The 115,343-nt window shown below is 73.0% G+C and carries 83 protein-coding genes and 2 rRNA genes (1 of these 85 cut by a window edge); 22 read left to right on the top strand and 63 right to left on the bottom strand.

Translation table 11 applies throughout. The features are described from left to right. Positions 1-107, bottom strand: the 5' portion of a protein-coding gene (locus tag OG556_RS23505; RefSeq protein ID WP_371519056.1) for a M16 family metallopeptidase. The gene continues 1,255 nt to the left of window position 1, outside the view; only the first 107 of its 1,362 coding nucleotides appear in the window; its start codon is at positions 105-107; its stop codon lies beyond the left edge, outside the window. A gap of 250 nt (positions 108-357) precedes the next feature. On the opposite strand from OG556_RS23505, the gene OG556_RS23500 reads away from it, so the two are divergent. Then, a complete protein-coding gene (locus tag OG556_RS23500) occupies positions 358-2,808 on the top strand; it encodes a DNA topoisomerase (ATP-hydrolyzing) subunit A (RefSeq protein ID WP_371519055.1) in 2,451 nt (816 codons plus the stop codon). 95 nt (positions 2,809-2,903) lie between these two features. Next, complete coding sequence (locus tag OG556_RS23495; protein ID WP_371519054.1) at positions 2,904-3,806, top strand: sucrase ferredoxin; 903 nt, start codon at positions 2,904-2,906, stop codon at positions 3,804-3,806. Between the two features lie 151 nt (positions 3,807-3,957). Here OG556_RS23495 and OG556_RS23490 read toward each other — a convergent pair whose 3' ends face one another. The 3 genes from OG556_RS23490 to OG556_RS23480 all read right to left on the bottom strand — a co-directional run bounded on the left by OG556_RS23490 (position 3,958) and on the right by OG556_RS23480 (position 6,861). Then, the gene (locus OG556_RS23490) at positions 3,958-5,034 is read right to left on the bottom strand and encodes an ABC transporter substrate-binding protein (RefSeq protein ID WP_371519053.1); all 1,077 of its coding nucleotides are present in this window, start codon (positions 5,032-5,034) and stop codon (positions 3,958-3,960) included. A 137-nt stretch (positions 5,035-5,171) separates the two neighbouring features. Further along, entirely contained in the window at positions 5,172-6,047 is an 876-nt protein-coding gene (locus OG556_RS23485) for an ABC transporter permease (RefSeq protein ID WP_371519052.1), read from the bottom strand. Further along, positions 6,037-6,861 (bottom strand): ABC transporter ATP-binding protein, encoded by an 825-nt coding sequence (locus OG556_RS23480; protein WP_371519051.1) that lies wholly within the window; start codon positions 6,859-6,861, stop codon positions 6,037-6,039. The genes OG556_RS23485 and OG556_RS23480 overlap by 11 nt, the downstream gene beginning before the upstream one ends. Before the next feature lie 219 nt (positions 6,862-7,080). Here OG556_RS23480 and OG556_RS23475 point away from each other — a divergent pair, with 219 nt between their 5' ends. Both OG556_RS23475 and OG556_RS23470 read left to right on the top strand, forming a co-directional pair. Next, positions 7,081-8,676, top strand: a complete 1,596-nt coding sequence (locus tag OG556_RS23475; protein ID WP_371519050.1) for an ATP-binding protein — start codon at positions 7,081-7,083, stop codon at positions 8,674-8,676. Next, positions 8,676-9,365, top strand: coding sequence for a response regulator (locus tag OG556_RS23470; RefSeq protein WP_063349364.1), 690 nt, complete (start codon positions 8,676-8,678; stop codon positions 9,363-9,365). The genes OG556_RS23475 and OG556_RS23470 overlap by 1 nt, the downstream gene beginning before the upstream one ends. A gap of 67 nt (positions 9,366-9,432) precedes the next feature. Here OG556_RS23470 and OG556_RS23465 read toward each other — a convergent pair whose 3' ends face one another. The 6 genes from OG556_RS23465 to OG556_RS23440 all read right to left on the bottom strand — a co-directional run bounded on the left by OG556_RS23465 (position 9,433) and on the right by OG556_RS23440 (position 16,608). After that, positions 9,433-11,145 carry a cation acetate symporter gene (locus tag OG556_RS23465; protein ID WP_371522845.1) on the bottom strand — a complete coding sequence of 571 codons (1,713 nt, stop codon included), beginning with the start codon at positions 11,143-11,145 and terminating at the stop codon, positions 9,433-9,435. Positions 11,146-11,177: 32 nt separating this feature from the next. After that, on the bottom strand, positions 11,178-11,738 hold the full coding sequence (locus OG556_RS23460; protein WP_371519047.1) for a DUF485 domain-containing protein: 561 nt from the start codon (positions 11,736-11,738) through the stop codon (positions 11,178-11,180). A gap of 125 nt (positions 11,739-11,863) precedes the next feature. Beyond that, positions 11,864-12,559, bottom strand: coding sequence for a response regulator (locus tag OG556_RS23455; protein ID WP_371519045.1), 696 nt, complete (start codon positions 12,557-12,559; stop codon positions 11,864-11,866). 73 nt (positions 12,560-12,632) lie between these two features. Continuing rightward, the gene (locus OG556_RS23450) at positions 12,633-13,793 is read right to left on the bottom strand and encodes a sensor histidine kinase (RefSeq protein ID WP_371519042.1); all 1,161 of its coding nucleotides are present in this window, start codon (positions 13,791-13,793) and stop codon (positions 12,633-12,635) included. Between the two features lie 54 nt (positions 13,794-13,847). Next, entirely contained in the window at positions 13,848-14,333 is a 486-nt protein-coding gene (locus tag OG556_RS23445) for a CcdC protein domain-containing protein (protein WP_371519040.1), read from the bottom strand. 163 nt (positions 14,334-14,496) lie between these two features. Then, positions 14,497-16,608, bottom strand: coding sequence for a type IIA DNA topoisomerase subunit B (locus OG556_RS23440; RefSeq protein ID WP_371519038.1), 2,112 nt, complete (start codon positions 16,606-16,608; stop codon positions 14,497-14,499). Between the two features lie 537 nt (positions 16,609-17,145). Here OG556_RS23440 and OG556_RS23435 point away from each other — a divergent pair. Further along, a complete protein-coding gene (locus tag OG556_RS23435; RefSeq protein WP_363374291.1) occupies positions 17,146-17,379 on the top strand; it encodes a hypothetical protein in 234 nt (77 codons plus the stop codon). A gap of 193 nt (positions 17,380-17,572) precedes the next feature. Here OG556_RS23435 and OG556_RS23430 read toward each other — a convergent pair whose 3' ends face one another. The 7 genes from OG556_RS23430 to OG556_RS23400 form a co-directional block, all read right to left on the bottom strand. Then, the gene (locus OG556_RS23430) at positions 17,573-18,376 is read right to left on the bottom strand and encodes a trypsin-like serine protease (protein WP_371522843.1); all 804 of its coding nucleotides are present in this window, start codon (positions 18,374-18,376) and stop codon (positions 17,573-17,575) included. 299 nt (positions 18,377-18,675) lie between these two features. Continuing rightward, a complete protein-coding gene (locus tag OG556_RS23425; protein ID WP_371519036.1) occupies positions 18,676-20,313 on the bottom strand; it encodes an RNA polymerase sigma factor in 1,638 nt (545 codons plus the stop codon). A gap of 453 nt (positions 20,314-20,766) precedes the next feature. Then, positions 20,767-21,699: a FadR/GntR family transcriptional regulator gene (locus OG556_RS23420; RefSeq protein ID WP_063349357.1), complete on the bottom strand. Its 933-nt coding sequence runs from the start codon at positions 21,697-21,699 to the stop codon at positions 20,767-20,769. Between the two features lie 118 nt (positions 21,700-21,817). Further along, complete coding sequence (locus tag OG556_RS23415; RefSeq protein ID WP_371519034.1) at positions 21,818-22,741, bottom strand: hypothetical protein; 924 nt, start codon at positions 22,739-22,741, stop codon at positions 21,818-21,820. A gap of 3 nt (positions 22,742-22,744) precedes the next feature. Beyond that, positions 22,745-24,238: an ATP-binding cassette domain-containing protein gene (locus OG556_RS23410; RefSeq protein WP_371519032.1), complete on the bottom strand. Its 1,494-nt coding sequence runs from the start codon at positions 24,236-24,238 to the stop codon at positions 22,745-22,747. A 228-nt stretch (positions 24,239-24,466) separates the two neighbouring features. Beyond that, the gene (locus OG556_RS23405; protein WP_350880113.1) at positions 24,467-25,225 is read right to left on the bottom strand and encodes an NUDIX domain-containing protein; all 759 of its coding nucleotides are present in this window, start codon (positions 25,223-25,225) and stop codon (positions 24,467-24,469) included. A 106-nt stretch (positions 25,226-25,331) separates the two neighbouring features. Then, positions 25,332-27,455, bottom strand: a complete 2,124-nt coding sequence (locus OG556_RS23400) for a glycogen debranching N-terminal domain-containing protein (RefSeq protein ID WP_371522841.1) — start codon at positions 27,453-27,455, stop codon at positions 25,332-25,334. A gap of 768 nt (positions 27,456-28,223) precedes the next feature. Here OG556_RS23400 and OG556_RS23395 point away from each other — a divergent pair. Then, complete coding sequence (locus OG556_RS23395; RefSeq protein ID WP_371519029.1) at positions 28,224-29,537, top strand: alpha/beta fold hydrolase; 1,314 nt, start codon at positions 28,224-28,226, stop codon at positions 29,535-29,537. 61 nt (positions 29,538-29,598) lie between these two features. Here the strand turns inward: OG556_RS23395 and OG556_RS23390 are convergent, their stop codons facing one another. Next, the gene (locus OG556_RS23390; RefSeq protein WP_371519026.1) at positions 29,599-31,176 is read right to left on the bottom strand and encodes a DUF4192 family protein; all 1,578 of its coding nucleotides are present in this window, start codon (positions 31,174-31,176) and stop codon (positions 29,599-29,601) included. A gap of 228 nt (positions 31,177-31,404) precedes the next feature. Between OG556_RS23390 and OG556_RS23385 the strand changes: the two genes are divergently transcribed. Together OG556_RS23385 and OG556_RS23380 are read left to right on the top strand one after the other, a co-directional pair. After that, a complete protein-coding gene (locus OG556_RS23385; protein ID WP_371519024.1) occupies positions 31,405-33,600 on the top strand; it encodes a RecQ family ATP-dependent DNA helicase in 2,196 nt (731 codons plus the stop codon). Positions 33,601-34,019: 419 nt separating this feature from the next. Then, the gene (locus OG556_RS23380) at positions 34,020-34,658 is read left to right on the top strand and encodes a hypothetical protein (protein WP_371522839.1); all 639 of its coding nucleotides are present in this window, start codon (positions 34,020-34,022) and stop codon (positions 34,656-34,658) included. Between the two features lie 141 nt (positions 34,659-34,799). On the opposite strand, the gene OG556_RS23375 is transcribed toward OG556_RS23380, so the two are convergent. The 3 genes from OG556_RS23375 to OG556_RS23365 all read right to left on the bottom strand — a co-directional run bounded on the left by OG556_RS23375 (position 34,800) and on the right by OG556_RS23365 (position 36,973). Beyond that, positions 34,800-35,480 (bottom strand): hypothetical protein, encoded by a 681-nt coding sequence (locus OG556_RS23375; protein WP_371519022.1) that lies wholly within the window; start codon positions 35,478-35,480, stop codon positions 34,800-34,802. Between the two features lie 99 nt (positions 35,481-35,579). Further along, positions 35,580-36,278 (bottom strand): ribonuclease HII, encoded by a 699-nt coding sequence (locus tag OG556_RS23370; protein WP_371519020.1) that lies wholly within the window; start codon positions 36,276-36,278, stop codon positions 35,580-35,582. A 143-nt stretch (positions 36,279-36,421) separates the two neighbouring features. Further along, a complete protein-coding gene (locus OG556_RS23365; protein ID WP_371519018.1) occupies positions 36,422-36,973 on the bottom strand; it encodes a TetR/AcrR family transcriptional regulator in 552 nt (183 codons plus the stop codon). A 366-nt stretch (positions 36,974-37,339) separates the two neighbouring features. Between OG556_RS23365 and OG556_RS23360 the strand changes: the two genes are divergently transcribed. Beyond that, positions 37,340-38,890 carry an MFS transporter gene (locus tag OG556_RS23360; RefSeq protein ID WP_371519016.1) on the top strand — a complete coding sequence of 517 codons (1,551 nt, stop codon included), beginning with the start codon at positions 37,340-37,342 and terminating at the stop codon, positions 38,888-38,890. A gap of 173 nt (positions 38,891-39,063) precedes the next feature. Here OG556_RS23360 and OG556_RS23355 read toward each other — a convergent pair whose 3' ends face one another. The 9 genes from OG556_RS23355 to nrdR all read right to left on the bottom strand — a co-directional run bounded on the left by OG556_RS23355 (position 39,064) and on the right by nrdR (position 50,137). Continuing rightward, entirely contained in the window at positions 39,064-40,581 is a 1,518-nt protein-coding gene (locus tag OG556_RS23355) for a DUF4153 domain-containing protein (RefSeq protein ID WP_371519014.1), read from the bottom strand. Positions 40,582-40,907: 326 nt separating this feature from the next. Then, on the bottom strand, positions 40,908-41,855 hold the full coding sequence (locus tag OG556_RS23350; protein ID WP_350880131.1) for a carbohydrate ABC transporter permease: 948 nt from the start codon (positions 41,853-41,855) through the stop codon (positions 40,908-40,910). Further along, on the bottom strand, positions 41,852-42,874 hold the full coding sequence (locus OG556_RS23345; RefSeq protein WP_371519011.1) for a carbohydrate ABC transporter permease: 1,023 nt from the start codon (positions 42,872-42,874) through the stop codon (positions 41,852-41,854). Before OG556_RS23345 ends, OG556_RS23350 begins: the two co-directional genes overlap by 4 nt. Positions 42,875-43,066: 192 nt before the next feature. Then, the gene (locus OG556_RS23340; protein ID WP_363623216.1) at positions 43,067-44,470 is read right to left on the bottom strand and encodes an ABC transporter substrate-binding protein; all 1,404 of its coding nucleotides are present in this window, start codon (positions 44,468-44,470) and stop codon (positions 43,067-43,069) included. Between the two features lie 293 nt (positions 44,471-44,763). Continuing rightward, positions 44,764-45,327, bottom strand: a complete 564-nt coding sequence (locus tag OG556_RS23335; protein WP_371519007.1) for a Clp protease N-terminal domain-containing protein — start codon at positions 45,325-45,327, stop codon at positions 44,764-44,766. A 3-nt stretch (positions 45,328-45,330) separates the two neighbouring features. Further along, on the bottom strand, positions 45,331-45,567 hold the full coding sequence (locus OG556_RS23330) for an RNA polymerase subunit sigma-70 (protein WP_350880139.1): 237 nt from the start codon (positions 45,565-45,567) through the stop codon (positions 45,331-45,333). A gap of 48 nt (positions 45,568-45,615) precedes the next feature. Then, positions 45,616-46,380, bottom strand: a complete 765-nt coding sequence (locus tag OG556_RS23325) for an SDR family oxidoreductase (protein WP_371519005.1) — start codon at positions 46,378-46,380, stop codon at positions 45,616-45,618. 173 nt (positions 46,381-46,553) lie between these two features. Further along, positions 46,554-49,436, bottom strand: coding sequence for a vitamin B12-dependent ribonucleotide reductase (locus OG556_RS23320; RefSeq protein WP_371519003.1), 2,883 nt, complete (start codon positions 49,434-49,436; stop codon positions 46,554-46,556). 203 nt (positions 49,437-49,639) lie between these two features. Then, positions 49,640-50,137 carry a transcriptional regulator NrdR gene (gene nrdR, locus OG556_RS23315; RefSeq protein WP_371519000.1) on the bottom strand — a complete coding sequence of 166 codons (498 nt, stop codon included), beginning with the start codon at positions 50,135-50,137 and terminating at the stop codon, positions 49,640-49,642. A 452-nt stretch (positions 50,138-50,589) separates the two neighbouring features. Between nrdR and lexA the strand changes: the two genes are divergently transcribed. Continuing rightward, complete coding sequence (lexA, locus tag OG556_RS23310; protein WP_371522837.1) at positions 50,590-51,375, top strand: transcriptional repressor LexA; 786 nt, start codon at positions 50,590-50,592, stop codon at positions 51,373-51,375. A 143-nt stretch (positions 51,376-51,518) separates the two neighbouring features. Here lexA and OG556_RS23305 read toward each other — a convergent pair whose 3' ends face one another. From OG556_RS23305 to OG556_RS23285, 5 genes are read right to left on the bottom strand one after another with little or no spacing between them, the layout of a single operon-like run. Then, positions 51,519-53,684, bottom strand: a complete 2,166-nt coding sequence (locus tag OG556_RS23305; RefSeq protein ID WP_371518998.1) for an ATP-dependent DNA helicase — start codon at positions 53,682-53,684, stop codon at positions 51,519-51,521. A 12-nt stretch (positions 53,685-53,696) separates the two neighbouring features. Further along, positions 53,697-55,520: an IucA/IucC family siderophore biosynthesis protein gene (locus OG556_RS23300; protein ID WP_371518994.1), complete on the bottom strand. Its 1,824-nt coding sequence runs from the start codon at positions 55,518-55,520 to the stop codon at positions 53,697-53,699. Beyond that, on the bottom strand, positions 55,498-56,937 hold the full coding sequence (locus OG556_RS23295; protein ID WP_371518991.1) for a lysine N(6)-hydroxylase/L-ornithine N(5)-oxygenase family protein: 1,440 nt from the start codon (positions 56,935-56,937) through the stop codon (positions 55,498-55,500). The genes OG556_RS23300 and OG556_RS23295 overlap by 23 nt, the downstream gene beginning before the upstream one ends. A gap of 9 nt (positions 56,938-56,946) precedes the next feature. Continuing rightward, positions 56,947-57,516 (bottom strand): GNAT family N-acetyltransferase, encoded by a 570-nt coding sequence (locus tag OG556_RS23290; RefSeq protein ID WP_371518989.1) that lies wholly within the window; start codon positions 57,514-57,516, stop codon positions 56,947-56,949. Continuing rightward, positions 57,513-59,309: an IucA/IucC family siderophore biosynthesis protein gene (locus OG556_RS23285; RefSeq protein WP_371518986.1), complete on the bottom strand. Its 1,797-nt coding sequence runs from the start codon at positions 59,307-59,309 to the stop codon at positions 57,513-57,515. Before OG556_RS23285 ends, OG556_RS23290 begins: the two co-directional genes overlap by 4 nt. Positions 59,310-59,645: 336 nt before the next feature. Between OG556_RS23285 and OG556_RS23280 the strand changes: the two genes are divergently transcribed. Further along, entirely contained in the window at positions 59,646-60,818 is a 1,173-nt protein-coding gene (locus tag OG556_RS23280; protein ID WP_371518984.1) for a serine protease, read from the top strand. Between the two features lie 67 nt (positions 60,819-60,885). After that, the gene (locus tag OG556_RS23275; protein WP_371518982.1) at positions 60,886-62,010 is read left to right on the top strand and encodes a serine protease; all 1,125 of its coding nucleotides are present in this window, start codon (positions 60,886-60,888) and stop codon (positions 62,008-62,010) included. Between the two features lie 139 nt (positions 62,011-62,149). On the opposite strand, the gene hflX is transcribed toward OG556_RS23275, so the two are convergent. The 5 genes from hflX to miaA form a co-directional block, all read right to left on the bottom strand. Next, positions 62,150-63,652, bottom strand: coding sequence for a GTPase HflX (gene hflX / locus OG556_RS23270; protein ID WP_371518981.1), 1,503 nt, complete (start codon positions 63,650-63,652; stop codon positions 62,150-62,152). Positions 63,653-63,756: 104 nt separating this feature from the next. Next, complete coding sequence (locus OG556_RS23265; protein WP_371518978.1) at positions 63,757-66,096, bottom strand: bifunctional (p)ppGpp synthetase/guanosine-3',5'-bis(diphosphate) 3'-pyrophosphohydrolase; 2,340 nt, start codon at positions 66,094-66,096, stop codon at positions 63,757-63,759. A 197-nt stretch (positions 66,097-66,293) separates the two neighbouring features. Continuing rightward, on the bottom strand, positions 66,294-67,205 hold the full coding sequence (dapF, locus tag OG556_RS23260; RefSeq protein ID WP_371518977.1) for a diaminopimelate epimerase: 912 nt from the start codon (positions 67,203-67,205) through the stop codon (positions 66,294-66,296). A gap of 96 nt (positions 67,206-67,301) precedes the next feature. After that, positions 67,302-67,802, bottom strand: a complete 501-nt coding sequence (locus tag OG556_RS23255) for a hypothetical protein (protein ID WP_063349335.1) — start codon at positions 67,800-67,802, stop codon at positions 67,302-67,304. Between the two features lie 226 nt (positions 67,803-68,028). Beyond that, positions 68,029-68,994, bottom strand: a complete 966-nt coding sequence (gene miaA / locus OG556_RS23250; RefSeq protein ID WP_371518976.1) for a tRNA (adenosine(37)-N6)-dimethylallyltransferase MiaA — start codon at positions 68,992-68,994, stop codon at positions 68,029-68,031. 189 nt (positions 68,995-69,183) lie between these two features. On the opposite strand from miaA, the gene OG556_RS23245 reads away from it, so the two are divergent. Then, the gene (locus tag OG556_RS23245) at positions 69,184-69,447 is read left to right on the top strand and encodes an antitoxin (RefSeq protein ID WP_371518973.1); all 264 of its coding nucleotides are present in this window, start codon (positions 69,184-69,186) and stop codon (positions 69,445-69,447) included. A gap of 15 nt (positions 69,448-69,462) precedes the next feature. Here the strand turns inward: OG556_RS23245 and OG556_RS23240 are convergent, their stop codons facing one another. Next, positions 69,463-70,161, bottom strand: coding sequence for a class III extradiol dioxygenase subunit B-like domain-containing protein (locus OG556_RS23240; protein WP_063349332.1), 699 nt, complete (start codon positions 70,159-70,161; stop codon positions 69,463-69,465). Between the two features lie 117 nt (positions 70,162-70,278). After that, a complete protein-coding gene (miaB, locus tag OG556_RS23235; RefSeq protein WP_363584577.1) occupies positions 70,279-71,781 on the bottom strand; it encodes a tRNA (N6-isopentenyl adenosine(37)-C2)-methylthiotransferase MiaB in 1,503 nt (500 codons plus the stop codon). 85 nt (positions 71,782-71,866) lie between these two features. Here miaB and OG556_RS23230 point away from each other — a divergent pair, with 85 nt between their 5' ends. Then, positions 71,867-72,886: a TAXI family TRAP transporter solute-binding subunit gene (locus OG556_RS23230; protein WP_371518969.1), complete on the top strand. Its 1,020-nt coding sequence runs from the start codon at positions 71,867-71,869 to the stop codon at positions 72,884-72,886. 79 nt (positions 72,887-72,965) lie between these two features. Here the strand turns inward: OG556_RS23230 and OG556_RS23225 are convergent, their stop codons facing one another. Together OG556_RS23225 and OG556_RS23220 are read right to left on the bottom strand one after the other, a co-directional pair. Continuing rightward, positions 72,966-74,399 (bottom strand): sensor histidine kinase, encoded by a 1,434-nt coding sequence (locus tag OG556_RS23225; protein WP_371518966.1) that lies wholly within the window; start codon positions 74,397-74,399, stop codon positions 72,966-72,968. Positions 74,400-74,405: 6 nt separating this feature from the next. After that, the gene (locus tag OG556_RS23220; RefSeq protein WP_350880177.1) at positions 74,406-75,161 is read right to left on the bottom strand and encodes a response regulator transcription factor; all 756 of its coding nucleotides are present in this window, start codon (positions 75,159-75,161) and stop codon (positions 74,406-74,408) included. 371 nt (positions 75,162-75,532) lie between these two features. Between OG556_RS23220 and OG556_RS23215 the strand changes: the two genes are divergently transcribed. The 5 genes from OG556_RS23215 (at position 75,533) to OG556_RS23195 (ending at position 80,754) form a co-directional block, all read left to right on the top strand. Next, positions 75,533-76,306: an amino acid ABC transporter ATP-binding protein gene (locus tag OG556_RS23215; protein WP_371518963.1), complete on the top strand. Its 774-nt coding sequence runs from the start codon at positions 75,533-75,535 to the stop codon at positions 76,304-76,306. A 120-nt stretch (positions 76,307-76,426) separates the two neighbouring features. After that, a complete protein-coding gene (locus tag OG556_RS23210; protein ID WP_363623184.1) occupies positions 76,427-77,329 on the top strand; it encodes a glutamate ABC transporter substrate-binding protein in 903 nt (300 codons plus the stop codon). 55 nt (positions 77,330-77,384) lie between these two features. Continuing rightward, positions 77,385-78,035, top strand: a complete 651-nt coding sequence (locus tag OG556_RS23205; protein ID WP_371518959.1) for an amino acid ABC transporter permease — start codon at positions 77,385-77,387, stop codon at positions 78,033-78,035. Continuing rightward, positions 78,032-78,883, top strand: a complete 852-nt coding sequence (locus OG556_RS23200; RefSeq protein WP_371518957.1) for an amino acid ABC transporter permease — start codon at positions 78,032-78,034, stop codon at positions 78,881-78,883. The genes OG556_RS23205 and OG556_RS23200 overlap by 4 nt, the downstream gene beginning before the upstream one ends. A 122-nt stretch (positions 78,884-79,005) precedes the next feature. Next, positions 79,006-80,754, top strand: coding sequence for an FAD-dependent monooxygenase (locus tag OG556_RS23195; RefSeq protein ID WP_371518954.1), 1,749 nt, complete (start codon positions 79,006-79,008; stop codon positions 80,752-80,754). Between the two features lie 87 nt (positions 80,755-80,841). Here OG556_RS23195 and rny read toward each other — a convergent pair whose 3' ends face one another. The 7 genes from rny to OG556_RS23160 all read right to left on the bottom strand — a co-directional run bounded on the left by rny (position 80,842) and on the right by OG556_RS23160 (position 88,637). After that, positions 80,842-82,314 (bottom strand): ribonuclease Y, encoded by a 1,473-nt coding sequence (rny, locus tag OG556_RS23190; protein WP_371518951.1) that lies wholly within the window; start codon positions 82,312-82,314, stop codon positions 80,842-80,844. Between the two features lie 180 nt (positions 82,315-82,494). Next, the gene (gene recX, locus OG556_RS23185) at positions 82,495-83,559 is read right to left on the bottom strand and encodes a recombination regulator RecX (protein WP_371518950.1); all 1,065 of its coding nucleotides are present in this window, start codon (positions 83,557-83,559) and stop codon (positions 82,495-82,497) included. Positions 83,560-83,563: 4 nt separating this feature from the next. Next, on the bottom strand, positions 83,564-84,682 hold the full coding sequence (gene recA / locus OG556_RS23180) for a recombinase RecA (RefSeq protein ID WP_371518947.1): 1,119 nt from the start codon (positions 84,680-84,682) through the stop codon (positions 83,564-83,566). Between the two features lie 177 nt (positions 84,683-84,859). Continuing rightward, the gene (locus OG556_RS23175; RefSeq protein ID WP_371518944.1) at positions 84,860-86,116 is read right to left on the bottom strand and encodes an AI-2E family transporter; all 1,257 of its coding nucleotides are present in this window, start codon (positions 86,114-86,116) and stop codon (positions 84,860-84,862) included. Between the two features lie 84 nt (positions 86,117-86,200). Further along, positions 86,201-86,395 carry a DUF3046 domain-containing protein gene (locus OG556_RS23170; RefSeq protein ID WP_363584597.1) on the bottom strand — a complete coding sequence of 65 codons (195 nt, stop codon included), beginning with the start codon at positions 86,393-86,395 and terminating at the stop codon, positions 86,201-86,203. After that, complete coding sequence (locus OG556_RS23165) at positions 86,392-86,982, bottom strand: GNAT family N-acetyltransferase (RefSeq protein WP_371518942.1); 591 nt, start codon at positions 86,980-86,982, stop codon at positions 86,392-86,394. Before OG556_RS23165 ends, OG556_RS23170 begins: the two co-directional genes overlap by 4 nt. A 53-nt stretch (positions 86,983-87,035) precedes the next feature. Then, positions 87,036-88,637, bottom strand: coding sequence for a S8 family serine peptidase (locus tag OG556_RS23160; RefSeq protein ID WP_371518940.1), 1,602 nt, complete (start codon positions 88,635-88,637; stop codon positions 87,036-87,038). Positions 88,638-88,830: 193 nt separating this feature from the next. Between OG556_RS23160 and OG556_RS23155 the strand changes: the two genes are divergently transcribed. After that, positions 88,831-93,564 carry an ATP-dependent helicase gene (locus OG556_RS23155; RefSeq protein WP_371518938.1) on the top strand — a complete coding sequence of 1,578 codons (4,734 nt, stop codon included), beginning with the start codon at positions 88,831-88,833 and terminating at the stop codon, positions 93,562-93,564. A gap of 77 nt (positions 93,565-93,641) precedes the next feature. Here OG556_RS23155 and OG556_RS23150 read toward each other — a convergent pair whose 3' ends face one another. The 9 genes from OG556_RS23150 to OG556_RS23110 form a co-directional block, all read right to left on the bottom strand. After that, complete coding sequence (locus OG556_RS23150) at positions 93,642-93,926, bottom strand: hypothetical protein (protein ID WP_371518936.1); 285 nt, start codon at positions 93,924-93,926, stop codon at positions 93,642-93,644. A gap of 55 nt (positions 93,927-93,981) precedes the next feature. Continuing rightward, positions 93,982-94,350, bottom strand: coding sequence for a helix-turn-helix domain-containing protein (locus OG556_RS23145; protein WP_049660741.1), 369 nt, complete (start codon positions 94,348-94,350; stop codon positions 93,982-93,984). A gap of 381 nt (positions 94,351-94,731) precedes the next feature. Further along, positions 94,732-95,208 (bottom strand): CinA family protein, encoded by a 477-nt coding sequence (locus tag OG556_RS23140; protein ID WP_371522835.1) that lies wholly within the window; start codon positions 95,206-95,208, stop codon positions 94,732-94,734. Between the two features lie 32 nt (positions 95,209-95,240). Further along, positions 95,241-95,879, bottom strand: a complete 639-nt coding sequence (gene pgsA / locus OG556_RS23135; protein ID WP_350880205.1) for a CDP-diacylglycerol--glycerol-3-phosphate 3-phosphatidyltransferase — start codon at positions 95,877-95,879, stop codon at positions 95,241-95,243. Beyond that, entirely contained in the window at positions 95,876-97,369 is a 1,494-nt protein-coding gene (gene rimO, locus OG556_RS23130) for a 30S ribosomal protein S12 methylthiotransferase RimO (RefSeq protein WP_371518934.1), read from the bottom strand. The genes pgsA and rimO overlap by 4 nt, the downstream gene beginning before the upstream one ends. 117 nt (positions 97,370-97,486) lie before the next feature. Then, positions 97,487-98,350, bottom strand: a complete 864-nt coding sequence (locus OG556_RS23125; RefSeq protein WP_371518931.1) for a helix-turn-helix domain-containing protein — start codon at positions 98,348-98,350, stop codon at positions 97,487-97,489. Between the two features lie 263 nt (positions 98,351-98,613). Next, positions 98,614-101,301, bottom strand: coding sequence for a DNA translocase FtsK (locus OG556_RS23120; RefSeq protein ID WP_371518929.1), 2,688 nt, complete (start codon positions 101,299-101,301; stop codon positions 98,614-98,616). 146 nt (positions 101,302-101,447) lie between these two features. Then, positions 101,448-102,086: a response regulator gene (locus OG556_RS23115; RefSeq protein WP_371522833.1), complete on the bottom strand. Its 639-nt coding sequence runs from the start codon at positions 102,084-102,086 to the stop codon at positions 101,448-101,450. Between the two features lie 294 nt (positions 102,087-102,380). Continuing rightward, positions 102,381-106,889, bottom strand: a complete 4,509-nt coding sequence (locus OG556_RS23110; RefSeq protein WP_371522831.1) for a HAMP domain-containing protein — start codon at positions 106,887-106,889, stop codon at positions 102,381-102,383. 570 nt (positions 106,890-107,459) lie between these two features. Between OG556_RS23110 and OG556_RS23105 the strand changes: the two genes are divergently transcribed. Both OG556_RS23105 and OG556_RS23100 read left to right on the top strand, forming a co-directional pair. Continuing rightward, a complete protein-coding gene (locus OG556_RS23105) occupies positions 107,460-110,015 on the top strand; it encodes a SpoIIE family protein phosphatase (RefSeq protein WP_371518927.1) in 2,556 nt (851 codons plus the stop codon). 304 nt (positions 110,016-110,319) lie between these two features. Then, positions 110,320-110,883 carry an acetate uptake transporter gene (locus tag OG556_RS23100; protein ID WP_371518925.1) on the top strand — a complete coding sequence of 188 codons (564 nt, stop codon included), beginning with the start codon at positions 110,320-110,322 and terminating at the stop codon, positions 110,881-110,883. Here OG556_RS23100 and OG556_RS23095 read toward each other — a convergent pair. From OG556_RS23095 to OG556_RS23085, 3 genes are all read right to left on the bottom strand, one after another. Next, positions 110,876-111,721, bottom strand: a complete 846-nt coding sequence (locus OG556_RS23095) for a phosphatase PAP2 family protein (protein WP_371518923.1) — start codon at positions 111,719-111,721, stop codon at positions 110,876-110,878. The genes OG556_RS23100 and OG556_RS23095 overlap by 8 nt on opposite strands. 98 nt (positions 111,722-111,819) lie before the next feature. Continuing rightward, positions 111,820-111,936, bottom strand: a 5S ribosomal RNA gene (gene rrf, locus OG556_RS23090). Positions 111,937-112,023: 87 nt separating this feature from the next. Further along, positions 112,024-115,143 (bottom strand): 23S ribosomal RNA (locus OG556_RS23085). Positions 115,144-115,343: the final 200 nt, after the last annotated feature.

The following is a 115,343-nucleotide window of genomic DNA, read 5'->3' as shown; positions in this document are numbered from 1 at the left end:
TCCTCGGAGAGGACGACGCGCAGGCCGTTGGCCAGGCGGTGCTCGGTGATGGCGATGGCGGCGCCATGTCCTCCGGTGGAGGCGGATGCGGGGGCCGGGTTGGCCATGCGCTCGGGTCCTTCCCGTCGTCGATGTCGGGGTTCGTGTGGCGTCCCCCATTGTGGTGCAACGCGCGGGGGGCGTGTTCGTGTCCCGCGCAGACGGGGCGTTCGCCAGGGGCGGAAGAGGGGCGCTGGCCGGGAGTGTCGGCGCGAGGGTCCACAATGGGGGCGCCGAGCCCTGTTGACGGGGGTCGGCGGATGGACGTCAGAGACTGACCGAGACACAGCAAGCGAGACGTAAGGGAGCCCCGCCGCGATGGCCCGCCGCAGTTCGCAGACCCCGCCGCCCGGAGACTTCGAGGAGCGGATCCTCGATGTCGACGTCGTGGACGAGATGCAGGGCTCCTTCCTGGAGTACGCCTACTCGGTGATCTACTCGCGTGCGCTTCCGGACGCGCGGGACGGTCTGAAGCCGGTGCACCGCCGGATCCTGTACCAGGCCAACGAGATGGGCCTGCGGCCGGACCGCGCACACGTGAAGTGCGCCCGTGTGGTGGGCGAGGTGATGGGCCGGCTGCACCCGCACGGCGACGCGTCGATCTACGACTCGGTCGTCCGGATGGCGCAGCCGTTCTCGATGCGGCTGCCGCTGATCGACGGCCACGGGAACTTCGGTTCGCTGGGCAACGACGACCCGCCGGCGGCGATGCGCTACACGGAGTCGCGGCTGACGGCGGCGTCGATGGCGATGGTGGAGTCGATCCACGAGGACACCGTCGACTTCGGTCCGAACTACGACGGCAGCGAGCAGGAGCCGTTGGCGCTGCCGGCGGCGTTCCCGAACCTGCTGGTGAACGGCGCGACGGGCATCGCGGTCGGCATGGCGACGAACATGCCGCCGCACAACCTGTCCGAGGTGGTGGCGGCGGCCCGGCACCTGATCAAGCACCCGACCGCGGACCTGGACACGCTGATGCGGTTCGTGCCCGGTCCGGACCTGCCGACGGGCGGGCGGATCGTGGGCCTGTCGGGGATCCGGGACGCGTACGAGTCGGGCCGCGGCACGTTCAAGATCCGGGCGACGACGACGGTGGAGGCGGTGACGGCGCGCCGCAAGGGCATCGTGGTGACCGAGCTGCCGTACAACGTCGGCCCGGAGAAGGTCATTTCGAAGATCAAGGACCTGGTCAACGCGAAGAAGCTGCAGGGCATCGCGGACGTCAAGGACCTGACCGACCGCGAGCACGGGCTGCGGCTGGTGATCGAGGTGAAGAACGGCTTCGTGCCGGAGGCGCTGCTGGAGCAGCTGTACAAGCTGACGCCGATGGAGGAGACCTTCGGCATCAACAACGTGGCGCTGGTGGACGGCCAGCCGCTGACGCTGGGGCTGAAGGAGCTGCTGGAGGTCTACGTCGACCACCGGTTCACCGTGGTGCGGCGGCGCAGCGACTTCCGCCGGCGCAAGCGGGAGGAGCGGCTGCACCTGGTCGACGGTCTGCTGGTCGCGCTGCTCGACATCGACGAGGTCATCGCGATCATCCGGTCGAGTGACAACGCGGGGCAGGCGAAGGAGCGCCTGATGGAGCGCTTCTCGCTGTCGGAGACGCAGACGGCGTACATCCTGGACACTCCGCTGCGGCGGCTGACCCGGTTCGACCGGGTGGAGCTGGAGCAGGAGAAGGCGAAGCTGAACGCGGAGATCGCGGAGCTGACCGAGATCCTGGACTCGGACTCCCGGCTGCGCAGCGTGGTGTCGTCCGAACTCGGCGCGGTGGCGAAGCAGTTCGGGACGGAGCGGCGGACGGTGCTGCTGGAGGCGGGGGCGGCGCCGTCGGCGGCGCTGTCGGTGCCGCTGGAGGTGGCGGACGACCCGTGCCGGGTGCTGCTGTCGTCGACGGGCCTGCTGGCGCGGACGGCGGACGGGGAGCCGTTCGAGCTGTCGGAGAAGCGGTCGAAGCACGATGTGATCGTGTCGGCGGTGCCGGCGACGGCGCGGGCGGACGTGGGTGTGGTGACGTCGGCGGGCCGGGTGCTGCGGCTGCCGGTGATCGATCTGCCGGCGCTGCCGCCGACGCCGTCGCCGACGCTGGCCGGCGGGGCTGCGGTGGGCGAGTTCCTGCGGTTGGAGGCCGGGGAGCGGGCGCTGGCGCTGACCACGCTGGACGAGTCCTCGCCGGGGCTGGCGCTGGGCACGCTGCAGGGCGTGGTGAAGCGGGTGGTCCCGGAGTGGCCGGCGAACAAGGACGAGTTCGAGGTGATCGCCCTCAAGGAGGGTGACGAGCTGGTGGGCGCGGTCGAACTGCGCACCGGCGAGGAGGACTTGGTCTTCATCGCTTCGGACGCGCAGCTGCTGCGCTATCCGGCGGGGCAGGTGCGCCCGCAGGGCCGTCCGGCGGGCGGCATGGCGGGGATCAAGCTCTCCGACGGGGCGCGGGTGCTGTCGTTCACGGCGGTGGATCCGGCGTCGGACGCGGTGGTGGTCTCGGTGGCGGGGGCGTCGGGGACGCTGACCGGCGAGGAGCAGTCGTCGTGGAAGGTGACGCCGTTCGAACAGTACCCGCGCAAGGGCCGGGCGACGGGCGGTGTGCGCTGCCAGCGGTTCCTGCGTGGTGAGGACGGTCTGACGTTCGCCTGGGCGGGTGTGGCCCCGGCCCGGGCGGCGTCCGACAAGGGCGTGCCGGTGGACCTGCCGGAGCGCGACCCGCGCCGTGACGGTTCGGGCACGCCGGTGACGGCTCCGATCGCGGTGGTGGCCGGCCCGGCGTAGGGCTCGGGCGTGGTGGAGGAGGGGTGCCGGAGCGGTCCGGCGCCCCTCCTCCGTCGTTCCGGGGCGCGGCGGGTGCCGAGGGTAGCCTTGCCCGGGTGAGCACCTGTGCGACGCTGTCGCGTGAACTTTCGGAGCCGCTGACCGCCACCGCCGCGGTGGCGACCACCTGGCTGCTGGTGGAGCAGAACGGGCCGTGGGGCGCGAAGGCGCTCGGGGAGAGCCATCTGGACCCGGCGACGGGGCGGGCGCTGGACGCGGCCGCGGCGGGCACCGGGGTGCGGGTGGCGCTGATCCGGCGGCCGGGGCGGCACGCGGACTGCCTGCCGACGGCGCGGCACGAGGTGGTCGTGGCGCACACGGTGCCGGGTCGCGGCTGGGTGCGCCGGGCGGAGGTGGCCGATCCGGCGGAGCTGCTGGAGCTGGACTTCGCGGCGCTGGGCGCCGGCGACCACGGCGGTTTCGGAGTGGAGCACGTCGGCGGCCCGTTGGCGCTGGTGTGCACCAACGGGCGGCGGGACCGCTGCTGCGCGCTGCTGGGCCGCCCGTTGGCGGCGGAGCTGGCGGCGGCCGGGCACAGCGAGGTGTGGGAGGTGACGCATCTGGGCGGGCACCGCTTCTCCCCCACGATGCTGGTGCTGCCGTACGGCTACGCGTACGGGCGGCTGACGGCGGAGGCGGCCAAGGAGGTGCTGGCGGCGACGGCGGCCGGGCACATGGTGCCGGCCTGGTCGCGGGGCTGTTCGGGCTGGGAGCGTCCGGGCCAGGCGGCCGAGCACGCGGTGCGGCTGGCGACCGGGGAGACCGGAGTGGGCGCGCTGACGCTGACCCAGCGGCCGGACGGCGCGGGCCGCTGGCTGGTCTCGGTGCTGCACGAGGACGGCCGGGCCTGGGAGGTGGACGTGATCGAGGCGGTGAGCGAGCCGGCGCGTCCGGAGAGCTGCGGCAAGGCGGCGGGGACGCCGTCGCGGATGGACGTGCTCTCGGTGCGGGGCCAGTAACGGGACGGAAGCGCGCCGGCAGGGCCTTCAGCAGGTCGGGAGCACGCGGGCGGCCCCGCGCCCGTGGGGGTGAGCGCGGGACCGGAGCGCGCGGGCGGCCCCGCGCCTGCTGTCCACGGAGGTGCGCGGGGCCGTCACGTCGGGTGTCGGCTCAGCCGGTGACGGCCTTGCCGACGAACTCGGTGGTGTAGGTGCGGGAGAGGTCGATGCTGCCCTCCTTGCCCTTGACGTCCGGGTGGAAGGCGGCGAGCACGGCGAGGACGGTCTTGGGGCCGTCGGCCGGCATCACGCCGTCGGTGGTGAACATCGGCAGGGTCGCCTTGATCGCGGCCGCGTACTGCTCGGCGCCGCCCTGCGCGTAGTCGGCGGGCATCTTCGCGGCGATCTCCTCGGGGCTGTGCGTGGACATCCACTTGAGGGTCTTGACGAAGGCGTTGGCGAGCTTCTGGGTGGTGTCCTTGTTCTTCTCCACCCAGTCGGTGTTCATGTAGAGCGAGGACGACGGGTAGAGGCCGCCGAGGGCGTCGCGGGAGCCCTCGGGGGTGCGCATGTCGTAGAGGATCTTGCCGAGGCCCTTGTCGAGGACGTTGGCGACGGTCGGGTCGGTGGTCATCCCGCCGTCGATGCTGCCCTGTTGGAGCGCGGCGATGAAGGTCTGGCCGGCGCCGACCGCGATCGGGCTGAACTCGCTGACGGCCGTGCCGTTCTTGACGGCGAGGTACTTGGTGAGGAAGTCGGTGGAGGAACCGATGCTGGTGACGCCGAGCTTCTTGCCCTTGAAGTCGGCGCCGGACTTGATGGCGTCGGCCTGCTTGGTGGAGACGAGTTCGACCTCGCCGGGGGCCTGGGAGAACTGCACCACGGACTCGACGATCTTGCCCTTGGCCTGGAGGTCGATGGTGTGGTCGTAGAAGCCGACGGCGCCCTGGACGTCGCCGGCGAGCAGCGCGGTGGTCGCGTTGACGCCGGCGGGCTCGCTCATCAGCTCGACGTTGACGCCGGCGTCGGCGAAGAAGCCGAGCCGCTGGGTGAGCATCGCGGGCAGGTAGATGACCTTGTCCAGGCCACCGACCATGATCTTGACCTTGGGCCCGTCGACCTGCCGGCCGGCCGGGGCGGCGGCGCCGTGGGTGGTCGTGGCGGCGTCGTTGGCGCAGGCGGAGAGCGGGAGGAGCAGGACGGCGGCGAGGGCGGCCGCGGCGGGTCTGCCGATCGGGTTCGGGCGCATGGGTGGGGGTGCCTCTCTCTGCGAGGGGGGATCAGCGGCGCAGGGGGGTTCAGCGAAGCGGGAGGTTCAGCGAAGCGGGAGGTTCGCGACGCAGGGGGTGGGGGTTCAGCGACGCAGGGGCAGCGACGCAGAGGGGTTCAGCGGCCGTCGCCCGTGTCTGCGGGCTTCCAGCGGAACAGCTTCGTCTCGGCGAAGGTCAGCAGCCCCTCCGTGAGCAGCGCCACGACGGCGAGGATGGTCATGGCGGCGTACACGCCGGCCGCGTTGAAGGTGCCCTGGGCGGCGGCGACGAGCAGGCCGAGGCCCTTGGTGGCGCCGATGTACTCGCCGACGATGGCCCCGATCAGGGCGAAGCCGAAGCTGACGTGCAGGCTGGTGAAGATCCAGGTGGTGGCGGCGGGGATGACCACCTGGAGGGTGACCTTGCGGCCGTCGGCGCCGAGGATGCGGGCGTTGGAGACGAGGTTGCGGTCCACCTCGCGGGCGCCCTGGAAGGCGTTGAAGAACACCGGGAAGAACACCAGGACGACGGCGGAGGCGACCTTGGAGGCCGGGCCGAGGCCGAACCAGATCAGGAAGATCGGGGCGAGCACGATCCGCGGGATGGCGTTGAGCACCTTGATGTAGGGCCCGAACACGTCGGCCAGGAAGCGGACCCGGCCGAGCGCGATGCCGAGCAGCACACCGCAGATGACGCCGATCACCCAGCCGGTGAGGGCCTCGTAGAGGGTGTAGCCGATCTGCTCGCCGAGCGAGCCCTGCGCGGTGCCGTGGGTGATCCACTGCCAGATCTGGTCCCAGATCCTCGACGGCTGCGAGAAGTTGAACGGGTCGATGACGTCGGTGCGGGCGCAGACCTCCCACAGTCCGAGGAAGGCGACCAGGACGGCGACCCGGGCTCCGTAGACGGTCAGCCTCCGGTTGCGGGCGGCTCGTTCGCGGGCCTCGGTACGGCTGGCGGGGGCGGCCGCCGGGGGCTTGTCGGTGACGGCCGACGCGGTCTCAAGCGGCACGACCCGCTCCTCTCTCCCGGGTGATGCGTACCTCTTCGCCGAGCGAGGCCCAGATCTCGCGGTACAGCTCGACGAACCTCGGTTCCAGCCGTACGGCTTCCACGGTGCGCGGTCGTGGCAGGTCGACGGTGAAGACCTCCTTGACGGTGGCCGGTCCGGCCGTCATGACGACGACCCGGTCGGCGAGGGCGATGGCCTCGTCCAGGTCGTGGGTGACGAAGACGACCGACGCGGCGTTCCCGGAGGCCCTGGTCCCGGCCCACAGCTCCAGCAGCTGGTCGGACATCAGGGCGCGGGTCTGCACGTCCAGCGCCGAGAACGGCTCGTCCATCAGCAGGATGTCCGGGTCGTTGACGAAGGTCTGGGCGAGCGCGACGCGCTTGCGCATGCCGCCGGACAGTTGGTGCGGGTAGCGGTCCTCGAAGGCGGCGAGGCCGACGCGGCCCAGCCAGTCCCGGGCCCGTTCCCTGGCCTCGGCGGTGGGCACGCCGCGGAAGCGCGGCCCGGCCATCACGTTGGACAGGACGGTGCGCCAGGGGAAGACGGCGTCCTGCTGGAAGACGAAACCGACCTTGGGGTGGATCCCGCGGACGGGCTCGCCGTCCACCCGGACCTCGCCCTCGGTGGGCTCCTCCAGACCGCTGACCAGGGTCAGCGTGGTGGACTTGCCGCAGCCGGTGGGCCCGACGACGGCGACGAACTCGCCTTGGGCGACGGTCAGATCGAGATCACGGACGGCGGTGTGCAGGGCCCCGGACGGGGTGCGGAACCGTTTCGTCGCGCCAGTCAGCTCGATCGCCGGGGTTGTGCTCATTCGATCCTCCCGGGTCTGTGCTTTCCCCGGAAAGGTAGGAGCGGGCCGGGCCCGGGCGGGAGCCTTCTCGGCGTACTGCGGTTTCTCCGCATTGAGGGGTGTTCTGCTCCTTTTGCTTCCGCTACAACTGCGGGGACGCGGCTGACAGAAACACGCCGGAAACGTAGGGTGTCCCGACCCTGACGTACCCGCCCCCACAGCCGCCGAGAGGAGGCCCGGATGAAGATGCCCCGCTGGCCCCGCCGGGTCTTCGCGCAACTGCTGCTGAGCCAGACCGTCGTCACCGTCGGTGTCACCACCGTGACCGCAGGCCTGTTCCTGGCCCCGGTCAGCAGCGAGCTGGACCACGACGCGATGCAGCGGGCGCTGTCGATCGCCCAGGCCACCGCCGCCGACGAGGCGATCGCCCGAGCGGCCGACGCCCGGGACTCGGCGACCGCGCAGCGCAACGCCGAGCAGATCCGGCTGGCCACCGGCGCGAGCTTCGTGGTGGTCACCGACCTCGACGGGATCCGGCTCTCGCACACCGACCCGGAGCGGATCGGCCACCGGGTCAGCACCGATCCGGAGCCGGCGCTCAGCGGGCTGAGCGTCACCGCGATGCAGCAGGGCACGCTGGGCCGCACCGCGCGCGGCAAGGTGCCGCTGCGGGTCGCGGACGGCCGGATCGTCGGCGAGGTGTCGGTCGGCATCAGCGACGACTCGATCCGCCGCCGGCTGCTGAAGATGCTCACCGGGATCCTGCTGTGCGCGGGCGCGGGCCTGGCCGCAGGGACGGTCGCCACGCTGGCGCTGGCCCGGCGGCTGAAGCGCCGCACCCACAACATCGCGCTGGCCGACATCTCGGCGCTGCTGGTGGAGCGGGAGGCGATGCTGCACGGCATCCGCGAGGGCATGGTGGCGCTGGACGAGCACGGCCGGATCCGGCTGGCCAACGACGAGGCGGTGCGGCTGCTCGGCCTGCCGGAGGACTGCACCGAGCGGCCGATCCACGCGGTGCTGCCGCCGGGCCGGCTGGCGGACGTGCTGACCGGACGGATCACCGGCGCCGACCTGCCGGCGGTCCGGGACGACCGGGTGCTGGTGGTCAACCGGATGAGCACGGCCGAGGGCGGCGCGGTCGTGACACTCCGCGACCGGACCGAACTGGAGTCGCTGGTCCGCGAGTTGGACACCACCCGCAGCCTGACCGAGGCCCTGCGCGCCCAGGACCACGAGCACGCCAACCGGATGCACACCCTGCTGGGCCTGCTGGAGCTGGGCCGCCACGAGCAGGCGGTGGCGTTCATCTCGGAACAGTCCGGTTCGCACGCGGTGGTCGCGGCGCGGATCGCCGAGCAGGTGCAGGATCCGCACGTCGCGGCGCTGCTGGCGGGCAAGACGGCGGTGGCGGGCGAACGCGGGGTGCGGCTGGCGCTGGCCCCGGCGGCGCACCTGCCGGACGCGGTGGTGGACGCGCGGGCGCTGGTGACGGTGCTCGGCAATCTGATCGACAACGCGGTGGACGCGCTCGCGGCGGGTGGGGGCGGCCGGCTGGAGGTGACGCTGGCGGCGGCCGGCTCCACGCTGCTGCTGCAGGTCGCGGACAGCGGCCCGGGCGTGCCGGAGGAGCTGCGCGAGCAGGTCTTCGAGGAGGGGTGGACCAGCAAGGACGCGCCCGCGCACCGTCCGCGCGGGCTGGGGCTGGCGATGGTGCGGCGGCTGGTCGAACGGACCGGCGGCCGGATCGTGCTCGACGCGGGACCGCTCGGCGGCGCCCGGTTCACGGTCGAGCTGCCCGAGGCCCTGCTCACCCCTCAGCTCGTGGAGGCCTGATGATCGACGTACTCGTGGTGGACGACGACTTCCGGGTCGCGGACGTGCACGCCGCGTACGTGGCCAAGGTGCCGGGCTTCCGGGTGACCGGCACCGCGCACTCGGCCGGGGAGGCGCTGGCCGCGCTGGAGCGCCGCCCGGTGGACCTGCTGCTGCTCGACCACCACCTGCCGGACGAGACCGGCCTGGCGCTGGTGCGCCGGCTGCGGGAGCGGCAGGTGGCCTGCGACGTGATGATGGTGACGGCCGCCCGGGACGTGTCGACGGTGCACGCCGCGATGCAGCACGGCGCGCTGCAGTACCTGGTCAAGCCGTTCACCTTCGCCGGCCTGCGGGACAAGCTGGTCGCGTACGCACAGCTGCGGCACGCGCTGGCCGGCCCGGCGGCCCGGGAGGCCGGCCAGGACGAGGTGGACCGGCTGTTCGCCACCCTGCGCAGCGCCGCCGCCCCGGCCGGCCCGCTGCCGAAGGGGCACTCGGCGCCCACCACCGACCTGGTGCTGGGGGTGCTGCGCCAGGCGGGCCGCCCGCTGTCCGCGCAGGAGGTCGCGGACGCCACCGGGCTCAGCCGCTCGACGGCGCAGCGCTACCTCAAGCAGCTGGAGCGGGACAGCCGGCTGCGGCTGACCCTGCGCTACGGCGACACCGGCCGCCCCGAGCACCGCTACGGCCTGGCGGTCCGGGCCTGACACCGCGCCCGGACGTGGGGGAACCCCGGCGGCCCCAGGCCCGCCGGGGTTCCCCGGGGCGCAGCGCTCAGGCCGCGCCCGCACCGGTGAGGGCGCGCACCTCCAGCTCGGCGAAGCGGTCCGCGTCGGCCGGCTCGGGCGAGGTGATCGTCCCGATCCAGCCGGCCAGGAAGCCGAGCGGGATGGAGATGATGCCGGGGTTCTCCAGCGGGAACCAGTGGAAGTCGACGCCGGGGAAGAGCGCCACCTTGGTGCCGGAGACCACCGGGGAGAAGACGACCAGCACGATCGCCGGGACCAGCCCGCCGTACACCGACCAGACCGCGCCGCGGGTGGTGAACCGCGACCAGAACAGGCTGTACAGCAGGACCGGCAGGTTGCTGGAGGCGGCCACCGCGAAGGCCAGGCCGACCAGGAAGGCGACGTTCAGCTGCTGGGCGTAGAGGCTGATCGCGATCGCGGCCGCGCCGATCCCGACGGCCGCGAACCGTGCCACCCAGACCTCCTGGCGCTCGCTGGCCTCGCCGGTCGGCTCGGCCTCCGCCGCGTCCCCCGTCTCCCCCGGCCGGGAGGCCGGGACGGCGGCGCGCCGCCGGAAGGGGCGCCGGCGCGGCCGACCACGCCAGGCACCGGCCCAGATGTCGTGGGCGAAGGCCGCCGAGGAGGCCAGGGTGAGCCCGGCGACCACGGCGAGGATGGTGGCGAAGGCGATCGCCGAGATCAGCGCGAACAGCACCACCCCGCCGGTGCTGCCGTTGCCGCCGCCGAGCACCAGGGCGAGCAGCGGGACGGCGGTGTTCCCGGCCGAGTTGGCGTGCCGGACCTCCGCCGAGCCGACCAGCGCGGTCGCGCCCAGGCCGAGCGCGATGGCCATCAGGTAGAAGCCGCCGACCAGACCGATCGCCCACATCGTGGAGCGGCGGGCGGCCCGCGCGGTGGGCACGGTGTAGAAGCGGGACAGGATGTGCGGCAGCCCGGCGGTGCCGAGCACCAGGGCGAGGCCCAGGCTGAAGAAGTCGAGCCGGCTGGTGAAGGTGGCGCCGTACTTGAGACCGGGTTCGAGGTAGCGCCGCCCGGCGCCGCTGTGCTGGGCGGCCTGGCGCATCAGCTCGCCGACGTCGCCGTGGAAACGGACCATCAGCAGCACGGTGAGCAGCACCGAGCCGGCGATCAGCAGGAAGGCCTTGACGATCTGGATCCAGGTGGTGGCCCGCATCCCGCCGATCGTGACGTAGACGATCATCAGTCCGCCGACGGCGACGATGGTCCAGGTCCGGGCCTGGGCGCTGTTGGTGCCGAGCAGCAGGGCGACCAGCGAGCCCGCGCCGACCATCTGGGCGACCAGGTAGAGCAGGGTGACGACGACGCTGGCGCCACCGGCCGCGGCCCGGACCTTGCGGCGGCGCAGCCGCAGGGCGAGCACGTCGGCGAGGGTGTACCGGCCGGCGTTGCGGACCAGTTCGGCGACCAGCATCAGCACCACCAGCCAGGCGACCAGGAAGCCGATGCTGTAGAGCACGCCGTCGTAGCCGTACAGCGCGATCAGCCCGGCGACGCCGAGGAAGGAGGCGGCGGAGAGGTAGTCGCCGGAGAGCGCGAAGCCGTTCTGCAGTGGGGTGAAGTCGCGGCCGCCGGCGTAGAAGTCCTCGGTGGCGCTGCCCCGGCGGCCGACCCAGAGGGTGATCGCCAGGGTGACCAGGACGACGACGGCGAACAGGGCGATCGCGAGGTCGTGGTGGTCGCCGGTGGGGGCGACGGGGGGCGGGGTGGCGGTCGTCATCGTGGTCGTCACCGCGGTCGTGATCGTGGTCGTCATCGCAGCTGGTCCTGGGTGTCCCAGCGCAGGCCCAGGGCGGCGCGGTCGCGCTTGGTCCGGGCGTTGCGGGCGTAGAGCCAGGTGAGCAGGAAGGTGGAGGCGAACTGCAGCAGGCCGAGCAGCCAGGCCACGTTGAGCGGGCCGGCCACCTGGCTGCGCATCAGGCCGGGGGCGGCGGCCTGCGCGGCGACGTACATCAGGAACCAGCCGAGGAAGGCTCCGCTGACCGGGAAGACGAACGACCGGTAGCTGCGGCGGATGTCCTGGAAGGCGTCGCTGCGCTGGACGGCCCGGTACACCTCGGTGCTGTCGGTGGCGGGCACCAGGGCCCGGGGGGCGGCCGCCGGTTCGACGGCGGGCTGGGCGGCGGGGGCAGCGGCGGGCCGGACGGGCGCCCGCTCGGCCGGTACCGGCTGGACCGCGCGGGTGGGGGCCGACTGGGCCGGTACCGCCGGTTGGCCTGGCACGTCCGGCCGGTCGGCGGCGGTGGCGGCCGGAGCGGCCCACCAGTCAAATCGCTGCCCCTGTCCGGGACTGCTCGTCTGCTGCTGTGGCACAACTGCTCCTGGACCGGCGGGCACTCTGACCCCAACCATGATGGCGGCCGCCGGACAGCCCCTCTGACCATTGCCGATACCTTCACTCGATGAGGTGATCGATCATCCGACAGACACTCATCCGACTACTGCTGCGTACCGGTGATGCCATGTCGAAAGGCGTACGAGACCGCCTGCGCCCGGTCCCGTACCGCGGTCTTGGCGAACAGGTTGTTGATATGCGTCTTCACGGTGGCCTGGCTGACGAACAGCCGCTGGGCGATCTCGGCGTTGGAGAGCCCCTCGGCGATCAGCGCCAGCACCTCCGCCTCCCGGGCGGTCAGCCCGTCCGGGAGCTCCCCCGGCCGCCCGGCCGGCTTCCCGACCCCCGGAGCGGATCCGGCCACAGGCCCTGAAAGCCTTTCCAGCAAACGGAGTTGGATCTGCGGCGAGAGCCCGGCCGCCCCCGCGCGGACGTCCGCGATCGCCCGGGCGATCTCCTCGCCGCCGGCGTCCTTGGTGAGGTAGCCGCGCGCCCCGGCCTGCAGGGCGGGGAACAGCGAGTCGTCGTCGGCGTAGGTGGTGAGCACCACGACCTCGGTCTGCGGGTGCGCGGCCCGGATCCGCCGGGTCGCCTCGACGCCGTCGACGCGCGGCATCCGCAGATCCATCAGCACCACGTCCGGGTGATGCCGCTCCACCAGGGCGACGGCCTCCTCCCCGTCCGCCGCCGCGCCGACCACCTCGATGCCGGGCAGCAGCCCCAGCAGCATCACGATGCCCTCGCGCACCACCGTCTGGTCGTCCACCACCAGCACCCTGGTGACTTCCGCCTCGCTCATGCGCCCGCCCCGCTTCGCTCGGCAGCCGCTCCGCGAGATCCGCACCTGTTGATGATGAGCTCGCCGCGCTCGCTCATGCCGGCACCTGCAGCAGCACGCGCCACCCTCCGTCCTCGGGGCCCGCCAGCAGGGTGCCGCCGAGCAGTTCCGCGCGTTCGCGCATCCCCAGCAGACCGTACCCGCTGCCGCTGGCCGCCAGCTCACCGGACGGTTCGCCGCGCGGAGGGCGGGAGTTGCGCACCTCCAGCTCCACCGCCTCCGCCAGGTAGCGCAGTTCGACGGTGCACCGGGCGCCGGGCGCGTGCTTGCGGACGTTGGTCACCGCCTCCTGCGCGGTGCGCCGCACCGCGAGGGCGGCCTCGGCCGGAAGCGGTCGGGGTGTGCCGGTGACGGTGAGCGAGGCCCGCTCCCGCCCGGTCAGCTCCACCAGGAACTCGCCGACCGGGGTGAGCTCGCCGCGCAGCGCGGACAGCGCCTGCCGGGTCTCGACCAGCCCGTCCTGGGCCATCCGCCGGGCGGCGACGACCCGCTCGCGGATCTGCCCGCGGTCGGTGCCGGCGTCCAGCATCAGCCGGGCCGCCTCCAGGTGGACGAGCTGCGCGGAGAGGCTGTGCGCGAGCACGTCGTGGATCTCCCGGGCGATCCTGGCCCGTTCGGCGAGCGCCGCGCTCTCCGCCTCGGCGGCCCGGGCGGCGCGCTCCTGGGTGAGCAGCTGGCGGGCGGTGCCGCGGGCCTCGACGTCCAGCCGCAGCAGGTAGCCGAGCAGGCCGAGCCCGCCGATGGTGGCGAAGATGCTCACCCAGCTCGCCCAGCTGGCGGCGGTGTACGAGCCCAGCGCGGCCGCCGCGGTGAGCAGGCCGGGCGCGGGCGGCAGCCGGACCACCCCGACCACGGCCAGCCCGCACCAGACGAAGTCGGCCAGCAGGTAGGCCTGCCCCCAGTTGGCCAGCCAGGCGCTGCCGAGCAGGACGGCGGCCAGGCCCAGCGAGAGCGCCAGACGCTGTTCCCGGGTGGCGCGGAAGTAGCCGGTGGCCAGGGCGGCGACCCCGAGCAGTCCGGCCGCCACGACCACCACCGCCCAGCCCGTGTACTTGCCGCCGGAGAACGTCCCCCAGCAGACGACGACCAGCAGGACGGTGCGGCCGAGCAGGGAGAGGACTCGCCGCGGCCATCTCCCGGCCTCGCGCTCCAGCCCCTCGCGGGACGGCCAGCGGGTCCAGTACCACTCGGCCACAGGTGCCTCCTCGACGTTCTCGGACAGCGGGCCCGGCAGGCCCCGGCAGGGCGGTCAGCGCGGTACGGCGGCCTGTTGCGGCAGGTCCAGGGCCCGCGCCCGCCAGTTCACCACGAACGAGCGGGTCAGCAGCAGGACCGCCAGTCCCAGCAGCAGCGCGCTGCCCGCCTGGTGGACGTGCAGTGCCGCGCCGATGCCGTACAGGGCGAGCCGGATGGCGAGCATGCCGACCCAGGCGGCCACCGTGGCCTTGGTGCCCTTGGCCCAGACCGAGCCGTCCCCGTCCCGCCACAGCCGCACGGTCCAGCCCCAGACGGAGCCCATCGCGACCACCGCCGCCAGGCCGCACCCGACCAGGGTGGCGGACAGCGCGGTGTGCTGGTGGTCGATGAGCTGCGGGTCGCGCAGCGCGAGCACGCCGAGGATCAGCGGCAGCAGCCAGAAGCGGCGCTCGGTGTCCAGGCGCTGGGCGCGCATCTGGCGCTGGACCACGAGGACCATCACCGCGATGATCACGACGATGTTGACGAGGGCGGTCATCGGACTTCTCCGTCCCGACAGGAGGCTTGTACTGACCTCTCCGACGCTACGGATCCGGCGCCCCCGGTTGATCGGCGCCGGGGTGGACCACAGGTGGAACCGGCAGCACGAGGGCCCTCCACCCGTGGGTGGAGGGCCCTCGTGCCGGAGGGGTCCGAAGGCCTCAGGCGTCGATGCGGGAGCGGTCCAGGGTGGCCGCCGAGTCCACGATGAACTCCTTGCGCGGGGCGACGTCGTTGCCCATCAGCAGGTCGAAGATCCGCTCGGCCTGCTCCAGGTCGCCCAGGTTGATCCGGCGCAGCGTGCGGTGGCGCGGGTCCATGGTGGTCTCGGCCAGCTGGTCGGCGTCCATCTCGCCCAGGCCCTTGTACCGCTGCACCGGCTCCTTCCAGCGCTGCCCCTTGCGCTGGAACTCCAGCAGGGTGGAGCGCAGTTCGGCGTCGGAGTAGGTGTAGTGGTACTTCTCCTGGCCGCGCTTGGGGCTGGTGAGCTCGATCCGGTGCAGCGGCGGCACGGCGGCGAAGACCCGGCCCTGCTCGACCATCGGCCGCATGTAGCGGTGGAACAGCGTCAGCAGCAGGGTGCGGATGTGCGAGCCGTCGACGTCGGCGTCGGCCATGAAGATGACCCGGCCGTAGCGGGCCTGGTCGATGTCGAAGGTGCGGCCCGAACCGGCCCCTATCACCTGGATGATCGCGGCGCACTCGGTGTTCTTGAGCATGTCGCTCACCGAGGCCTTCTGCACGTTGAGGATCTTGCCGCGGATCGGCAGCAGCGCCTGGAACTCGGAGTTGCGGGCGAGCTTGGCGGTGCCGAGCGCGGAGTCGCCCTCGACGATGAAGAGCTCGCTGCGGTCGACGTCGTCACTGCGGCAGTCGGCCAGCTTGGCCGGCAGGGAGCTGGTCTCCAGCGCGGTCTTGCGGCGCTGGGCCTCCTTGTGCTGGCGGGCCGCGACCCGGGTGCGGGCGGCCGCGACGACCTTGTCCAGCACGGCCCGGGCCTGGAGCTTCTGGTCCTTCTTGGCCGAGGTGAGGAAGGCCTTGAGCTCCTTGGCGACGACGGCGGCGACGATCCGGTTGGCCGCCGAGGTGCCGAGCACCTCCTTGGTCTGGCCCTCGAACTGCGGCTCGGCGAGCCGGACGGTGACCACCGCGGTGAGGCCCTCGGTGGCGTCGTCCTTGGTGATGTCGTCCTCGGCGACGCGCAGCAGCTTGGCCGCGCGCAGCGCCTCGTTGACGGTCTTGGCCAGCGAGCGTTCGAAGCCGGTCATGTGGGTGCCGCCCTTGGGGGTGGCGATGATGTTGACGAAGGAGCGCAGGGTGGTGTCGTAACCGGCGCCCCAGCGCAGCGCGATGTCCACGCCGAGCTGCCGGGTGACCTCGGTGGGGGTCATGTGGCCGAGCTCGTCCAGGACGGGCACGGTCTCCTTGAAGGTGCCCTCGCCGCGCAGCCGCAGCACGTCGCAGACCGGCTTGTCGGGCGCCAGGAACTCGCAGAACTCGGCGATGCCGCCGTCGAAGCGGAAGACCGACTCCTCGACCTGCTCGCTCTCGGTGAGCCGCTCGTCACGCACCACGATGGTCAGGCCGGGGACGAGGAAGGCGGTCTGCCGGGCGCGGCTGTGCAGGTGCTCCAGGGAGAGCCGGGCGTCCTTGAGGAAGATCTGCCGGTCGGCCCAGTAGCGGATCCTGGTGCCGGTGCGGGCCTTGGGCACCTTGCGGGCCTTGGTCAGGCCGTTGGCGGGCTCGAAGGGCGCGTCCGGGCTGGCCTCGGTGAAGATGCCGGGGGTGCCGCGGCGGAAGCTGATCGCGTGGGTGTGTCCGCTGCGGTCGACCTCGACGTCCAGCCGGGCGGAGAGGGCGTTGACCACCGAGGCCCCGACGCCGTGCAGACCGCCGGAGGCCGCGTAGGAGCCGCCGCCGAACTTGCCGCCGGCGTGCAGCTTGGTCATCACGACCTCGACGCCGGACAGCCCGGTCTTGGGCTCGACGTCGACCGGGATGCCACGCCCGTTGTCACGGACCTCGACCGAGGAGTCCGGGTGCAGCAGGACCTCGATGCGGTCGCAGTAACCGCCCAGCGCCTCGTCGACGGAGTTGTCGATGATCTCCCAGAGGCAGTGCATCAGGCCGCGGCTGTCCGTCGAGCCGATGTACATGCCGGGGCGCTTGCGGACCGCCTCCAGGCCCTCCAGGACGAGCAGGTGCCGAGCGGTGTAGTTGGAACCGTCGTCGCCGGCCAGCAGTGCGGACGGCACGGTCGTTTCGGCACTCACGCGGCACTCTCCTCGGTGAAGTTCTGTCTCATCGGTCACATCCGGACGCATCCGGACCATCCGCCAGTGCAGCACGCCGCACCGACAGCCGTCGCCCGGTGTGCTCGCACCCCTCCGCTGGGTGCACAGCACGGCGGGCCGCTCCCGCGCAGCTTGTACGCGCTGCGCGAACAAGGACCGCTCCGGTGTCCGGACCCCGGGGCGCCATCTCCTCCCGGTACCACCGGTCCTGGCGGATCGTGGGGCCTGGCACAGGCTCCGGAACTGCCGTTATGCAGGCTACCGGGGCCCGGGGCGGGGCTTATGCTCCAACCCGGCAGAGGATTATGCTACGCGGACCTCGAACCCGGTCCCGATCGGGCGTTCGAGGGACGGGCGGATCCTGGGATTCGGTACGCATGAACCACCGGCCCCCGGGGCACGTCCTCATCAACACAGCAGAATCCTCAGAGAAGAAAAGCCACGAGCGGGAACGTTTTCGGCCTGGTTGGATGTTGACCCTGGTACGACAGCTCGTCGAGCTAGAGAAGAGGCGACGTGACTACTGTTCTGACACCTGCGAGCCCGCTCACCGCGGCTGACCGCTGCGACCGCTGCGGCGCCCAGGCCTACCTGCGCGTCGTACTCGCCAGCGGCGGAGAGCTGCTCTTCTGTGCCCACCACGGCCGGAAGTTCGAGCCCGAGCTCAAGAAGATCGCCGTGGAGATACAGGACGAGAGCGGCCGTCTCAGCGGCACCACCAACGCCCCGGCCGCCGAAGAAGAGCGCTGATCCAAGGCGCCACACCAGCAGTCGGCGTCGAGCTGTGTGTCCGGTCGCGCACTCCGCGCGACCGGTGAGCCGGGCGACAGGTCCCCTCGGGGGCCGGTCGCCCGGCTCTGCTGTTCCCGGAGACCGGCACGCTCCGCAGCGATGTGGCTTCAGAACGTGACCAGTTGGTCACCGGCAGCGGCCCTGGCGGCCCTCACAGCACCGAGCGCACCGCGTCCGCGACGGACGCCACCCTGGTGTAGACGCCCGGGTGGGCCGCCTCGGCGCAACCCGTCCCCCAGGAGACCAGGCCGACCAGTCGGCCGCCGACGACCAGCGGGCCGCCGCTGTCGCCCTGGCAGGCGTCCTTGCCGCCCTTCTCCTCGCCCGCGCACACCATGCCCCGGGCGTCGAACTTGCCGTCCTGCCCGCCCGGGTAGGCCTGCGCACAGGTCTGGTCCGCGATGATCGGCACATCCACCCCGCGCAGCGTGGGCGAGTAGTCACCGCGCCCGGTGGTGTCGCCCCAGCCGTAGACCCGCGCGGCGGTCCCGGCCGCGTACGGCTCGGTCTCGCCCTGGCCGACCAGGTCGATCACCGGCCGGGAGTCCTGGGGGTCGGCGAGGGTGAGCACGGCGACGTCGTTCAGGTTGGCGGTGAAGGAGTAGTCGGGGTGGATCCAGACCGACCGGACGGGCACCTCGCGGCCGGCCGAGCTGCGCATGTCGTCCCGGCCGATGACGGCCTTGAGGCCCGGCCGGTCCACCTTGGCACCCCTGGACTCGTCGTAGAAGCAGTGCGCGGCCGTCACCACCTTGGTCGGCGTGACCAGCGCGCCCCCGCAGAACTGGCCGGAGCGGCCGCTGCCGAACTGCTGGCGGCTGGACAGCGCCACCACCCACGGGTGGTCGACGGTGGTCTCGGCGGTGCCGCCGACCACCCGGCGCTGCGCCCCGGCCGGACCGGCCGCACCGAGCGCGACCAGCGGGACGGGGACGGCGGCCAGCAGCGCCAGCACGGCGGCCCGTCGGCGGCGGCCCGCACGGGCGGCCGCCGGGCTCGCCGGGGGCGGGGCGGGGGTCGGCAGGGCAGCTCGGTCCGGGTTGGGCAGCACCGTGACTCCAGTCGGCTCGGCAGCAGGCAACCGCCACAGCGTAGGTGATCGACTACGCGGCGCGACCGCTTCCCGCCGCACGCCACCCGGACGAGGGACAACGGCCACCCGGACGCTGACCCGCCCGGGCCCGGACAGCGGCGAAGGCCCGGAGCCGTGGGGCTCCGGGCCTTCGTCACACGCTCGCGGCCGTACCGGCCGGATCAGTCCAGGTAGTCGCGCAGCACCTGGGAACGCGACGGGTGGCGCAGCTTCGACATGGTCTTCGACTCGATCTGGCGGATGCGCTCACGGGTGACCCCGTACACCTTGCCGATCTCGTCGAGCGTCTTCGGCTGACCGTCCGTCAGGCCGAAGCGCATCGAGACCACGCCGGCCTCGCGCTCGGAGAGGGTGTCCAGCACCGAGTGCAGCTGCTCCTGGAGCAGGGTGAAGGAGACCGCGTCGGCCGGGACGACCGCCTCGGAGTCCTCGATCAGGTCACCGAACTCGCTGTCGCCGTCCTCGCCGAGCGGGGTGTGCAGCGAGATCGGCTCACGGCCGTACTTCTGGACCTCGATGACCTTCTCGGGGGTCATGTCGAGTTCCTTGGCCAGCTCCTCCGGGGTGGGCTCGCGGCCCAGGTCCTGGAGCATCTGGCGCTGGACGCGGGCCAGCTTGTTGATGACCTCGACCATGTGCACCGGGATGCGGATGGTGCGGGCCTGGTCGGCCATGGCGCGGGTGATCGCCTGGCGGATCCACCAGGTGGCGTAGGTGGAGAACTTGTAGCCCTTGGTGTAGTCGAACTTCTCGACCGCACGGATCAGACCGAGGTTGCCCTCCTGGATCAGGTCCAGGAAGAGCATGCCGCGGCCGGTGTAGCGCTTGGCCAGCGAGACCACCAGGCGGAGGTTGGCCTCCAGCAGGTGGTTCTTGGCGCGGCGGCCGTCCTCGGCGATGATCTCCAGCTCGCGCTTGAGCTTGGGGGCGAGCTTGTCGGCGGCCGAGAGCTTGTCCTCGGCGAACAGACCGGCCTCGATGCGCTTGGCGAGCTCGACCTCCTGCTCGGCGTTGAGCAGCGGGACCTTGCCGATCTGCTTCAGGTAGTCCTTGACCGGGTCGGCGGTGGCGCCGGCGACGGCGACCTGCTGGGCCGGCGCGTCGTCCTCGTCGTCGTCGGAGAGCACGAAGCCCTGCGACTCCTCCTCGGGCTCCGCCTCCTCGCCCGCCTTGTCGCCGGGCAGCGCGACGTCCTCGAGCAGCTCCTCCTCGCCGACGAGCTCCTCGTCGCCCTTGCCCGCCTTGGCGGCGGTCTTCTTGGCGGCGGTCTTCTTGGCCGGCGCGGCGGTCTTCTTGGCCGCGGCCTTCTTGGCCGGGGCGGCCTTCTTCGCCACGGCCGCCTTCAGCTCGGCGGCGACCCCGGTCGTCTCCGAGGTGATCTCGGCGGACACCGTGGGGGCGGACGCCGTGGCGGCCGCCACGGCCGGGGCCGCGACGGGCGCACCGGGCGCGATGCGCACGGGCGGCTTGGTCGGGGCCGTGGGGGCGGCCGGGTTCCGGGTGGTGACAGCCTTGGTGGCGGTGCGCTTGGTGGGGCTCTTGGCAGCAACGCTCTTGCGCTTGGCGCCGGCCGGTTCGGCCGCGCTGACCATGAGATCCACCCCCTCCTCAATCAGCACCTGGTTGAGGCTGCGCATGACGTTCTTCCACTTGGTGACCGGGATCTGGTCCGCCTCGAACGCCTGGCGCACGTCGTCACCGGCGATCTGCCCCTGGGCCTTGCCCCGCTCGATGAGCGCCAGCAGAGCTGCGGACTCGGCGATCTCGGGGGGAAGCGAACGGGATGTGCTGGCCGACACGAACAACCTCTCGGACGATGAGTGGACTCGAACCCGTACCGGCCGCCCGAGCGGGCGGGGAAGGAAATCGCGCGTCGGGCGCGCGGTGTCGATTCCGACCGACTCGGGCTTGAGGACTGGGTTTGCAGGACGGCAGCAGCGCCGCGGACCAACACAGCATTGTGACATGTTGAAGTATTCCGGAGCTGCTCCCGCTCAGGAGACATCGCTGCTACTCGTCAAGTGTTACGCATGGCCTTCGTGTCGCGGGTCACACCACTCGGCGCCCGCGGCCACGGGGCCGGAATCCATCATCGCGTACTCGCGCCGAAACCTGTTGTCATGGACGGGGCATCACATGTCCGGGTCGGACCGCCGACGTGCAGAAGCCCTCCGGCTGCGCCGCACGGGTGCGGCCGGAGGGCCCTGGAGGAACGGAGGACGGACGGGCGCCCGCTCACCGGAACGGCCCGCTCAGTGCTCCCGAGGGGCGGGGACGGACGGCTCGATCTCGGGGTGGACCGTGAGCAGCGCCCGCATCGCGGCCTCCCCCGCGGTGCCGTCGCCGGTGCCCAGCGCGTCCACCAGCCGGGCGTGCAGGCTGACCGAGGACTCGGAGGCGCGCTCGCAGGAGATGGCCGGGCCTCCCGACACCTGCAGTGCGCCGGCGACGATCCCGGACAGGTGCTCCAGCATCCGGTTACCGGCCATCTGGAGGATCAGGCCGTGCAGCTCGGCGTCGGCCCGGGCGTAGGTGGAGAGGTCGGCCTGGGCGGCGGCGTGGCCCATGATCTCGACCAGCTCGACCAGCCGCTGCTGGACGTCCTCCCGGCCGTGGCCGGCGGCGAGCCGGGCGGCCAGCGGCTCGATCGCCCAGCGGAGCTCGAACAGCTCCCGGCGCTGCTCGTCCCGCTGCGGGCCGAAGGCGCGCCACTCGATGATGTCCGGGTCCAGCAGGTTCCAGTCGGCGACCGGGCGGACCCGGGTGCCGACGTTCGGCCGGGCGCTGACCAGGCCCTTGGCCTCCAGGACGCGCAGCGACTCGCGGACGACTGTGCGGGACACCTCGAACCGCTGGCCGATCTCCTCGGGCACGAGCGGGCGGTCGGCGCCCAGGTCGCCGGAGACGATCATCTGGCCGAGCTGCTGGACCAGCTGGCCGTGCAGACCGCGGCCGCGGCTGCTGGTGGTCTTGCGGCCGACCCGGGCGAGATCGGACTCGGCGCCCTCCCAGCGGGGCGCCGGCGGAGTCGGCCGGTCGGCGTACGAGAAGCGGTCCAGATCGCCGGGGCCGTGGATGGGTCCGTCGGCGGAACGGGCGGGGGTCATGGTGGGGTGCGCAAGGGTACTCACAGCTCCTTTGTCGGCGATCGGCAGGCGCAGCTTGAGAATTCTCGTGAAAAGCACACGAAAGGGTGATCGACCGCGACTGGATAATTGACTTCTTATCAGGAAGAACCGCGCATTACGGTCACTGCTGGTCGATCTTGATTCTTCGGTGCGACCACCCCCTCGGCGCCCGGCGTCAGAGCGCGCGCCGCCGGACCTGCACCAGGAGCGCCGCGAGCAGCAGGACGGCCGCGGGCGCCGCCACCGCCGCGAGCAGAGCCGGATCCGCCAGCGCCGCACTCCCGGCCGCCGTCTCGTGCCCCCCGCGGTAAACCCAGCCGTAGGCCCATTCGACGCCGGACTGGAACGGCAGCAGCTCGGCCGCACGGGTCGGCCACGGCCTGCCGGTCTCCCGCAGCAGCAGCGCCACACCGGACTCCAGCAGCGGCGGCAGCGCGCACAACAGCAGCACCCCGACCGCGGCGCTGCGGGTCAGGGACGCCGTCAGCACCCCGGTCCAGCCCGCCACGACGGTCAGCAGGACGAAGGCCAGCAGGGCCGCCGGCGCCCCGTGGCCGGCGGCCAGCGCCACCGGGGCGAACACGCCCGGCAGGGCGGTCAGGCCCGGCAGGTCGGCCAGGCCGGACAGCCCGGTGGCGGCCAGCGCCCGCGACACCTGGTCCGACAAGGCCGAGGGCTCCGCCCAGGCGGCCACCGTCACCCCGCCCGGCAGCGCCAACTGCACCGCCACCGCGTCGAGGAGCAGGGTCGCCAGCGCCAACAGCCCCGCGACGGGACCGACCACCAGCAGCTTGGCCAGCAGCAGCCGCACCCGCCGCGGGTACGACACCTGGGAGGCCGGCAGCCCCTGGTGTCGCACCTCGTGCCCGTACGAGAGCGCGCCCAGCACGCCGGCCCCCAACGCGGCGAACGGCAGCGGGATCAGCGGCACGGCGGCGGTCAGCAGCCGCACCCCGGCCGGGACGGCCAGCCGGCCGGCCGGGGCCTGGCTCGCCAGGACGGCGGCCGTGACGGCGTCGCACAGCAGCACGGCGGCGAGCAGCAGCCAGGTGGAACGCAGGCCGCGCAGGCGGCGCAGCTCGTAGGCCAGGTCACGCACGGTTCACTCGCTCCGGTGGTCGTCGGGGGTGGCGGGGCCGGCGGGACCGCCGGGGGCCGGGGTCGCAGCCGGAACCTGGGCCCCGGCCGGGCGGCCGAGCCGGACGGTGTCGTCGGTCAGCAGGTCTGCGGCGCTCTCGCGGCGGCCCCTGGCCGGGTCGGGCGCGGGCCTCCCGTCGCCGACAGCGGGGACGGGGAAGGGGTCGGGGTCGGGGGTCGGGGCGAGGGCCGACGCGGATCTGGCCAGGGCGCCGGGGCCGTCACGGAACAGCCGCTCCACGACGACGGTCGGGGTGGGCTCGGCCGGCTCGGCCTGGCGGGGGGTGGCACCGAGGGCGGAGAGGGCGGTCGCGGCCGAGGCGGCCGGCAGGGCGCGGGTGGGCAGCGCCGCCTCGTCCCGGTGGTGGGCGTCCGCCGGACGGGCCTCCGGGCGGCGGGCGCCCCGGTGGCGCGGGACGGTGACGGCCGGGACGGCGGAGGCCGGTTCCTGAGCGGGCTCAGGGCCGAGTTCGGGGCCGATTTCAGGGCCGGGTTCGGGGCGCGGCTCGGCAGCGGTGGGGCCCGGCTGGACACGGAGGTGGCCGGAGCGGCCCGAAGCGACCGGCAGGGCGACCCGGGGCGCCGGCTGCTCGACCACCCGGTCGGCCAGCTCGTGCAGCAGGATGCCGTGGCGATAGGCGAGTTCACCGATCTCGGTACGGTCGACGCCCGCCACCGCGAGGCCCGCGCCGCCGTCCCGCCGCACCTCGGCGCCCTGACTGACCAGCAGGTCGGCCAGCCGCGCCATCTGCGGCCCGCGGACGGCCACTTCGGGGCTGAGCCTGGTCCGGCGGAACTCCGCCACCGGCTGGTCCGCCACCAGCCGGCCGCGGTCCAGCGTGATGACCCGGTCGGCGAGCTGCGCGGCCTCCTGCGGGGTGCGGGTGGTCACCAGGACCGTCCCGCCGGCGACGCCGAACGAGTGCAGGAAGGAGTGGAACCACTCGACGTTGCGCGGAGACAGGCCCTCGGTCGGCGCGTCCAGCAGCAGCGTGCCGGGGTCGCCGAGCAGGGCCGCGGCCAGGGCCAGCCGGCGGTGCATGCCGGGCGAGAAGCTGCGCAGCCGCTGCCCGGCGACGGCGGCCAGCCGGGTCTGCTCCAGCAGTTCGTCGGCCCGCCGTGCGGGGGCGCCGACCGCCGCGGCCAGCATCCGCAGGTGGCCGTGCGCCTTGCGGCCCGGGTGGCCCGCCACGGCGTCCGCGCCCGGCCCGGGGCCGGGCAGCAGCACGCCGACCTCGCGCTCGGGGAGGCGCAGCCGGCGGTAGGTGCGGCCGTCGAAGAGCGTGATGCCCTGGCCGCGTTCGAGTTCGAGCATCAGCCGCAGCGCGGTGGACTTGCCCGCGCCCTCGGCGCCGAGCAGCGCGGTCACCATGCCGGGCCGGGCGTCGAAGGTCAGATCGAGCACCGCGGGCGGCGCGCCCTTGCGGTAGACCTTGGTCAGTCCGGTGATCTGGATCATCGCTGCCTGCTCCCATGCCCTCGGCCGACCTGCCCGACGCGGGGCGCCCCCTGGTGTGTTGGCGCGTGCCAGCACGGCCCCGCGCCAGCACATTAGGGGCCGGTGGCGGAGATTCCGGGCATTACGGGAGCGGCGCGGGCCCGTCGGCCACCCACCTCACCCGATCAGGGGACAATCCGATCCTGCGATTCCCGGGTCGGGGGGAGTCGGCGGCGGGCCGGGGCCGGGTCAGGACTCCGGGCGCAGCATGGGCGGATTGAGGACGGTCGCGCCGCCCGCGGTGAACAGCTGGGCGGGGCGGCCGCCCTGACGGGTCGTCGTGCCACCGGAGGGCAGCAGGAAGCCGGGGGTGCCGGTGACCTTGCGGTGGAAGTTCCGCGGGTCCAGGACCACGCCCCAGACCGCTTCGTAGACCCGACGCAGCTCGCCGACGGTGAACTCGGTGGGGCAGAAGGCGGTGGCGAGGGAGGAGTACTCGATCTTGGAGCGGGCGCGTTCCACGCCGTCGGCGAGGATCAGCCCGTGGTCGAAGGCGAGCGGGACGCCGTCGACCGGGCTCCGGCCGAGCAGTTCGCCGACCGGGGCCCAGCGGGCGCTGCTGGCGTCGCCGCCGGCCCGGGGGGTCGGCAGGTCGGGGGCGAGGACCAGGTAGGCGACGCTGACCACCCGCATCCGGGGGTCGCGCTGCGGGTGACCGTAGGTGGCGAGCTGCTCCAGGTGGGCACCGGCCGCGCCGGGGCCGACCGCCTCGTGGCCGGGGGCGGAGTGCGCGCGCAGGCCGGTCTCCTCGGCCAGCTCCCGGGAAGCGGCCTCGGCCAGGCCCTCGTCCGGGCGGACGAAGCCGCCGGGCAGTGCCCAGTACCCCTGGAACGGCGGCTCGCCGCGTCTGACCAGCAGGGCGCAGAGCGCGTGGTCGCGCACCGTCAGCACCACCAGGTCAACCGTGACAGCGAACGGGGGGAAGGCCGACGGATCGTAGCGCGACATGGCGACGATCATAGTCGTCTCTCTGACGATAAGCACAGGCCCGTACACGGACCGCGCCCGGCCCGTCTGAGGTGTCGCCGGAGCCGGGCGGGCCCGGGCAGGGGTGTCAGCGGGCGACCAGTTGCAGCTCCGCGGAGGCCTCCTCGACCATCGCCACGCCGATCCGGCTCACCCGGACCGAGAAGGGCTCGCCGGCGACCCGTAGGCCGGTCAGCTCCAACTCGCCGAGCGGGGCGGTGCTGGCCGGACGGACGAGGACCCGGCCGCCCGGCACGTCGGGGCGGACCCCGGCGAGCGCGAACACCGCGTGCGCGGCGCCGGCCGCCGAGACCGCCGCCGGGCGGCAGGCGGCCGGGTGCGGCACCGGCGGGCAGCCGGGGATGCGCTGCTCCCCCGCGTACATCTCGGGCAGCCGCCCCTCGTAGTGGGCGGCCGCGGCGAGCAGGCCCTCCAGCAGGGCGCCGGCCTCGTTCTCGTGGCCGGCTTCGGCCAGCCCGGCGATCGCCAGCGCGGTTTCGTGGACCCGCACCGCGCCGCCGCGGTGGCCCAGCGGGTTGAAGCGGGGGGACTTGGCGCTGAGCGTGCGCAGGCCCCAGCCGCTGTCCAGCTCCGGCGCGGCCAGGCGCTGGGCGAGCAACCGGGTCTGTTCCCGGTCCAGCAGGCTCTCGTGTCGTCCGCCGTCGGCGGCGAGCCCGGTGTCCAGCAGGTGCACCAGGCAGGAGGCGACGGCCGGCAGCGGCTGGCCGCCCGGCGCCAGCGCGGCGGCGGGGCGGCCGCCGGAGAGGTCGTCGATCCAGAACCGCTCGCGGAAGCGCCCGCGGAGTTCGGCGGCCCAGCCCCGCCACGCCTCGGCGCCGGGGCGGCCGAAGGCCTCCAGCAGTTCGGCGCCGTGCAGGGCGGCGCGGTGGGCCTGCGCCTGGACCTCGGCCCGGGCGGCCACCGGGTGGGCGGCGCGGTCCTCCGCCGGGCGGCTGAGGTCGGTGACGAAGCCGTCGACCAGGCCCTCACGGAGGGCGGCCAGGGCCCGCTCGGCGGCCGGGAGCAGGTCGGCGGTCTCCGCACGGGGCAGGCCCCAGCGCCAGGCCTCGGCCAGCACGGTGACGAACAGCAGGGTGGCCTCGGTGGCGGTGCAGGTGGGCGGCAGCTCAGGGCCGCCGTGCCGGAGGGCGCCGGGCAGCAGGCCTTCGGTGCGGCCCGGGGCGGCGGCGGGCTGCTGACGGCGGGCCAGCGCCCGGAGGGTGCCGGCGGCGAGCCGGGTACCGAGCGGCAGGGTCAGCCGAGCGGCCCAGAGCGCGTCGGCCGGGGCGAGGCCGAAGCGCCAGGGCGCGCCGGAGGCCGGGTAGAGGTCGGTGGGGCGGTCCGGGTCGGCGAACAGCAGCCCGCCGAGGGCGTCCAGGGAGCGGGTGACCAGCAGGGCGGCCCGGGCGTCGTCGCTGCGGACCTCCGGTTCGGCCCAGGGCAGCGGCACGCCCGTGCCCCGCCCGCCGGGCGGCCGCGGGCCGGGGGCGGTGCTCTCCAGTTCGGCGCGCAGCTCGACCGACCAGCGGGCGCCGGGTTGCACCTCCAAGTCCCACCGGAGCACCCCGGCCCCGGCCAGCACCGCGTGCGGGGAGGGCTTGGCGCTGACCACCGCGCTGTGCGCCGGACCGGCCCAGCGCAGCCCGGCGGACTGCACCTGGCCCGGCAGGTCGGCCGGGCGGTGCCCGGCGGCGATCTCGGCGACCGGGCCGAGGTCGGTGCCGAGGGCGATCTCCATCGGCAGCCGGGCGGGGCGGCCGCCGGTGTTGCGCACGATGACGGTCTCCACTCCGTCCGCGTGGCGCAGCCGCTCGACGGTGAGCGCCGGGTCCGGGTCGAGGTCGCCGGGGAGCCGGACGGCGCCGAGGAAGCGGGCCTGCGCGGTGCTGGTCAGGGCTCCCTGGAGCGGCAGCGGCTCCATGCCGCCCAGACGCAGCTCCATCCGGGCGAGCACCCGGACGCCGTTGCGGTAGAAGCCGTGCAGGCCGTGGCCGCGCAGTTGGCCGTCCGGTCCGGAGGCGGCCATCGCGGGGGCGTTGACGCAGAGCACCGCGTGGTGGACGGCGGGGGGCTGCGGCCTTGGCGGGGCCGCGAGCCGACTCGGGCCGACGGGCGCCCCCGCCGGTCCGGCCGTCTGGACCTGGTCGGGACGGCCGACCGGTCTCGGCGCGCCGACCACGCTCTCGGCCGGCATGGCCTGTGGTGGCCTCATGGCGGTCACCGGACTCTCCTCCCCTCGGCGGTCCGGTGGCCTGGTCAGGCCGGTGGGCCGCGAGCACGCTCGATCGCGTGCTGATGGTGCCGGGCCGGCGGGGTGCCCCGCCGGCGGGTGTGCCGTGTCTGGCCGTACCCGGTGCCGGGCCGTGCCATGCGGTGCGCGGTACCAGGCCGGTACCGGCGCTCCGCGCCTTCGCGTCGGGCCCGCCGCGGTGCCCGGTACGTCGTCAGGTCCGGTGGTCCGGACCGCCGGTGGCGGCCGGCCCGTAGGCCGCGGCGGCGGCGGCCGGGCCAGGTGACCCGAGCCGGCCCCGCACGCTCCGGCACCCCGGCGCCGTGACCGCCCCGCTCTGCGGGCGGTCCGCCCGGAACCTGCCGCCGGACGGCCGTCAGCCGGTCGCCGGGCCCCCGGGGTGAACGCCGCGCACCGCCTCCAGGTCACGCCCGGCGACGGGTGCGGCCCGTCGAGCCCGGCCCGCCGGGCGGTCGTGCCGCAGCCGTCGAGCCGTCACGGTCGGGCCGCCACCGGGCTGCCACCAGGGCGGCGCGGTCTCGCCGTCGGGTGGTAGCGGCTGCGCCCGGGTCCGCGGCCTGCCGTGCAACCCGCCCCGGCCCGGCATCGTATGCCTGGCCGAGTGTGCGGTGGCCGTCGAACCGGTGCCCGACCGCGGTCAGGATACGGTGCGGGGGTCGCGGCACCCGCACCCGGTGACCCCGTGAGCCGCGACCTGACCGCTGTGACCAGCAGAGACCGAGGAGTTGCATGTCCACCGTCAGCCGGCTGCCCGGGATTGTTACGACCGACCACGTCTTCCAGGCCCCCCTCGACCACGCCGACCCGCAGGGCGAGCAGATCGAGGTGTACGCCCGCGAGGTGGTGGCCGCCGGCCGCGAGCAGGCCGACCTGCCCTGGCTGGTCTTCCTCCAAGGCGGGCCCGGCGGCAAGGCCGCCCGCCCGCTCGGCCGCGACGCCTGGCTGGAACGCGCCCTCGACGACTACCGGGTGCTCCTGCTCGACCAGCGCGGCACCGGTCGCTCCACGCCCGCGACCCGGCAGACCCTCGCCCGGCGCGGCGGTGCCCAGCAGCAGGCGGACTACCTGGCGCACTTCCGCGCGGACTCGATCGTGCGGGACGCCGAGCTGATCCGCCACCAGCTGCTCGGCGCGGACCGGCGCTGGAGCGTGCTCGGCCAGAGCTTCGGCGGCTTCTGCACCCTCACCTACCTCTCCTTCGCCCCCGAGGGCCTGGCCGAGGCCTTCATCACCGGCGGTCTGTCCGGCCTCGGCAGTTCGGCGGACGACGTCTACCGCGCCGCCTACCCGCGGGTGGTCCACAAGAACGAGGACCACTACGCCAGGTTCCCGCAGGACGTCGAGGCGGTACGGCGGATCGCCGCGCACCTCGCCGCCGCCCCCGCGACGCTGCCCGACGGCGGCCTGCTGACCGTCGAGGCGTTCCAGGCCCTCGGGCTGATGCTCGGCGGCGGCAGCGGCTTCGGCACCCTGCACTACCTGCTGGAGGAGGCCTGGGTGGACGGCGCGGCCGGCCCCGAGCTGTCCGACACCTTCCTGGCCGGTGTCCAGGCCAAGCTCTCCTTCGCGGAGGGCCCGCTGTACGCCGTGCTGCACGAGTCGATCTACGGCCAGCGCTCGGTGGACCAGGGCGGCACCGCCTGGTCGGCCGAGCGGGTCCGCAAGGAGTTCCCGCAGTTCGACGCCCGGGCGGCGCTGGACTCCGGCGCACCGGTGCTGTTCACCGGGGAGATGATCTACCCCTGGATGTTCGACACTGACCCGGCGCTGCGCCCGCTGAAGGAGACAGCGGACCTGCTGGCCGCCCGTACCGACTGGCCCGACCTGTACGACCCGGCGCGGCTGGCCGCCAACACCGTCCCCGTCGTGGCGGCGGTCTACCACGACGACATGTACGTGGACACCGCCGACTCGCTGGCGACCGCCCGCGCGGTGCGCGGTCTGCGGACGTGGATCACCAACGAGTGGGAGCACGACGGCCTTCGGGCGAGCGGTGGCAAGGTGCTCGACCGTCTGATCAAGCTGGCGCACGGCGAGGCCTAGCGAAGCCCGCCCGGGCCGGGCGGCGATGTTCCGGACGACCCCTGGCGGACGCCCGGCGAGGTCAGCGCGCATGGTGGGCTCCCCTCGCCGCCCGACGGACGCCCCGGCACCGGTGGCGCCCGGCGGCCGACGGTGCGGCGGCGGCCCGGGACACCGCTGCCCGGCCGAGCCGCAGGCCCCGGGCGGACCGCTGCCGGGGCACCGGAGCGCACCCGGGCACCGGCAGCAGGGCGAGCGGGCCCGGACCGTCCGGACGCGGCGTCGGCTCGGCGGGGCCGACCGGGCCGACGGGGCCGTGCTCGGCCGCCGCCGCTGTGGCCTGAGCCGCCTTCGAGGCCTTCCTGCGGGAGGTCCGGCGGCGGCGTGAGGCCCCCGCCGGCCCGGGCAGCCCCGACGACCCACCGCGGCCCGCCTGGTCACCACCCGGGCCCTCGGTGGGCGCCGGCCCCGGTTCACCGCCGGGCACCGACACGGGCCCAGCCGCCTCGCGCCGCCGACGCTGCGCCTCGACCGCCGCGAGCAGCGCGTCGGGCGTCATGCCGTCGTTCAACGACTCGTACAGCAGCTCGGCCAGCAGGTAGGACGGGTCGAGGCGGAGGACGTGGCCCAGCACGACGCGGGCCGTCGCGGTGTCCCCCGCCACCCAGGAGGCCCAGGCCAGCAGGGTGAGCGGGGCCACCGCGCAGCCCTCGTAGGGCGGCACGGCGCGCCGGGCGAGGAAGCGCCAGAGCCGCTCGGCGGGCGCGAGCTCGGCGGGCCGGGTGTACTCGACTCCGCGATCCCGGGTGAGGCGGTCCCGCAGGGCGACCAGCAGCCGGGCCGCCCGCTCCTCGTCGAGCTCCCGGGCCCCGGCCGCGAACTCGGCGAAGGCCTGGTCGAGCAGGCAGGCGCCCTGCTCCTGGACGGACGCGCCCCCGGGGCCCCCAGCACCGTCGGCACCGTTGGCGGCCTCGGCCGCCTCGGCCCGGGCGAGCGCCGCGCGCTGGGCGTCCGCCCCCGGCGGGCCGATCGGAGCCAGCCCGCCGATGATCGCCTTCCGGCTACCGCGCGGCGCGAGGCCGGCGAACGCCGCGGCGGCGGCCGCCGGGCCCGGGCCGGGGGCACGGCGGATCGGGTTGCCCGCCGGATCGCAGCACCCGACGCGGCGGCAGAGGAAGGACCACCAGCGGCCGTCCGAGACGCAGAGCGACTCCTTGACGGCCACCCCCCTGCGTCCGAAGGCCGCGCGGAGGTCGCCCGCCAGCGGCCGCAGGCCGTCCACCACCGGAGGGGCGTGCGCCGTGGTCGGATCCTGGCAGAGGTAGAGGAGCACCTGGACCGGCCGCTCGCCGTGCCGCTCGGAGAGCGCGACCAGCAGGGCAGCCGTCTCCTCCGCCGCAGCCGGCCACTGCTCGGGCGACTCCGGAACGTCCGCCCGGATCACTCCGCCCTGGTGCAGGTCGGGGCCCTGGAGGCCGACCGCGACGATGCTGTCGTCGGGGTAGAACCCCAGGAGGTAGGGCAGCAGCTCGGCCATGTCGGCCGGGCCGCGCATGGTGACCGGACGGTGGCCGGAGGACGGGCCGAGGGACAGGGTGACGCGCTCGTTGTTCATGACGCTCCCGTTGTTCATGACGCTCCGGTTGTTCGCGGCGTTCATGACCGGAAGCGTGACGCAATCCGAGAGACGCACCGGATTTTTCTCTTTTCCTGTGGATAACTCGGCCCTCGTTTTCCGCTTCCCTCATTCGGAGCACACCGAGCCCACTCCCCCGGGTGATTAGTCGGCGGCCGTTCAGCTGAGGAGCTGATGAAATACATCCGGCCTCCACCTCTCCGCAGCCTCGGCATTCGCCCCATGTCAGCGGCTCGGGGTTACATGGACGCCATGCAGCAGTCCGAGAACCACACCACCGCCACCGCCGACCGCGCCGAGGTCCGGGCGCGGGCCGAGGCCGTCCTGCGCGAGCTCGCCGGGCCCGGGGCCGCCCTGCGCGAGGACCAGTGGACGGCCATCGAGGCCCTCGTGGTCGACCACCGCCGCGCCCTGGTCGTGCAGCGCACCGGCTGGGGGAAGTCCGCGGTCTACTTCATCTCCACCGCCCTGCTCCGGGCCCGGGGCGCCGGGCCGACGGTGATCGTCTCCCCGCTGCTCGCCCTGATGCGCAACCAGGTCGAGTCGGCGGCCCGGGCCGGCATCCACGCCCGGACCATCAACTCGGCCAACACCGACGAGTGGGACGAGATCCAGGCCGAGGTCTCCGCCGGGAAGGTCGACGTCCTGCTGGTCAGCCCCGAGCGGCTGAACAACCCCGACTTCCGCGACCAGGTGCTGCCCAAGCTCGCCGCCTCCACCGGCCTCCTCGTGGTCGACGAGGCCCACTGCATCTCGGACTGGGGCCACGACTTCCGCCCCGACTACCGCCGGCTGCGCACGATGCTCGCCGAGCTCCCGCCCGGCGTCCCGGTGCTGGCCACCACCGCCACCGCCAACGCCCGGGTCACCGCGGACGTCGCCGAGCAGCTCGGCACCGGCAGCACCGACGAGCACGCCCTGGTGCTGCGCGGGCCCCTCGACCGGGAGAGCCTCACCCTGGGCGTGCTGCCCCTGCCCGACCCGGCGCACCGCCTGGCCTGGCTCGCCGACCACCTCGACCGGCTGCCGGGCTCGGGCATCGTCTACACCCTGACGGTGGCCGCCACCGAGGAGGTGACAGCCTTCCTGCGCGAGCGGGGCTTCCCGGTGGCCTCCTACTCCGGCCGCACCGAGGACGCCGAGCGCCGCACCGCCGAGGCCGACCTGCTGGCCAACCGGGTCAAGGCACTGGTCGCCACCTCCGCGCTGGGCATGGGCTTCGACAAGCCCGACCTGGGCTTCGTGGTGCACCTCGGCTCGCCCAGCTCGCCGATCGCCTACTACCAGCAGGTCGGCCGGGCCGGGCGCGGCGTCGACCGGGCCGAGGTGCTGCTGCTGCCCGGGCGCGAGGACGAGGCGATCTGGCGCTACTTCGCCTCGCTGGCCTTTCCTCCGGAGGAGCAGGTGCGCCGCACCATCGACGCGCTGGCCGAGGCCGGCCGCCCGCTGTCCACCGCCGCACTGGAGCCGCGGGTGGACCTGCGCCGCACCCGGCTGGAGACCATGCTCAAGGTGCTCGACGTGGACGGCGCCGTCCGCCGGGTCAAGGGCGGCTGGACGGCCACCGGGCAGAGCTGGGCGTACGACACCGCCCGGTACGCCAAGGTCGCGGCCTCCCGCGAGGCCGAACAGCGGGCGATGCGCGAGTACGCGGCGACCACCGGCTGCCGGATGGAGTTCCTGCGCCGCCAGCTGGACGACGAGCAGGCCCGTCCGTGCGGCCGGTGCGACAACTGCGCGGGGCCGCTGCACACCGCCGAGGTCTCCGCCGAGGCCCTGGACGCGGCCCGGGCCGCCCTCGGCCGCCCGGGCATCAGCTTCGAGCCGCGCCGGCTCTGGCCCACCGGGATGGACTCCCTCGGCGTGCCCCTCAAGGGCCGGATCCCGGCGGGCGAGCAGGCCGAGAACGGGCGGGCGCTCGGCCGGCTGTCCGACATCGGCTGGGGCACCCGGCTGCGCACCCTGCTGGCCGACCAGGCCCCGGACGTACCGGTCCCCGGCGAGGCCGTGGACGCACTGGTCGCGGTGCTCGCCGACTGGGCCCGCGGCCCCGGCGGCTGGGCCGGGCCCGCGACGGCGGACGGCGCCCGACTGGAGCGGCCGGTCGGCGTGGTGGTCATGGCCTCCTCCACCCGCCCCCAGCTGGTGGGCAGCCTCGGTGCACGGATCGCCGAGATCGGCCGACTGCCGCTGCTCGGCCGGATCGAGTACGTCGACGGTCGCCCCCCGCACGGCGCGCGCAGCAACAGCGCCCAGCGACTGCACTCGCTGGCCGGCGCGCTGACGCTGCCGCCGGAGGTGGCGCAGGCGGTGGCCGAGGCCGGCGGCCCGGTGCTGCTGGTGGACGACCTCGTCGACTCGGGCTGGACGGTCACCGTGGCCGCCAGGCTGCTGCGCCGTGCCGGGGCGAGCGCGGTGTTGCCCCTGGTGCTGGCCGTGCAGGGGTGACCGGGCGGCAGCGGGCCGCAACTCCACCAATCACTCGAATGGCCTAACGAAGGGAGAAAGCAGCCCACGCGCGAACACGCGGGACGCCGGAGCGGGGAAAGGAGTGGTCACCGTGCCGAGAGCCGTTCACCGGACCCCGCACACGGTCTGGATCAAGGTCCGACGCCGCCCGAACGACGCTCGGAACGCGGTGGAACATATCCGGCGGAACGTGGGCTTTCGGGTGGCGTTCATCGTTTCATCGTTGCCGCTCCACCCCGGATACCGCGAGAATTGGCGCGTACCCGAAACCCTGTCCGCTGGACCCGGCCTTCGGCGTACCCACGTACCCGCGTGCCAGTGGGTCAGGAAGGAGGATCGTGATCAACGGTATCGGCCGAGGTCAGCATCCCCTCGCCCGGAGTTCGGCGCCCAGACGGCTGCTGGACCTGGAGACCTGGACCGCCTCGGGGATCCCGTTGCTGCGCGACCCGCGCGAGTTCGTCGTGGAACTGCACCAGCGCCACCTGCCCCAGCCGGGCACGGTCGTGATCGCCGTCCTCAACGCGCTGCACCACGTCTCCGCCTCGGCCTCGTTCACGCCCTGGCCACACGACACCGACGGTTGGCAGCACCGCAACGCCCTGCTCACGCACCTGCGCCAGATCACCCCGCACGACCTGCGGCTGGCCGAACCGACCCGTACGGCCGTGGTGTTGCGCTGCCGCGAGGGCGCACCCGGCTGGACGGAGCAGGACGGCGCCTGGATGTGGGCGCTGCGGGACGCGGCCGGCCTGCATGGCCTGCGCTGCGGCTCGTACATCGGGCTCACCCCGGCGGGCTGGCACGTCCTCGGGGACGGCCGGAGCGGACGCGATCCGCACGCGGGCTCGTGGGCGGACGGGGTGGTGCACACCGTCACGGAACTGCCGCCACGCTCGGCGCTGGACGCCCCGCGCGGCCAACGCGCCCGGCAGCAGGCGGCCGAACGGGCCCAGCACGCCCGGCAGTCCGAGCACCCGTGGCCCCCGGCGCGGGTCGCCGCCGTCCAGCCCGCCCGGCGCACCGGCACCCGCTGACCCCGCCGACACCCACGGGCCACGGTCGCAGACGACGCCACGGCCGGACCCGGACCGTACGTACGCCCTCGCCGCCACCGGGGCACGACGGACCCGGGCCCGGCACCGTACGGCGCCGGGCCCGGGGTGGCTCGGTCGTGGTCAGGCGCCGGTCGAACGACCGGGCGCGGTTCCGGCCGCCCCAGCGGCGACCGGGCCGGCGTCACCGCAGACCACGAGCAGCGCGGTCGTGTGGCCGAGCGCCTTGGCGTGGGCCTCGGCGGCCCGGACGGCCGTCCCGCCGTTGACCACCAGGACGACCACCTCCCGGCGCACCGGGCGGGTCAGCGCGACGTCCGCGTAGAACACGTCCCCGCCCTCGGCGAGCTGCGCCCAGTAGCGCTCCTCGCCGAAGGAGAGTTCGTGCTGCTGCCAGGGGTGCGCCTCGCCAACCGTCAGCACCAGGATGTCGCCCGGGTTGCGGCCGGCGTCCAACAGTCGGTCAACCGCGTCGTCTGCGCGTTCCAGCGCCTGCGCCGGGGTGGCGGCGACGCGCTGGACCTCGACCTGCGGTTCGGTGCCGCCCGAACGGCGCTGCGTCGGCGAGGGCTTGGGGATCAGTCGCGGCGGACCGGAGCGGTCGGCGCGCGGAGGTGCCGGGCGCGGCGGTCCCGGACGGGGGCCGGGCACCGGAACGGCGGCGACGGTGGTGGTGGATGCGGTGGAAGAAGCGCCGCCGTTGGCAGGCGCGCGGAGGGCTTGTGCGTCCGACTCGCGGGGGAAGGGAACGCCGGGGCCCGGGAGGCTCTCGTGAATCTCCGACTCCTCGGGGAAGACAGGCATACCCGGATATCTATCAAATGCCGCTCGAACACGCACGCGCACCCCACCCATTGGGCACCGCACACCCACCGCTCCACCCAGGCAATTCCAGACGGACCGTCAGAAACCGAGCGTCAACTGTTCGTCGGCGGAGCCTTCGGCCGCACCCGCGACGTCCCGGACGCGCTTCAGGTGCCGCCACTTCGGCAGCGCGTCCAGGTATGCCCAGGAGAGCCGGTGATGCCCGGTGGGGCCGAACTCCTCCAGCGCGGCGCGGTGCACCGGGGACGGGTAGCCGGCGTTGTCCGCGAAGCCGTATTCCGGGCATTCCTCGCCGAGTTCGGCCATCAGCCCGTCGCGGTGGACCTTGGCGAGCACCGAGGCGGCGGAGACGCAGATGCAGGACTGGTCACCCTTGATCACCGTGCGCACCCGCCAGGGGCCGCCCAGGTAGTCGTGCTTGCCGTCCAGGATCACCGCGTCGGGCTCGACCGGCAGCGCCTCCAGCGCGCGGACGGCGGCCAGCCGCAGCGCCGCCGTCATGCCGAGTTCGTCGCACTCCTGCGGCGAGGCATGGCCGAGCGCGTAGGCGGTGACCCAGTCGGCGAGGACCGGGACGAGCGCGCGGCGGCGCAGTTCGGTGAGCAGCTTGGAGTCGGTCAGCCCCTCCGGGGCCTTGCGCAGACCGGTGACGGCCGCGCCCACGGTGACCGGGCCGGCCCAGGCGCCGCGCCCGACCTCGTCCAGGCCGACGACGATCTTGGCGCCGGCCCGGCGGAGCGAGCGCTCGACGGAGTGCGTCGGCGGGACGATGGGCATCGCGAGTTCCGTTCGGCGGAGGGGCAGCCCGTTCAGCTGGGCAGCATCCAGCCTAAGCCCCGCCGCTCGGCCGCCCGGGCCGGCCGCCGGCAGCCCCGCCCGCGGAGCCGCGGCCACAGCCGGAGCCACAGCCACAGACGCCCTCAGGCGCGGATCAGCGGACGCAGCACCTCGTCCAGCAGCCGGGCCCCGAAGTCCGGCCCCATGTTCTCCCGGCCGCAGATCTTCACCTGGTAGAGCAGCATCGCCGGGACGACGTCCGCGACCAGCGCGGTGGCCGCGCCGGGCCGGACGTCGCCGCGGTCGGCGCCGCGGCGCAGGATGGCCAGGATGGTCTCCTTGGTCGGCTCGATCACCCGCTGGCCGATGAAGTCCTTGAACACCTCGGCCCGTTCATGGTCGATCTCGCCCATCAACGTCTGGATCGCGGCGCCCGTCGGGGAGTTCATCGCGCCCATGAACAGCTCGATGAGCTGCCGCAATTCGAGATCCGCGGACCCGAGGTCGGGGGTGTCGTAGGGGCGTGGGAGAGTGGCGTCCAGGGCGTCGATGACCAGTTCGTCCTTGGACGCCCAACGCCGGTAGAGCGCGGCCTTCCCGGTCCGCGCCGCGCCCGCGACGCCTTCCATCGTCAGCCGCGCGTATCCGCCGGAGGTGAGCTGGTCGATCGTGGCCTCGAAGATCGCGTTCTCCAACTCCTTCCCCCGGCGCCGCACCGGCCGCGTGAGGGCCTCGCGGGCGACCCGCATCGCACAGTGAGCCGCCGGCTCGGGCACCGCCCCCGGTCGCGCCGCGGGTGACGGGGGCGCGTCCGCCGTCTCAAGCGGTCGGGCGCCCGCCCGACCGGTCGCCCGGTCCGCCGTCAGGCGCCGCACCAACCGATCCATCGCCACCATCCTTAGGGAACGCTTGCGTTCACAATCAGGCCCAGGATATCGTCCACATTAGTGAACGATCCCGTTCCTTCCTAGCCCGCGCCAGACCGTGGGCTCACGCCGGACCAGTCGGTCCGCAGCGTACGAAGCACGCAGCCAGGCACATAGCCAGCAGGGGGCACAATCGTGGCTATCTCCGACACGATCAGCAAGAACTCACCACCACAGAGCAGTGGTCAGGGCCGGGGCAAGGGCATCACCCTGACCGTCATCGCGGCCACGCAGTTGATGGTGGTGCTCGACGCCACCATCGTGAACATCGCGTTGCCGCAGATCAGGGACGCGCTGAACTTCTCGACCACCAACCTGTCGTGGGTCATCAACGCCTACACGCTGACCTTCGGCGGGCTGCTGCTGCTCGGCGGGCGCGCGGGCGACATCCTCGGCCGCCGCCGGGTATTCATCTTCGGGACCCTGCTGTTCGGATTCGCCTCCCTGCTGGGCGGATTCGCCCAGGACGGCGGGATGCTGCTGGCCGCCCGCGCGCTGCAGGGCATCGGCGGCGCGATCTGCTCACCGACGGCATTCGCCCTGATCGCCACCAACTTCGAGGAAGGGCCGGAACGCAACAAGGCGTTCGGCGTCTTCTCGGCGGTGGCCGGGTCCGGTGCCGCGATCGGCCTGCTGGCCGGCGGCCTGCTCACCGAGTACCTGGACTGGCGCTGGGTCTTCTTCGTCAACGTGCCGATCGCGGCGCTGATCGCGCTCGCCGCACCGCGCTACATCGCCGAGTCCGAGCGCCACCCGGGCCGCTTCGACCTGCCGGGCGCACTCACCTCGACGCTCGGCCTGGTCGGCCTGGTCTACGGGTTCATCCGGGCCGCCTCGGACGGCTGGTCGGACAGCATCACGCTCGGTTCCTTCGCGGGCGGCGTGCTGCTGCTCGCCGCGTTCGTCGTGATCGAGAACCGCACCGACCAGCCGATCACCCCGCTGCACCTGCTCGCCAACCGCAACCGCACCGGCGGCCTGGTGATGATGCTCTGCCTGGCCGCGGCCATGTTCGGCATCTTCTTCTACATCACGCTCTTCGTGCAGGGCCCGCTCGGCTACAGCCCGCTGAAGGCCGGCGTGTCCTTCCTCCCGATCAGCGTGTCGATCATCATCGCCGCGCAGCTCGCCTCCAGCCTCCAGGCCAAGTACGGCCCGAAGCCGTTCATGGCGGGCGGCGCCCTGCTGGTCACCGTCGGCCTCACCTGGCTGACCCAGATGAGCAAGGACAGCGGCTACCTGGACGGGGTGCTCGGCCCCACGGTCATCTTCGGCTTCGGCATGGGCCTGATCTTCGTCCCGGTGATGCTGCTCGCGGTCGCGGGCGTCCCCGGCCAGGAGACCGGTGCCGCATCCGGCCTGCTGAACTCCATGCAGCAGATCGGCGGTTCGCTCGGCCTGTCGATCCTGACCACGGTCTTCGCGCACTACGCCACCGCCGAGGGCAAGCTCCAGCAGCCGAAGTTCCTCCAGTCGGCCACTCCGGACCAGCTGGCCTACCTCCAGCAGCACCACGAGTTCCCGAAGGGCACCGACGCCGCCAACTCGGTCCTCACCCAGGGGATTTCGCACGGCTTCATCGTGGGCGCCGCGCTCGCCGGGCTGGCGCTGGTGGTCTCGGTCTTCGTGATCAAGGCCAAGGCCAGCGACCTGCCGAGCGGGGCCTCCGGCGTCGCGATGCACTGAGCCCGACCAGGGCGCACACCGCACCACACCGGGCCGGCCGGGAGCAACACGCTCCCGGCCGGCCCGGCCACGTTTCCCTACCGCATTTCCCTGCCGCGTTTCCCGGCCGCGTTTCCCCGGCCGCACGCCGGCCCCGCCCCGAACGAACGCCCGCCCCGGGACAGGCCCGGGCGTCAGGGCCAGAGGTCCTGGTACCTCATCCCGGCCCGCTCGCAGGAGGTGCGCCCCTCCTCCAGTTGGTCCACCAGCGGCCGTTGCGCCAGGATCTCCCGGGCCCGGGCGGCGGAGGCGCTGGTCGCGTACCAGGGCTGCCCGGGGTGCTCCTCCAGCCCGGCGCGGATCAGCTGCAGCGCGCAGGTCCGCTGGGCGGCGGGGAGCCGGTCCAGGGCGGGGGCGGCGTCCGGCGAGAGGTCGCGGACGTTGCGCAGGTCGATCCGGGAGGTCCGCTCGAAGCGGGCCACGTTCTGCTCGGCGATGATCGCGTCCGGGCCCATCAGCCCGTACACCGCCGCCGTGAGCATGCCGCTGAGGACGACGACGCGGGGCAGCCAGCCCGCCGAGCGGGTCAACCCGGCGGTGATCAGCAGCAGCAGGACGACGCCGAGCCAGCCCTCGACCACCAGCACCCAGAGCCGCAGCCTGGTCAGCCCGGAGGCGTCGACGTAGAACCACATCCGGCCGAGCGCCGAGGCGACCACGACCAGGGCGAGTACGCAGAGCGCACCGAGCAGGATCCGCGCCACCCGGCGGTCGGCGGGCGTGCTACGCGGGGCCCAGCGCTTGGCGACCGCCACCACGACCAGGGTGAGCGCGGTGATCACGCTCAGCTGCCAGAAGCCCTGCCGGGCGTACTCGGAACGGCTCATCCCGGTGTTGCGCAGGACGGCGTCGGCGCCACCGAGCACCACCAGGGCCTGGATCACCGCGAAGGCGCCGAACATCAGGTTGAGCGCGACCAGCGGCAGCGCCCACTCCAGCCGGCGGCGGGCGCGGCCCGGCCGGACGACCGTACGGTCCCAGCGGCGGGGCCCGGCCGCGATGTGGGCGAAGCCCAGGGCGGTGGACGCCCCCAGGACGAACAGCACCGCGCGCAGCGGGAGCCCGCCGAGGTCGAGGCTGGGGCTGAGGCTGCCCAGCAGGTCCGCCATGGCGGCGTCCGCACCGGCGAACAGCAGGCCGAAGACGGTCAGCAGGACGGCGGCGACCGCGAGCGCCTTGAGCACCGGGACGATCCGGCCCCGGTGGGGCAGGCTCCGGCCGCGCAGCCCGTCCCTCAGCCAGAGCGCGCCGGGCGGCAGCTGCCAGAGGACGGCGGGCAGGGGGAGCAGGACGCCCGCCCAGCGGCGGCCGCCGTGCAGTGCGAGCGAGGCCAGGCCGAGCGCGCACCCGATGGACAGCGTCACCGGCCAGCCCGCCTCCCAGAGCGCCGGGACGGCGAGCAGGGCGACGGCGAGCAGGCTCCACACCACCGTCCAGGGCCGGATCCGGCGGCCCGCCGACCGGGCGGCGAGACCGGCCGCGGCAGCGGTGGCCCCGGCGCAGATCAGCAGGTTGACGCCCAGGCCGTCGAACAGCAGCCAGGCCGTCAGCAGGCCGGTGAGCAGGGCCAGGAGGAGGACCCGGGGCGTGGCGGCCGCCCTGCGCTCGGGGTCGCTGGGGCGCAGCCACCCGTGGTGCGGCGGCGCGGACACGCCGGACCCCCAAGGGGGGCTGGGCGGGGTCGCGGGTCCGGGCTCGAGTGGCAGGTCGGCCGGGGCGGGCGTGGAAGGGCCGGACATGAGTCCCCCTCGGTGGTCGGCGGGCATGCGGAAGCCGCCCTTGGGGCAGTCCGCCGTCGGACGCGCTCGGCGCCGCGGCTGCAGCCGACTGTAGACCATTCTGAACAGGTTCAAAAATCAGTTCTGAACAAGTTCAGAAATCTCGGCCCGCCTTCCCGCCACCGCTCCCGCGGCCTTCCTGCGGCCCTCCCACAGCCCTCTCCCACAGCCCTCCCGCGGGCCCCTCCACCACCCCGCCGCTACCCCTTCACCGACCCCGCCAGCAGGCCCCGGACGAAGTACCGCTGCAAGCTGAAGAAGACGATCAGCGGGACGATGATCGACAGGAACGCCCCTGCCGTCAGCAACTCCCACCGCCCGCCGAAGGACCCGGACAGCTGCGCCAGCCGGACCGTCATCGGCGCCACCTCCGGCGTGCCGCCCGCGAAGGTCAGCGCGACCAGCAGGTCGTTCCAGACCCACAGGAACTGGAAGATCGCGAACGAGGCCAGCGCCGGGGTGCACAGCGGCAGCACGATCGAACGGAAGATCTTGAAGTGCGAGGCCCCGTCCACCACCGCCGCCTCCATCAGGTCCCGCGGCAGCTGGGCGATGAAGTTGTGCAGCAGGAACACCGCCAGCGGCAGCGCGAACATGGTGTGCGCCAGCCACACCGGCGCGTAGCTGCCCTTCAGGTCCACCGCCGGGATCAACGTCAGCGAACCCAGGTGCGCGCCGCCGGAGAAGAGCCGCAGCAGCGGGATCAACGCCATCTGGATCGGCACCACCTGGAGCGCGAACACCCCGAAGAACACCGTGTCGCTCCCCCGGAACCGCACCCAGGCCAGCCCGTACGCCGCCATCGCCGCCAGCACCAGCGGGAACAGGGTGGCCGGGACGCTGATCGCCAGCGAGTTCACCAGGAACGGCATCAGCCCGGTGGAGACGCCGGAGCCGCCCTCGAACAGCACCGTGTGGTAGTTGCCCAGGCCCAGGTCCGGGTGGAGGAAGGCGTTCCACCAGCCGTTCGCCGTCACGTCCTGCTTGGGGCGCAGCGAGGTCACCAGCAGGCCCACCGTCGGGATCGTCCACAGGACGGTCACCGCGATCACGAAGACCGAGGCCAGCGGGCTGCTGAAGGCCTTCCGGACCGGGCTGCCGTGCGGCGCGCTCATCGCGCGGGCCGGCCTGTCGTGCGGTGCGCTCATCGGACCCCACGCTCCTTCCGCAGCTGGACGATGTTGTAGGCCACCAACGGCAGCACGGCGAGGAAGAGGATCACCGCGAGGGCGCTGCCCCGCCCGGTGTCGAACTGCACGAAGGACTGCGAGTACATCTCGTTGGCCAGCACCTGGGTCCCGAAGTTGCCGCCGGTCATGGTGCGGACGATGTCGAAGGCCTTCAGCGTGATGATCATGATGGTGGTCAGCACCACCACCACCGTGGTGCGGATCATCGGCACCGTGACGTACCAGAACAACCGCACCCCCTGCGCGCCGTCCAGCCGGGCCGCCTCGGTGACCTCGTCGGGGATCGCCTTGATCGCCGCCGACAGCACCACCAACGCGAAGCCCGTCTGCACCCAGACCATCACCGCCATCAGCAGGAAGGTGTTCAGCGGCTGCGAGAGCATCCAGTTCGGCGGGTCGTCCCAGCCCACCGCGATGGCGAGTTGGCTCAGCAGGCCGATCTGCGACTGGCCCGGTCCGCGCGACTCGTAGACGAACTTGAAGATGATCGAGGCACCGACCAGCGAGATCGCCATCGGCATGAAGATCAGCGACTTGTACACCGCCTGGCCGCGCATCCGGTCCACCAGCAGCGCCAGCACCAGGCCCAGGCCGGTCGCCGCCAACGGCGCGACCACCAGCCAGAGCAGCGTGTTGACCAGCACCTTCTGCACCGAGTCGGTGGTGAACGCCCAGCCGAAGTTCTCGCCGCCGACGAACCCGCTGCCGTCGGCGTTCTGCAGGCTCAGATAGACCGTGCGGATCAGCGGCACGACCAGGCCCACCAGCAGCAGCACCGCGGCCGGGCCGAGGAACACCACCACCGACAGCGGGCGGGAGAGCCGGCCCCGGGCCCGGCCCGCCGCGAAGAAGACCAGCAGCAGGATGCCGAGGAAGCCCGCGACGGCGCCGAGGCTGTTGCCGAACTTGACCGCCGCGTCACCCCAGGAGCCGGTGGCGAGCGCGATGACCGGTGAAGGCGTTCCGGGTACGGACATGACGGTGCGTCCCTCCTGTTCTGGTGGGAAGGGGCGGGCGGTGCGGGTGGGTGGCCCCGCACCGCCCTCGACAGGTGGTCCTGAACGGCGCCCGGCCGGGCCCGGCACGAGTCCGGCTCGGCGCCCACTGCGGGCGTACGCCTACCGCGGCCGGACGCCCACTACAGCCAGGCGCCCGCTGCGGGCGTACGCCTACTGCGGCCAGGCGGCGTCGATGTCGGCGGCGGTCTTCTGGATCGACTGCCCCTCGGCGAACCAGGCGGTCAGCGACTTCCACTCCTGCCCGGACCCGATGGCGGCCGGCATCAGGTCGGAGCCGTCGAAGCGGAAGGTCGCCGCGGGGTCGGTCAGCGCGTCCGCCGACAGCCGGTCGATCGGGTCGGTGTACAGGCTCTTGTCCACGCCCTGGTTGGCCGAGACCCAGCCCGTCGCGGTCTTCACCCGGCTGCTCGCCCAGTCCGAGCTGGACAGGTAGTTCTGCACCGCCTGCACCTCGGGCCGGCCGGAGAAGGCGGCCAGGAACTCGCCGCCGCCCTCGACCGGGTTGGGGATCGCCGGGTTCACCGCGGGCAGGTGGAAGGCGAACACGTCGCCGTCCGGGCCGACCTTGGTGCCCTTGGGCCACTGCGCCTCGTAGAACGACGCCTGCTGGAGCATGGCGCACTTGCCGGTGAGGACCGGCGCGCCCGCGTCCTGGAAGGTGGTGGTGGCGATCGACTTGACGTCGCCGTAACCGCCGTTGACCCAGGCCGGGTTCTGCATCCAGCCGGCGACGGTCTTCATCGCCGTGGTGATCTTCTCGTCGGAGAACTTCACCTGGTGGCCGACCCACTGGTCGTACACGTCACCGCCGTACGTGCCGAGCACCACCTCCTCCAGCCAGTCGGTGGCCGGCCAGCCGGTGGCCGTGCCCGAGGCGATGCCGCCGCACCAGGGCTTGGCGCCGCCGGACTTGGCGATCCGGTCGCTGAGCGCCATCAGGTCCGCCCAGGTCTTCGGCACCTCGTAGCCGCCCGCCTTGAAGGCCTTCGGCGAGTACCAGACCAGCGACTTCATGTTGGCGCTCATCGGCGCCGCGTAGAAGGTGCCGTTGACCGAGCCGTAGGTCTTCCAGATCGGACTCCACCGGTCCTCGTTGGTGACCGTCTGGGCGGGCGGCTTGACCACCTTGCCGCTCTTCACCATCTGCGCCAGCAGGCCCGGCTGCGGGATGATCGCGAAGTCCGGGGCGTTGCCGCCGGCCACCCGGACCGGCAGCTGGGACTCGAAGTCGTTCGAGCCCTCGTAACTGATCTTGATGCCGGTGCACTTGGCGAACTCGGCCCAGGACTTCTCCAGGTTGTCCGACTCCGGGCTGAGGATCGAGGCGAACATCGTCACCGTGGTGCCCGAATGCCCGGCGTACGGCTGGTACTTGGCGCAGTCGCCGGACAACGACGGAACCGCCGCGTCACCCCCGCCGCCCGAACCGCCGGAGCTGTTGGAACAGGCCGCGGTCAGGGCCAGCGCCGCGAGCAGGGCGGGTACGACGGCCAAGCGGCGGCCGGAACCGCGGTGACCGGAACTCCTGGACGGCGCGGTCGGGTTGAGGGTCAATGCGGTCCTCCTCGCCAGGGCGTGCTGCCGACGGTGGGCTGAACGACATCGCGCTGTACCGGAGACGGGCGTGCAGAGATCGCGAGCGGGCGACGGACGAACCGATCCGATGACGTTAACGCAGCCGCCAGCCGCCGCCAAGGTCCACGCCGACCTTCATCCACCGACACCCCGACCGCGACCTCCGCCCACCCTCCGCCCGGCAGCAAGTAGCTCAGGCGCGCCCGGTCACCCCCGGCCGGTCACCCCCGGCCGATCGGCCGTCCGGCCGGCGCACCGCCGAACCCGCCGGTTCACGCCAGCACCCCTTCGACGGCCCGCCGGACGGCCTGCGGATCCAGCCCGTGATCGACGATCACCCGGGCGCCGAAGCCGTCCCCCTCCCGGAGGACCCCCAGCAGCAGGTGCCCGACCGCGATCTGACCGGACTTCAGCCGCAGCGATTCGCGCAGCGAGAGCTCCAGCGCCTTCTTCGCCCGGGCACTGAACGGGCTCCGGCCCGCCCTCGAATCCAGCCTGAACCAGCCCCGCCGCTTCGGCTCCTCCTCGGCCGGCGCGTCCAGCGCGCCCTCGCCGAAGGCCGATTCGACCGCGGCCCGGACGGCCTCCAGGTCCACCCCGATCGAGGCCAGCGCCTGCGCGTCGTCCCCCGGCCCGAGCAGCCGGACCACGGCCCGCCGGGCGGCCTCGTGGTCCAGCCCCAGCCCGATCAGGACGCCGGCGGCCGGGTCGTCCGGCCGGGCCAGGATCGCCAGCAGCAGGTGCTCCGTCCCGATGTGGCCGTGCCGCAGCTCCCCGGCCTCCTGCTGGGCCCCGGCCACCACCTGCCGTGCCGGGTCGGTGAAACGCTCGAACATCGTTCAGCCTCCGTCCTGGTCCTTGCCGGGCCCGCGCCGGGCGTACTTCTTGTGCACCGCCTGCCTGGTGACCCCGAGGCAAACCGCGATGTCCTGCCAGGACCAGCCCTGCGACCGGGCGTTGCCCACCTGTAGGCCTTCCAGGCGGTCCGCCAGGTCGCGCAGCGCGCGGACCGCCCGGAGCCCGACCGCGGGGTCACGGCTGCTCGCCGCGGCCGCGAGCTCTCCGCTCTCACTCATGCTGTCAACTGTGGTTGACAGTTGCGGCGATGTCAACCCTGGTTGACATCAGCGGTCGCCGAACCGCTCCGCCAGCACCTCCTCGAAGGTCCCCCGGCCCACCGCCCGCTCCGGCGTGAGGTTCCCACCCGCCCGCAGCGCCCGCCCCGAGGCCCCCGGCACCCGCACCGGCAGCAGCACCCGCCGCCGACCCGACGCCCGCAGGTACGCCTCGGCCAGCTCCCGGTACGGCCGCACCCGCGGCCCGCCCACCTCCGGCGCGTACCCGGCCGGCCCCTCCCCCGCCAGCTCCGCCACCCGCGCGGCCACCTCCCGCACGTCCACCGGCTGGACCCGCGCCCCGCCCGGCACCGGGAACACCGGCAGCCGCGCCGACACGTCGAAGATCCTCAGCAGCAGGTCGTGGAACTGCGTCGCCCGCAGCACCGTCCACCCCAGCCCCGACTCCCGCACCACCCGCTCACAGGCGAGCTTCGCCCGGTAGTACGGGATCGGCACCCGGTCGACCCCGACGATCGACACGTACAGCAGGTGCCGCACCCCCGCCCTCCCGGCCTCCGCGACCAGCGTCCGGACCGCGGCCACGTCCTTCCGCCCCACCGTGGTCGCGCAGTCCACCACCACCTCGACCCCCGCCACCGCCCCGGCGATCCCCTCCCCGGTCACCAGGTCCCCGACCACCCACTCGACCCCCGCGCCCCCGCTCCGCACCCGCCGGCTCAACCCCCGCACCGCCACCCCGCGCGCGACCAGCAGCCGCACCACCTCCCGCCCCAGGACCCCCGTCGCCCCGGTCACCAGCACCGTCCCCATCACCACACCACTCCTCCCGCCGAACACCGTCACCCCTACCGACCGCCCACCGCCCCCATCCGTGACATCGCCACCCGAGAAGTGCCCGGAACAACGAGAAGAGGCGGGGCGAGGACGTGAAGTCCTCGCCCCGCCTCAGCGGTGGCTCACCCGCGCGGGGTCAGTACCGGCGGTCAGCTGCAGCCGCTGGTGGAGCCGCAGCCCTCGCAGAGGTAGCAGCTGCCGGCGCGGCGCATCTTGGTGCCGCAGGAGAAGCAGAGCGGGGCGTCGGCGTTGAGGCCGAGCTGGATCTCGATCAGCTCCGTGGAGTTGTGGGCCTGCGCCGGGGAGGCCTTGGGGGCCTTGGGCGCCTCGACGGCGGGGGCCGGGGTGGCGACCACCGGCGCCGACTGGGCGAGCGACTCGGTGTCGAGCTCCTCGGCCTCCAGCGGCTCGTAGGAGCCCGTGTCCAGGTGGCGCTGGCGCTCCTCGACGGAGTGGATGCCGAGCGCCGAGCGGGTCTCGAACGGCAGGAAGTCGAGCGCCAGGCGGCGGAAGATGTAGTCGACGATCGACTGCGCCATCCGCACGTCCGGGTCGTCGGTCAGACCGGCCGGCTCGAAGCGCATGTTGGTGAACTTCGAGACGTAGGTCTCCAGCGGCACGCCGTACTGCAGGCCGACCGAGACGGCGATGGAGAAGGCGTCCATCATGCCCGCGAGGGTCGAGCCCTGCTTGGACATCTTGAGGAAGACCTCGCCGAGGCCGTCGTCCGGGTAGGAGTTGGCGGTCATGTAGCCCTCGGCGCCACCGACCGTGAAGGAGGTGGTGATGCCCGGGCGGCCCTTGGGCAGGCGCTTGCGGACCGGGCGGTACTCGACGACCTTCTCGACCGCGGCGGCCGGGGCCTCCTCGGTCTTGGCCTCGGAGTCCTTCTTCTTGGCCGAGAGCGGCTGGCCGACCTTCGAGTTTTCGCGGTAGATGGCGAGCGCCTTGACGCCCATCTTCCACGCCTCGAAGTAGATCTCCTCGATGTCCTCGATGGTCGCGGAGGCCGGCATGTTCACGGTCTTGGAGATCGCGCCGGAGATCCAGGGCTGGATCGCGGCCATCATCCGGACGTGGCCCATGGCCGAGATGACCCGCTCGCCCATCGCGCAGTCGAAGACCTCGTAGTGCTCGGCCTTGAGGCCCGGGGCGTCCACCACGTTGCCGTGCTCGGCGATGTGGGCGACGACCGCCTCGATCTGCTCGTCCTGGTAGCCGAGGCGCTTGAGGGCGCGCGGGACGGTGCCGTTGACGATCTGCATAGAGCCGCCGCCGACGAGCTTCTTGAACTTGACGAGCGCCAGGTCCGGCTCGACGCCGGTGGTGTCGCAGTCCATCATCAGGCCGATGGTGCCGGTGGGGGCGAGCACCGAGGCCTGGGCGTTGCGGAAACCGTTCTGCGCGCCGATCCGCAGGACGTCCTGCCAGGTGTCGTTGGCCACGGCCCAGACCGGGGCGTCCAGGTCGTCGCGCGAGACGGCGGCGAGCGAGGCGTCCGCGTGCTGCTTCATGACCAGCTGGTGCGGGGCGGCGTTGCGGGCGTAGCCGTCGTACGGGCCGACGACGCCGGCGAGTTCGGCGCCGCGGCGGTAGGCGGTGCCGGTCATCAGCGAGGTGATGGCGCCGGCCAGGGCGCGGCCGCCCTCGCTGTCGTAGGCGTGGCCGGTGGCCATCAGCAGGGCGCCGAGGTTGGCGTAGCCGATGCCGAGCTGGCGGTAGGCGCGGGTGGTCTCGCCGATCTTCTCGGTGGGGAAGTCGGCGAAGCAGATGGAGATGTCCATCGCGGTGATGACCAGCTCGACGACCTTGGCGAAGGTCTCCGCGTCGAAGGAGTCGTCGTCGCGCAGGAACTTCATCAGGTTCAGCGAGGCAAGGTTGCAGCTGGAGTTGTCCAGGTGCATGTACTCGGAGCAGGGGTTGGACGCGTTGATGCGGCCGGACTCCGGGCAGGTGTGCCAGTGGTTGATGGTGGAGTCGTACTGGATCCCGGGGTCGGCGCAGGCCCAGGCGGCCTCGGCCATCTTGCGGAACAGCTTCTTGGCGTCGACGGTCTCGATGACCTCGCCGGTCATCCGGGCGCGCAGGCCGAATTCGGTGCCGTTCTCGACGGCGGTCATGAATTCGTCGGAGACGCGGACGGAGTTGTTGGCGTTCTGGTACTGGACGGAGGTGATGTCGTCGCCGCCGAGGTCCATGTCGAAGCCGGCGTCGCGCAGGGCGCGGATCTTCTCCTCCTCCTTCACCTTGGTCTCGATGAAGGCCTCGACGTCGGGGTGGTCGACGTCGAGCACGACCATCTTCGCCGCGCGGCGGGTGGCGCCACCGGACTTGATGGTGCCGGCGGAGGCGTCGGCGCCGCGCATGAAGGAGACCGGGCCGGAGGCGTTGCCGCCGGAGGACAGCAGTTCCTTCGAGGAGCGGATGCGGGAGAGGTTGAGGCCGGCGCCGGAGCCGCCCTTGAAGATCATGCCCTCTTCCTTGTACCAGTCGAGGATCGACTCCATGGAGTCGTCGACGGACAGGATGAAGCAGGCGCTGACCTGCTGGGGCTGCTTGGTGCCGACGTTGAACCAGACCGGCGAGTTGAAGCTGAACACCTGGTGGAGGAGGGCGTGCGTCAGCTCGTGCTCGAAGATCTCGGCGTCGTCCTTGGTGGCGAAGTAGCCGTGCTTCTCGCCGGCGGCGCGGTAGGTGAGCACCACGCGGTCGATGATCTGCTTGAGGCTCCACTCGCGCTGGGGAGTGCCGACGGCGCCGCGGAAGTACTTGGACGTGACGATGTTGACGGCGTTGACCGACCAGAAGTCGGGGAACTCGACGCCGCGCTGCTCGAAGTTGATGGACCCGTCGCGCCAGTTGGTCATGACGACGTCGCGGCGCTCCCAGCGGACCTCGTCGTACGGGTGCACGCCAGGAGTGGTGTAGATGCGCCCGATCGGCAGACCGCCCTTGGGGGCCTTGCCGCCGCCCTTGGCCGTGGTCTTGTCGGACTTCGACCCGCGTGCGGAACCGCTCGTGGTGTCTGTCACTTCTTCCTCCTCCTGGGCAAACGCCCGAAGTGCCCTGAAAAGTCCGGGCACCGCTGGTTCGTTCTTCCGGTGTGCGGGCAGGCTGAGACCTCGCCTGCTTGCGCACGGTTTGTTGTGTTCTGTGCCCTTTTTTCGGGCAGGCGTGGGCCCCGTGGGACCCGTGGTGCAGCAAGGCCCGCCAGGGGGCCGGGTGCCGGCGCCTCCTAGGGCGCGGCGGCGGCGACGGGCACGCAGGCGCCGTCCGCCTCGGGGACGGGCCGTTCCGCGCGGAGTTCCGCGATGGCGGCCTCGAAGTCTTCCAGTCCGTCGTAGGCCTGGTACACGCTGGCGAAGCGCAGGAAGGCGACCACGTCGAGTTCCTTGAGCGGGCCGAGTATGGCCAGCCCGACGTCGTGGGTGGTCAGCTCGGCGTTGCCGGTGGCGCGCACGCACTCCTCGACCCGCTGGCCGAGCTGGGCGAGGGCGTCCTCGGTGACCGGGCGGCCCTGACAGGCCTTGCGGACGCCGGTGATGACCTTCTCCCGGGAGAAGGGCTCGGTGACCCCGCTGCGCTTGATGACCATCAGCGCGGCCGTCTCCACGGTGGTGAAGCGGCGGCCGCAGTCCGGGCACTGCCGACGACGGCGGATCGAGCTGCCGTCCTCATTGGTCCGGCTGTCGACAACACGGCTGTCGGAATGCCGGCAGAAGGGGCAGTGCACCTGAGGATCCCTCCCTGGCAGGACGTGCGGACCTGTTGAGTCTATGCGATGCGACCCCGGCCTCGGCAAGCTGATCATGCGCCGTAACCACTAGTACTGGGCACGGAGAGGACTGTAGCCACTAGATGTAGGTCTCCGGGGGAAGCGACACCCCTGGCGTGTCGGCACCGATTAGACTGCCGAGGTCGAGATCCGCTCGAACATTTACTCGATGCACGACCTCGATGTACAGCAAAGCCTTGATCGAGTCAGCCAACTCTCGAATAATTCACTCGAACGTGTGTTTGGCGCAACCTTTCGATAGGAGGGGCGTTGGGCTGGAAAAGGGGAGAGGACAGCCGTCGAGAGGGGCCGCCGTGAACACCATCGAAAGCAACACCATCCCGGTGCAGGAACACTCCCAGTTCAAGGTGGGGCAGCGCACCACGAATCAGCAGAGCGTGGACATCAGCATGGACCGTAGCGAAGACCAGCGCCTCTCCGGCCCGGCCCTTTCCAGTACGGGCCGCGTTCCCGACCAGCCGATCGAACACTCCCCCGCGCTCGACGACGCCCACCAGGCGCCCACCCGCGCGCTGCCCGGCCGCCCCCCCGGCATCCGCACCGACGAGGCCGGTCTCACCGAGCGCCAGCGCCGCGTGATCGAGGTCATCCGGGATTCCGTCCAGCGCCGCGGCTACCCGCCGTCCATGCGCGAGATCGGCCAGGCCGTCGGCCTGTCCAGCACCTCCTCGGTCGCCCACCAGCTGATGGCCCTGGAACGCAAGGGCTTCCTGCGCCGCGACCCGCACCGCCCGCGCGCCTACGAGGTCCGCGGCGTCGAGGTGGCCCGCCCGAACACCGCCGAGACGGCCGGCCGGCCGTCCACCTCGTACGTGCCGCTGGTCGGCCGGATCGCCGCCGGTGGCCCGATCCTGGCCGAGCAGACGGTCGAGGACGTCTTCCCGCTGCCTCGCCAGCTGGTCGGCGAGGGCGAGCTGTTCGCGCTCACCGTGCGCGGCGACTCGATGATCGAGGCGGCCATCTGCGACGGCGACTGGGTCACCGTGCGCCGCCAGCCGGTCGCCGAGAACGGCGACATCGTGGCCGCGATGATCGACGGCGAGGCCACGGTCAAGCGGCTCAAGCGCGAGGACGGCCGGATCTGGCTGATGCCGCACAACCCGGCGTACGAGCCGATCAACGGCGACAACGCCACCATCCTGGGCAAGGTCGTCGCGGTCCTGCGCCGCCTCTGACGCCTCGCGCGCACCCAGCGGGAAGGGGCTCCACCGCGCGGTCGCGGGGAGCCCCTCCGGCGTCTCCGGGGGCTTCCGGGCCCCGCCTCGGCCCCGGGGGCGAGGCGGGGCGGGCTGGACGGCCCCCCGGATCACCGCACCGCTCAGCCCCGCTTCACCACCGGCTTGACCGGCGGCGCCGAGGCGTCGATCGCCGCCAGCGAGCGGCGCACCTGATTGCGGTCCGTGGTGTACCAGAACTCCGGCATCGAGGAGCGGAAGAAGCTCCCGTACCGCTTGGTCTCCACCCGCGGGTCGAGCACCGCGACCACGCCCCGGTCCTCGGCCGCGCGCACCAGCCGGCCGGCGCCCTGCGCCATCAGCAGCGCCGCGTGCGTCGCCGCGACGGCCATGAAGCCGTTCCCGCCGCGCTGTTCGACGTCCTTCTGGCGGGCGCTCATCAGCGGGTCGTCCGGCCGGGGGAACGGGATGCGGTCCATCACGACCAGCTGGCAGGCCGAGCCCGGCACGTCCACGCCCTGCCAGAGCGAGAGCGTGCCGAACAGGCAGGTGGACGCGTCCGAGGCGAACTCCCGGATCAACTCGCCCAGGGTGTCCTCCCCCTGGAGCAGGATCCGGTTGTCCAGCCGCTCCCGCAGCGCCTCGGCGGCCGTCTGGGCGCCGCGCATCGAGGAGAACAGGCCCAGCGTGCGCCCGCCGGCCGCGCCGATCAGCTCGGCCAACTCGTCCAGCATGTCCGGCCGTTCGGGATCGCGGCCGGGATCTGCGAGGTGCCGGGCGACGTACAGGATGCCCTGCTTGGGGTACTTGAACGGCGAGCCGACGTCGATGCCGCGCCAGTGCGGCACCGCATCCTCGCCGAACCCGGACCCGGAACCGGAACCGGAACCGGAACCAGCCGAAGGATTGTCCCCGGGGGTGCGCTGGTCCGGCAGCCGGGAGTCCGAGGGCAGGCCGACGGAGGCGGCGACGCCGTTGAAGTCCCCGCCGAGCTTGAGGGTGGCCGAGGTGAGCACCACCGAGCGCTCCTTGTAGAGGCCCTCGCGCAGCAGCCCGGAGACGCTGAGCGGCGCGACCCGCAGCGAGCCGGTGCCCATGCCGAAGCGGTCGCTGCGCTCGATCCAGACCACGTCGTACTCGGAGTCCTCCAGCAGCCGCTCGGCGGTCTCGTGCAGCGACTCGGCGGAGGCCATCGCCTGCTTGCGGACGGCGTCCTCGTCGCTGAGCCCCTTGTCACGGGTCTCGCCGAGCGAGCTGATCACCTGGCGGGCCGCGTCCCGGATCGAGGTGACCGCGTACGCCAGGTACTCGGGCAGTTCCTCGACCCGGCCGGGCTGGGCGGTCTCCATCAGGCCGTGGTAGTTCTCGGCGGCGGCCTGCAAGGCGTCCACGGCCTTCTCGTTGGCGAGCCGGGCGGCGCGCTTGACCGCCCGGTTGACCGCGCCGACGGTCAGCTCGGCGGTGGCCGCGCCGGTGACCCGGTTGACCAGCTCGTGCGCCTCGTCGACGATCAGCAGCCCGTGCTCGGGCAGCACCGGCGCGCCCTCGATCGCGTCGATCGCGAGCATCGCGTGGTTGGTGACCACGACGTCGGCGAGCTTGGCCCGCTCCCGGGCCTTCTCGGCGAAGCACTCCTGCCCGTACGCGCAGCGGGTGGCGCCCAGGCACTCCTTGGAGGTGACCGCCAGCTGGGCCCAGGCTTTGTCGGAGACGCCGGGGCTGAGGTCGTCCCGGTCCCCGGTGTCGGTCTCGTCGGCCCACTCGCGCAGTCGCAGCACGTCCTGCCCGAGCTTGCTGGCGGGCCCGCCGAGCGCCTCGGCCGCGTCGAACAGGCCCTCGCCCTCGTCGCTCGGGGTGCCCTCGTTGGCCCGGTGCAGGCACAGGTAGTTGGAGCGGCCCTTGAGCATCGCGAACAGCGGGCGGCGGCGCAGCACCGGGTGCAGCGCCTCGACCGTGCGCGGCAAGTCCCGTTCGACGAGCTGGCGTTGCAGCGCCAGGGTGGCGGTGGCGACCACCACGCGGTCCCCGTGGGCGAGCGCGGGCACCAGGTAGGCGAGGGACTTCCCGGTACCGGTGCCGGCCTGGACGAGCAGGTGCTCGGCGTTGTCGACGGCGTCGGCGACGGCCTCGGCCATCCGGACCTGACCGGGGCGCTCGACGCCGCCGACGGCCGCCACCGCGGCGTGCAGCAGGTCGGGGATGCGGGAGCGCGGAACGGCGACGGCTTCCTCGACGTCGGCGGCGGCGCCGCCGTCCTCGCCAGGGAGCTCGGTCTCGCCGGGGAGCTGGGTTTCGGAGTCGTTCGTCATGACCCTCCCAGCCTACGGGGCGGGGGTGACAATCCGGCTCCGTCGTCCGGGAAGATCCGCCTCCAGGGTCACCAGGGCGTTGGGGACGGTCCCGTACCGGGCGGCGTGCGGGCGGTGCGGGCGGTCCTGGTAGCCGTCGAGCAGCAGCCGGTTGCGGTTGAGGCAGAGCCGGTCGATCCGCGGCCGGAACAGGTCGAACAGCTCGAAGCGCTCGCCCAGGCCGGGGAAGCGGTCCTGGTAGCGGCGGATCTCGGCCCGCAGCAGGGCCCAGAACTCGGCCTCGGGCAGCCCGGTCTGCGCCTCCAGCAGCGGGGCGAGGTAGCGCAGGACGCCGATGAACAGCCCGGAGTGGAGGAACTGGCAGAGCCCCTGCGGGCCGTCCCGCAGCAGGACGTCGTCGACCTCGGCGGGCAGGTCGCGCAGTTCGGGCAGGTCCTGGTCGCTGAGGTTGACGTCGTCGACGAAGTCCTTGACCGCGAGCCTGGTCGGCGCGTCGTGCTCGTCGAAGACGACGATGGCGTTCTCGCCGTGCGGGGAGAAGACCAGCCCGTACCGGTAGAGGAAGTGCAGCAGCGGCGGCAGCACCGCGCCGAACAGCCGACCGGTCCAGGCGGCGGGGGTGAGCCCGGAGCGGGCGATCAGTTCGGCGGCGAGCGCCCGGCCGTCGGAGCCGGTCTGCAGCAGGGCGGCCAGGGTGCGGGCGCGTTCGCCGCCGGCCAGGAAGGGGCCGAGGGGTTCTCGCCAGATCGCGCCGAGGAGTTCCTTGTACTGGTAGGGCGCCTCGGGCAGCTCGCGGTAGAGCGGGTGGTCGACGGTGACGGAGGCGATCTCGCCGAGCAGGATCACCCGGCACTCGTCGCGCAGGTACGGGTCGGCGTCGCGCAGGCCGTGGATCCAGGCGGTGACGGCGGGCGCGGCGAGGGTGCGTTCGGTGGGCAGGCCGCGCCAGACCAGGGTGTTGAGGACGGACAGCGGCAGTTTGACGGTGCAGCGCTCGGGGTGGGCGGTGTTGAAGAAGGAGCGGATGGACTGCTGGGGCAGCCGTGGGTCGCCGTCGGAGGGCAGCGGGACGATCTCGCCGGAGGCGATCCAGGGCGCGAACAGCGGGACGATCGTCTCGTCCCACTGCCAGGGGTGGACGGGCAGCAGCAGGTAGTCGTCGGCGGCCGGGCCGAGGGCGGCGCGCAGCGCGTCCGGGTCGTCGAGTTCGCGGGCGTACAGCTGCTCGGGCCGCTCCAGGCCGGGCACGCCGCGGTACTCGGCGAGCCGGCGGTGGACGGCGATCCAGGGCAGCGGGCGCGGGGTGCGGGCCTCCGGGGCCCAGCGGGCGGCGTCGGTGGCGGAGAAGCCGATCCGGCCCTTGTTGGGGACGATCCAGGGGTGGCCGTCCTGGCGGCCCTCCAGGGCGGGGTGGTCGAGGTCGGCGAGTTCGGCGGCGGTGAGCGCGGTGGCGAGCTGGTGCGCGTCGGCGGTCAGGGTGGCGGTGAGTTCGCGGATCAGGTGGCCGGTGGTCTCGCCGCGCAGGCCGAGGGCGTGCCGGGCGTGCGGGAGGAAGCGCAGCGGGTCGAGGCCGTCCGGGTCGGAGCAGTGGACCGACTCCGGGTCGACCCGCCAGCTCCCGTACGCGCCGCGGCTGGCGGTGAAGCGGTACTCGGCCTCGGGCAGCCAGAGCAGGTACTCGCCGTCGGTGGCGGCGCGGACGGGCGTGAGCAGTTCCTCGTAGGCGAACTCGCCGAGCATCTTGGCCAGCAGGGCGCGCCCGGCCCGCCGCCAGTGCCCGGCGGTCAGGTGCGGGGGCAGGTACAACGGCGGTTCAGCGGCCGACGGTTGCGGCACGGGTCAGCTCCTGGGGACGGGGGACGGTGGGGGTGCTCTCGGTGGGGGTGCCCTCGGCGGCAGCGGCGACAGCGGCGGCGCCGCCCGCGGCGGGGGCGGTCCCGGGCGGCGCGAAGCCGGTCCAGGCGGTGCGGGTGGGCAGCCGGTGGACGGTCCGGCCGGTGACGGCGTTGAGGATCACGGCGGCCCGGTGGGCGCCGAGTCCCAGGTCGGGGACGCCGACGCCGTGGGTGTGCAGTTCGGCGTTCTGGACGTAGAGGCCGCCGGTGAGTTCGGGCCGGGTGGCGACCCGGTGGTCGAGGTCGACCCGGTAGCGCCCGTCCCGGTCCCAGTCGATCAGCCGGGCGAGCGGTTCGAGCGCGGCCGGCCGGGCGGCCCGGTAGCCGGTGGCGAGCACCACGGCGTCGGTGCGCAGGACGTGTTCGGCACCGGAGTCGCCGTGCCGGCAGTGCAGTTCGAGGCCGCCGCAGGGGCCGGGGCGGGCTTCGGTGACGGCGGTGCCGGGGGTGATGTCGACCGGGGCGGCGTCGATCGGGCGGCCGATGGTGCGTTCGTAGAGGTGGTCGTGGATCTCGGCGAGGGTTTCGGCGCTGGCGGCCTTGTGGAGTTGCCACTGGGCGGCGACCAGCGCGTCCCGGACGGGTTCGGGCAGGCTGTGGAAGTAGCGGGTGTAGTCGGGGGTGAAGTGCTCCAGGCCGAGTTTGGAGTACTCCATCGGTGCGAGCGCCCTGGTCCGGGTGAGCCAGCGCAGCCGGACGCCGTCGCCGTCGTGGCGGCGGAGCAGGTCGAGGAAGACCTCGGCGCCGGACTGCCCGCTGCCGACCACGGTGATGTCCCGGGCGCCGGCGAGGTCGTCGCGGCGGTCCAGGTAGTCGGCGGAGTGGAAGGCGCGCGGGTGGCCGTCGAGGGCGGTGAAGGCCTCGGGCAGGACGGGTCGGGTGCCGACGCCGAGGGCGAGGTTGCGGGCGTGCACCTCGGTCCGCCGCCCGGTCGCGGTGTCGGTCAGCTCGGCCCGGAAGTGCGTGGCTTCCCAGTGCAGGGCGGTGACCTCGGTGCCGAAGCGGCAGTTGGCGAGGCGTTCGGCGGCCCAGCGGCAGTAGTGGTCGTACTCGCGGCGGGGCAGTTGGAAGCGCTCGGCGAAGTAGAACGGGAACAGCCGGTCCTGGTCGCGCAGGTAGTTGAGGAAGGACCACGGGTTGGTCGGGTCGACGAGGGAGACCAGGTCGGCGAGGAACGGCACCTGCATCCGGGCCCCGTCCACCAGCATGCCGGGGTGCCAGCGGAACTCCGGGCGCTGGTCGCAGAAGAGCGTGCGCAGGCCGGGGACGGGCGCGGCGAGCGCGGCGAGCGAGAGGTTGAAGGGGCCGATGCCGACGCCGAGCAGGTCGTACGGCGGCTGGGGTGCTGGGGTGTCCACGGGGGTGTCCTAGACGACGAAGGGGACGCGGGCGCGGACCATCAGGGCGGCGCGCTTGTCGGGCAGGTCGAGTTCGGTTTGCAGCCGGAATCCGGCCCGTTCGAAGGCCCGGACGGAGCGCCGGTTGCGGACGTCCGGTTCGGCGACGACCCGTTCGCAGCGGGGCCGTCGCCGCAGGATCCGCTCGGCGAGGGCGGCCAGCAGGACGGCGCCGAGGCCCCGGCCGCGGCTCTCGGCGGGGCCGAGCAGGAGGTGCACGCCGGTGTCGTGCGGCCGGGCCGGGTAGTGCCGGGCGAGCGGGTCGAGGTCGGCGCGGTAGACCTCCCAGTAGCTCGTCGGGGCGCCGTCGAGCAGGCCGAGGCAGGGCACGCTGCGGCCGTCGCCGTCGAGTTGGGCCCGGAGGTGCCGTTCGGTGGCGTCGGGCGGCCCGGAGAGCTGCCAGAACGCGGCGATCTCGGGGTCGTTCATCCACCCGGCGAGCAGGTCCAGGTCGGCGGGCAGCCGGACCGGGCTGAGCCGGAACTCGCCGGCCGGGGTGGGGATCGCGCCCCATCCCGGCGGGTCGTCGAGCAGGCTCATGCGCCCGCCAGCGGGTTGGGGACGTCCACGTAGACGGACTGGGTGGCGACCGGGCCGACGAGTTCGTCCAGGCCGTTGATCCGGGTGAGCAGGTTGGCCTTGCACGGCAGGGTGGGCGCGTCGAGCAGCATCCCGGGCAGCGCCGAGCCGGTGGCGGCGGCCCGCGGGCCGGCCAGGAAGCGGCGCAGCCCGGCCAGCAGCACGGTCTCGTCGGCGAGCCCCTGGCTTCCGAAGGCTCCGACCAGGCCGAGGACGTGGTTGATGCCGAGGTAGTAGGCGAAGTGGTGGTCGATCACCTCGTCGGGCAGGAAGGTGTCGCTGTGCTCGCCGAGCCCGGGCAGCCGCGCGGTGAGCCGGTCGGCGGCGCTCTCCCGGTAGTAGTAGCCCTGGTTGTCGCGGTAGCGGCCGCCGCTGGGCCAGCCGTCGGCGTCGAGCAGGACGAGGCTGTTCTGCTGGTGCGCCTCCAGGGCGATGCCGGCCGTGCCGTCCAGCCAGAGGACGGGCAGCACGACGGCGTCCAGGTAGCGCAGGAACCATTCGGCGGCGACGGTCTGCAGCGGGCGGCCGCAGCGGACGGCGAGCGCCCGCAGGGTGTCGCCGAGCCGGGACGGCACGGTGTCGCCGGTGCCGAGCGGCTGTTCGGCGACCAGCCCGGCGACGCACAGCGCGCGGTCGGCGGGGGCGAAGGGCTGGGCGCGCAGCACGGTGTCCAGGCCGCCCGGGTCGCCGAGGGCGGGGTGGTCGACGCCGATCCAGGCCGGGTCGCGGACGATGTCGAAGCCGGGGTGGGCGCGGTGCCATTCGGCGGCCAGGCCGCTCTCCAGCAGCCGGTGCACCTCCAGGCCGCGGTGGAGTTCCTTGCGCAGGTTCTCCCGGCGAGAGTTGGTGATCCGCAGGCCGAGCGAGAGCTTGAGCATCCAGGGGGTGCCGGGGCGGTAGACGGTGCGCACCGAGGAGGTGGGGTACCAGGGTTCGCCGGCCGGGCCGAGGTCGTGCAGCAGCCCGTCGGCGAGCAGGGCGGCGACGGCCGGGCGGTGGGCGAGTTCGCGGGCCTGCCAGGGGTGCAGCGGCAGGGCGGCGGTGCCGGGCGGCAGGGTGGCGTGGCCGCCGAGCAGGTCCGCGGTGATCCGGTCGGCGCTCTCGGTGAGGGCGGAGCCGGCGGCGAGCAGGTCGCGGTGGACCGCGTACCAGTGGAGTTGGAAGGAGCCGTGCAGTTCGGGCGAGTAGGCGACGCTCTGGGCCGGGCCGAGGCCGTCGCGGCTCTTCGGGGTGGGGTGCAGCGGGTGGCCGAGCAGCAGGGACTGTTCGGCGGCGAGGAAGTGCGAGCGTTCCGGGCCGCCGACGGGGGCGGCGGTGCGGCGGTGGGCGAGGATGTCGGCGGTGCGGACGACCGAGTCGGCGACCCGGGCGGCGAGGTCGGCGACCTGCCCGGGGTCGGGGCGGTCGGCGGCCGCGGCGGCAAGCAGCGCGGCGGTGGTGACGGCGTCCACGGGGGCGTCGGCGGTGCCCTCCCCGGCGGAGAGGACGGCGGGGCCGAACCGGTGCCAACCACCGGACGACCAGTAGCGGACGGGGGCGGAGAGCCGGGCGGCGCCGCCGAGGACGGCGATCCGCAGCCGACCGTCGGGGCCGGGGCGGGCGCCGGTCTCGCGCGTCCAGCAGCGCAGCAGGGCTTCCAGTGCGGCCTGTTCGGCGGCGACGGCGGGGTCCGGGTGCAGCAGCGGATCGGGCTCGGCCGGCCGGTCCGCGTGCAGCAGCGGGGCGGGCGGGGCTCCGGTGAGGGCGGTGCTCAAGGCTGCTCCTTGGGGCGCGTGGGGGTGCGGACGCGCGCGGGTGGTGGAGAGGATCGGCGGGCGCTCGCACCGTCGCGTCAGGTAAGGGTTACCTATCCCTGACGGGTGATCACAAGGTCTGCTCACTCGTCCGGGTGAAGATCGGGGATTGTCCGCATCCGGCGCGCGGGGCCCTGCTGGGCCGACGGACCGGCCGCGGCCACGTCACGGATCGGTGACCTCCGGTCAGGGACGCAACCCGGGGGGCGGCCGCCGCCGTCCTGGTGACCGGTGGAAGACTCCACAGCGGCGAGTCGCCGCACGACAGCCCGATCGAGCACAGGGGGAAGCGCACACATGCCATCGATCCACCGGTCAGCCATGGCCGTCGCCCTCGTCACGGGGACGCTGCTCGCGGCGAGCGCCTGCGGGCCGGACGGCCCGGCGGGCGACGGGGGCGGCACCGCCGCGCCGCCGCCCGCGTCCAGCGCCGCCGCCCCCGGGGGCGGCGTGATCGGCGGGATCACCCTCCCGTCGGGCATCCCGACCAGCCTGCTGGAGGGCCTGCCGAAGTCCTGGGACGACCTGAAGAAGTGGAAGTTCGAGGACTGGGACTCGTGGGCGTCCAAGCACGTCTTCAACAACCCGGTGGTGAAAGACTTCTGGAACCCGGACAAGATGGGCGACTCCAAGCCCGCCGATCCGGCCCCGCCCACCGCCAAGCCGGCCGCCGACAACGGCGTGACGGACCCGGACCCGCCGGTGGTCAAGGCCGTGCCGGTGCCCCGCCCGTACCTCAAGCAGCCGTCCGGGAAGGTGTTCTTCAGCGCCCAGGGCGGCCGGGGCAACTGCTCGGCGACGGTGATCACCGACCCGCAGCACCCGGGCAGGAGCAACCTGGTCTGGACGGCCGGCCACTGCGTGCACGCGGGCAAGGGCGGCGACTTCTTCAAGGACCTGGTCTTCGTGCCCGCCTACAACAACTCGGGCGCCTCCAGCGGCGGCAAGAAGGCCCCGCTGTCCGAACTGGCCCCGCTGGGCACCTGGTGGGCCGACCTCGTCACCACCTCGCCGCAGTGGATGGTCGAGGGCGGCGGCACCGGTGACGCCGCGAACCAGTACGACTTCGCCGTCATGCGGGTGCACAACCAGAACGACTCCGGCAAGTCGCTGGAGGAGACGGTCGGTTCGGCCGTCCCGGTCTGGTTCGACGCCCCGCGCGACAAGGTGTCCGTCGCGGCGGTCGGCTACCCGCTCTACAAGCCGTTCGACGGCCAGGAGCTGTACAAGTGCGACGGCGGCAAGCCGACCCGGCTGTCGTTCGACGCCAAGCGCCCGTCGATGCTCACCATCGGCTGCAACATGACCCAGGGCTCCAGCGGCGGCGGCTGGTTCGCCACCATGCCGGACGGGAAGACCGCCCTGGTCAGCAACACGTCCATCGGCACCGAGGACCACACCTCGCTGAGCGGCCCGTACCTGGAGACGGTCGCCAAGCAGGCGCTGGACTGGATCTCCAAGAAGCCGTAGGCCCTCTCCGGTCGGACCGGACCAAGCCGTACGGGCGGCGGAGGCCGCCCCCGGGGGACGATGCAGCATGCCGAAGCACACCGGCCGCGGACCGCGGCGCCGATCCGGACCGACCGGCGCCGCGGTGCTCGCCGTGCTCGCGCTCGCCGCGACCGCCTGCGGGCCGGACGACTCCGGCGCCGCGGCGGCCGCGCCGCCGCCCGCCCTCCCCACCTCGGCGCCCACCAGCCTGGGCGACCTGACGGGCTGGAAGGTGGAGGACTGGGCCCGGTTCGTCTCCGGCAGCGGCTTCGCCAACGAGGTGGCCCCGAGCTTCTGGTCGACCACCCGGATGGCCGCCGCCAAGGGCCGGCCCACCCCGGAGTACCCGCTCACCGCCGCACCGGACGGCGACCGGCCGGACGCGCCGCCCGCGGCCGTCGCGGCCACGCCGCAGCCGCACCCGTACGGCCCGGCCACCGCCGTGGTCGGCCGGCTCTTCGTCACCACGCCCCAGGGCGACGCGGCCTGCTCCGCGACGGTGGTCTCCGACCCGGCCAACCCGGGCCGCAGCAACCTCGTCTACACCGCCGCGCACTGCCTGCACGACGGCAAGGGCGGCGGCTGGCTGCGGAACATCACCTTCGTGCCCGGTTTCAACCGGGACGGCCAGGCCGCCCGCGGCAAACCGCTCACCGAGCAGCAGGCGGCCCCGTACGGCCGGTGGGCGGCGGTGCGCGCGCTGGTGTCGCCGACCTGGCTCGGGGAGGGCGGCGTCGGCGCCCACCACCAGTACGACTACGGGATCATCCGGGTGCGCGGCGAGGGCGGCTCCGGCGCGTCGCTGGAGGAGGCGGTCGGCGCCTCGGTCCCGGTCTGGTTCAACGCCCCGCGCGAGCAGATCGGCTCGGCGGCCGCGTACGGCTACCCGACCGATCGGCCGTCCGACGGCCTGGAGCTCTCCCGCTGCGAGTCCCCGGCCCCGCCGGCCAGGCTGTCCCCCGACCGGAGCCGCCCGCCGATGTACGTCACCGGCTGCACCCTGACCGGCGGCTCCAGCGGCGGCGGCTGGTTCATCACCAAGGACGGCAAGCCCAACCTGATCAGCGTCACCGCGATCGGCAGTCGCAACCCGCCCGGGTACCTGGCCGGCCCCTCGCTCCAGGACCAGGCGAAGCAGGCCTTCGACTACTTCGCCAAGAACGTGAAGTAGCCCGCACGCCCGCACGCACACCCGCACGCACACCCGGACCAGCCCCCGCCCGGCCCCGCACGCGAAGGGCCCCCGGACGCTCGCGCGATGCCCGACGGCAACACGGTCACGTCCGGGGGCCCTTCATCGGCCCGTCGCCTCAGACCTGCAGCGCCACCGCGTAGCGCTCCAGCTCGGCGGCCAGCTCGGCCGGCACCTTGGCGTGCAGCAGCGTGCCCTCGCCGGTGTGCTCGGTGCCGAGCAGCTCGCCCTCGGCGTGCACCCGGGAGACCAGCCCGCCCTGGGTGTAGGGCACCAGGGCCCGCACCTCGATCGCCGGGCGCGGCAGCTCGTCGTCGATGAGCTTCAGCAGCTCCTCGATGCCCTCGCCGCTGCGGGCCGACACCACGATGGCGTGCGGCTCGCGGCGCAGCAGGCGCTGCAGCACGTGCGGGTCGGCGGCGTCCGCCTTGTTGATCACCACGATCTCCGGCACGTTCTGCGCGTCGACCGAGACGATGACCTCGCGGACGGCGGCCAGCTGCGTCTCCGGCTCGGGGTGCGAGCCGTCGACCACGTGCAGGATGAGGTCCGCGTCGGCGACCTCCTCCATCGTCGAGCGGAAGGCCTCGACCAGGTGGTGCGGCAGGTGCCGGACGAAGCCGACGGTGTCGGCCAGGGTGTAGAGCCGCCCGCTCGGGGTCTGGGCCCGGCGCACGGTCGGGTCCAGGGTGGCGAACAGGGAGTTCTCCACCAGGACGCCCGCCCCGGTGAGCCGGTTGAGCAGGGAGGACTTGCCGGCGTTGGTGTACCCGGCGATGGCCACCGACGGCACCTGGTGGCGCTTGCGCTCCTGGCGCTTGGTGTCGCGGCCCTTCTTCATCTCGGCGATCTCGCGGCGGAGCTTCGCCATCTTCTCGCGGATCCGGCGCCGGTCGGTCTCGATCTTGGTCTCACCGGGACCACGGGTCGCCATGCCGCCGCCGGACGAGCCGGCGCCGCCACCACCCATCTGCCGGGACAGCGACTGACCCCAGCCGCGCAGGCGCGGCAGCATGTACTGCATCTGCGCGAGCGAGACCTGCGCCTTGCCCTCCCGGGACTTGGCGTGCTGGGCGAAGATGTCCAGGATCAGGGCCGTCCGGTCGACGACCTTGACCTTGACCACGTCCTCCAGGTGGATCAGCTGGCCGGGGGTGAGCTCACCGTCGCAGACCACGGTGTCGGCGCCGGTGGCCGCCACGATGTCGCGCAGTTCCTTCGCCTTGCCGGAGCCGATGTAGGTGGCCGCGTCGGGCTTGTCGCGGCGCTGGATCACGCCGTCCAGCACCTGGGAGCCGGCCGTCTCGGCGAGGGCGGCGAGCTCGGCCATCGAGTTCTCCGCCTCCTCCAGGGTGCCGTCCGTCCAGACGCCGACGAGCACCACGCGCTCCAGGCGGAGCTGGCGGTACTCGACCTCGGTGACGTCTTCGAGTTCGGTGGAGAGGCCGGCGACGCGGCGCAGGGCGGCACGCTCGCTGCGGTCGTACTGGTCGCCGTCGTAGTGGTGGCCGCGGTCCTCGTCGATGGCCGCGAGGTCCTCGTCCATGAGGGCTTCCGCCCGCAGACCGTTCAGGCGGCGCGGGGCGTCGGCGTGGTCGCGGGTGTCGGACGTGGAGGTCATTCTGTCCTTTGGTCGCTGGTGCGGATGGCCTGTGGGGACCGCTCTGTGCGGTCCCACCCGGAGTCTGCCCAGCTGCCGCCCCGGTTACCGCCGGGCGAGGTGAGCTACCCCTCAGGTCCTCGGGTGCCGTCGGGGCTCCTGTGCCCTGAGAACGCCGTGGACCGGCCGTGAATTCCCCATGATGGTCCCACGCCCGGCGCGGACCGGTCATCCCCATTTTCCCCGGGGTGGCGGGCCCCGCCGGTGTCCGGGGCCTGCGGCCGGCTGACGTCGTACACCCCGGAGACCTTGAGCATCGCCCGCATCAGCGCGGGCAGCGCGGCCGGCTCGGGCAGTTCGACGGTGTAGGTGTGCCGGACCCGCAGCTCCTGCGGCGGTTCGACCTCGGCCGAGACGATGCCGACGTCCTCGGCGGAGATGGCCGCCGTGAGGTCGGCGAGCAGCCGGGGCCGGTTGAGCGCCTCGGCCCGCAGGGTGGCCCGGTGGCCGGCCGCCGGGGTGCCCTCCGGCCGCCAGCGGACCTCCAGCTCGGCGCGCCCGTCCGCGCGCATCCGCTCCCCGGCCGGACAGCCGGTGCGGTGCACGGCGACGGCTCCGCCGCGGATCGGGTAGCCGGCCACCTCGTCCGGCGGCACGGGCGTGCAGCAGCGGGCCAGCCGGACCGGCGCCCCGGGCCGGCCGGCCACCGCGACCGGGGTCGGCCGGCGCTCGGTGGCGCGGTGCGCGGGCGGGGCGGGCTGGCCGCTGGAGGGGCCGGTGCGCACCGCCGGGAGCCGGGCCGGGTGGTCGGCGAGCCAGCGTTCGATGGCCAGCCGGGCGGCCGGGGTCCGGGCGTGCGCGAGCCACTCGGGCGCGGGCCCGGAGGGTTCGGCGGGGCGCGGCCCGTCCTCGGTGAGCACCGTCCCGGTGGGCACGGCCTCGGTGAGCACGGCGAGCAGGTCGCCGTCCTGCAGGACGGTGGAGAGCGCGGTGAGCCGGCCGTTGACCCGGGCCCCGATGCACCGGTGGCCGGTCTCCTCGCCGAGCAGGTAGGCGGCGTCCACACAGGTGGCGCCGGCCCTCAGCTGAAGCGTTTCGCCGCTCTCCGTCACGACGGTGATCTCGCGGTCGCCGGCCAGGTCGGCGGTGAGAGCGGACCAGAAGGCGTCCGGGTCGGGCGTCTCCTGCTGCCACTCCAGCAGCCGGCTGAGCCAGCCGGGCCGGGCCGGGTCGGTGCGGTCGAGTTCGTCGGCGTCCTGGACCGCGCCGGCCGGCTCCGGGTCGCCGAGCGCGACCACCCCGGTCTCGGCGACCTCGTGCATCCGCCGGGTGCGCACCAGCACCTCGACGACCGTGCCGCCGCTGAGCGCCACGGCGGTGTGCAGCGACTGATAGAGGTTGAACTTGGGGGCGGCGACGAAGTCCTTGAACTCGCCGGGCAGCGGCGTCCAGCAGGTGTGCAGCTCGCCGAGCACGGCGTAGCAGTCGGCGTTCTCCTCGACGACCACCAGCAGCCGCCCGAAGTCGGCGGGCTGCGGCCCCTGCGGCCGCCCGTCCGGGCCGGGCGCGGCGGCCCGCTTGAGCAGCACCCGGTGCAGCGACACGCAGTGCCGGGGGCGGACGGTGACCTCGGCGGCCACCCCGGTCTCGGACAGCTGGCGGGCCAGCAGCCGGGCGAACGGGGCCAGCAGGGTGTCCGGCCGGCCCTCGTGACCGGCCATCAGGGCCCGGGTGCGGGCGTGCTCCTCGGGGTGCAGGGTGGCGAAGACGATGTCCTCCAGCTCCGCCTTGAGCACCTGGATGCCGAGCCGTTCGGCCAGCGGGATCAGCACGTCCCGGGTGACCTTGGCGATCCGCACCTGGCTGGCCGGTTTCATGTGCCGGATGGTGCGCATGTTGTGCAGCCGGTCGGCGAGCTTGATCACCATCACCCGGACGTCGTCGCCGGTGGCGACCAGCATCTTGCGGAAGGTCTCGGCCTCGGCGGCGGCGCCGAAGTCGACCTTCTCCAGTTTCGTCACCCCGTCGACCAGGTAGGCGACTTCGGGTCCGAAGCCGGCGCTCACCTGGTCGAGCGTCAACTCGGTGTCCTCGACGGTGTCGTGGAGCAGCGAGGCGACCAAGGTGGTCGTCCCGGCGCCGAGTTGGGCCAGGATCATGGTGACGGCGAGCGGGTGGGTGATGTACGGCCCGCCGCTCTTGCGCTTCTGGCCCCGGTGGCTGGCCTCGGCGAGCCGGTAGGCCCGGGCGAGCAGGCCGAGGTCGGCCTGCGGATGGTGCTCTCGGTGGACCCGGACGAGCGGTTCGAGGGCGTCCGGGACGGGCGGCCGGCCGGTGGCCAGCAGGGCGGCCCGCCCGGCCCGGCCGAGCGCGGCCCGGCCGAGCTCCCCCAGGGGCCGCCTGGCCCCGGCTTGCCGTGCGGACGTCGGCTGCCCCGTCAGGGACTGCCCGGCTTCGATGGTCATCGGCGCACCTCCGGCAGCGATCACCGGCCGCCACCCCGCCGAGGGGCGCCTTCCCGGTGGTCCATGCTACCGAGCAGAGCACGTTCCGCGATGCCTTGCTTCCCGTCCGCGACACGCGTCACTCGAACGGGCGGATTCACCGCCGCGCGAAATGGGCAAACCGGGCCGTCAGTTGTCCGAGCCTCGCCCCAGACGTGTCAGACCCGCCCCAGTTCGGCCCACCAGCGGGCGTCGATCTCACCGGCGGCCACGATGACCGCCGGGCCGGTCTTCTCGATCCGGCCGTCCGGGTGCTCGGTGATGACCAGTCGGCCGCCCGGCACGTCCACGGTGTAGGTGGCGGGCTCGCCGGTGACCGCCGGGTCGACGCCGTCCCGGCGGATGGCGGCCACCGCGACGGCGCAGGTGCCGGTCCCGCAGGAGCGGGTCTCGCCGGAGCCGCGCTCGTACACCCGCATGGCGACGTGCCGCGGCCCGACGTCCACCACGAACTCGACGTTCACGCCCTCCGGGTAGGCCCCTTCGGGGCTGGTCAGCGGCGCGGACAGCAGGTCCCCGGCGTGGTCGAGGCTGTCCACGAAGGCCACCGCGTGCGGGTTGCCCATGTTGACGTTCAGTGCGGGCCAGCGCCGTGCGCCGACCGTGACCTCGACGCCGTCCGGCCCGGGCAGCCGGGCCCGGCCCATGTCGACGGTGACCTCGCCGGGCGTCCCGTCCCCGGCGTCCTCGGCGACCCGCACCGTCCGGACCCCGGCGCGGGTGGCGACCGCGAACTCGCCGGGCTCGGCCAGTCCGGCCTCGACCAGGTAGCGGGCGAAGACCCGCACGCCGTTGCCGCACATCTCGGCGATGCTGCCGTCGGAGTTGCGGTAGTCCATGAACCACTCGGCCCGGTCGGCCTGGTCGGCGGCGACCGGCTCGGCGGCGGAGCGCACCACGCGCAGCAGCCCGTCCCCGCCGATGCCGGCTCGCCGGTCGCACAGCGCGGCGACGGCCGCGGGGCCGATCTCCAGCACGCCGTCCGGGTCCGGGACGATGACGAAGTCGTTCTGGGTGCCGTGCCCCTTGAAGAAGGGGACGCCGACCGGCTGCGGGGAGGATGCGCTCACCCTCCCGATGGTACTGAACGGGCGCACCGGCCACCCGGGCGGTCCGACCGGTGGATGGGCGCGGGCAGCCGAGGGCCGACACCGGCAGCCGACGCGTCAGCGCAGGTAGGCGACCCGCCAGACGGCCAGCGCACAGGCCACCAGGGCGATCAGGGTGTAGAGCGCGATCGCCTTCCAGCCGGCCCGCTGCCCGGAGCCGCGGCGCGGCAGGCCCGGCCACTTGTACCCGGCGTGCCGGGCGGCCATCGCCCCCCAGCCGACCGAGGCGGCGGTGAGCAGCAGCCCGAGCATGCCGACCATGGTGGCGCGCGCCCCGGCCGAGCCGAAGGCGAGCGGGAAGGCGAACATCAGCGAGCCGAGGATGCCCAGCAGGGCGATCGGCAGGGTCTGCCACCAGCGGAGCCGGCGCAGCGGTCGGATCTCCCGCTCGTGCACCGCGCCCGCCGGGGTGCGGTTGTCCAGGGCGGGCAGTGCGACCGCGTAGGAGGTGGGTGCCTCCAGGCCGGTCAGCACGGGGAGGTCACCCCTCGTCGACTCGTCGGCCGGTGCGGTGACACTCCCGCTCTGGCCGGGTTCGGGGCCGGTACCCGTCGACACGCGGCCTCCCCTGACAGTTCGACACGAGCGGACTCGCGGTCGGGCACGGTCGGCCCGCGCGGCCGACCCCTACGCCTTCGATGATGGCATGTCCAGACGGGCGTTCCGGGCCTGACCGGCGTCGACGGGTGATCCGTGGCCATCACGTGATCGGGCCGTGACCGCCGGTTCGTCCTGCACGGCCACCTGCGCGCGCAGGTGCACCGCCGGATTGGCCGGAACCCGCCTACCCGACCGGACTCTCCTGACGGTCGATCAGCTCCAGGGAGCGTTCCAGCAGCTCGACGGGGTCGGTGCCGGCCGGCCGGGACAGCCAGTGGATCCGACCGTCACGGCGGAACCAGGACTCCTGACGGCGGGCGAAGCGCTTGGTGGCCCGGACGGTCTCGGCCCGTGCCTCGTCCTCGGTGCACTCGCCGGCGAAGTGGTCCAGCACCTGCTGGTAGCCGAGCGCCCGGGAGGCCGTCCGCCCCTCCCGCAGCCCGACCCGCTCCAGCGCGCGCACCTCGTCCAGCAGTCCGGCCCGCCACATCAGGTCGACCCGCAGCGTGATCCGCTCGTCCAGTTCGGGGCGCGGCACCGCGACCCCGATCTGCACCGCGTCGTAGACGGCGGTGTTGCCGGGCAGGTTCGCGGTGAACGGCTGCCCGGTGATCTCGATGACCTCCAGCGCGCGGACGATCCGCCGCCCGTTGCCGGTCAGGATCGCCTCCGCGGCCGCCGGGTCCAGCTCGGCCAGCCGCCGGTGCAGCGCGAGCGGGCCGGCCTCCTCCAGCTCGGCCTCCAGCCGGGCCCGGACCGCCGGGTCGGTGCCGGGGAACTCCATCTCGTCGATCGCCGCCCGGACGTACAGCCCGGAGCCGCCGACCAGGACGGGCGTGCGCCCGGCCGCGAGCAGCCGGTCGATCTCGGCCCGGGCCAGCCGCTGGTACTCGGCGACGCTGGCGGCCTCGGTGACGTCCCAGACGTCCAGCAGGTGGTGCGGCACGCCGCCGCGCTCGGCGGGGGTGAGCTTGGCGGTGCCGATGTCCATGCCCCGGTACAGCTGCATCGAGTCGGTGTTGATCACCTCGCCGCCGAGGCTGCGGGCGATGGCGACGGCCAGGTCGGACTTGCCGGCGGCGGTCGCGCCGACGATGCAGACCACTCGGGGCTGGGCGGCGCGGGACTGGTCGGTACGGGAGCTGCTCACCGCTCCAGTCTCGCAAAACCGCCGCCGCCCCGGTGACCGGGCTGCCCGTCGGCCCCGACTGCGCGACGATGTGACCGTGTCCAGCCGACTCCGGCCGTCTCCGGCCGTTTCCGCAGTTGAGCCGGTTTGCGAACGGTTCGGCGGTGACGGACGTTGGGCAGGAGACAGGGACGAAAGGGTGAGATCGCCATGGGTCTGATGGACAACCTCAAGGGCAAGGCCGAGGAGCTCAAGGGCAAGGCCAGTGAGCTCGCCGGCAAGCACAGCGAGCAGATCGAGCACGTGGTGGACAAGGCCGGCGGCGCGATCGACAAGGCGACCAAGGGCAAGTACAGCGAGAAGATCGAGCACGGCGCCAGCAAGGCCAAGGGCGCGGTGGACGACTTCGCCCACAAGCCGAAGCCGGGCGAGGAGGGGCCGGCCGGCGGCAACGGCCAGGGGCCGCGGGCCTGACGCCCCGCGCTCCGGTCAGCTCCAGGACGCCACGACGTAGCCGACGCCGTACGGGGCGTCCTGGTAGCCGAGCCGCGCGGTGAGGCCGGCGCCCTCCGCGGCGCCGGCCAGCACCTGCCAGGGCGCCCGGCCCTCGGCCTTGAGCTCGGCGGCCAGACCGGCGTCCAGGGCGGCGAGCGCGGGCAGGTCGGCGGAGCCCAGCGCGGCGGCCAGGGCGGCGTCGAAGCCCTCGGCGCGCTCGTCCAGGTAGCCGGGCGCCTTCACCGAGCGGCAGGCGCTGCCGTCGCCCACCACCAGCAGGCCGACCCGGTCGGCCAGCTGGGCCAGGCCCTGGCCGAGCCCGAGCATCCGGTCGGCGGGCGCGTCGGCGGGCACCGCGCAGGCGTGCGTCGGCAGCGTCACCCCGGCGCGCTCCAGCAGCCAGGCGCCGACCGTCAGCGAGGGCGCCAGCTCCGGCCCCTCGACCCGGCCGCCGGGCAGCTTGGCGACCAGCGGCACCCCGTAGCGGTGGAAGGAGCCGGCCCCGCCCTCGGTCCACACCTCGGCCTCCGGCCCGGCGCCGACCACCACGACCAGCTGCGGTCCGGCCGCGACCAGGGCCGCCAGGGCCTCGTCGCAGGCGGCCCGCAGCGGGTCCAGTTCGGCGGCCGCCCCGGCGGCGACCTCGGGGACGAGCAGCGGCGGACAGGGGCACACGGCGGCGGCTACCAGCATGCGGATCACTCTAGCCAAACGGCGACGGCGGCCCGGCCGGACTCGAAGTCCCGCCGGGCCGCCGGTGGAGGAGCGGGCCGCCGTCCGAGCAGCGGACCCCGTTCGAGCAGCGGGCCGTCAGTCGCCGCAGCAGGCCCCGCCCGCCGGAGCGGCCAGGGGCAGCGCGGCCGGGGCACCGATGCCCGGCAGGCCGAGCATCACCCCGGCCGGCTTGGCCGCGGGCTTGGCCTGGCGCTTCTCCCAGGCGTCGCCGGCCCGGGTGCGGCGCACCGCGAGCGACGGGCCCTCGGCGAGCAGGTGGTGCGGGGCGGCGTAGGTGATCTCGACGGTCACCAGGTCGCCCGGGCGCACCGGCTCCGTCGGCCTGGTGAAGTGCACCAGCCGGTTGTCGGGGGCGCGGCCGGAGAGCCGGTCGGTCTTGTCGTCCTTCTTGCCCTCGCCCTCGGCGACCAGGATCTCCAGCGTGCGGCCGACCTGCTTCTTGTTCTCCTCCCAGGAGATCTCCTCCTGGAGGGCGATCAGCCGGTCGTAGCGGGCCTGCACGACGGCCTTCGGCACCTGGTCCGCCATCTCGGCGGCCGGGGTGCCGGGGCGCTTGGAGTACTGGAAGGTGAAGGCGTTGGTGAAGCGGGCCTCGCGGACGGTGTGCATCGTCTGCTCGAAGTCCTCCTCGGTCTCGCCGGGGAAGCCCACGATGATGTCGGTGGAGATGGCCGCGTCCGGCATGGCCTCGCGGACCTTCCGGATGATCCCGAGGAAGCGCTCCTGGCGGTAGGAGCGGCGCATCGCCTTGAGGACGGTGTCCGAGCCGGACTGCAGCGGCATGTGCAGCTGGTGCATCACGTTCGGCGTCTCGGCCATCGCGGCGATCACGTCGTCGGTGAAGTCGCGCGGGTGCGGCGAGGTGAAGCGGATCCGCTCCAGGCCCTCGATCTGGCCGGCGGCGCGCAGCAGCTTGGAGAAGGCCTCGCGGTCGCCCAGGTCGGAGCCGTAGGCGTTGACGTTCTGGCCGAGCAGGGTCACCTCGATGACGCCCTCGTCCACCAGCGCCTCGATCTCGGCGAGGACGTCGCCGGGGCGGCGGTCCTCCTCCTTGCCGCGCAGCGCGGGGACGATGCAGAAGGTGCAGGTGTTGTTGCAGCCGACGGAGATGGCGACCCACGCGGCGTACGCGGACTCGCGGCGCGTCGGCAGGGTGGAGGGGAAGGTCTCCAGCGACTCCAGGATCTCGACCTGGGCCTTGCGCTCGACCGCGGCCCGCTCCAGCAGCGCCGGCAGGTGGCCGATGTTGTGGGTGCCGAACACCACGTCGACCCAGGGGGCCTTGCGGACGATGGTGTCGCGGTCCTTCTGGGCGAGGCAGCCGCCGACGGCGATCTGCATGCCCTTGTGGCGGCTCTTGACCGGCGCCAGCTGCCCGAGGTTGCCGTACAGCTTGTTGTCGGCGTTCTCCCGCACCGCGCAGGTGTTGAACACGACCAGGTCCGGGTCGCCGTCCTGCCCGGCCTTGACGTAACCCGCGTCCTCCAGCAGGCCGGACAGCCGCTCGGAGTCGTGGACGTTCATCTGGCAGCCGTACGTGACGACCTTGTAGCTCTTCAATCCGCTCTCACCGCTCACCAGACCAGGGTACGGGCAGCCGCGAAGCGCTTTTCCCCCACCGTTTCCCCTCCCGTTCCGGCGGAGCGCCTGGCAGTATCCCTGCATGACCCCCACCACCCCGTCCCGTCTCGGCGCCGCCGTCCGCACCGCGGCCCGCAGCCCGCTGTGGCGGACGGTGCTGGTGCTGGTGCTGCTGGTCGCTGGGCTGGGCGGCTGGTGGCTGTCGGCGGGCCGCTCGCCCGGCTACCCGCGCGGCGAGACGCGCTTCGCGACCGGCGTGCAGCGCGGCGTCTACGACCGGTACGGGCAGTTGCTGGAGGCCCACGTCGCCAAGGCCATGCCGGGGGTGCGGCTGGCCCTGGACAACACCGAGGGCTCGGTCGACAACCTGGCCCGGGTGACCAGCGGCCAGGACGACTTCGCGATCGCCACCGCCGACGCCGTCGCCGACTACCAGGGCGCGGGCAAGGACCGGCTGCGGGCGATCGCACGGCTGTACGACGACTACCTCCAGCTGATCGTCCCGTCCTCCTCGACGGTGCACCGCACGGCCGACCTCAAGGGGCTGCGGGTCGGCGTGGGCCTGCCGCAGTCCGGGGTGAACCTGGTGACCAGGCGGCTGCTGGCCGCGGCCGGCCTGGACCCGGACCACGACATCGTCCCGGTGTCGGCGGGCGTCGGCGACGCCGCCGACCAGCTCCGGGAGAACAAGCTCGACGCCTTCTTCTGGTCCGGCGGGCTGCCGACCAGCGCCCTCACCGACCTGTCCGACCACATGCGGATGCGGGTCGTGCCGCTGGGGGACCTCGCCGGGGCCATCCACAAGATGGAGGGCGGCGGCACCGACGCCTACCGGGCGGCCACCATGCCCAAGGGCACCTACCCGAACGCCGACCCCAAGGACGCCGTCGCCACCGTGGCCGTGCCCAACCTGCTGGTCACCCGGGACGACGTGGACCCGGGCCTGGTCGAGGGCATGACCCGGGCGGTGATCGACAGTCGCGACCAGATCGGCGCCCAGGTGCACGCCGCCCAACTGGTCGACCTGCGCACCGCCGTCTACACCGACCCGCTCCCGCTGCACGAGGGCGCGGCCCGCTACTACCGCTCGGTGAAGCCCTGAAGGTGAGGCCCGAAAGCCCGGAAGCCCGGAAGCCCTGACGCCGCACGAGCGCCGTACGAGCGCCGTGGGCCCGTACGGGCTACCGCTTCTCCGGCCGCGGCACCGTCAGCGTCACCGCGAGCCCGGTCGGCTGGACCGGGGCGAAGGCGAGCGAACCGCCGCCCGCCGCCAGCAGGGTGCGGGCGATCGACAGGCCGAGCCCGGAGCCGTCCACGTTCTGGTGCCGCGGGCTGCGCCAGAAGCGGTCCCCGGCGCGGGGCAGCTCGTCCTCGGCGAGGCCGGGCCCGGCGTCCGTGACGGTCACCGCGACCTCGTCCCGGCGCACCGAGACCTTCAGCCGCACCCCGCTGCCGGCCGGGCCGAACTTGAGCGCGTTGTCCAGCACGGCGTCCAGGGCGGAGCCGAAGCCGATCGGGTCCGCCATGCCGACGGCGAGCGCCGGGCCCTCCCAGCGCAGCTCGATCCCGCGCTGCTCGGCGACCGGCCGCCAGGCGTCGACCCGGGCCAGGGTGAGCGCGGCCAGGTCGGTCTGCTCGGGTCCGGGGCGGGCGTGCTCGGCGGTGGCCAGGCCCAGCAGGTCGTCCAGCACCCGGGCCAGCCGGACGCCCTCCTCCCGGACTCCGCCGAGCTCCTCCTCGTGCCCCTCGGGCAGTTCCAGGCCGAGCACCTCGACCCGCAGCAGCAGGGCCGCCAGCGGGTTGCGCAGCTGGTGCGAGGCGTCCGCGACGAAGGCCTTCTGCTGGTCCATGGCGAGCACCACGTGGTCGGCCATCTCGTTGAACGAGCGGGCCAGCCGCTGCAGCTCGGGCGGGCCGCCGCCGGGCGCGACCCGGGCGGCCATCCGGCCGGTGGCGATGTCGTGGGTGGCCCGGTCGAGGGTGCGGACCGGGCGCAGCACCCACTCGGTGAGCCGGCCGGCCAGCAGCACCGCGACGATCATCGCGGCGGCCTCGCCGGCGCCGATCACCAGCCAGCTGTGCAGGATCCGGGTGCGCAGCGCCCCGGTGGGGGACTCGCTGAGCACCACCGCGACCACGTCGCCGTCGCGCACCACCGGGGTGGCGACGGTCAGGGTGCGGTCGTCGGTCCACGGCCAGACCTGGGGCGGGTTGTGGCTGCGCCGCCCGTCCAGCGCCTCCTGGAAGGCCTGCGCGCCCCAGCCGCCGGGGGGCACCCGCCAGTCGGCGGGGGCGGCGGCGATCGGCACGCCGTCGCGCTGGAAGATGCCCAGCCGCACGCCGTACAGGTCGTGGTAGCGGCGGACCTCGGCGTCGATCGCGTGCCGGCGGCTGACGTCGCCGGGGGCGGGCTCCGGGTCGCCCTTGAGCGCGGAGTCCACCGCCGAGGGGCCGGAGGTGGGCAGGTCCTGGGCGAAGCGGGCGGCGTCGTCGAGCCGGTCGACGACCACCTTGCTCTGCTCGGCCGCCGCGACCGCCGCCGCGAGCGGCAGCCCCAGGGCGGCCAGGACGCAGAGCATGAGGGCGATCAGGATGCCGAGCAGGCGGGTGCGCACGTGCGGTCAGCGCTCCGCGGGGGCGGGCGGGGCCGGGTCCGCGGCGGGTGCCGGGGACTCCGGGATCAGGCGGTAGCCGACGCCGCGGACGGCCTCGACCAGGCCGGGCAGCGCGAGCTTGTTGCGCAGCGAGCCGATGTGCACCTCCAGGGTGCGCCCGTTGCCCTCCCAGCCGCTGCGCCAGACCTCGCTGAAGATCTGCTCGCGCCGGTAGACCACGCCGGGGCTCTGGGCGAGCAGGGCGAGCAGGTCGAACTCCTTGCGGGTGAGCGGCACGTCCCGGCCGTCCACGCTGACCCGGCGGCGCTCCCGGTCGATCCGGATGCCGCGGGACTCCAGCGGGCCGCGCTGCTGCGGGACGGCGTCGGGCGCGGGCACCGCCACCGAGGCGGGGGCGGCGCCGCGGCGGGCCACCGCGTGGATGCGGGCGAGCAGCTCGCCCATGTCGTAGGGCTTGGTGACGTAGTCGTCGGCGCCCAGGTTGAGGCCGTGGATCCGGGAGCGGATGTCGGCGCGGGCGGTGACCATGATCACCGGGACGCCGCTGCCGGCCCTGATCCGGCTGCACACCTCGAAGCCGTCGCGGTCGGGCAGCCCGAGGTCGAGCAGCACCACCCGGTACGGGTCGTTCCCGTCCGGCACCAGGGCGTCCAGCGCCTCGTGCCCGCTGCGGGCGTGCCGGACCTGGAAGCCGTGCCGGCCCAGTACCGCGACCAGCGCGGCGGCCACGCGTTCGTCGTCCTCGACGAGCAGCAGTCGCATCCTGTTCTCCTCCTTCCCCCACCTGATCACCGGGACCGCCCGGTCGGGCCCCGGTCCTGCGCAGTATGAGCCAGTGGGCGGCCCGGCGCCAGGCTCGGTCGCCCGACAGCTGCCGCGGGGCGGGGCGCGCCGGCGCGGACGCCCGCTCTCACATGCCCCGTTGGCGCCCCGGCGAACAGCCCGCGAGCAGCGTGTGGCCGTTTCGTGATCCTCAAGTTCCGCTCAGATCGGCTGACGGCACGTCGTCATCACTCCTATGGTCGGCCCACCGGGGGCTGCGGCTCCGCCGGTCGCGGCTCCCGGATTTCGTACCACCATTGCCGCCCAAGGGAGTTCAGACTTTCACGGGCCGACACGAGGGAGCAGGCGCGATGGCCGAGAATCCGGTCGAGGACTCCACCCCTGCAGCCGCCCCCCTGGTCGTGCTGAGCAGCGTGAACAAGCACTACGGAGCGCTGCACGTCCTCCAGGACATCGACCTGAAGATCGTCCAGGGCGAGGTCGTGGTCCTGATCGGGCCGTCCGGCTCCGGCAAGTCGACGCTCTGCCGGACGATCAACCGGCTGGAGACCATCGACTCCGGCACGATCACCATCGACGGCCGCCCGCTGCCCGCCGAGGGCAAGGAGCTGGCCCGGCTGCGCGCCGAGGTCGGCATGGTGTTCCAGAGCTTCAACCTGTTCGCGCACAAGACGGTGCTGGAGAACGTCGTCATCGGCCAGGTCAAGGTGCGCGGGATCGCCCGGGCGCAGGCCGAGAAGACCGCCCGCGAGCTGCTGGAGCGGGTCGGCGTCGGCGCGCAGGCCGACAAAGTCCCTGCCCAGCTCTCCGGCGGCCAGCAGCAGCGCGTGGCGATCGCCCGGGCGCTGGCGATGAAGCCCAAGGTGATGCTCTTCGACGAGCCCACCTCGGCCCTCGACCCGGAGATGGTCAACGAGGTGCTGGAGGTCATGCGCCAGCTGGCCGCCGACGGCATGACGATGGTCGTGGTCACCCACGAGATGGGTTTCGCCCGCTCCGCCGCCAACCGCGTGCTGTTCATGGCCGACGGCCGGATCGTCGAGCAGAACACCCCGGACGCCTTCTTCACCGCGCCGCGTTCCGACCGTGCCAAGGACTTCCTCTCGAAGATCCTCCACCACTGACGCTTCGAGACCACGCGGGGCCGCCACCGGCAAGGACGCCGGGCGGCCCTGCCCGTGCACGCACCTTCCAGACGCCAGAGCCCGGTTAGCCGTGGCCCAGCTCCCAGGAGAACAACCCTCATGAGGACTCGTCGCACCCTCGCCGTCGCGCTCTGTGCCGTCGCGCTCACCGCCACCGCCGCCTGCGGCAAGGACGGCACCCCCGGCGCCACCGCCGCGAGCAGCGGCAACGCCCCGGCGCTGCCCACCTACACGGTCAAGACCGACGTCAAGATCGACTCGGCGATCCTCGCCGAGGCGAAGAAGCGCGGCCAGCTGATCATCGGCGCCAAGGCCGACCAGCCGTTCCTGGGCTTCGAGGACGTCGCCAGCGGCGACCGCAGCGGCTTCGACATCGAGATCGCCAAGATGATCGCCGCCGACCTCGGCTTCAGCCCGCAGCAGATCAAGTGGCAGACCCTGGTCTCCTCGCAGCGCGAGCCGGCCATCGCCAAGGGCCAGATCGACTTCTACGTCGGCACCTACAGCATCAATGACGAGCGCAAGAAGACGGTCTCCTTCGCCGGCCCATACTACATCGCCGGCCAGGACTTCCTGGTGAAGGCCGACAACACCTCGATCACCGGCCCGGAGAGCGTCGGCGGCAAGAACATCTGCACCGCCACCGGCTCCACCTCGATCAAGAACATCCAGCAGTACAACCCGAAGATCACTCAGTTCGACACCTACTCGGCCTGCGTCGAGAAGCTGCTCTCCGGCGAGGTCGACGCGGTCACCACCGACGACGCGATCCTCAAGGGCTACGCCTCCAAGTACGCCCCCAAGCTCAAGGTGGTCGGCAAGCCGTTCACCAAGGAGAACTACGGCGTCGGCCTCAACAAGGACGACGCGGTCCTGCGCAACGCCATCAGCGACGCGCTCAAGGCCCACGAGGACAACGGCGACTGGAAGAAGGCCTACGACGCGACCCTGGGCGCGTCCGGCTCCGCCGCGCCGGCCGTGCCGGCCCTCGAGCGCTACTGATCCGGTCCACGCCCGACCATCCGTCCTGACCATCTGATGAGAGGAGGGCCGCCGGATGGGGTTCCTGTTCGAGCAGGACAACTTCGCGTTGTTCCGCGACGGCTTCCTGCAGACGATCGAGCTGAGCGCGCTCAGCGCCCTGCTCGCCCTGCTGCTGGGCACCCTGCTGGCGGCCTTCCGGGTCTCCCCGGTGCCGGTCCTGCGTGCCTTCGGCACCGCCTGGGTCACGCTGTTCCGCAACACCCCGCTGACCCTGCTGTTCTTCGCCGTCACCTTCGGCCTGCCGCCGCTCGGGGTGCACTTCAGCCACCTCACCTTCGCGGTGCTGGCACTCGGCGGCTACACCGCCTCGTTCGTCTGCGAGGTGATCCGCTCGGGCATCAACACCGTGCCGCTCGGGCAGGCCGAGGCGGCCCGCAGCCTCGGCATGAGCTTCGGTCAGACCCTCACCCTGGTCATCCTGCCGCAGGCCACCCGGACCGTCCTGGCCCCGCTGAGCAGCGTGTTCATCGCGCTGCCGAGGAACTCGGCGATCGCCGGCGCGTTCAGCGTCAGCGAGCTGTACAGCGTGCAGCAGACCCTCTCCGAGCGCGGCTACGCGATCTTCGGGATCTTCTTCTGGGTGGCCTGCGCCTACCTGGTGATCAGTGCCACGGTCGCCACGCTGTTCCGCGTCCTGGAATCCCGACTGGCGGTGGCCCGATGAGCAACCTCTTCACCCGCACCCCCACGGCCAGCGTCCTCTACGACGCCCCCGGCCCGCGGGCCCGCTTCCGGTACCAGCTGTTCGGGGCGCTGGCGCTGATCGGCGTCGCCGCCCTGCTCTGGTACGTCTTCACCGCGCTCTCCGACAACGGCCAGTTCGACCCGCTCATGTGGGACGCGTTCCAGTACAACACCGTCCAGCAGCGCATCGTGGACGGCCTGCTCTCCACCCTGCAGGCCTTCGGCCTGGCCGCGCTGTTCTCGCTCACCCTGGGCGGCCTGCTCGCCGCCGGGCAGCTCTCCGACCACAAGCCGGTCCGCTGGGCGGCCGTCGGCTTCGTCCAGTTCTTCCGGGCGATGCCGCTGCTGATCCTGATCGTCGCGCTCTACTACGCGTTCTTCGCGAAGGAGCCGATGTGGGCGCTGGTGCTCGGCCTCACCCTCTACAACGGCTCGGTGCAGGCCGAGATCATCCGCAGCGGCGTCAACGCCGTCCCGCGCGGCCAGGGCGAGGCGGCCTACGCGCTCGGCATGCGCAAGAGCCAGGTGATGGCCTCCATCCTGGTGCCGCAGGCGATCCGCTCGATGCTGCCCTCGATGATCGGCCAGCTGGTCGTCACCCTGAAGGACACCTCGCTCGGCTTCGTCATCACCTTCCACGAGCTGCTGTTCGTCGGCAAGGCGATCGCCAGCCAGCCGATCAACGCCGCGGGCTTCCCCTACATCCCCGTGGTGCTCGTGATCGGTCCGATCTACATCGCCATGTGCCTGCTGCTGACCGCCCTCGCCCGGTGGATCGAAGCGCGCGGCCGTCGCGGCGCGAACCGGCGCACTTCAGCTGCTGCTTGACGCACACGCAGGTGAACTGTTGCATTGCTCTTCGTGACACCTCCCGGGAGCATCCACGCGGCATATGCGGCAGCGGTAACTGACGCCGGCCCATCGGCCGGTTCGTGCCCGGAGGTCACCACATGGACCCGGTGATCGTGGTCGGGGCCGGACCGGTCGGTCTGGCCCTGGCCCTCGCCCTCGCCCGGCACGAGGTGCCGACCATCGTCCTGGACGAGGGCTCCGGGCTCTGCCCCGAGGGCCCGCGCAGCGTCGTCCTCGGGGCCGACACCGCCGCCTTCCTCACCCGGATCGGCTACCCGCGGGCCGTCTCCGACTCCGCCCTCTGGGACTCCTTCACCGTCTGGCGCCGCCGCCAGGAGGTGCTGCGGATCGACCTCGCCGACTCCCCCGCCTTCCACCTGCCCCAGCACCGCCTCCAGCGCGGCCTGCGCGACGCCCTCACCGGCACCCCGCTGGTCCGGCTGGTCCCGCTGAGCCGGGTCGTCGAACTCGAACAGGACCGCGACGGCGTCAGCGTCCGCACCCACGGCACCCAGGACGGCTCCAGCACCTGGTGGCGCGGCAGCCACCTGGTCGGCTGCGACGGCGCCAGATCCGCCGTCCGCAAGCTCCTGAAGATCCGCTTCCCCGGCCGCCCCGCCGTCGACCGCAACGCCATCGCCACCGTCCGGGTCGACCTGCCCTTCCACGAGGCCCGGCTGCACCGCGAGCCCCCGTGGCGCGGCGACCGCGAGGCCTCCGCCCGCCCGCTGCCGGACGGCGTCTGGCGGCTCGACTGGCGGCTGCCCCCCGGGCGGCCCGCCCCCACCGAAACCGTCGACCCGCACGCCACCTGGCCCGGCGTCGTCACCGGCGACACCCTGCTCACCCGGGTCACCGCCACCCTCACCGGCTGGTGCGGCGAACTCCCCCGCTTCGACCTGCTCGCCGCCGCCGACCACACCGCCCAGCAGCGCCTCGCCGCCCGGTTCCGCAGCGGCCGCTGCTTCCTCGCCGGCGACGCCGCCCACCTGCACGGCGCGCTCGGCATGCAGAACCTGGCCGACGGGCTGCGCGACGCCGACAACCTCGCCTGGCGGCTCTCCCTCGCCTGGCACCTCCACTCCGGCGGCCCGCAGCCCGGAGGCTCCCTGCTGGACGGCTACGAGGCCGAACGGCGCGGCGCGGTCGGCGCCCGGCTGCGCGCCGTCGACCAGTCCATGCCGCTGCTGCGCCCGCTGCGCGGCTGGCAGCAGACCCGGCGCTCGCTGCTGGTCGGCGGCTTCCGCAAGCACGCGCCGCTGCTCGCCGACGGACAGCTCGGCACCGGCCGCTTCGGCGGCGCGCCCGCCTACCCGGCCGCGCCCTCGGGCGTCCCCGGCCGGGTGCCGGTCCAGCGCGGCGCCCGCGGCACCACCTCGCTCAGCGAACTGCTGCCGGCCACCGCCCCCGGCGTGCTCGTCCCGGACCTGCCGGTGCTCGCCGCCGACGGCACCCCGGACCACCTGCACGCCCGGCTCGGCGTCACCTTCCTGCTGCTGCTGGTCGCCCCCGGCACCGCCGTCTGGTCCGCCGAGCACTGGCTGGGCGCGGGCCTGATGCCCCGGCTCGCCGAGGTCGCCGCCGCGCTGCCGGTGCCCGCCGAAGTGCTGGTCACCGAGGAGTACCCGGAGGCCGGGCCGCACACCGTGCTGCTGATCCGGCCGGACGGGCACCTGGTCGGCGCCACCCAGGGCGCCGCCGCCGAGGACCTGCTGGCGCTCGCCGACCGCGCCCGGGGCGGGCCGGCCCCGCTCGCCGGCGCACCCGAGCCCGAGCCCGACCAGGACCCCGCGCCGGAGCCCGCCGCCCGCCAGGCGCCCCAGCAAGTGGACTCACCCCGCGCCTAGGGCCTGGCGCGCGCCCCGGGCGTGCGCCGGACAGGGCTGGGCAGGACAGCGCTGGACAAGGCAGGGCAGGGCTGGGCAGGGCAGGGCCTAACTCGCCACCGCGATGGCCCGGCTCTCCCGGACCACCGTCACCCGGATCTGGCCCGGATAGGTCAGCTCCTCGGAGACCTGCCGGGCGACCTCCCGGGCGATCAGCTGCGCCCCGAGGTCGTCCACCTCCTCCGGCCGCACCATCACCCGCACCTCGCGCCCCGCCTGCATCGCGTACACCTCGGCCACGCCCTCGTGCGCGCGGGCGATCTCCTCCAGCCGCGCCAGCCGCCGCACGTACACCTCCAGCGACTCCTTGCGCGCCCCGGGCCGCCCGCCCGAACAGGCGTCCGCGGCCTGCGTGAGCACGGCCTCCACGGTGCGCGGCTCCACCTCACCGTGGTGCGCGGCGATCGCGTGCACCACCTCCGGGGACTCCCCGTGCCGGCGGGCGAAGTCCGCGCCGACCGCCGCGTGGCTGCCCTCGACCTCGTGGGTGAGCGCCTTGCCGATGTCGTGCAGCAGCGCCGACCGCCGCACCGGCTCCGGGGCCACCCCGAGCTCGGCGGCCATCATCCCGGCCAGGTGCGCGGACTCCAGCAGGTGCCCGAGTACGTTCTGCCCGTACGAGACCCGGTAGCGCAGACTGCCCAGGGTGCGGACGAGTTCGGGGTGCATCCCGCCGCCGACCCGGGCGTCCAGCAGGGCGTCCTCGCCGGCCCGGACGCAGCACTGCTCGACCTCCTCGCGGCTGCGCTCGTGGACGTGCTCGATCCGGGTCGGGTGGATCCGGCCGTCCTCGACCAGTTGTTCCAGGGTGAGCCGGGCGGTCTCCCGGCGGACCGGGTCGAAGCAGGAGAGCTGCACCGTCGCGGGGGTGTCGTCGATGATCAGGTTGACGCCGGTGACCGCCTCGAAAGCGCGGATGTTGCGGCCTTCGCGGCCGATGATCCGGCCCTTCATGTCCTCGCTCGGCAGCCGGAAGACGGTGACCGCCGTCTCGGCGGTCTGCACCGTCGCCAGCCGCTGGATCGCCCCGGCGAGGATGCCCCGGGCCCGGCGCTCGCCCTCCTCCCTGGCCTCGCGCTCGATCTCCCTGACCGTGACCGCAGCCTCCCGCCGGGCCGTGGTCGCGGCCTCGCGCAGGAGTTCGGCGCGGGCCTGCTCGGCGGACAGTCCGCCGGCCCGTTCCAGTACCGCCACCCGGCGGGTCACCAGCGCCTCGGCCTCGCCCCGGGCGCGCTCCAGCTCGGCGGAGCGCGCGGCGAGTTCGTCCTCCCTGGCCCGGACCCGGCGCAGCTCCTCGGCCAACTGCTCCTCGCGCCGGGCGAGTTCGTCCCGCTGCCGGGAGGTCTGCTGCTCGGCCCAGCCGCGGACGCGCTCGGCCTCGACGCCGGCGCGCCGCTGGGCGGCCCGGAGCCGCTTGGCCAGCAGCCCGACCAGGACGGCGAGGAGCAGCAGGACGGCGCCGGCCGACCCGGCGAGTGGCAGCAGGGAGGCGTCCGGTCCGGTGCCCGCAGAGATCCTCATGCCGCCCACTCCCCGTCACCGCTGTCCGGCGCCCGGCGTGGACCGCCGTCCGGAAGCGCCCCCGCACTGAGTGCGAGGCTAGGTGCGGGTCACGAAACGGTCAAGACTCGACCTGGACTGGACCAAGAACCGTACGCAATGGCTACCTGACGGCCACTACTCCCTCCCGGTTCCCGACGGTCAGCCCGGCTCCTCCTCGTCCAGCGCGCTCCGCACCACCCGGAACGCCAGCCCCTCGGAGTAGCCGCGCCGGGCCAGCACGCCGACCAGCCGCCGCATCCGGACCTGCGGGTCCAGCCCCCGGGTGGACCGCAGCTTGCGGTCCACCAGCGCCCGGGCGGCCTCGGTCTCGTCGTCGTGGTCGAGCTGGGCGACGGCCTGTTCGACCAGGTCCGCGGCCACGCCCTTGGTGCGCAGTTCCTGGGCCAGTGCCCGCCGGGACAGCCCCCGGACGGCGTGCCGGGACTCCACCCAGGCCGCGGCGAAGGCCGCGTCGTCGATCAGCCCGACCTCTTCGAGCCGGGTGAGCACCTCGTCGGCGACGTCGTCCGGGATCTCCCGCTTGCGCAGGGCGTCGGCGAGCTGTTTGCGGCTCTTGGCGGCGCCGGTGAGCAGCCGCAGGCAGATGTCGCGGGCGCGGGCCTCGGGATCGGCCGTCTCCTCGGCCGAGGCCCGCTTCCGCGCGGTCCGGCCGGTACGGGCGGAGGGGTCGTGCTCGTCACCCGGAGCGCCCGCCTCCTCCGAGGCGTGCCCGGCGGAGCGCCCGGCCGCAGCGCGCCGCCCACGACGTGCGCCGGCACCGGTGCGCGGGGCCAGGGCGGTCACACCCCCGTGACCGACCGCCCCGGCCTCGCCCCGGCCGTCGCCCGCCGTCGCGGAGCCGGCCTCGTCGAACTCCTCGGCCGCCAGCGCCGAGCGCCGTCTGCGGCGGCCGGTGGGCAGTTCGGAGGCGGAGACGAGCCCGAGCTCGTCCACCGTCGGCTCCGCCGGAGCCGGCCCGGGCGCCGCGCCGCGCACCGCCCGGGCCGGCGCCCGGTCGAACTCCGGTTCCGGACCGGATGCCCACTGTGCGGCGGAGGACCGCTCCCGCCGCCGCCCCTTCCGGGACTGCGACCGCGCCCTGGGCGTCGCCTCGAACGGCGGCTCCGGCTCCCCCGCCACGGCGGCGAACCAGTCCGGCGGCCCGTAGTCGTCGCCGTCCGGATCCGAAGGTCCGCCCTCACCCACTGCGTCGTGCTGCGTCAACGGTTCAGGCCTTGGCGGCCGCCGCCGTCTTCTTCGCCGCGGCCGTCTTGGCGGCGGTCGCGGTGATCGGCTTCGCGGCACCGTCGGCGGCAGCGGCCGCCGTCTCGCCCTCGGCCGGCTCCTCGGTCTTCGGGCCGATGCCGAGCTTGCCCTTGATCTTCCGCTCGATCTCGTCGGCGAGCTGCGGGTTGTCCCGCAGGAAGTTGCGGGCGTTCTCCTTGCCCTGGCCGAGCTGGTCGCCCTCGTAGGTGTACCAGGCGCCGGACTTGCGGATGAAGCCGTGCTCGACGCCCATGTCGATCAGGCCGCCCTCGCGGCTGATGCCGACGCCGTAGAGGATGTCGAACTCGGCCTGCTTGAACGGCGCGGCGACCTTGTTCTTGACCACCTTGACGCGGGTGCGGTTGCCGACCGCCTCGGTGCCGTCCTTCAGGGTCTCGATCCGGCGGATGTCCAGCCGGACCGAGGCGTAGAACTTCAGCGCCCGGCCACCGGTCGTGGTCTCCGGCGAGCCGAACATGACGCCGATCTTCTCGCGCAGCTGGTTGATGAACACCGCCGTGGTGCCCGACTGGTTCAGCGCACCGGCGATCTTGCGCAGCGCCTGGCTCATCAGCCGGGCCTGCAGACCGACGTGCGAGTCGCCCATCTCGCCCTCGATCTCCGCACGCGGGACGAGCGCCGCGACCGAGTCGATGATGATCAGGTCGACCGCGCCGGAGCGGATCAGCATGTCGGTGATCTCCAGCGCCTGCTCACCGGTGTCCGGCTGGCTGACCAGCAGGGCATCGGTGTCCACGCCGAGCTTCTTGGCGTACTCGGGATCGAGCGCGTGCTCCGCGTCGACGAAGGCGACCGTGCCGCCGGCCCGCTGGGCGTTGGCCGCCAGGTGCAGGGTCAGGGTGGTCTTGCCGGAGGACTCGGGGCCGTAGATCTCGACCACCCGGCCGCGCGGGATACCGCCGACACCGAGGGCCACGTCCAGGGCGGTGGACCCGGTGGGGATCACGTCGATCGGCTCGTTGGCCTTCTCGCCCAGGCGCATCACCGAGCCCTTGCCGAACTGCCGCTCGATCTGAGCGAGGGCGTTCTCAAGGGCCTTCTCGCGGTCCGTACCTGCCATGGCTTCCACCCTCGGGTTCTGTGCTGTGCGCTTCATCGTCCTCGACGCTAGCGCGTCCCACTGACAAACGAGCCCGACCCGGCTCCGCCTGTGGAAAACTCCTCGCCGGAGAGTACAGAGAACAAATGTTCGATTCAAGCTTCGCACGTCCGAACGGTGCCGCCGCCACCGGCCGGGTCACCTCCCGTCGCCACCGACCATCCGCCGCAGCCGCCGCGCCGCCTCCCGGCGCAGCTCCCGCCGGGCCCGCCGCTGCTCGCCCCGGTCGATCCGCGGGTCGGTGGCCACCTCGTACCGCCGCACGTACGTCCCGACGAAGCCCTGCAGGGTGGCCGCCGCCGGGATGGCGATCAGCGCGCCCACCGCGCCGAGCAGCGCCGCGCCCGCGATCACCGCCCCGAACGCGACCGCCGGGTGCACGTCCACCGTCCGCGCGGTGATCCTCGGGTGCAGCAGGTAGTTCTCGACCTGCTGGTAGACCACCACGAAGATCAGCACCCAGAGCGCGTCCACCGGCTGCACGGTGAGCGCCACCAGCACCGGCAGCGCGCCGGCCAGGTACGTCCCGATGGTCGGCACGAACTGCGACATGACGCCGACCCAGACCGCCAGCGCGGCCGCGTACGGCAGGTCGAGCAGCGCGAACATCACCCAGTGCCCGATCGCGGAGACCACCGCGAGCAGCGCCCGGGAGTACAGGTAGCCGCCGGTCTTGGCGAGTGCGATCTCCCAGGCCCGCAGCACCTCGCCCTGCTTGGCCGGCGGCAGCATCGAGCAGACCGTCCGGCGGACCCGCGGGCCCTCGGCGGTGAAGTAGAAGGTGAACAGCCCGACCGTGAAGGCCTGGAAGAGCCCGCCGATCACGGTGGAAGAGAGGCCCCAGACGTTGTCGGCGGCCTGCTGGGCGTAGCTCTCGATCGCGCCGGAGTCCTTGAGCAGCTTCTTCTGCAGCTCGCCCAGCGACACGTCCTGATGGAACGTCCGGTTCACCCAGTTGATCAGGTTGTCGACCAGGTGCGGCAGGTCCCCGGCGATCTTCGCGACCTGATCGACCAGCAGCGTGCCGAGCGCCGCGAGGAACCCGATCACCGCGATCCCCACCGCGACGAACACCAGGAAGGTGCCGATCCCGCGACGCACCCCGCGCGCCGCCATCCGGTCGACGGCCGGCTCCAGCGCCAGCGAGAGGAAGAAGGCCACCAGCAGCATCACGAAGAGGTCGATCAGCTGGTGGAAGGCCCAGTCGGCGAGTTGGAACAGCCCGACCAGCACCAGGGCCAGCACCATCGCCCGGGGCAGCCAGCGCGGCATCCCGCTTCCCCAGAGGCCGCCGGCCGCGCCCTCCGGCAGCCGCGGTTCGGGCGGCGGGCCCGGAGCCTCGTCGGCGACCCGCGCCGTCCTGTCCGAATTCCGTGCTTCTGCGCTGCTTGTCACTCCGACAGTCTCACCCATCCCCCGGAGCCGCCCGAGCACCGGGCACCCCGCCGGGGCGGGGTCGGTCCCGCGGGCGGGCGGGGGTCAGCGCAGCACGCCGGAGACGCCCTGGGTCTCGCAGACCACCCGCCAGACGTCCTTGGCCTCCCAGCCCGCCTCCAGCGCCTGCCGCACCGTCCGCCCGCCGAGTTCGCTCATCACGTGGTCGGAGGCGAAGGACTCCGCGTACGCCTCCCCGAAGTGCGCGTGCATCCGTCGCCAGAACTCCGTCAGCCTCATGGCTCCAGTATCCCGGACCGCGCGGCGCCGTCCCGAGCCCGCCACTGCCCAGCCGTCAGCGCGTACTCGACCTCGCCGTGCTCGCTGCCGGGGATCGCCTCCGGGTAGTCCTCGTGGAAGGTGCGGACGAACGACAGCCCGGTCTTCTCCATGACCCGCCGCGAGCCCGTGTTGACCGTCATCGTGTACGCCACCACCCGCCGCACGCCCAGTTCGGTGAAGCCGCGGCGCACCAGCGCCCGCGCCCCCTCGGTCGCGTACCCGAGCCCCCAGGCGGCCCGGCGCAGCCGGTACCCCAGCTCGACCTCGGAGCGGTCGCCGTCCCGCGTCGGCCGGAACTCGAACCAGCCCAGGAAGGCCCCGCCGTCCCGTTCCTCGGCCGCCCACCAGCCGAGGTCGCCGTACCGCCGGTAGTGCGCGAGGTACAGCGGCAGCAGTTCGCCCTCGACCCGCTCCCGCGCCGTCGGCCGCCCGCCGGTGAGGTGGCGCATCACCTCCGGGTCGCCGTCCAGTTCGACCAGGTGGTCGACGTCCGCTGCGGTGAAGCGGCGCAGCACCAGCCGCTCGGTGGTGAGGAAGACGGTCACGCCCCGATCCTCACCCGCCGGCCCGGACGGCGTCACCCGGTTTTCCGCCCGCCTCAACGCGGCAGCGCGAGCAGCCCGGCACCGAAGTACTGCCGGGCCCCGCAGGCGTACGGCCCGGGCGGGCAGGCGGCCGCCGCGGTGCCGGCGAGCAGGGCGGCGAGCGGGGCGGAGCCGTAGTCCGGGTGCAGGGCGGCGGCCACCGCGACCGCGCCGGTGACGTGCGCCGCCGCCATCGAGGTCCCGGCCAGTGCCGCGTACTGCCCGCCCGGCCAGTCGGAGACGATCGCGCCCTGCGGCCCGCTGTCCGGGTCGCCGCCGGGGGCGGCCAGCGAGACCCGGCCGCGGCCGTAGTTCGAGTAGCCGGACGGGCGGCCGTCCCGGTTGACGGCGGTGACGGTGACGACGCCGGGCAGTTCGCCGGGCAGCCGGATGCACTCGGTGCCCAGGTAGCGGGAGCGGGCCGGGCCGGAGACCCGGTCGTTGGGGCTGCGTTCGTCCGTCCGGGCGGCGCCGAGGTCCTGCCCGTCGTTGCCCGCCGAGGCGACCACGACGGCGCCCTTGCGCTGGGCGTAGGCGGAGGCCCGGCCGACGGCGGCGGTCAGCGCGGCCTGGTCCTGGTCCTCCGGGCAGTTGTACTTCCACGGGTCGGCGAAGTAGCTGTTGTTGATCGCCTTGGCGCCGTGGTCGGCGGCCCAGAGCATGCCGCAGACGATGTTCTCGGCGTAGTACTGGCCGAGCGGTCCGAGCAGCCGGACGGCGGCGATCCGCACGCCCGGCGCGACCCCGGTGACGCCGTGGCCGTCCCGGACGGCGCCGACGATCCCGGCGACGTGGGTGCCGTGGCCGCTCTCGCTGACCCCGGGGTCGGGCCGCCAGGAGCCGGAGCGGGCGTCGGGCCGGCCGTCGGCGCAGGAGACGGAGGCCTTCGGGTCGACGGCGGCGCGCAGGTCCGGGTGGGTGTCGTCGACGCCGGAGTCGAGCACCGCGACGAGCACCGTGTGCAGCGCGTCGGCGGTCGGCGCTCCGGCGGGACCGCGGATCCCGGTGGAGGCGTCGCCGGCCCAGGCGCCGGCGCCGCCGAGCATGGTGAGGTTCCACGGGTCGCCCTCGCCCGGGTCGGGCACGGTGACGGTGCCGCCGTCGTGCCGGTCGGTGCCGTCGCCACGGGCGCTGTCGGTGCTGCTGCGACGGGCGTGATCGCTGTCGCGACGGGCTTGATCGGTGCTGCTGCGGCCGGCCCGGTCGGCGCGGTCGGTACCGGCGGTGAAGTCCCCGGCGCCGTCCAGCAGGCGGGGCGGGGCGACCACCGGTTCGGTCCGGGTGGTGCCGACGGCGGCGATCCCGGGCCGGGCCCGCACGGTGCCCGCGAAGCCGCCGGTGGCGTACGCCAGGACGGCCCCGATCTGCGGGTACTCCTGGACCACCTGTCCGCCCGCCGCCCGGCTCTCGGCCCCGGCCAGGGCGGCCCCGGCGGCGTCCTCCTGCGCGGCGAGCACCAGGTAGCTGAGGTAGGGCCGGCCGGATCCGGACACGTACGGGACGGCGCCGCCGACCACGAGTGCGGTGAGCAGCATCGCGAGCAGCGCCCGGGCGGGTCCGCGGACGCGGCGGCGGGCGGCACGGGCGGGACTGCCGGACGGGTTCACCTGCGCCATCGCACGGTCTCCGCTCGTCGGTCCGGTGGGTCGGGGGTCGGTCGGGGGTGGGCCGGGGTGGATCACTGGCCTGATTCATCACCATATGAGCGGATTTGCCTTTTTGCTCCTTTAACTACACCCGTGCTCACCACACCCGTGCGGCCTCCGCTCCCCCGCCCCGGTTGTCGGTGCCACCCGGCACCATGGGGGCATGGCGCCCCAGCACCCGACCCCGCCGGACGACGACCCCCTGGCCGGATTCGCCCCGACCACCCGGGCCTGGTTCACCGGCGCCTTCTCCGCCCCCACCACCGCCCAGGCCGAGGCCTGGCGCGCCATCCGGCAGGACACCGACGTCCTGGTGGTCGCCCCCACCGGCTCCGGCAAGACGCTCGCCGCCTTCCTCTCCGCCCTGGACCGGCTGAGCAGCACCCCGCCCCCGGCCGACCCCAAGCGCCGCTGCCGGGTCCTGTACGTGTCACCGCTCAAGGCCCTCGCGGTGGACGTCGAGCGCAACCTGCGCGCCCCGCTGACCGGCCTGCGCCAGGCCGCCGTCCGGCTCGGCCTGCCCGAGCCCGAGGTCCAGGTCGCCACCCGCTCCGGCGACACCCCCGCCGCCGACCGCCGCCGCTTCGCCACCCACCCGCCGGACATCCTGATCACCACCCCCGAGTCGCTGTTCCTGCTGCTCACCTCCGCCTCCCGGGAGGCGCTGCGCGGCGTCGACACGGTGATCCTCGACGAGGTCCACGCCGTCGCCGGCACCAAGCGCGGCGCCCACCTCGCGCTCAGCCTGGAGCGGCTGGACGAACTGCTGGAGCGCCCGGCCCGCCGGATCGGCCTGTCCGCGACCGTCCGCCCGGTCGAGGAGGTGGCCCGCTACCTCAGCCCGCAGCGCGGCGCCGTCGTCGTCCAGCCCGCCGCCGCCAAGGAGTTCGACCTGTCGGTGGTCGTCCCCGTCCCCGACCTGGACGACCTGCCCGCGGCCCCGGCCACCGGCGCCTCCTCCGACGCCGACCCGCAGCGGCAGGCCTCGATCTGGCCGCACGTCGAGGAGCGGATCGTCGACCTGGTCCAGGCGCACCGCTCGACCATCGTCTTCGCCAACTCCCGCCGCCTCGCCGAGCGCCTGTGCAACCGGCTGAACGAGATCGCCCTCGAACGGGCCACCGGTGAGCCGCTGCCAGAGGCGCACTCCCCCGCCCAGCTGATGGCCGAGTCCGGCGTCGCCAAGGGCGCCCCGCCGGTCATCGCGCGCGCCCACCACGGCTCGGTCTCCAAGGAGCAGCGGGCGCTGGTCGAGGAGGAGTTGAAGGCCGGCCGGCTGCCCGCCGTGGTCGCCACCTCCAGCCTGGAACTGGGCATCGACATGGGCGCCGTCGAACTGGTCGTCCAGGTCGAGTCCCCGCCCTCGGTCGCCTCCGGCCTGCAGCGGGTCGGCCGGGCCGGCCACCAGGTCGGCGCCGTCTCCACCGGCGTCTTCTTCCCCAAGTACCGCGGGGACCTGGTGCAGTCCGCCGTGGTCACCGAGCGGATGCGGGCCGGCCGGATCGAAGCGCTGCGCGTCCCGCGCAACCCGCTGGACGTGCTCGCCCAGCAACTGGTCGCGATGACGGCACTGGACGCCTGGCCGGTGGACGACCTGCTCACCGTGGTCCGCCGCGCCGCGCCCTTCGCCACCCTCCCGCAGTCCGCCTTCGAGGCCGTGCTCGACATGCTGGCCGGCCGCTACCCCTCCGACGCCTGCGCCGAGTTGCGCCCCCGGGTGGTCTGGGACCGGGTGGCCGGCACCGTGACCGGCCGGCCCGGCGCCCAGCGGCTCGCCGTCACCTCCGGCGGCACCATCCCCGACCGCGGCCTGTTCGGCGTCTTCATCGCCGGCGTCGACCCCAAGAAGGGCGGCGGCCGGGTCGGGGAGCTCGACGAGGAGATGGTCTACGAGTCCCGCGTCGGCGACGTGTTCACCCTCGGCACCACCTCCTGGCGGATCCAGGAGATCACCCACGACAAGGTGCTGGTCACCCCCGCCCCCGGCGTGCCCGGCCGGCTCCCGTTCTGGAAGGGCGACACCCTCGGCCGCCCGCTCGAACTCGGCCGCGCCCTCGGCGCGTTCACCCGCGAGCTGGGCGCCCTGGCGCCCGAGGCCGCCACCGCCCGGCTGCACCGGGCCGGCCTGGACGACTGGGCCGCCGCCAACCTGCTCGACTACCTCGCCCAGCAGCGCGCCGCCACCGGCCACCTCCCGGACGACCGCACCATCGTCGTCGAACGCTTCCGGGACGAGCTCGGCGACTGGCGGATCGTCATCCACTCCCCCTTCGGCGCCCAGGTGCACGCCCCCTGGGCGCTCGCGCTCGGCACCCGGCTGCGCGAGAAGCACGGCCTCGACCCCCAGGTCATGCACGCCGACGACGGCATCGTGCTGCGCCTGCCGGACGCCGACCTCCTCGCCACCGACTTCGACTTCAACAGCCCCTCGGAGCGGTCCGGTTCGGACGAGGCCCCGGTCGGCGCCGACGCCGCCCTGTTCGACGCCGCCGAGATCGAGCAGCTGGTCACCGACCAGGTCGGCGGCTCCGCCCTGTTCGCCTCCCGCTTCCGCGAGTGCGCCGGACGTGCCCTGCTGCTCCCGCGCCGCAGCCCCGGCCGCCGCACCCCGCTCTGGCAGCAGCGCCAACGCGCCGCCCAACTGCTCGAAGTCGCCTCCGAGTACGGCTCGTTCCCGATCGTCCTGGAGGCCGTCCGCGAGTGCCTCCAAGACGTCTTCGACGTGCCGGGCCTGGTCGAGCTGATGGGCGACCTCGAATCCCGCGCCGTCCGCCTGGTCGAGGTCACCACCCCCGAGCCCTCGCCCTTCGCCCGCTCCCTCCTGTTCGGCTACGTCGCCCAGTTCCTCTACGAGGGGGACTCCCCGCTCGCCGAGCGCCGCGCCGCCGCCCTCTCGCTCGACTCCCGGCTGCTGTCCGAGCTCCTCGGCCAGGCCGAGCTGAGCGAACTGCTCGACCCGCAGGTCCTCGCCGACTTGGAGGCCGAGCTCCAGCGCCTCACCCCCGAGCGCCGGATCAAGGACGCCGAGGGCGTCGCCGACGCGCTGCGCCTGCTCGGCCCGCTCACCGAGGCCGAGCTGGCGGCCCGCGGCGCCGAGCCGCTCTGGGCCCTGGAGTTGGAGGCGGCCCGCCGGGTGATCCAGGTCCGGATCGCCGGCGAGCGGCGCTGGTCCGCCGTCGAGGACGCCGGGCGGCTGCGCGACGCGCTCGGCACCCCGCTGCCCGTCGGTGTCCCCGAGGCCTTCACCGAGCCGGTCAAGGATCCGCTGGGCGACCTGCTCGCCCGCCACGCCCGCACCCACGGTCCGTTCGCCGCCGCCGAGGCGGCCGCCCGCTTCGGCCTCGGCACCGCCGTCGTCACCGGCACCCTGCACCGGCTCACCGCCGCCGGCCGCCTGGTCCAGGGCCAGTTCCGCCCACCCGCCGCCCGCCTGCACCCTTCGCCGGAGGCGCTCCACACCACCCCTCCCGACCACACCACCACCGAGTGGTGCGACGCCGAGGTCCTGCGCCGGCTGCGCCGCCGCTCGCTGGCCGCCCTGCGCCAGGAGGTCGAACCCGTCCCACCGCGCGCCCTGGCCGCGTTCCTCCCGCAGTGGCAGCACCTGGCCGGCCACCGGCTGCGCGGCCCGGACGGCCTGCTCCGGGTGGTCGAACAGCTCCAGGGCACCGCCCTGCCCGCCTCCGCCCTGGAGAAACTGATCCTCCCGGCCCGGCTCACCGACTACTCCCCCGGCCTGCTGGACGAGCTGACGGCGGCCGGCGAGATCGGCTGGTGCGGGGCCGGCGCGCTGCCCGGCAAGGACGGCTGGATCAGCCTGCACCTGGCCGAGCACGCCCACCTGCTGCGGCCCGAGCCCGTCCCGCCCGCGCTCACCCCCGTGCACAGCGCGCTGATGGCGGCGCTGGCCGGCGGCTACGGCCTGTTCTTCCGCCAGCTGGTCCAGCAGTTGCCGGAGGAGGCCCCGGAGCCGGAGGTCGTCGAGGCGCTCTGGGACCTCGTCTGGGCCGGGTACGTCACCAACGACACCCTCGCCCCGCTGCGCGCCCTGCTCGGCTCCGGCCGGACGGCCGGTGCCACCGCCCACCGCGCGCCCCGGGCGACCCCGCGCGGCCGCTACGGCGGCGCCGGCCGCGCCTTCGGCCGGGTCGGCGGCGCGCTGCGCAGCGGCCCGCCGACGGTGGCCGGGCGCTGGTCGCTGCTGCCCGCCTTCACCGCCGACCCGACGGTCCGGGCCACCACCCAGGCGCAGAGCCTGCTGGACCGGCACGGCCTGGTGACCCGGGGCGCGGTGGCCGCCGAGCGGGTGCCGGGCGGCTTCGCCGGGGTGTACCGGGTGCTCGCCGCGATGGAGGAGCGCGGCCGGGCCCGCCGGGGCTACTTCGTGGAGGGTCTGGGCGGCGCCCAGTTCGCCATGGAGGGCGCGGCCGACCGGCTGCGCTCGGTGAACGGCCGACTGGAGCGGGCCCGGGCCGCCGAGTGGCCGACCGCCCCGGCCACCGAGCCCCCGCAGGTACTGGTGCTGGCCGCCGCCGATCCGGCGAACGCCTACGGCTCCGCACTGCCCTGGCCGGAGCCGCCGACGGCCCCCGGGGCCAAGGAGGCCCGGGCCCACCGCCCGGGCCGCAAGGCGGGCGCCCTGGTGGTCCTGGTGGACGGCGAGCTGGCGCTGTACGTCGAGCGGGGCGGCAAGTCGCTGCTGGCCTGGCCGGAGGACGACGTCACCCGGGCGCTGGCGGTGGGCGCGCTGGCGGCCGCGGTCCGCGAGGGTGCGCTCGGCAGCGTCACGGTCGAGCGGGCGAACGGCGAGCCGGCCCTCGGCTCGGCGCTGGGCGCCGCGCTGGAGGAGGCCGGTTTCCACGCCACCCCGCGCGGCCTGCGCCTGCGGTCCTCCTGAGGCCCGCCGACGCCGAAGGCCGCGGGGCATCCGGTGCCCCGCGGCCTTCGTTCGCTCGTATCACCCGTTCGAGTGGCTCAGCCGACCGTCGGCGGTTGCGCCTCCACCCGGGCCACGGCCACCGACGGGCGCCGCTGCGGCCCGGTGGCGTCCCGGTCGGCGTGGACCGGGATCAGGCCGAGTCCCCAGCCGCCGGCCGCGAGCAGCCCCAGCACGGCGCCGTCGGCCAACTGTCCCCTGACCCCCGGCAGCCACCAGACCAGCCCTGCCGTCACGATCACCAGGACCCGGCGGGCCGGCCACGGGATCAGTCGCCGCAGCCGTATTCGAGCCTCCGTGCACGCCGTCGCGGCTCTCCGCACGACCGCCCTCCTTCGCTCGCCCCGGGCACCAGGAGCCCGGGAGTCGAGGCCGGGTTCAGGCGGCGACCACGTCCATCGCGGCGGCCTTGGGCGACATGTTCGCCCGGTCGGTGCCGGGGGCGGGCAGCGGAACCGGTTCGAGTACCGGCCTCAGCAGATCACCTTCGGAGAGGGTGGCCATCGCCGCAAGTTCGGCGAGCGACAGTTCGTCGCTGACCTCGCGCATGACCTCGGACATCCGGACGTCGAGCGCGTCGCAGATGGCGGAGAGCAGCTCCGAGGAGGCCTCCTTCTGTCCCCGCTCGACCTCGGAGAGGTAACCGAGCGAAACCCTGGCTGCCGCCGACACCTCGCGAAGTGTGCGGCCCTGGCGCTGGCGCTGCCGACGCAGTACATCGCCCAGTAGGCGACGAAGCAGGATCATCGGTGCCTCCCTCCTCGGACTGCGGATCGAGATGTCACGACCCCACCGTACCGCCTTGCCCGCATCGCGTGCGGGGACCCTGGTCGTGTTCACTCTGGGCTGCAAGGCTGTCCCCCTCCTCGTTCCGGTGTCGTTCCCGGGTCCGCGGGCCCCTCGTGGTACCCGCCGTGGGCCGCCCGGCCACCGTCACGCAACTCGTTCGCCACCTGGTTTCTGCCCAACCAGGCCGTTGGATGTAACACGATCCTCCAGCTGTGCCATGCCCGCGGACCGGATCGGCAGATCTCGGTTCGGTGGAGACCGCCGCGATCGGGGCTCCACCACGCCTCCGCGGCGCCTCCACACGGGCTGCGGGACGCCCGGGTGCGGGCCCCGCGGGGTTCAGGTCGTGGGCGTAGCGGCCCGGAGCCGCCCGACGAACAGCTCCAGAGCGGCGGTCACCGCCCCGTGACGGATTCTGGCACGCCCGCCCGACAGCCGGGGCGAACTGACCAGAGTTCCCTCCGGACCGGCGACCGCCAGGTGTACGGTGCCCACCGGCTGCCCGTCCTGCGGGTCCGGCCCGGCCACCCCGGTCGTCGCGATCCCGTACGTGGCCCCCAGCAGCCGGCGCACGCCCTCGGCCATCTGCCCCGCCACCACCGGGTGGACCGGCCCGTGCACCGCCAGGAGCCCCTCGTCCACGCCGAGCACCGAGGCCTTCAGCTCGGTGGCGTACGCCGTGACCGAGCCCCGGAAGGTCGCGGACGCCCCGGGGACGTCGACCAGGGCGGCCGCGAGCAGCCCTCCGGTCAGCGACTCGGCGACGGCCAGCGTGCCGCCCCTGGCGCGCAGCGCCTCGTGCGCCCGTACCGCCAGCTCGTGGTCCGTCACCCGGTCTCCCCCGTCGCTCACCGGCCCGCGCGCTCCGCGGCCAGTCCCTCGCGGCGCATGCGCAGCGCCTGTCCGACGTAGTCCAGCGCGGTGCCGACGGTCAGCAGGACCGCCAGGGCCATCAGCACGGCCCGGGCGGTGGCCAGCCAGCCGGTCAGCTCCAGCACGTACATGCCGACCGCGATGCCCTGGGTCAGCGTCTTGATCTTGCCGCCCCGGCTGGCCGGGATGACGCCGTAGCGGATCACCCAGAAACGCATCAGGGTGATGCCGAGTTCGCGGGCCAGGATCACCGCGGTGACCCACCAGGGCAGGTCGCCGAGCAGCGAGAGGCCGATCAGCGCCGAGCCCATGATCGCCTTGTCGGCGATCGGGTCGGCGATCTTCCCGAAGTCGGTGACCAGGCCCTTGCGCCGGGCCAGCTCGCCGTCGAACAGGTCGGTGATCATCGCGATGGCGAACGACGCCCAGGCGACCGAGCGCCACTTGGGGTCGTGCCCGCCGTCGGCGAACAGCAGCGACACGAAGACCGGCACCAGCAGCAGCCGGAGCATCGTGAGCATGTTGGCGATGTTCCAGACAGCCGGCACCGGCGGCACCGCGGCCGACGGTCTGCCCGGATGGGCCGCGGCCGGGGCGCCGGGCCCCTTGGTCATTCCCCGGCTCCCGGGGCCTGACGGACCCGGACCGGCTCCAGCGCCTCGGCGATCAGGTCGACGCCTTCGCTGGCGACCACCTTGGCCCGGTGGAACTGGCCGATCTGCGGGTCCTCGACGCCGGTGAGGGTGGTCAGGCCGTCGGTCTCGGGGGCCTGGTGGGCGGCTCGGCCCTCGACCACGCCGTCCTCGATGGACTCGATCAGGACCTCGACCTCGGTGCCGACGCGCTGCTCGGCCCGCTGGGCGGTCATCTCCTCGGCCAGCCGGCTGAGCCGGTTCAGCCGGTCGGCGATCACGTCCTCGGACAGCTTGCCGTCGTAGGTCGCGGCCTCGGTGCCGTCCTCGTCGGAGTAGCCGAAGACGCCGATCGCGTCCAGTCCGGCGTGCGTGACGAAGCGCTCCAGCTCGGCGAAGTCCGCCTCGGTCTCGCCGGGGAAGCCGACGATGAAGTTGGACCGGGCGCCGGCCTCCGGGGCCCGGTCGCGGATGGTCTTCAGCAGGTCCAGGAACTGGTCGGTGGAGCCGAAGCGGCGCATCCGGCGCAGCACGGCGGGCGCCGAGTGCTGGAAGGACAGGTCGAAGTAGGGCACCACGTCCGTGGTCCCGGTCATCGCGTCGATCAGCCCGGGGCGCATCTCGGCGGGCTGCAGGTAGGAGACCCGAACCCGCTCGACGCCCTCGATCGCGGAGATCTCGCCGAGCAGCGTCTCCAGCAGCCGGATGTCGCCGAGGTCCTTGCCGTACGAGGTGTTGTTCTCGCTCACCAGGACGACCTCGCGCACGCCCTGCTCGGCCAGCCACTGGGCCTCGTGCAGCACGTCGGAGGGGCGGCGGGAGATGAAGGAGCCGCGGAACGCCGGGATGGCGCAGAAGGAGCACCGGCGGTCGCACCCGGAGGCGAGCTTGACCGAGGCGACCGGGTTGTCGTCGAGCCGCTTGCGCAGGGTGCGCGGGCCGGAGGCCGGGGCGAGGCCCTCGGGCAGGTCGGCGATCGGCTCGGCCGGGGTCTCGGCGGCGCCGTGGCCGGGCAGCGCGACGGCCTCGGCGGCGGACTGCCGCTCGGCCGGGCTGATCGGCAGCAGCTTGCGGCGGTCGCGCGGGAGGTGCGGGGCGTGGTGGCCGCCGGAGAGGATGGTCTGGAGGCGGTCGGAGATGTCGGAGTAGTCGTCGAAGCCGAGCACGCCGTCGGCCTCGGGCAGGGCGTCGGCGAGCTCCTTGCCGTAGCGCTCGGCCATGCAGCCGACCGCGACGACGGCCTGGGTGCGGCCGTGCCCCTTGAGGTCGTTGGCCTCCAGCAGGGCGTCCACGGAGTCCTTCTTGGCGGCCTCGACGAAGCCGCAGGTGTTGACGACGGCGACGTCCGCTTCGGCGGCGTCGTCGACGAGCAACCAGCCGTCGGCTTCCAGTCGCCCGGCGAGTTCCTCGGAGTCCACCTCGTTGCGGGCACATCCGAGCGTGACAAGGGCGACAGTACGGCGTTCAGGCATAGGGCCAAGATTAACGCGCGGCCTCCGGTGCCGTTCGCCCCGGAGGCCGCGCGCCTCGGATTACCAGATCTTCGCCAGGCCGCGGAGCCGCTCTCCAGGGCCTCCGCAGGCCTGTGGTCAGCCCGCCTGCGGATCGCCGGGGGTGTACGTGACGTGCACCACCTGGCCGTCCTTGCCGAGGAGGCCGAGGTCCTTGCCGTTGACGTACGCGTGCACGGCCCCGCCGTTCCCGAGCACCAGCTTGATCTGCTTGGCGTCGGTGAAGGTCTGGTCCTGGCCGTCGCTGATGTTGTTCTGGAACAGCGACTTCCCGCTGCCGTCCACCGCGGACACCCAGCTGGTGCTGCCCTCGGCGACCAGCTTCACGGTGACCTTGTCGGCCGGGACGGCGGCGATCGCGGCCGCGCTCGGCACGGGCGCCGGCGGCTGCACGGTGGGCGAGGGCACGGAGGCGACCGAGCCGGTGCCGGAGCCGCTGGGCAGCGGTGCGCTGGCGGAGCCGGTGCCGATGTGGCCGTTCTTGCCGCTGACCAGGTTGAAGCCGATCAGGACGACCACCACGACGATCGCGGCGACCATGGCCGCCGCCCAGTTCGGCCGGCCGCGGGCGGGCACCTTGATCGGGCCGCTGTCGATCAGCTGGGTCGGCCGCTTGGAGGCGGGCGAGCCGCCGTGCGCGGCGTCGTACCGGGCGATCAGGGCCTCGCCGTCGACGCCGACCTCGTGGGCGATGGCGCGGATGTGCCCGCGGGCGTAGAAGTCGCCGCCGCAGCGGCCGAAGTCGTCCTCCTCGATGGCGTGGACGATCGGCACCCGGACCCGGGTCGCCGTACTCACCTGGTCCACCGTGAGCCCGGCCTCGATCCGGGCGGTGGACAGCACCCGGCCGATGCTCGGGGCATCGGCCGCCTGCACCGCGTCGTCGGTCGACTCGACGGACGACGGGGCGTTCTCGCGGTCGGGGGACTTGCCGATGGTCACGGGGCACGCCTTTCGAGCGGATGGCCACCTGCTGGGGAACAGTCTAGGGGCGCGGGCGGATCGTTTCTCAAGCGGAACAGGCCCGAATGCGCGCGCCCGCCCCGACGGGGGCCCGGCACCCCGCTGAACGGCCGTCAGCGGGCCCGCACGGGGAACCCGAGGGGTTCGCTTTTCGGCCTGTGACGCGACGTACGGACGTTCGGTTCCCCTGCACGCGCCTACCCTCCTCCGAACGAGTGAACACCCGCCGCGGGCGCGGGTCGTCAACCGCGCAGACCGACCAGCACCCCGTCCAGCTCGTCCGGCTTCACCAGCACGTCGCGGGCCTTGGAACCCTCGCTCGGCCCGACGATCCCGCGCGACTCCATCAGGTCCATCAGCCGCCCCGCCTTGGCGAAGCCGACCCGAAGCTTGCGCTGGAGCATCGAGGTCGAGCCGAACTGGGTGGAGACCACCAGCTCGGCCGCCTGGATCAGCAGGTCCAGGTCGTCGCCGATCTCCTCGTCGATCTCCTTCTTGGCCCCGCCGCCGACCGTCACGTCGTCCCGGTAGACGGCGGTCAGCTGGTCCTTGCAGTGCTGCACCACCGCGGCGATCTCCGCCTCGGTGACGAACGCGCCCTGAAGGCGGATCGGCTTGCCGGCGCCCATCGGCAGGAACAGCGCGTCGCCCTTGCCGATCAGCTTCTCCGCACCGGGCTGGTCCAGGATGACCCGGGAGTCGGCCATCGCGGAGGTCGCGAAGGCCAGCCGGGACGGCACGTTGGCCTTGATCAGACCGGTGACCACGTCCACCGAGGGCCGCTGGGTGGCCAGCACCAGGTGGATGCCGGCCGCGCGGGCCAGCTGGGTGATCCGGACCACCGAGTCCTCGACGTCGCGCGGCGCCACCATCATCAGGTCGGCCAGCTCGTCGACGATCACCAGCAGGTACGGGTACGGGGTCAGCTCGCGCTCGCTGCCCGGCGGCGGGGTGACCGTGCCGGCCTTCACCGCCGCGTTGAAGTCGTCCACGTGCCGGAAGCCGAACGCCGCGAGGTCGTCGTAGCGCAGGTCCATCTCGCGGACCACCCACTGGAGGGCCTCGGCGGCCTTCTTCGGGTTGGTGATGATCGGCGTGATCAGGTGCGGGATGCCCTCGTACGCGGTCAGTTCGACCCGCTTGGGGTCGACCAGCACCATCCGCACCTCGTCCGGGGTGGCCCGGGCCAGGATCGAGGTGATCAGGCAGTTGATGCAGGACGACTTGCCCGCGCCGGTCGCGCCGGCCACCAGGATGTGCGGCATCTTGGCGAGGTTGGCCATCACGGTCTGGCCCTCGACGTCCTTGCCCATGCCGACGACCATCGGGTGGGTGTCCTCGGCGGCCGTGCGCGAGCGCAGCAGGTCGCCGAGGTTGACCATCTCGCGGTCCCGGTTGGGGATCTCGATGCCGACCGCGGACTTGCCCGGGATCGGGCTGATGATCCGCACGTCGGCGCTGGCCACCGCGTACGCGATGTTCTTGGCGAGCGCGGTGATCCGCTCCACCTTGACGGCCGGGCCGAGCTCGACCTCGTAGCGGGTCACCGTCGGGCCCCGGGTGAAACCGGTGACCCTGGCGTCCACCTTGAACTCGGTGAAGGTGCTGCTGAGCTGGGCCACCACCTCGTCGTTGAGGGCGCTGCGGGCCTTGGCCGGGCCGCCGCGCTCCAGCAGGTCGAGCGGGGGCAGCGCGTAGGTGACGTCGCCGGCCAGCTGGAGCTGCTCCATCCGCACCGGTGCCGGGCCGTGCTCCTCGGGCGCGCCCGGGCCCGCGCTGCGGGCGGCCGGGACGGCGGCCTCCTCCGGCGGGGCGGTGCGGTCCTGCACCTGGTGCATCATGTTCGCCACCGCCGAGGAGGCGGGCACCCCGTAGACGAGTGCCCCGTCCAGGTCGGCGGCGGCGCCGGCGGCGAGGTCGCGGGTGGCGTACGGGTCCAGCGGCTCCTTGTCCAGGGACACCCGGACGGCGTCGGGCTGGTCCTCCTCGTCCACCGGTTTGCGGCGGCGGCGCCGACGGCGGGCGGCCACCTCGTCGCCCGGGTCCTCGCTGCCCACGGTGAACGGCAGCGCGGAGGGGTCCGCGTCCTCGGGCGGCTCGGTGGAGAGGTCGCGCTCCGGCGTACGCCCCTCGCACAGCTCGTCCTCCGGCCCGGGCTCCACCACGCCGAGCCGCACGCCGGCCGACCGCAGCCGCTCGGGGATGCGGTTGACCGGGGTGGCGGTGACCACCAGCAGGCCGAAGAAGGACAGCAGCAGGAGCAGCGGCACGGCCAGCGCCGGCCCGGCGGCGGCCATCATCGGGGTGGACACGGCCCAGCCGATGATCCCGCCGGCCGCCCGTATCCGCGAGGCGCCGCTGCCCATCATGGGCGCGCCGCAGCCGATGTGCACCAGGCCGAGGACGCCGACCAGCAGCGCGCTCAGGCCGATCATGATCCGGCCGTTGGCCTCCGGCAGCTCCGGGTGGCGCCAGAGCCGGACCGCGATCCCGGCCAGCAGGAACGGCACCAGCACGTCGAGCCGCCCGAACAGCCCGGACACCACGGCGGTGGCCGCCTCGCCCAGCCAGCCCTGCGGGCTGAACCAGGTGCCGGCGGCGGTCACCAGCGCGAGTGCGAACAGCAGCAGGCCCAGCCCGTCCTTGCGGTGGGCGGGGTGGAGGTTCTTGGCCCCGTCGCCGAAGCCCCGGAAGATCGCGGCGATGCTGTTCGCCACGCCGAGCCAGACGGCCCGGACGGCGCGGAAGAGTATCGGCTTGGGCGGCGGCGGGGACGGCGGGGCCGGTTTGGCCGCCACCTTCTTCGCCGGGGCCGCCTTCTTGGCCGCCGCCTTCTTCGCGGGCGGCTTGCCCGGGGCCTTCGCCGCGGCCTTCTTGGACGGTCCCGGACTCGGGTTGCGTGCCGCGCTTCCGGGCGTACGAGTGGCCATGGGTCAGCAGCCTACCGGGGTGGGCCACCAGTGCACATGTGCTCAAGCCGGGGCTCGGGGACGTGTCGCAGACACACCGTCACGCTGACCCGGTTTCACCCGGCCGCGTCGGAAATTCACCCGCAGGAGTGAACCCCGGCGATCGGTTACGCGGTTCCCGGCCGGAGCGCGTCCAGGGCCCGGCGCAGCCCCGCCAGCTTGCGCTCCAGGTGCGCCGCGGTGGCCGACACCCCGGCGTCCTCGACGCCGTCCAGCTGCTTGCCCAGCGCCTCCGCCTGCTCCTCGACCGCCGCCAGCCGCGCGGACAGCTCGCCCAGCAGCGCCCCGCCGAGGGGCGGCTCGCCGCCGCCCGCCTCCAGCTGCAGCCGCAGCAGCGCGGCCTGCTCCTTCAGCTGGCAGTTCTTCACGTACAGGTCGACGAAGACCGAGACCTTGGCGCGCAGCACCCACGGGTCGAAGGGCTTGGAGATGTAGTCCACGGCCCCGGCCGCGTAGCCGCGGAAGGTGTGGTGCGGGCCGTGGTTGATCGCGGTCAGGAAGATGATCGGGATGTCCCGGGTGCGCTCGCGGCGCTTGATGTGGGCGGCCGTCTCGAAGCCGTCCATCCCGGGCATCTGGACGTCCAGCAGGATCACCGCGAAGTCGTCGGTGAGCAGCGCCTTGAGCGCCTCCTCGCCGGAGACGGCGCGCACCAGCGTCTGGTCCAGCGCGGAGAGGATCGCCTCCAGCGCCAGCAGGTTCTCCGGTCGGTCGTCGACCAGGAGGATCTTCGCCTTCTGCATCAGGGCTCGCCCTCCTGTCGCCTGCCTGCCGCCCGGTGATGGCACTCGCGTACTGCCCACCGCTACCCCGGTCATGCTAGCCGCACCCCCTCGCCCGGCACATCGCTCCGTCGTGACCCGATCCGGAGCGGCGCGCGCCCAGTGCTCCGGCGCACGCTCAGCAGTGTGTCGCCGTCCGGTCACTGTTCGCAACGATCGGTGACCCTACCGGGTTCCCGGGCCCGACCGCCAGCAAACCGGCCCACCGGACGGTGCGAACTCCGGAGCCCGCCCCGGAGTTCGCGCCCTCCCCTGGCGCTACGCGCGGTCCGCCCGCAACCACTCGCGCATCACCGCCAGCAGGTGGTCGGTCTCCACCGGCTTGGTGATGTGGTCGGTGGCGCCCGCCTCCAGCGACTTCTCGCGGTCGCCCTTCATCGCCTTGGCGGTCAGCGCGATGATCGGCAGGCCGGCGAACTGGGGCATCCGGCGGATCGCCTCGGTGGTCGCGTAGCCGTCCATCTCCGGCATCATGATGTCCATCAGGACCAGCGCCACGTTCTCGTGCTGCTCCAGCATCTCGATGCCCTCGCGCCCGTTCTCGGCGTACAGGACGGTCAGGCCGTGCTGTTCCAGCACGCTGGTGAGGGCGAACACGTTGCGGACGTCGTCGTCCACGATCAGCACCTGCTGGCCGTCGAAGCGCACGTCGCTGCGGCTGGGGCGGGGCGGCGCGGGCTCCACCGGGCGGGCCCCGGCGGCGGCGTCCAGGGCGGCGCTGCGCCGGCGCTCCACCGCGCCGCGGCGGCGCTCCTCGGCCAGCTCGCGGACCTCCTGGGCCCAGTGGTCGGCCGGGTTCTCGCCGACCGGCACGGGCACCCCGATCGGGGTCACGCCGACGGAGGCGCGCAACGCCGGGACGCTCGACACGGCCGGGCGCTCGACCTGGGCCGGGTCCGGGGCCTCGGTGCGCAGCGGCAGGTAGAGCGTGAACGTGGAGCCCTTGCCCAGCTCGCTCTCGGCGTGGATCTCGCCGCCCAGCAGCCGCGCGATCTCGCGGCTGATCGACAGGCCGAGCCCGGTGCCGCCGTACTTGCGGCTGGTGGTGCCGTCGGCCTGCTTGAACGCCTCGAAGATCTCCCGCAGCTTGTTGCCGGGGATGCCGATACCGGTGTCGGAGACCGCGAAGGCGATCAGCTCGTCGTCCGGGTCCTTGATCGAGCCGGACTCCAGCAGCCGCTCGCGCACGTGCTGCGGGACCTCCGCACCGGCCGGGGAGATCGAGAAGTCGACCGCGCCGGCGTCGGTGAACTTGACGGCGTTGGAGATCAGGTTGCGCAGCACCTGCTGGAGCCGCTGCTCGTCGGTGTGCAGGGTGACCGGCAGGGCGGGCGAGACCCGGACCGCGAAGTCCAGGTTCTTGTCCAGCGCGACCGGCTGGAAGGTGGCCTCGACGTAGTCGACCAGCTGGACCAGGGCGATCCGGGCCGGGCGGACGTCCATCTTGCCTGCCTCGACCTTGGAGAGGTCGAGGATGTCGTTGATCAGCTGGAGCAGGTCGGAGCCGGCGCCGTGGATGGTGTCGGCGAACTCGACCTGCTTGGGCGAGAGGTTGCCCTCGTTGTTGTCGGAGAGCAGCTTGGCCAGGATCAGCAGCGAGTTGAGCGGGGTGCGCAGCTCGTGCGACATGTTGGCGAGGAACTCGCTCTTGTACCGGGAGGCCAGGGCGAGCTGCTCGGCGCGCTCCTCCAGGACCTGCCGGGCCTCCTCGATCTCGCTGTTCTTGATCTCGATGTCGCGGTTCTGCTGGGCGAGTTGCTCGGCCTTCTCCTGCAACTCCTCGTTGGTGCGCTCCAGTTCCTCCTGGCGCGCCTCCAACTCGGCGGATCGCATCGAGAGTTCGGCGGTGAGCCGCTGGGACTCCAGCAGCAGGCCCTCGGTCTTGGTGTTGACGCTGATGGTGTTGACGGTGACGCCGATCAGGTCGGCGATCTGGTTGAGGAAGTCCAGCGCGACGGTGGTGAAGGAGCTGAAGGTGGCCAGCTCGATCACGCCCAGCAGCCGGCCCTCGAACAGCACCGGCAGCACCACGATGTGGGCCGGCGAGGCCTCGCCGAGGCCCGAGGCGATCTTGAGGTACCCGGGCGGCGCCTCCTTGAGGATGATCGCCCGCTTCTCCACTGCGGCCTGCCCGATCAGCGACTCGCCGGGCCGGAAGGTGGTCGGCATCGCGCGCCGCTGGTAGCCGTAACTGCCGATCAGCCGCAGGACGGTGTCGTTCTCGTCGTCGTCCTCGGTGATCAGCTCGGCGGTGCGGCCGGCCGGCTGGGCGAGGAAGAAGGCGCCGTGCTGGGCGGAGACCACCGGGGTCAGCTCGGTCATGATCAGCGAGGCGACGGCCTCCAGGTCCCGGCGGCCCTGGAGCAGGCCGGAGATCCGGGCCAGGTTGGTCTTGAGCCAGTCCTGCTCCTGGTTGGTGCGGGTGGTCTCGCGCAGGTTGGCGATCATCTGGTTGATGTTGTCCTTGAGCTCGTCGAGCTCCCCCGCGGCGTCCACGTCGATCCGCAGGCTCAGGTCGCCCCTGGTCACGGCGGTGGCGACCTGGGCGATCGCGCGCACCTGCCGGGTCAGGTTGTTGGCCAGTTCGTTCACCGACTCGGTGAGGTCCTGCCAGGTGCCGTCCACGCCGGGTACCCGGGCCTGGCCGCCGAGCCGCCCGTCGGTGCCCACCTCGCGGGCGACCCGGGTCACCTCGTCGGCGAACGCCGACAGCTGGTCGACCATGGTGTTGATGCTGGTCTTGAGCTGGAGGATCTCGCCGCGCGCGTCGACGTCGATCTTCTGCGAGAGGTCACCGCGGGCCACCGCCGTGATCACCAGCGCGATGTTGCGGACCTGGCCGGTGAGGTTGTTGGCCATCAGGTTGACGTTGTCGGTCAGGTCCTTCCAGATGCCGGCCACGCCCGGCACGCTCGCCTGACCGCCCAGGGTGCCGTCGGTGCCGACCTCGCGGGCCACCCTGGTCACCTCCACCGCGAAGGAGGAGAGCTGGTCGACCATGGTGTTCAAGGTCCCGGCGAGGGCGGCGACCTCGCCCTGCGCCTCGATGGTGATCTTCTTGGACAGGTCACCACGGGCCACCGCGGTGGCGACCTCGGCGATGTTGCGGACCTGCCCGGTCAGGTTGGACGCCATGAAGTTGACGTTGTCGGTCAGGTCCTTCCAGATCCCCGACACCCCGCGCACCCGGGCCTGGCCGCCCAGGATCCCCTCGGTGCCCACCTCGCGGGCGACCCGGGTCACCTCGTCGGCGAACGCCGACAGCTGGTCGACCATGGTGTTGACGGTCGTCACCAGCTCCAGGATCTCGCCCCGGGCATCGACGGTGATCTTCTTCGACACGTCGCCGCGCGCCACCGCCGTGGTCACCTCGGCGATGTTGCGGACCTGGCTGGTCAGGTTGTTGGCCATCAGGTTGACGCTGTTGGTCAGGTCCTTCCACGTCCCGGACACCCCGGGCACGCTCGCCTGGCCGCCGAGGATGCCCTCGGTGCCGACGTCCCGGGCCACCCTGGTGACCTCGTCGGCGAAGGCGCCCAGCTGGTCCACCATCGTGTTGATGGTGTTCTTCAGCTCCAGGATCTCCCCGCGCGCGTCCACCTGGATCTTCTGCGACAGGTCGCCCTTGGCGACCGCGGTCGTCACCTGGGCGATGTTGCGCACCTGATCGGTGAGGTTGTTCGCCATGAAGTTGACGTTGTCGGTCAGGTCGCGCCACACCCCGGCCGCCCCGGGCACCTGTGCCTGGCCGCCGAGCCGCCCCTCGGTGCCCACCTGGCGGGCCACCCTGGTCACCTGTTCGGCGAAGCCGGAGAGCTGGTCGACCATCGTGTTGATGGTGTTCTTCAGCTCCAGCATCTCGCCGCGCGCGTCCACCTCGATCTTCTGCGAGAGGTCCCCGCGCGCCACCGCCGTGGTCACCTGGGCGATGTTGCGCACTTGGCCGGTCAGGTTGTCGGCCATGAAGTTCACCGAGTCGGTCAGGTCCCGCCAGACCCCGGCCACTCCCGGCACCTGCGCCTGGCCGCCGAGCCGGCCCTCGGTGCCCACGTCCCTGGCCACCCCGGTGACCTGGGCGGCGAACCCGTTCAGCTGGTCCACCATCGTGTTGACGGTGTTCTTCAGCTCCAGCATCTCGCCGGCCACCTCGACGGTGACCTTGCGGGACAGGTCGCCCTTGGCCACCGCGGTGGTCACCTGGGCGATGTTGCGCACCTGCGCGGTCAGCCGGCCGGCCATGGTGTTGACCGAGTCCGCCAGGTCCTTCCAACTGCCGGACACGCTGCGGACCTTGGCCTGGCCGCCCAGCTTGCCCTCGGTGCCCACCTCGCGGGCCACCCGGGTCACCTCGTCGGTGAACTCCGAGAGCTGGTCCACCAGCCCGTTGACGGTCCGGCCGATCTTGAGGTACTCGCCGCGCAGCGGGTGGCTCACCCCGTTGCTGTGCAGCGAGCGCAGCTCCATCTTCTGGTCCAGGTCGCCCTCGGCGATCGAGGAGAGCACCCGGCCCACCTCGGCCATCGGACGGGCCAGATCGTCGATCAGCGCGTTGCAGTTGTCGACGGCCGCCATCCAGGCGCCCTCGCCCGCGCCGGTCTCCAGCCGCTCGTTCAGCCGGCCCTCGCGGCCCACCGCCCGCCGCACCCGGGCCAGTTCGCCGGTCAGGTGCTGGTTGCGCTCGGCGACCTCGTTGAACACCGCGGCGATCTCCGCCAGCGGCCCATCCCCCGGAACCGTCAGCCGACGGCGGAAGTTGCCGTCCCGCATCGCGGTCAGCGCGGCCAACAGCTTCCGCAGTTCGGCCGGCTCCGCCCCCCGGTTGTGGCTCACTCGCCGGCCGGCCGCGTTCCGCGGCGCGGTCCCGGACCGCCCACCGCGCGGAACGGGCGGCGTCGTACCGGTTGCGTCCTTGGTGGCCGAACTCAACGGGCCCCTCCCACATCGTGAACTTTCCGGTGACCGTCCGTGCCGGTACGGCACGCACCGGGGCACCGGCCCGGTCGGGCTGCGTACCGGCGCCCCACGCGGCACACCGGCACCCGCATCGACCGTACTGCTCCGACCGGCCGCCGCGGACCCCCCAGTCTGGCAGCACCGGCGCCGGGTATACGGCCGGTTGCGCCCGGTTGGTAGCCGACCGTCCGAAACAGGTGGGCAGAATCACTCTCAGGTGCCTGTTTCAACGCCCCGCCCCCACGGGGAACCAAGCGGAAAGTAGGGTGGAGCGCTGCACCGGGCCATGACCCGACCCAGCGCCGCCAGCCCGGCGGCACGCACCGGGAGTCGGCGCCACGCCCCGGACAGTCAAGGCCAGAGCAGCAGAGGAGAAGTGGCAACGTGGTCACCGCGCGCGCAGCCGCCACCTTCGACCCCGACGGCCGGTCCGCAGCCGCCGCCCGGGGCTTCGTACGGGACGCGCTGCTCGGCTGGGGTCTGCCCGAGGTCGTCGACGACGCCGTCGTCCTGGTCAGCGAACTGGTCACCAACGCCGTCGTCCACGCCGGCACCGCCGCCGAGGTGTGCTGCCTGCGCGAGGAGGGCACCGTCCGGATCGAAGTCACCGACCACCACCCCGAACGCGGCCTGCCCTCCCTCGGCGACGGCCCCGTCTCCGACCGCTACGCCGACCCCGACGGCGAGGGCGGCCGCGGCCTGCTGATGTGCTCCGCCCTCGCCGAGCGCTGGGGCGTCGAGTACGCGGCCGGACGCAAGACCGTCTGGTTCCGGCTCGCCCTGCCCGCCCCCGTGGCTGGCACCCGCTACGCCGTCCCCGCGACCCCCGGCAGCGACCTGCCCAGCGGCCCCGGCCCGGTGCACGTCGCCGTCGTCCAGCTCGACGAGGACGGCCGCGTCCTCGCCTGGAACCCGGACGCCGAGGCGCTCTTCCAGTACCCCGCCGCCACCGTCCTCGGCCGCCCCTGGGCCGACCTTGCCGTCTGGCCGCAGTCAGCCGGCCGCGGCCTCGGCCTCGCCGACACCCTGCGGCTGGCCCGCTGGGAGGGCGGCTACGGCGTCCGCCGTGCGGACGGCCACGAGGTCGAGGTGTACGGCGTCCAGGTCCGCGTACGCGACACCGAGGGCGTCCCCTCCACCCTCTGCCTGCTCGTCCTCGAACCCGACCGCGCGGTGCTCCGCTCCCCCGCCCGCACCCTGCCCGGCGAGCGCTCCGACCCGACCGGCCCCCGGCTCGACCTGCTGGCCGGCCCGGTCGCCACCGACGACCTCGACACCCTGCTCCAACGCACCGTCGAACGCGCCCGCGACCTGCTCGACGCCGACGCCGCGTACCTGCTGCTGACCACCGACGACGAGACCGAGTTCGAGGTCCGCGCCGCCACCGGCTTCACCTCCGGACACCGCCGGCACACCCGCTTCCCGGTCGACACCGGCAGCCGCTACGACTCCGCCCGGCTGCCCTCCGTCCACGAGGACCTCACCACCCGCCCGACCGGCCTGCCCCTGCTCACCGGCAGCGGCATGCGCTCCCTGGTCACCGTCCCGCTCAAGGTCGAGGGCCGGCTGATCGGCTCGCTCGGCATCGCCACCGCCGCGCCCGGCCGCTACGACAACGAGGACGCCCTGCGGCTCCAGTTCGCCGCCGACCGGGTCGCCCTCGCCGTCGAGAGCACCCGGCTGACCGAACTCGAACGACTCCGCCGGGGCTCGCTGTCCTTCCTCGTCGAGGCCTCCGACCTGCTCGCCGGCACCCTCGAACACGAGCAGACCCTCGCCCTGATGGCCCAGATGGCCGTCCCCACCCTCGCCTCCTGGTGCGCCGTCTACACCAAGGGCGACCACGGCGCCGCGGCCGGCCTCGCCTTCGTCCTGCACGAGGACGAGGACCGGATCGACCCGCTGCGCGACCTGCTCGACAAGACCCCGGCCCCCGACGCCGGCCCGACCCACGGCGTCCGCTTCTGGTCGGCGCCCGCCGAGACCGCCGCCGCAGGCGGCCTCACCGACAGCCCCGAACTCGCCGGACTGCTCGGCGAGACCGTCGTCCTGCCGCTGACCGCCCGCAACCGGGTCATCGGCCTGCTCACGCTCGGCGTCCCGGCCGGCGTCCGGTTCCGCCAGGAGATCCTCGAACTCGCCGAGGACCTCTCCCGCCGGGCCGCCCTCGCACTCGACAACTCCCGCCTCTACTCCGAGCGCACCGCCACCAGCCAGGCCCTGCAACGCAGCCTGCTGCCGCCGGACCTGCCCGAGATCCCGGGCGTCGAGGTGGACGTCTACTACCAGGCCGCCGGCGAGGGCAACGAGGTCGGCGGCGACTTCTACGACCTGTTCACCATCCGCGAGGGCACCTACGGCTTCGCGATCGGCGACGTCTGCGGCACCGGCCCCGAGGCCGCCTCGGTCACCGGCCTCGCCCGGCACTCGCTGCGCCTGCTCGCCCGCGAGGGCCTGGACGCACCGCAGGTGCTCCGCCGCCTCAACGCGGCCATCCTGGACGAGGGCGCGCGCAGCCGCTTCCTCACCCTGCTCTACGGCGAGCTGACGCCCCGACCGGACGGCAGCACCGAACTGTCCCTGGTCTGTGCCGGCCACCCGCTGCCGCTCCGGCTGCGCACCGACGGCCAGGTCGACCGGGCCGCCACCCCGCAGCCGCTGCTCGGCGTCATGGAGGACCTCGACCTCGTGGCCGAGCGCCTGGTGCTCTCCCCCGGCGAGGTCCTGCTGTGCGTCACCGACGGCGTCACCGAACGCCGCGAGGGCAGCCGGATGCTGGGCGACGACGGCCTCGCCGAGGTGCTCACGGGCTGTACCGGCCTGACCGCCGGGGCGGTCGCGATGCGGGTGCAGCGCGCCGTCGAGCGCTTCGCCCCGGAGCCGCCGTCCGACGACATGGCCATCCTGACCCTGCGGGTGCCGACCCAGCGCTCCTCGTGAGCCGACGCCGTACCTCGGTCAGCCCCCGGCGTCCCGGTCGGCCCTGAGCGTTCCACAACTGACATCGTCACAAATTGTTATATTCACAAGGGTACAAGCGAGTACGGCCGGGTACACCGATCTCACCGGGGAATCCCCCGGCGGGGACACGACCGGCGGCTCTCCCGCCGGCCCATCACTTCTGACCGCAGCCCGCGCACGCTCCAGCCGTGCGCCCTCGGCGCGGTCGCGCGCATCCACCTCATCGGACCACACCACTGCGTTGACTGCGCCCTGCGCGCGCCCAAAGTGAAAGGAGCCTCCGGTGAGCAACGAAGCTACCGGGGCAACGAACGCCCGCTCCACCGGAGCCGACGCGGGTAACCTCGGCTACCTCGCACTCGGCCTCACACTGCTCGCCTACGGCCTGCTCTCCACCGGCGTCTTCAGCGGCACCGGGGTCGGGGACGCGGCGCACCTCGCCCACCTGGTCGGCGGAGTCACCCTCTTCATCGCGGGCCTGTGGCAGCTCCGCGGCGGCGAAGGCTTCACCGGAACCGCCTTCACCAGCCTCGGCGCCTTCTGGGCGACCTGGTCGACGGCCGGCGGGGCGGGCAAGAACGCCGCCGGCCTGTTCCTCCTGCTCTGGGCCCTGCTCGCCCTCACCCTGACCGCCGCCAGCTGGGGCGCGGGCCTGTTCAGCCGCGCCGTCTACGGCCTGCTCACGCTGTCCCTGCTGCTGAACGCCATCGCCGCCTTCGGCGGCTACAGCGGCCTCGCCAAGTTCGCCGGCTGGGTCGCGGCCGTCTCCGGACTCACCGCCTGGTACTGGGCCACCTCCGCCCTCAGCAACGGCTCCTGGGGCAGGATCGCCCTGCCGGTCAAGTGACCCGCAGCGGCTGATCCGCCGCGGCCTGCCGGGGTCGGACCTCCGTGTCGACGGAGATCCGACCCCGGCGACGTGCCACCAGGGCCTGGACGGCGTACGCGAACAGCAGGATCACGACGGCGACGATGCCGTCCGCCCAGAAGTGGTTCGCGGTCACCACGACCACCGCGACGGTCAGCACCGGGTGCAGCACCACCACCCACCGCAGCGGGCTCCGCGAGACCCGCACCACCGCGACCGCCGCCAGCACGCACCACGCGACGTGCACCGAGGGCATCGCCGACAGTTGGTCCGCCACCACCACACCGCCCATCGCGCCCCCGTACACCGACTGCCCGTACTCGGCGGCCACGTCGACGAACCCGTGCTGCGGCAGCATCCGGGGCGGCGCCACTGGAATGAACTGCACCAGCAGACAGACCGCCGTGGTGATCACCACCGTGTTCCGCACCCACGCGTACCGCTCCCGGTGCCGCACGAACACCCAGAGCAGCACCGCCAGCATCACCGCGAAGTGCATCGCCGCGTAGTAGTAGTTCGCTAGCCTCACCAGCACCGGGTACGGCGTGACGGCCGCCTGCCAGGACGCCTCGTCCGGTAGACCGATCAACGACTCGGTGCGGTGGATCCAATCCGCCCGGTCCAGCGCGTGGTCCCCGCTCATCACCGAGAGGTGACCCACCAGCTGCCAGAGCGCGAACAGGGCCAGCAGTGTGCCGGCCTCCCGCAGCAGCGCCGACAGGGACGGTTTCCGGACCCTGGCGGCGGCGTACGCCCCGCCGTAGAGAGCGACCGCGGCGCCCCCGGCGGACTGCCAGGTAAGGGTCAGGTTCTGCAACGGATCGCGCCTCTCCGACAAACTCTGGTTCGTGTGTTGGCAGAGGCTAACGCAAAAAGACCCCCTCCCGGACGGGAGGGGGTCTTTTCGGAATGATTGTTCGGCGGCGTCCTACTCTCCCACAGGGTCCCCCCTGCAGTACCATCGGCGCTGTAAGGCTTAGCTTCCGGGTTCGGAATGTAACCGGGCGTTTCCCTCACGCTATGACCACCGAAACACTATGAAACTGTCAACCGCACCAACCCCGTGACCAAACGGGTTGGGGTCGTTGTTTCAGAACAACACAGTGGACGCGAGCAACTGAGGACAAGCCCTCGGCCTATTAGTACCGGTCAACTCCACCCCTCACAGGGCTTCCATATCCGGCCTATCAACCCAGTCGTCTACTGGGAGCCTTACCCTCTCAAGGAGGTGGGAGTGCTCATCTCGAAGCAGGCTTCCCGCTTAGATGCTTTCAGCGGTTATCCCTCCCGAACGTAGCCAACCAGCCATGCCCTTGGCAGGACAACTGGCACACCAGAGGTTCGTCCGTCCCGGTCCTCTCGTACTAGGGACAGCCCTTCTCAACACTCCTACGCGCACAGCGGATAGGGACCGAACTGTCTCACGACGTTCTAAACCCAGCTCGCGTACCGCTTTAATGGGCGAACAGCCCAACCCTTGGGACCTACTCCAGCCCCAGGATGCGACGAGCCGACATCGAGGTGCCAAACCATCCCGTCGATATGGACTCTTGGGGAAGATCAGCCTGTTATCCCCGGGGTACCTTTTATCCGTTGAGCGACGGCGCTTCCACAAGCCACCGCCGGATCACTAGTCCCTACTTTCGTACCTGCTCGACCCGTCAGTCTCACAGTCAAGCTCCCTTGTGCACTTACACTCAACACCTGATTGCCAACCAGGCTGAGGGAACCTTTGGGCGCCTCCGTTACTCTTTAGGAGGCAACCGCCCCAGTTAAACTACCCACCAGACACTGTCCCTGATCCGGATCACGGACCCAGGTTAGACATCCAGCACGACCAGAGTGGTATTTCAACGACGACTCCACAACAACTGGCGTTGCTGCTTCAAAGTCTCCCACCTATCCTACACAAGCCGAACCGAACACCAATATCAAGCTATAGTAAAGGTCCCGGGGTCTTTCCGTCCTGCTGCGCGAAACGAGCATCTTTACTCGTAATGCAATTTCACCGGGCCTATGGTTGAGACAGTCGAGAAGTCGTTACGCCATTCGTGCAGGTCGGAACTTACCCGACAAGGAATTTCGCTACCTTAGGATGGTTATAGTTACCACCGCCGTTTACTGGCGCTTAAGTTCTCAGCTTCGCCTGGACGAATCCAAGCTAACCGGTCCCCTTAACGTTCCAGCACCGGGCAGGCGTCAGTCCGTATACATCGCCTTACGGCTTCGCACGGACCTGTGTTTTTAGTAAACAGTCGCTTCTCGCTGGTCTCTGCGGCCACCCCCAGCTCTGGCAGCAAGTGCCGTCACCAGGAATGGCCCCCCTTCTCCCGAAGTTACGGGGGCATTTTGCCGAGTTCCTTAACCATAGTTCACCCGAACGCCTCGGTATTCTCTACCTGACCACCTGAGTCGGTTTGGGGTACGGGCCGCCATGAAACTCGCTAGAGGCTTTTCTCGACAGCATAGGATCATCCACTTCACCACAATCGGCTCGGCATCAGGTCTCAGACTATGTGAACGGCGGATTTGCCTACCGTTCGTCCTACACCCTTACCCCGGGACAACCACCGCCCGGGCTGGACTACCTTCCTGCGTCACCCCATCGCTCACCTACTACAGACTTGGTTCAGCGGCTCCACCACGTCCCTTTGTCCGAAGACTCCGGGCCGGCTTCACGGCCTTAGCATCACCTGGTTCAGCGTTGGCGCTTCAAAGCGGGTACGGGAATATCAACCCGTTGTCCATCGACTACGCCTGTCGGCCTCGCCTTAGGTCCCGACTTACCCTGGGCAGATCAGCTTGACCCAGGAACCCTTGGTCAATCGGCGCAAGAGTTTCCCACTCTTGTATCGCTACTCATGCCTGCATTCTCACTCGTATACCGTCCACGACTGGTTTCCACCGCCGCTTCACCCGGCACACGACGCTCCCCTACCCATCACAGCAGGCGTTGGCCCTATTGCTGCAATGACACGACTTCGGTGATGTGCTTGAGCCCCGCTACATTGTCGGCGCGGAATCACTTGACCAGTGAGCTATTACGCACTCTTTCAAGGGTGGCTGCTTCTAAGCCAACCTCCTGGTTGTCTCTGCGACTCCACATCCTTTCCCACTTAGCACACGCTTAGGGACCTTAGTCGGTGTTCTGGGCTGTTTCCCTCTCGACCATGGAGCTTATCCCCCACAGTCTCACTGCCACGCTCTCACTTACCGGCATTCGGAGTTTGGCTAAGGTCAGTAACCCGGTAAGGCCCATCGCCTATCCAGTGCTCTACCTCCGGCAAGAAACACGTGACGCTGCACCTAAATGCATTTCGGGGAGAACCAGCTATAACGGAGTTTGATTGGCCTTTCACCCCTAACCACAGGTCATCCCCCAGGTTTTCAACCCTGGTGGGTTCGGTCCTCCACACGGTCTTACCCGCGCTTCAACCTGCCCATGGCTAGATCACTCCGCTTCGGGTCTTGGGCATGCAACTCAACCGCCCTATTCGGACTCGCTTTCGCTACGGCTACCCCACACGGGTTAACCTCGCTACACACCGCAAACTCGCAGGCTCATTCTTCAAAAGGCACGCAGTCACGGCCCACCAGCAAGCTGATGAACGACGCTCCCACGGCTTGTAGGCACACGGTTTCAGGTACTATTTCACTCCGCTCCCGCGGTACTTTTCACCATTCCCTCACGGTACTATCCGCTATCGGTCACCAGGGAATATTTAGGCTTAGCGGGTGGTCCCGCCAGATTCACACGGGATTTCTCGGGCCCCGTGCTACTTGGGAGTTTCTCAAACGAGCCGTACAGATTTCGTCTACGGGGGTCTTACCCTCTACGCCGGACCTTTCGCATGTCCTTCGACTACCCATACGGTTTCTGACTCGCCGACCGGCCGGCAGACCGGTCAAGAAAAATCCCACGACCCCGTGATGGCAACCCCTGCCGGGTCTCACACCATCACGGTTTAGCCTCATCCGGTTTCGCTCGCCACTACTCCCGGAATCACGGTTGTTTTCTCTTCCTGCGGGTACTGAGATGTTTCACTTCCCCGCGTTCCCTCCACACTGCCTATGTGTTCAGCAGCGGGTGACAGCCCATGACGACTGCCGGGTTTCCCCATTCGGAAACCCCCGGATCAAAGCCTGGTTGACGGCTCCCCGGGGACTATCGTGGCCTCCCACGTCCTTCATCGGTTCCTGGTGCCAAGGCATCCACCGTGCGCCCTTAAAAACTTGGCCACAGATGCTCGCGTCCACTGTGCAGTTCTCAAACAACGACCAGTCACCCACCTGAACAAGCATGGGACCGGCATCCTAGAAGAAACAGCCTTACGGCCGTTCCCTCAGGACCCAACAACGTGCCCGACACAGTCAATCCCAGAAGCGTTCCACGCTGAAGCAGTACTAACCCCTGATCTCTTCCTGTGCCGAATAGTCAA

The sequence above is a fragment of the Kitasatospora sp. NBC_01300 genome, from assembly GCF_041435235.1.
GTDB lineage: Bacteria > Actinomycetota > Actinomycetes > Streptomycetales > Streptomycetaceae > Kitasatospora.
This window is presented reverse-complemented; position numbering and strand designations above follow the sequence as displayed.

What these genes read in the sequence shown, in the direction of transcription:
- OG556_RS23500 (WP_371519055.1), top strand. Translation starts at nt 358, where the DNA reads ATGGCCCGCCGCAGTTCGCAGACCCCGCCGCCCGGAGACTTCGAGGAG.
- OG556_RS23490 (WP_371519053.1), bottom strand. Translation starts at nt 5,034, where the DNA reads ATGCGCCCGAACCCGATCGGCAGACCCGCCGCGGCCGCCCTCGCCGCC.
- OG556_RS23480 (WP_371519051.1), bottom strand. Translation starts at nt 6,861, where the DNA reads ATGAGCACAACCCCGGCGATCGAGCTGACTGGCGCGACGAAACGGTTC.
- OG556_RS23475 (WP_371519050.1), top strand. Translation starts at nt 7,081, where the DNA reads ATGAAGATGCCCCGCTGGCCCCGCCGGGTCTTCGCGCAACTGCTGCTG.
- OG556_RS23470 (WP_063349364.1), top strand. Translation starts at nt 8,676, where the DNA reads ATGATCGACGTACTCGTGGTGGACGACGACTTCCGGGTCGCGGACGTG.
- OG556_RS23465 (WP_371522845.1), bottom strand. Translation starts at nt 11,145, where the DNA reads ATGACGACCGCCACCCCGCCCCCCGTCGCCCCCACCGGCGACCACCAC.
- OG556_RS23455 (WP_371519045.1), bottom strand. Translation starts at nt 12,559, where the DNA reads ATGAGCGAGGCGGAAGTCACCAGGGTGCTGGTGGTGGACGACCAGACG.
- OG556_RS23445 (WP_371519040.1), bottom strand. Translation starts at nt 14,333, where the DNA reads ATGACCGCCCTCGTCAACATCGTCGTGATCATCGCGGTGATGGTCCTC.
- OG556_RS23410 (WP_371519032.1), bottom strand. Translation starts at nt 24,238, where the DNA reads ATGATCCAGATCACCGGACTGACCAAGGTCTACCGCAAGGGCGCGCCG.
- OG556_RS23405 (WP_350880113.1), bottom strand. Translation starts at nt 25,225, where the DNA reads ATGTCGCGCTACGATCCGTCGGCCTTCCCCCCGTTCGCTGTCACGGTT.
- OG556_RS23400 (WP_371522841.1), bottom strand. Translation starts at nt 27,455, where the DNA reads ATGAGGCCACCACAGGCCATGCCGGCCGAGAGCGTGGTCGGCGCGCCG.
- OG556_RS23395 (WP_371519029.1), top strand. Translation starts at nt 28,224, where the DNA reads ATGTCCACCGTCAGCCGGCTGCCCGGGATTGTTACGACCGACCACGTC.
- OG556_RS23390 (WP_371519026.1), bottom strand. Translation starts at nt 31,176, where the DNA reads ATGAACGCCGCGAACAACCGGAGCGTCATGAACAACGGGAGCGTCATG.
- OG556_RS23385 (WP_371519024.1), top strand. Translation starts at nt 31,405, where the DNA reads ATGCAGCAGTCCGAGAACCACACCACCGCCACCGCCGACCGCGCCGAG.
- OG556_RS23375 (WP_371519022.1), bottom strand. Translation starts at nt 35,480, where the DNA reads ATGCCTGTCTTCCCCGAGGAGTCGGAGATTCACGAGAGCCTCCCGGGC.
- OG556_RS23370 (WP_371519020.1), bottom strand. Translation starts at nt 36,278, where the DNA reads ATGCCCATCGTCCCGCCGACGCACTCCGTCGAGCGCTCGCTCCGCCGG.
- OG556_RS23350 (WP_350880131.1), bottom strand. Translation starts at nt 41,855, where the DNA reads ATGAGCGCACCGCACGACAGGCCGGCCCGCGCGATGAGCGCGCCGCAC.
- OG556_RS23345 (WP_371519011.1), bottom strand. Translation starts at nt 42,874, where the DNA reads ATGTCCGTACCCGGAACGCCTTCACCGGTCATCGCGCTCGCCACCGGC.
- OG556_RS23335 (WP_371519007.1), bottom strand. Translation starts at nt 45,327, where the DNA reads ATGTTCGAGCGTTTCACCGACCCGGCACGGCAGGTGGTGGCCGGGGCC.
- OG556_RS23330 (WP_350880139.1), bottom strand. Translation starts at nt 45,567, where the DNA reads ATGAGTGAGAGCGGAGAGCTCGCGGCCGCGGCGAGCAGCCGTGACCCC.
- OG556_RS23325 (WP_371519005.1), bottom strand. Translation starts at nt 46,380, where the DNA reads ATGGGGACGGTGCTGGTGACCGGGGCGACGGGGGTCCTGGGGCGGGAG.
- lexA (WP_371522837.1), top strand. Translation starts at nt 50,590, where the DNA reads ATGGACCGTAGCGAAGACCAGCGCCTCTCCGGCCCGGCCCTTTCCAGT.
- OG556_RS23305 (WP_371518998.1), bottom strand. Translation starts at nt 53,684, where the DNA reads ATGACGAACGACTCCGAAACCCAGCTCCCCGGCGAGACCGAGCTCCCT.
- OG556_RS23290 (WP_371518989.1), bottom strand. Translation starts at nt 57,516, where the DNA reads ATGAGCCTGCTCGACGACCCGCCGGGATGGGGCGCGATCCCCACCCCG.
- OG556_RS23280 (WP_371518984.1), top strand. Translation starts at nt 59,646, where the DNA reads ATGCCATCGATCCACCGGTCAGCCATGGCCGTCGCCCTCGTCACGGGG.
- OG556_RS23275 (WP_371518982.1), top strand. Translation starts at nt 60,886, where the DNA reads ATGCCGAAGCACACCGGCCGCGGACCGCGGCGCCGATCCGGACCGACC.
- hflX (WP_371518981.1), bottom strand. Translation starts at nt 63,652, where the DNA reads ATGACCTCCACGTCCGACACCCGCGACCACGCCGACGCCCCGCGCCGC.
- OG556_RS23265 (WP_371518978.1), bottom strand. Translation starts at nt 66,096, where the DNA reads ATGACCATCGAAGCCGGGCAGTCCCTGACGGGGCAGCCGACGTCCGCA.
- OG556_RS23245 (WP_371518973.1), top strand. Translation starts at nt 69,184, where the DNA reads ATGGGTCTGATGGACAACCTCAAGGGCAAGGCCGAGGAGCTCAAGGGC.
- OG556_RS23240 (WP_063349332.1), bottom strand. Translation starts at nt 70,161, where the DNA reads ATGCTGGTAGCCGCCGCCGTGTGCCCCTGTCCGCCGCTGCTCGTCCCC.
- OG556_RS23230 (WP_371518969.1), top strand. Translation starts at nt 71,867, where the DNA reads ATGACCCCCACCACCCCGTCCCGTCTCGGCGCCGCCGTCCGCACCGCG.
- OG556_RS23220 (WP_350880177.1), bottom strand. Translation starts at nt 75,161, where the DNA reads ATGCGACTGCTGCTCGTCGAGGACGACGAACGCGTGGCCGCCGCGCTG.
- OG556_RS23215 (WP_371518963.1), top strand. Translation starts at nt 75,533, where the DNA reads ATGGCCGAGAATCCGGTCGAGGACTCCACCCCTGCAGCCGCCCCCCTG.
- OG556_RS23210 (WP_363623184.1), top strand. Translation starts at nt 76,427, where the DNA reads ATGAGGACTCGTCGCACCCTCGCCGTCGCGCTCTGTGCCGTCGCGCTC.
- OG556_RS23205 (WP_371518959.1), top strand. Translation starts at nt 77,385, where the DNA reads ATGGGGTTCCTGTTCGAGCAGGACAACTTCGCGTTGTTCCGCGACGGC.
- OG556_RS23200 (WP_371518957.1), top strand. Translation starts at nt 78,032, where the DNA reads ATGAGCAACCTCTTCACCCGCACCCCCACGGCCAGCGTCCTCTACGAC.
- OG556_RS23195 (WP_371518954.1), top strand. Translation starts at nt 79,006, where the DNA reads ATGGACCCGGTGATCGTGGTCGGGGCCGGACCGGTCGGTCTGGCCCTG.
- rny (WP_371518951.1), bottom strand. Translation starts at nt 82,314, where the DNA reads ATGAGGATCTCTGCGGGCACCGGACCGGACGCCTCCCTGCTGCCACTC.
- recA (WP_371518947.1), bottom strand. Translation starts at nt 84,682, where the DNA reads ATGGCAGGTACGGACCGCGAGAAGGCCCTTGAGAACGCCCTCGCTCAG.
- OG556_RS23170 (WP_363584597.1), bottom strand. Translation starts at nt 86,395, where the DNA reads ATGAGGCTGACGGAGTTCTGGCGACGGATGCACGCGCACTTCGGGGAG.
- OG556_RS23160 (WP_371518940.1), bottom strand. Translation starts at nt 88,637, where the DNA reads ATGGCGCAGGTGAACCCGTCCGGCAGTCCCGCCCGTGCCGCCCGCCGC.
- OG556_RS23155 (WP_371518938.1), top strand. Translation starts at nt 88,831, where the DNA reads ATGGCGCCCCAGCACCCGACCCCGCCGGACGACGACCCCCTGGCCGGA.
- OG556_RS23145 (WP_049660741.1), bottom strand. Translation starts at nt 94,350, where the DNA reads ATGATCCTGCTTCGTCGCCTACTGGGCGATGTACTGCGTCGGCAGCGC.
- pgsA (WP_350880205.1), bottom strand. Translation starts at nt 95,879, where the DNA reads ATGACCAAGGGGCCCGGCGCCCCGGCCGCGGCCCATCCGGGCAGACCG.
- rimO (WP_371518934.1), bottom strand. Translation starts at nt 97,369, where the DNA reads ATGCCTGAACGCCGTACTGTCGCCCTTGTCACGCTCGGATGTGCCCGC.
- OG556_RS23120 (WP_371518929.1), bottom strand. Translation starts at nt 101,301, where the DNA reads ATGGCCACTCGTACGCCCGGAAGCGCGGCACGCAACCCGAGTCCGGGA.
- OG556_RS23110 (WP_371522831.1), bottom strand. Translation starts at nt 106,889, where the DNA reads ATGCGGGACGGCAACTTCCGCCGTCGGCTGACGGTTCCGGGGGATGGG.